The sequence below is a fragment of the Cyanobium sp. CH-040 genome (genome assembly GCF_024346135.1).
Lineage (GTDB): Bacteria > Cyanobacteriota > Cyanobacteriia > PCC-6307 > Cyanobiaceae > NIES-981.
Map to the genome: position 1 here is coordinate 271,888 of NZ_JAGQCJ010000001.1, position 111,801 is coordinate 383,688.

Below are 111,801 nucleotides of genomic sequence, written 5' to 3' on the forward strand. Positions count from 1 at the left end.
GCCCGTGCACCAGCAGCCGGGAGCCCACGTCCCGGGCTTCCTTGGCCAGGCCGTCGAGCTGCAGGCTGGCGGCCTGGAGCAGCTGACCCTCCGCCACCCCGGGTGCCAGCCCCTGGCTGAGCATGCGCAGCTGGGCCTGGCGCACCTCCCGTTCCCAGGCGGTGCGCTGCACACTGCTGAGGCCCCGCAGCCAGGCCCGTTCGGCCTCGGTGAGCGACACCGGTTTCACCAGCCTCGGCTCCTTGCCGCCCTGGATGTCCATGGCCTGCAGGCTCTCCTCGAGCCGCTCCCGGAGCATGGCGCTGGCCGCCTCGTCCACCACCTGCACGGTGGTGCGCGGGAGCATCTGCTCACGGCGCTGCTCCAGCACCGCGCTGTCCACCACCCGGGCCGCCTGGGGCGCCCGCACCGTGAAGGGGGCCACCATGCCGGCGCGCAGGTTCGGCTCCACCAGCCAGGGCCAGCTGGCCAGCAGGGCCGCCAGCAGGCACACCAGCAGCACCGCCGCCGCATCCTGGCCGCGCCAGCACGCCGGGCTCTGCAGCGGCCGCTCAGCCCGCAGCAGACGCCGCCAGAGGGTTCGCAGCCGCGGCTGTCGCATGCGACAAAACTAATCGGCAGGACCAATCGGCAGGGCCGGTGCAAGCTGGGGCCTGCCCTGTATCCACCATGGCCACCCGACTCGACGGCCGTCAGCTTGCGGCCGAGATCGAAGCGCGGCTGCGCGCCACGATCGGCGCCCGCCAGGACGCGATCGGCCGTCCGCCCGGGCTGGCCGTGCTGCGGGTGGGTGACGATCCCGCCAGTGGCGTGTACGTGGCCAACAAGGAGAAGGCCTGTGGCCGGGTGGGCATCACCAGCCTGGGTGCGCACCTGCCGGCCACTGCGTCCGCCGCCGAGGTGCTGGCGGCCGTGCAGCGTCTCAATGCCGATCCCGCCTGCGACGGCATCCTGCTGCAGCTGCCGCTGCCCGCCGGTCTGGAGGAGGGGCCGCTGCTGGCGGCGATCGATCCGGAGAAGGATGCCGACGGTCTGCACGCGCTCAACCTCGGCCGGCTGCTGAAGGGGGAGCCGGGTCCGCGCAGCTGCACCCCGGCCGGGGTGATGGCGCTCCTGGCCCGCCATGGGGTGCCGCTCTCCGGCCGCCGGGCGGTGGTGGTGGGCCGCAGCATCCTGGTGGGCAAGCCGATGGCGCTGATGCTGCAGGCCGCCGACGCCACCGTGAGCGTGGCTCACTCACGCACCGCCGATCTGGCTGGCCTCTGCCGGCAGGCGGATGTGCTGGTGGTGGCGGCCGGCCGCCCCGGCATCATCGGCGCCGATCACGTGAGGCCCGGGGCGGTGGTGGTGGACGTGGGCATCCACCGGCGGCCCGAAGGAGGCCTGTGCGGCGATGTGCGCGCCGAGGAGGTGGAACCGCTGGCCGCCGCCCTCACGCCGGTGCCCGGCGGGGTGGGGCCGATGACCGTGACCATGCTGCTGGTGAACACGGTGGTGGCCTGGTGCCGTCGCCACGGCAGGGCCCACGGCCTCGATGATCTGGTGGTCTGACCTAACCGCGCCAGCCCTGCAGCAGGCGACGCAGCGGACCGGGCTGCGCCCCTGGCTGGACGGTCGTTGCACCGCCCAGCAGCGGTTCGGCCTCGGTGAGCAGCGCCGCCAGCTCCCCCCGCAGCCGCTGCCGTTCCCGCCGGTCGAGCCGACTGAGATCCAGCTTCCGCAGCTGCCGGCGCACCTGATGCAGGTTCTCGGCCAGCCGCTGGGGGATGCGCTCCTGCCGCAGCTGCAGCCGTGTCGCATCCAGCTGATCCTGCACCTGGACGGCGTGGCGTTCGCGCTGCGCTTCCGCTCCGGCCCTGGCGGCGAGCTCCCGCAGCACCGCTTTGGGCAGCGTCTCGGAGCCGCTGGCCTCGGGATCCCCGCTCACCAGCCCCCAGTCCTGGGCCAGGCGCGCCAGCACTTCCCGGGGCAGTTCGGAGGCCACCGGATCGGCGAAGGGGAAATGCTTCGCCAGGCCGGTGTCGAGCTGCTGGCGCTGGTGGATCAGCAGCAGGCCCAGGGCCCGCCAGGGCCGGGACAGCCGCCCGGGCAGGGCGGCGAGCTGGGCGCAGAGCCCGGAGAACAGGGGCTCGGCGTCGGCGATCGACGAATAGCGCAGGGGAGTGCCGCAGACCTCCTTCAGGTAGCGCTCAGCCAGCTTCAGCTCCGCCAGTTCCCGCTGCAGCTGCTCGGGCTGCTGCATCCGGTAGGCCTCCTGGATCCAGGCGTCCGCCAGCCCCAGCAACTCGCGCTGCTCACGGATCTTCAGGCGCCGGTCCAGCCACCCATAGGCGAGCTTGGTTTCCGGCGCCATCTGCAGCGCCGCCTCGATGAACTCCAGATCGGCCCGCTGCACCTCCGGCGGCAGCACCGCGGCCAGGGGCGTCTGGAAGCGGGCGTAGCGCTCGCAATCGACGGCCAGCAGCCAGCGCATCGCCGCCAGGCGGCGGTTGCCGTTCACCACGACCCCGGCGGCATCCACCAGCAGCGGTTCGGTCTGGACCGCCAGCCGCTCCAGTTCCTGCAGGATCGGACCTTCCGGATCCCGCGCCTTCTCGAGCAGCAGGTCATGCAGCAACTCCTGGGTGCCGGGCTCGCTTTCCTGCTCGACGAGATGACGGCGGCGCTCGGGCTGGTTGACCAGCCGTTCCTGCAGCTCAGCCAGCAGGCGGCCGTTGTCCACCCGGTAGAGCAGCAGTTCCTGGGCCAGCGGCGTCCGCGGCACCTGCCGGGGCCCCTGGCGCAGGGTCACCCAGTGATCCGGGACCACGCCGGCGGTGGCGGCGGCGATCCGGCGGCGTCGTTCCGCCGTGTCGCTGATGCAGGTGGGCAGCATGCTTGGCGGGGCGGTAGGGCAGGTGCGCGTCACACCAGTCTCTCCCGGTGCAGTTTCTCCCGTTGCAAGGGCTCCCGCTGCAAGGGCTCCCGCTGAGGTGGCTGGATCGGACCATGGCCCCCGCCTGAGAGAATCCCCGGCAGCGATTCCTTCCCCCATGGCTGCGGTGGCGACGACCACGGGACGGGACCGGGACTTTGAGTTCGACTTCGGGGCCTATCTCGAGTCGGCGCGGCAGCGGGTGGAGGCGGCCCTGGACGGGTCACTCGGGCCGGAGCGGCCGGAATCGCTCCGGGAAGCCATGCGCTACTCGCTGCTGGCGGGCGGCAAGCGGCTGCGGCCGATCCTCTGCCTTGCCGCCTGTGAACTGGCCGGCGGCGAGGCCGAGCTGGCCATGCCCACGGCGGTGGCCCTGGAGATGATCCACACCATGTCGTTGATCCACGACGACCTGCCGGCGATGGACAACGACGACCTGCGCCGCGGCCGGCCCACCAACCACAAGGTGTACGGCGAGGCCAACGCGATCCTCGCCGGCGATGCACTGCTCACCCGTGCCTTCGAGATGGTGGCCCGCCGCAGCCCGGGGGTGCCGGCCGAGCGCCTGCTGGCGGTGGTGGGGGAGCTCTCGCTGGCCGCCGGCGCTCCCGGTCTGGTGGGCGGCCAGGTGGTGGACCTGGAATGCGAGGGCAAGGAGGTGGACCTGGAGACCCTCGAGTACATCCACCTGCACAAGACCGGTGCCCTGCTGCGCGCCTGCGTGCTCTGCGGCGCCCACATCGCCGGTGCCGGTGATGCCCTGCTGGCCGGCCTGGGCACCTACGCCCGCGGCATCGGCCTGGCCTTCCAGATCATCGACGACATCCTCGATGTGACCGCCAGCAGCGAGGTGCTGGGCAAGACCGCCGGCAAGGACCTCACCGCCGACAAGACCACCTATCCCAAGCTGCTGGGCCTGGAGGAATCGCGCCAGCGGGCCGACGCCCTGGTGGCGGAGGCCAAGGCCGCCCTGGCCCCCTTCGCCGACGCCGGGGAGGGCCAGGCCAGGGTCGCACCCCTGCTCGCCTTGGCCGACTACATCACCAGCCGCGATCGATGATCGCCCTCCTCGACAACGGCGTTCTGTGGTGGGGGCTGGCTGCCTGCGGCGCCGCCCAGCTGTCCAAGCTGGTGATCGAGCTCGTGGTGCACCGGCGCTGGAATCCCCGCGTGCTCGTCGAAACCGGCGGCATGCCCTCGAGCCATTCGGCGCTGCTCACCGGCACGGCGGCGGGACTCGGCTGGCAGCTGGGTTTCGCCGATCCCCTCTTCGCCTTGGCGGCCACCATGTGCTTCGTGGTGCTCTACGACGCCTCGGGCGTGCGCCGTGCCGCCGGTCTCACGGCGGCACGGGTGAATGCCTGGACGCCGCAGGCCGGCCCAGGGGGGGATAGCGCCGGCGGTCCCCTGCAGCCGCTGAAGGAAAACCTCGGCCATACCCGCCTGGAGGTGCTGGCGGGGGCCCTGATGGGGCCGGCCGTGGCCCTGCCCGGGCTGGTGCTGGTGGGCTCGCCCCTGCACCTGGCCCAGCTCTGGGGCCTGCCGGGCGCCGTTGGCTGACGTCCTCACCCCCGATCAGCAGGCGGCCAGCGAGGCCTTCGCCGCCTGGCTGGGGGAACCGGCCGCCGGCCTGCCCTTTGTGCTCAGCGGCTATGCGGGCACCGGCAAGACCTTCCTGTCGATGCGCTTCCTGGCCCAGGCGGAGGCCTCAGGCCTGTGCTGGACCGTGGTGGCCCCCACCCACAAGGCGGTCGGCGTGCTGCGCAGCCATCTGCTGGGTGCCGGCCTGAACCCCACCTGGTACCCGTCCACCATCCACCGCCTGCTGCGGCTGCGGCTCCGCCGGCAGGGCGATCTGGAGCGCTGCGAGGAGAGCGAGCACACCGCAGCGGCGCTGGAGCACCTGGGGCTGGTGCTGATCGATGAGGCTTCGATGGTGGACAGCCAGCTGCTGGAGATCACCCTGCGCTGCGCCCATCCCTTCCGCACCCGGCTGGTGTTCGTGGGCGATCCGGCCCAGCTGCCGCCGGTGGGGGAGCCCGAGAGTCCGGTGTTCGCCCTGGGCTGCGCCCGAACCGTGGCCCTGCGTCAGGTGGTGCGCCATCAGGGGCCGGTGCTGCGCCTGGCCCAGGGGATCCGCGAGCAGGCCCTGCCCTGCCGGCGGCCGCCGCCGCTGCCTCCGGTCCGCACCGCCGAGGGGCGGGTGGCCCTGCTCGATCGCCAGGAGTGGCTGGCGGAGGCCCAGGCCGCCCTGCGCCGCAGCGCCGAAACCGACAACCCGGATCTGGCCCGCATCCTCTGCTACACCAACCGCTCGCTGGAGCGGCTGGTGCCGATCGCCCGCCGCGCCCTGCACGGCACGATGGCCGACCAGTTGCCGGTGCTGCCGGGAGAGGTGCTGATCAGCCGCAGCGCCGTGATGGCTCCCGCCTGCCGCCAGGGAGCGGAGGCGGCCGAGGAGCCCGACATGGTGCTCGGCTCCAACCGGGAGCTGGTGGTGCGTGATGTGGCCCCCGAGCGCTGCGACCTCGCCGATCTCGGGGTGAGCGACGCCCCGCTGATCGACACCCTCACCGCCACGGTCACCACCATGGCGCAGGCTGGCGAGACACCGCTCAGCCTGCGCCTGCTGCCGCCGGCGGGCAGTGCCCCCCGCCAGGCCCTCGACGGCGTGCTGGAGCGGCTGCGCAGCGCGGCCCGCGCTGCGGCCCGGGACCAGGGCAAGGCCGCGGCCCGGGGGCTGTGGCGGCAGTTCTTCCTGGTGCGCGACGCGTTTGCGGCGCTCGGACCCGCCGCCGTGCTCACGGTGCACCGCAGTCAGGGCAGCACCTTCGGCGAGGTGTTCGTGGACAGTGATGTCTTCTGGCCCCGGGACGAGCTGCTGCGGCGCCAGCTCGTGTACGTGGCCGTGAGCCGGGCCAGTCAGGCGGTGGCGCTGGTGGCCGGCCCCGGCAGCCAGGCCGATCAGCGGCTCTGGCGCGAGTGGCTGGAGGATCGATCGCCTCAGAGGTAGCTCACATCGCCCATGGCATTGATGAGGAGGGTGCTGCTGCCGAGGGTGACTTGCTTGAGCGAAAGAAGACTGCCGATGCTTTTGAAGTCGCGCAGCGGCACCATCGATCTGGTCATCGCCCGCTCGAAGACAGGCAGCCCCACGGATGGCTTGATCGTCGGCGCAGAGCGCTGATCATGGGCAGGCGGCCGGGCTCGGGGCTCCGGCCGTCAGCCGGGCCGTGGCCGCCTGCCGGGCGGCGGCCGCCAGACGGCGGGGTAGCTGCGGGCAGCCGGCCCAGTGCAGATGCAGCCAGGTGGCATGCAGGTGGGTGGTGCGCCACCCCTCTGCCCGGGGCGCGCTCCCCCAGCCCTCCAGCTGCCACAGCGCCTGTCCGTCAGCCGGCGGCGGCGCTGCCGCCTCCAGCTGCCAGCGGTGGAATTCGTGGCCCTGCAGGCGCTCGCCGCGGCGCACCAGCAGGCCGTCGCCCAGGGCCGTGGCCTGCCGGTAGCCGAGGCTGAGCTCGCCGCGCCGGGCCCGGAAGGGCAGCAGGCCGGCCATGGGATGGGCCACACCCTGCCCATCGCAGAGCTCCTGGCCGAGCAGAAGCAGGCCCCCGCACTCGGCCACGATCGGCAGCCGGGCGCAGAAGGCTTGCCGCAGGTCCGCCAGGCTGCGGCGGGCCGCCGCCAGCCGTTCGGCATGCAGTTCCGGGTAGCCGCCCGGCAGCAGCACGGCGGCGCAGCCGGCTGGCAGCGGTTCATCGGCCAGGGGGCTCCAGGCACACAGGTCAAGCCCCAGGGCCGCCAGCAGTTCGCCGGCCTCCGGGTAGCGGAAGTGGAAGGCGGCGTCGCTGGCCACCGCCACCCTGACGTCAGCTTTTGTGGTGCGGCTGCCGCTGCCCCCGACCGCATCCGCATCGCCGCCGTCGGGGAGTCGCACCAGCGCCTGGATCGGATCCCCCTGGGCCGCGGGACCGCCACCGGGGGCGGCAGGCGGAGGCGGGGCCAGCAGGGGCCAGAGCCGCGCCAGGTCCAGGTGTCGCTCAGCCAGCGCTGCCCAGGTGGCGAGGCGGCTCTCCAGGTCGCCCACCTCGCCGGGGGGCAGCAGGCCCAGGTGGCGACTGGGCAGTTCCAGCGATGGGTGCCGCGGCAGGGTTCCCAGCACCGGTACGGCCACCGCCGCCAGTGCCTCGGTGAGCAGGGCCTGGTGCCGCCCGGAGCCCACACGGTTGAGCACCACCCCGGCAAGGTTCACCCGGGGCGGGCCATGGTCGCGGAAGCCCCGCACCAGGGCGGCGATCGATCCCGCCTGCCGGGAGGCCTCCACCACCAGCACCACCGGCAGCCCCAGCTGTGCCGCCACCACCGCCGAACTCCCCTCGCTGCCGGGTCCACGCCCGTCGAACAGCCCCATCACACCCTCCACCAGGGCCAGGTCGGCGCGGCTGCCGTGCCAGTGGAAGCAGCGTTCCACCCACGCCTCGCCGCAGAGCAGCGGATCGAGGTTGCGGCAGGTCTGCCCGCTCACCCGGCTGAGCAGCTGGGGGTCGAGGTAGTCGGGACCCACCTTGAAGGGCTGCAGCCGCAGATTCCGGCGCCGGGCCAGGGCGGCCAGGCAGAGGCTGAGCAGGGTCTTGCCGCTGCCGCTCGCCGGCGCGGCGATCAGGCAGGCCATGGTGGAGCCCCCTCAGCCGGGGAGCAGCCGGGCGGCGAGCGGCGCCGCCGCGGCGAGCAGGGGGTTGGTGGTGTCGTGCCCGCCGGCCAGCAGCCGGGCCAGTTCCATCTCCTCGCTCTCGTTGGGCAGGGGCACCACGTCCTCGGCCAGCTCCATGGAGGCCATCCCGCCGGATTCCAGCCGCATGCAGCCGCCGGATTCGGAGCAGAGAATCACGCACAGCGGCGGCCGGCCCTGGGGCGCACAGATCAGCCGCAGGCCCACCAGGGCCCCGGGGTGGATCTTGGGGCTGCCCACCGGCACCGGCATCAGGCGGAACTGCACGGCGGCACCATCGGTGCGTTCGAACGCGGCGCCGATGCCCTCGCCGTCCAGCGGGTAGGAATCCGTGAGATGCCAGCCCAGGCGGTCGGCGATCCAGGCCGCCAGCAGCAGGCCCTTGAGGGGATGGTCGCCCTCCACGTCGATGTCCAGCTGCACCACGTGCTCCAGGGCGTTGCGGCGTGAGGGCGGGTCGAACACCATCGCCAGCGACTCGCGCCAGCTGCGCAGCCGCAGCCAGTTGAGGTCGTTCACCGCCTGACCGGCCTCGATGCGCTTCACCAGCAGGTCGATGCAGCGGCGGGGCTGGCCGAGGGAGCTGTCCACCACGAGGCGGCGCGGCGGTGGTGCCAGGGCCTCCAGCAGTTCGGGTGCCTCGTCGAGGCTGCTGTTCCACCACACCCAGCAGGGCAGCTCATGGGTGACCAGCGAATGGATCAGCTCCAGGGACTGCTGCAGCGAGCCCCGGCCACCCCGAAGCACCACCACGTCACCGCAGGCGGTGCCGGCACCCCCCTCCTCCGGCAGCGGACAGTAGGCGGCCACGAAGGTTTCCAGCGGCTGGCCCTCGTCGAGGGTGGGCGCCAGGGTGATCAGCCGCCGGGGCTTGTGGGCGCTGATGGCGCTGTCGACGAACTGGCCGCGCAGATCCTGCACCTGGTGGTGGCCAGGCTGCTGCCCCAGCTCCCAGGCCAGGCGCTGATCCATCACCGCCGTGCTCAGGGGCAGGTCGATCTCCTGCACCGCCCGCTTGGCGGCCTCGATCAGCTCCGGCTCCAGCAGGCCGGTGAGCGGTCCGTCGGCGCGGCCGGTGCGGATCAGGTGCTGCTGCAGCCACGAGCCCTCGTACACCACCAGGGTGAAGGTGGTGGCGCCGTCGGACTCCTGCAGCCCCTCGCCCCAGAGGGTCTGGAGGTAGTTGGGAACCTCCGTGGGAGGCAGCGCCGTGGGGGCCTGGAGCGTGAGTTGGGGTGCCATGCGGGAGAGGGAAGGGGCTGGGCTCAGGGACGACGCCACACCAGCCCGTCCTCGGCCAGCAGGCTGTCGGCGGCGGCGGGTCCCCAGGTGCGAGCCTCGTAGGGGTGCACCGGCAGCTGCCAGGGGGAGTCCTCGATCAGCTCCAGCAGGGGGGTGTAGAGACGCCAGGCCGCCTCCACCTCGTCGCTGCGGGTGAACAGGGTGGGATCGCCGAGCATGGCGTCGGCCAGCAGGCGCACATAGCCCTCGTCGCTGGGTTCGCCGAAGCTCTCGTCGTAGCTGAAGGCCATGTCCACCGGGCGGCTGCGCATGCCCGAGCCCGGCGCCTTGACCTCGAAGCGGATGTTCGCTCCCTCATCCGGCTGGATCCGGAGGATGAGCTGGTTCGGGGTGGGGGCGCCACCTGCCGCGTCGAAGAGGTGCACCGGCGCCTCCCGGAAGGTGAGCACCACCTCGCTGAGCCGCTTGGGCAGCCGTTTGCCGGTGCGCACGTAGAAGGGAACGCCCTGCCAACGCCAGTTGTCGATGAACAGCTTCATCGCCACATAGGTTTCGGTGGTGCTGTTGGCGTTCACCCCGGGCTCCTGGCGGTAGCCGGGAATCGGGCTGCGGCTGGTGCCCCCGGCCCCGTACTGACCGCGCACGCAGCATTTCCAGGGTTCGCTCTGGTTGGCCAGCCGGGCGGCCTGCAGCACCTTGGCCTTCTCGTTGCGGATCGCCTCGGCGTCGAAGCGGCCCGGCGGCTCCATGGCCGTGAGCGCCAGGATCTGGGTGAGGTGGTTCTGCACCATGTCGCGCAGGGCGCCACTGGTTTCGTAGTAGCCAGCCCGTTCCTCCACCCCCACGGTTTCGGCTGCCGTGATCTGCACGTTGGCGATGAAGTTGCGGTTCCAGACCGGCTCGAAGATGGTGTTGGCGAAGCGCAGCACCAGGATGTTCTGGACCGTTTCCTTGCCCAGGTAGTGGTCGATCCGGAAGATCTGCTTCTCCTTGGCGCTGGCCTGCACCACCTTGTTGAGCGCCTGGGCGCTGGGGTAGTCGGTGCCGAAGGGCTTCTCGATCACCACCCGGCTGCGGTCCGCGTCGGCCAGCAGCCCGGCGGCGGCCAGGGCGCGGGTGCCGCTGCCGTAGAAGGCCGGCGACACCGAGAGATAGAAGGTGCGGTTGCCGCGGGTGGCGCGCTGGCGGTCGATCTGCTCCAGCCGGTGGCCCAGGGCCTCGATCGAGGCCGGGTTGGAGAGGTCGGCCGGTTCGTAGAACAGGCCGGCGGCAAAGGACTGCCAGGTGTGGCCGTGGCCTTCGATCGTGTCGCCGAGGGCCTCGGCCATGCGCGTGCGGAACTCCTCATCGCTCCAGGGGCGCCTGGCACAGCCCAGCACCGCGAATTCGCTGGGCAGGCGGCGCTGGCGGAAGAGCTCGAACAGGGCCGGGATCAGCTTGCGGTGGGTGAGGTCCCCGCTGGCCCCGAAGATCACGATGCACTGGGAGGGAATGATCCGCTCCTGCCGCAGGCCGACCCGCAGAGGGTTGGTGAGCACAGCGGTCATGAACGCTTCTCCCCGGACCTTGATCGATCAGTCCCAGGCTGCCTGGCAGCGCCGCGGCGGGGCGGCGCTGGCTCGGGGCTGTGAGGACACGAGCACCGAGGGACCGATCCGTCTGCCGATCCGACTGATCAGTAGGTCTCCACGTGCCAGCGCTCGGCCTTCTTGAGCTGGGGACGCAGCTCGGCCCAGTTGAGGCCCTTGGCCGCGGCGGCGGTGGTCATCGCCTCGTCGATGCCGGGCTCCATCCCCTTCAGACCGCACATGTAGACGTGGGTCTTGGGGTTCTCGATCATCGCGAAGATCTCATCGGCGTGCTCCAGCACGCGGTCCTGGATGTACATGCGGCCACCCTTGGCGTTCTGCTGCTCGCGGCTGATGGCCTTGGTGTAGCGGAAGTTGTCGGGGAACTGACTCTGGTAATGCTCGAAGTCAGCGTCGTACAGCAGGTTGGGGGTCTTGGGGGCGCCCATGAACAGCCAGGCCTTGCCGCGGAAGTGCCAGCCGTTCTTCTCCCGCTCGGAGGGTTCGAACATGCGCCGCAGGTAGGCCCGCATCGGCGCGATGCCGGTGCCGGTGGCCAGCATGATCACGTTGGCCTCCTCGTCGTCGGGCAGCAGCATCTCCTTGCCCACCGGGCCGGTGATCTTCACCTGGGCGCCGGGTTCGATGTCGCACAGGAAGGTGGAGCACACGCCGTTGATGGTCTCGCCGTCCTTCTCGTACTGGAGCTGGCGCACGCACAGCGACACGGTGTGGCCGGCCATGTTGTCGCCGTGGCGGGTGCTGGCGATCGAGTAGAGGCGCAGCTTGTGGGGCTTGCCGTTGGCGTCGGTGCCGTCGGGGATGATGCCGATGCTCTGGCCTTCGATGTACTCCAGCTGGGGATCGCCGCCGGCCAGGTCGAAGGTGATGTGGTTCACCCGGCCGATGGCCCCTTCGCCCACGAGGCTGTAGTTCTCGGTGACGGTGCCGACGAAGGGAGCCTTCGGCTTGTAGGTGTTGACCGGGACAGCGGCATGGGACACGGCGGGGCGCGGCGCGGTGGGCGCCGATTCTGCTGAGCCTTGACCGGGGGCCGCTTGCCCGTGTGCGGAGGCGGCAACGGATGCAGCTGCCGCCGGGGCCGCACCTCCGTCCGGGGTCTGGTCGATGGCGATCACGCCGGTGATCACGCCCCCCTGCCTAGCGATGGTCTGGATCGTGCTCTGCAGCTGGCCGAAGGGGACGGTGAACACCCGCTCCGCCTGGCGCTGCTGGCCGATGCCGTAACCCTCCACCACCACGTTGAACATGCGGCTGTCGGACTGATTGGCACGACCCGTTGAGACACGCATGGCGGCTGAGGTTCCGGCGGATTGGCGCCGATCATAAAGAGCCGATCCGGCGCCACCTTCGGCGGCATCGGTGCCGCTGCAGACCCGGCCGCTGCAGTTAGGTTGTGGCGCAGCACACACGGCCACACCCGTTGGCGCCGCTCAGCCTCTTGCAGCCCAGCCCCCAACCCGCCGAGGCCGCCGGGTTGTCCGTCAGCCAGCTCAGCGAGCGCAGCTGCAGCCTCGACACCATCCAGCAGGAGATGGAGCGGCTCGAGCAGGGAACCCGCCGGCTGGCGGTGCTCCTGCGCCTGGCGCTGGAGCCCGACTGGATCTGGGCCGTGCTCACCGACTATGGCAACCTCGACCGCTTCATCCCCAACCTGATGAGCTCCCGTGAGCTCTGGCGGCAGGGCAACCGGGTGGCCCTGGAGCAGGTGGGCAGCCAGCAGTTCTGCGGCCTGCGCTTCAGTGCCCGGGTGGAACTGGAACTGGAGGAGGACCCCGCCTGCGGGGAGCTGCGCTTCCGCATGCTCAGCGGTGATTTCCGCCGCTTTGAAGGGGCCTGGCGCGTGGATCGTGACGAGATCAGCACCCGCCTGCTCTACGACCTCACGGTGCAGGGCAAGCCGGGAATGCCCATCGGCCTGATCGAGCAGCGGTTGCAGCAGGACCTGGCCTCCAACCTGCGCGGGGTCCAGCAGGAAGCGGTTCGCCGGGCTTGCGGCGGCCAGAACCCCTGAAGACCAGCATCCCTGAAGATCATCGCGACGGCTCCAGCAAGGAACCGCCAGCACGATCGCCCTGCAGAGACTCTTGAGGCCGTGCGTCTTTGCGCCTGGCGTGCCGGAGGCACGTGTGGCGCTTGGATACCCCCAAGGGGATTCGAACCCCTGTCGCCTCCGTGAAAGGGAGGTGTCCTAGGCCTCTAGACGATGGGGGCGAGGCCACGGCTCAGGGTCCCTCGGGCGGCTCTCGGTCTGAGGCCTGATGGGGGACTGGCGGCACCGGATCAGGGATCTGGGCCGTTGCGCCGATGTGTGGAAGCTACGGGTCGGGGTGTCCCTTCGTCAAGGCAGCGGGTCCCTGGCCGCTCCACACCGGCACGGTCACGTGAAAGCAGGCCCCTTCGCCGGGTTCCGAGACCACCCAGATCCGCCCCCCGTGCACCTCGGCGATCCGCCGGCAGACGGACAGCCCCACCCCGTAGCCGGAGGTGGTGCCGGAGGTCTGGGGCAGGCGGACGCGGTCCTGAAAGATCCGCTGCTGCTCGGGGAGCGGAATCCCCGGACCGCTGTCGCACACGCTCACCTGCACCCACTGGCTGGTGCGGTGCAGCAGGGCGAGGCTCACCCGGCCGCCGTCGGGGGTGTACTTGAAGGCGTTCTCAAGCAGGTTGAGCAGCACCTGGCGCATGCGCCGCCCGTCGGCGAAGACATCGGGCAGGTCGGCGGGGATGTCGGTGACCAGCCGCAGATCCCGCCCCACCCAGAGCTTCTCGAGTTCCAGGATCGTCTCGGCCGCCACGGGCCCCAGGCTGAGGCGCTGAGGGTTGAACAGCGCCTCCCAGCGCGTGGTGCCCACCTCCAGCAGGTCCTGGGAGAGGGCCTCGATGTCGTTCAGGCGGCGCCGCAGCACGTCCTTGAACCGATTCGCGTCGATCTGGCCGAGTTCATGGCTCTGCAGGGCCAGCTTGCTCGCCGTGAGCGGGGTGCGCAGCTCATGGGCCACCATCCGCAGCAGGCGCTCCTGCACCCCCAGGCGCTCGATCAGCGTCTCGTTCTCCTGGCGCAGCACCAGCAGCTGATCCTCCAGCTGCAGCTCGCGGCGGCTGCGGCTGCCATCGATCTCGGAGGGCTGCAGGCTCATGCCCAGGCCGCTCACCATCTGCTCCTGCTGCCAGCGCGGCAGCCAGCTGCGCAGTTGCTGGGTGATCGTGCTGCCCGCGAAGATCTGCCGCGGGCCCGGGGCCAGTTTCACCAGGGCAGGGGTGGCCACGAGCCGGTGCAGCTCCAGCAGCTCCGGCTGGCGGCAGGGATCGGCCATCGTGAGATTCACGGCAAAGCCGAGTTCGTCGCTCTTCAGCAGCTGCAGCAGATTGCGCAGATCCGGGCTGGCCAGGTGCCGGCTGGAGGCCACCAGCAGCAGCTGCAGGGTCTGGCGCGGCTCGCCGTCCTGAGCACCGTCCTCAGGACCGGAGGGGGCGTTGCCGGCGGCGGTGCGCTTCACGCGGATCACCCTATGGGCGCCGGGCCCGCAGCGGCAGCCCACGCTCCATGCAGCAGCATGGAGCCAGCCTTCCTTCGGAGCCCCACCGTGTCCCTTCCGGGTCTGCCGTTCAGGGCCGTGGCGTTGCGCCTGCCGCTCCTGGGGGGGCTGCTGGCCGCTGCGGTGGCGGTGCCGGGCGGAGCGGCCCTTGCGGCACCGGCCACCCAGGCCGAGATGGAGGTGTACACCAGCCTCGCCGCCCTGAACCTCTGCATCGCCCGCGCCGCCGGGGTGGAGTTCGAGCGGGCGGTGGGGATCGCTGCCGAGACCATCACCCGGTGGATTCAGGACACCCACCAAAGCGCCATCGCGCCGGTGTCCGCCACCCCCCTCGGCCTCGAGGACCTGCGCCGGGGGGCCGTCAACTCCGCCGTGATCGGGGCTGTCGAGATCTGTCCCGATCAGGTGCCGCCGGAGGTGCTCCGGGATGTGCGCCAGGCCATGCAGAAAAGCGCGCCCGCTACGCCCACCGGTCAACCGCCGGCCAGCACCCCCGCCCAACCGCCCGCCAGCACCCCCGCCGACCCGCCCGCCCGCCGATGACCACGGTTCGCCTCGCTGACTATCGCCCCGCCGCCCAGCTGTTGGAGCGCACCGATCTCACCGTGCGGCTGCAGGCGGACCACGCTGAGGTCGAGGCCAGGATCGCCTTCCGCCCCAATCCTCTGGGGGCGCCCGGACCGCTGGTGCTCCAGGGCGTGGATCTGGAGCTGCTGGAACTGCGCCTCGATGGCCAGCCGCTGGCGGAGAGCGCCTACCGGCGCGGTGAGCGGGATCTGGTGATCCCGGAGCCGCCGGCACGGCCGTTCCTGCTCGAGAGCCGGGTGCGGATCCACCCCCACACCAACACTACCCTCGAAGGCCTGTACGTGAGCGGCGGGCTGTTCACCACCCAGTGCGAAGCCGAGGGCTTCCGCCGCATCACCTTCCACCCCGACCGGCCCGATCTGCTCAGCCGCTTCCGGGTGCGCATCGAGGCGGACCGGGAGGCCTGCCCGGTGCTGCTCTCCAACGGCAACTGCATCGAGACCGGAGAACTGGAGCGGCCCGCGGACGCGGGGCCTGGGGATGGGGCTGCTGCCGCGCTGCGCCACTACGCCGTCTGGGACGATCCCTTCCCCAAGCCCTCCTATCTCTTCGCCCTGGTGGCGGGTCGGCTGGAGGAGGTGAGAGACGGCTTCACCACCGCCAGCGGACGCCGGGTGACGCTGCGCATTCATGTGGAGCCCGGTGACGCTCCCTACACCGCCCATGCCATGGCCTCCCTGAAACGGTCGATGGCCTGGGATGAACAGCGCTATGGGCTGGAGTACGACCTTGACGAGTACAACATCGTCGCCGTGCGTCACTTCAACATGGGCGCGATGGAGAACAAGAGTCTCAACATCTTCAACTCCAAGCTGGTTCTCGCCGATGCGGAAACCGCCACGGATGCCGAACTGGAGCGCATCGAGAGTGTGATTGCCCATGAGTATTTCCACAACTGGACGGGCAATCGCATCACCTGCCGTGACTGGTTCCAGCTCTCCCTCAAGGAGGGGCTCACCGTGTTCCGGGATCAGAGCTTCAGCGGCGATCTGCATGGCGCAGCGCTCAACCGGATCGACAACGTGGCGCTCCTGCGCAACACCCAGTTCCGGGAGGATGCAGGCCCCACGGCCCATCCGGTGCAGCCCGACGCCTACCAGGCGATCGACAACTTCTACACCACCACCATCTACGAGAAGGGCTCGGAGCTGATCCGCATGCTCCACACCCTGCTCGGGGAGGTCACCTTCCAGCGCGGCATGGCGTTGTACGTGGCCCGTCACGACGGCTCCGCCGCCACCTGTGACGACTTCGTGCAGGCCATGCAGGACGCTGCCGAGGAGGCCTGGGCAGCCGGCGAACCCGGCGGTGACGGACAGGAACTCCCACGCTTCGATTTCGCCCAGTTCCGCCGCTGGTATCACCAGGCCGGCACGCCCAGGCTGGAGGTGCGCCGCCTCTGGGATGGCGACAGCGGCCGCCTGGAGCTGCAGATCCGCCAGCACACCCCCCCCACCCCAGGTCAGAGCGAGAAGCGGCCCGTGGTGATCCCCCTGGCCCTGGGGCTTCTGGATCAGGCGGGCCGGCCCCTGCTCCTGCAGCTGGAGGACGAGACCGAGGCGCAGGCCAGGGGCGCCAGCCGCAGCGGCGAGGCCGGTCAGCTCACCCGGCTGCTGGTGGTGGACCGCCCTGAGCAGCACCTGCGGATGGTGAACCTGCCGCGGCAGCACCATCCACCCGCTCTCTCGGTGCTGCGCCAGTTCTCGGCGCCGGTGACCCTCGAGCTGGGCAGGCCCACGTCCGAACTGGTGCACCTGCTGGCCAGTGACAGCGATGCCTTCGCCCGCTGGGACGCCGGCCAGCAGCTGCTGCGCGAGGCCCTGCTGCGCCGCGCCGGCGGCGAGGCCGATGCCCTGCTCGAGACCGAGCTGATCGACGCCTTCCGGCGCATCCTCGCTGACCCCGGCCTCTCGGAAGCCAGCCGGGCCGCGCTGATGGGGCTGCCCGGGCTGCCCGAACTGGAGGATGCCGCCACCGGCGCGGGCCTGGATCCCGATCCGCCGGCGCTGTACGCCGCGCGCATGGCCCTGCAGCAGCGCTTCGGCACGGCCCTGGCGGATCCCCTCGGTGAGGCCCTGGAGCGCTGCCGGCGGGAGTGGGACCTGGCCTGGCCCGAGGGCAATGGCGCCCGCAGTCTCACGGCGGCGATCTGGCTCTGGCGCGCGGCCGCCTGTGACGGCGCCGTGATCGCCGCCGCGCGCGCCGCGGTGGATGGCCCCTCGATGACCCTGGCCCGCGCCGGCCTGCAGGCCCTGCAGGGCTACGCGATCCCGCAGCGGCAGGAGGCGATGGAGGCCTTCTACGCCCGCTGGCAGCAGCGCCCGGTGATCCTCGATGCCTGGTTCGCGCTGGAGGCTTCGGCCCCGTTCGCCGACGGGCTGGAGCGCGTGGCCCGGCTGCTGGAGCATCCCCGCTATGACCCCGCCGCGCCCAACTCGGTGCGGGCGGTGCTGGGTGGGCTGGCCGGCAACGCGCCGGTGTTCCACGCCGCCGACGGCAGCGGTTACCGCTTCCTGGCGGCGCAGATCGCGGCCCTGGACCGCCGCAACCCGATCACCGCCTCCCGCCTGGCCAAGGTGTTCAGCCGCTGGCAGAGCTATGGGCAGGCCCGTCAGGCCCGCCTGCGTGAGGCCCTCGAGCAGCTGGCCGCCGCCGAACTCTCCACCAACTGCCGGGAGGTGGTGGAGCAGTGCCTGGGCCGCTAGCGGCGGCCGGCGGCGGCGGTGGGACGGGGCAGGCTGCGGTGCAGATCGCGGAAGGCCCGCTGGCGGAACTCCGCCCCCTCCCGGCCGGCGTGCTCACCCCACAGACCCTCCCAGTAGAAGTAGATGACGCCGTGGCCGCGGCCCTTGGCCAGGCGCACCTTCTCAGTCAGGGTCGCCATGTCGGGGGTGCGGCCGCCGAAGCCCGCCAGGATGCCGATCTCCACCGGCATGCCCCACTCGCGGGCCTTCACCAGGGCCGGCTGGTTGAGATCCCTGGCGAATCCCTGCACGGAGTAGGCGTAGTTCTGCACCACCAGGTCGTCCACCAGGCTGCCCACGCTCCAGAGCTCCCAGTCCTGCAGCCAGCGGTTGTAGGCGAAGCGGAAGGGCCCCGGTGAGAGGCTGATCCAGGTGGGGTGGCCGGTGCCCTTGCCGCTCCTGCGGGCCTGCTCGTCGAGCTCGCGCAGGCTGGCGCGCAGCTCCCGCAGCAGGTCGGTGAGCTGCTGGCGCCGCCAGCGCATCCAGAAGCGGTCGGTGTGGTTGGCCGGTGGCTCCTGGCCCGTCGCCTGGCGGTAGAGCTGGCGGGTGTAGGGGTCATAGCCCAGTTCCACCGGCCAGGCGAAGTGGTCGTCGAGCTGGATGCCGTCCACGCCGCAGCGCTGCACGATCTCGGTGATCAGGCCGATGAAGCGCTCCCGCACCCCGGGGTGGGCCGGATTCAGCCACACCATGGTGGTGCCGTGCATGGCCACGCCGGTGCTGCCGTCGCGGCGCTGCAGCACCCACTCGGGCTGGCGTTTCACCACCTCGGCTGTGGCCGGTTCCATCAGCCCGTACTCGAACCAGGGGAACACCTCCATGCCGCGGCGCTGGGCCGCGCGGGTCATGCGGCAGATGGGATCCAGGTTGGGATTGGCCTTCTCCAGCTGGGGTTCCATCGGTGCCCAGCGGCTGCGGTGGAAGGTGGTGCCGCGGCTCCAGACGTTGGGATAGAGGGTGGTGAACCCGGCTGCCGCCAGCTCGTTCACGGCCCGCTCGATCCGGGCCGGGTCGTAGTAGAGGGGACTGGGGCTGTTGGTGAGCCATACGCCGATGCGCGACGCCGCCGGAGGCCGCTGGGCATTGCGGCCCGCCACCTGCGCCCGGGCGCCGATGGGCTGAAGACCGGTGAGCAGCAGCGTGAGGCTCACGGGCAGCAGGGCCTTCAGCCGCGCGAAGCGGCTGAGCCGGGCCATGGATCGCCGGCGCGGCAGCCCGGCAGGGGGCTGGGGAACTGCGGAGGTTGGCGCCATGTTCAGCGGAACATCGAGCTCACGGAGCTCTCTTCGTGGATCCGCCAGATGGCCTCACCGAGCATGTTGGCCACCGACAGCACCCGCAGCTGGGGAAAGCGCCGATCGGCGGCCAGGGGGATCGAGTTGGTCACCACCACCTCCTCGAACAGCCCGGGCTCCGAGAGGCGCTCGGAGGCCGGCGGCGAGAAGACGGCGTGGGTGGCGCAGCAGAGCACCCGGGCGGCGCCGCTGCGGCGCAGCAGCCGGGCGCCCTGGCAGATGGTGCCGCCGGTGTCGATCATGTCGTCGATCAGCACGGCCGTCTTGCCGGCCACATCGCCGATCACCGTGAGGCTCTCGGCCACGTTGTGGGCCGCGCGGCGCTTGTCGATGATCGCCAGCGGGGCGTCGTTCATCTGCTTGGCGAAGGCCCGGGCCCGCGCCACCCCGCCCACATCCGGCGACACCACCACCACCTCGCCCAGATCGCGGGTCTTGAGGTAGTCCACCAGCACCGGTGAGCCGTAGATGTGGTCGCAGGGGATGTCGAAGTAGCCCTGGATCTGGGAGGAGTGCAGGTCCATGGCCAGCACCCGGTCGACGCCGCTCTTGGTGAGCAGGTTGGCCACCAGCTTGGCGGTGATCGACTCGCGCCCGGCGGTCTTGCGGTCGGCGCGGGCGTAGCCGTAGTAGGGGATCACGGCCGTCACCTGGCGGGCCGAGGCCCGCTTGCAGGCGTCCACCATGATCAGCAGCTCCATCAGGTGATCGTTCACCGGCGCGCAGGTGGGCTGGATCAGGAACACGTCGCAGCCGCGGATCGACTCCTGGATCTGGATGTAGGTCTCGCCGTCGGCGAAGCGCTTGATCACCCGCGGCCCGTCGGGCACCCCCAGGTAGCCGCCGATCTCGCGGGCCAGCTCCTGGTTGGAGGTGCCGCTGAACAGCCGCAGCCGTCGTGTGTCCTGATGCGCCTCCGCCGCCTGGCTTGCCTGTGCCAGCCGATCGGCTGTGAGGAAACTGGTCACGGCGGGCGCAGACGCGACAGCGGAACTCCGATGGTAGAAGCGGGTCGGTGCGGCTACTGCAAACATCCATGACGCTTTCGCAGTCGCGCTTGACGACGCCAGGAGCCACCCTGGTGCTGCTCGCCCTCGGCACCCCTGCGAAGGTGGGCGCCCGCCTGGACCAGGCCGCCGCTCCGCTGGCCCGGGCCCTGGGGCTGGAGCTGGCCCCACCCCTGGACCCGGCCGATCCCCAGACGTCCCTGGCCGTGCTGGCGGCGGCGCCGGCGCAGGGGGCGCGGCTGGTGCCCCTGCCGCGGGATCCGGGTCAGGGTCTGCCAGCCGGTGGCCACTGGGCGGAGGCGCTGGGTGCCTGGCGCCAGCCGGTGCTGGTGCTGTTCAGTGCCAAGCAGCTGGACACGGGCCTGCCGGCCGCCACCCAGGCGCTGCTGGATCGCTGGCAGGTGCCCTGCGCAGGCCTGCTGCAGTGGGGGGGGGGCTGGGATGGCGAACAGCGGCGGCGCGATGGCCTGCCCTGGCTCGGCTGGCTGCCCCAGGCCGGAGCGGAACCCACCGATGTCCCCGAGCCGGTGAGGCTGCGTCAGGCGCTGGCGCTGCGCCTGGGCTGGCTGGCCGACCGCTGATCCGCCCGCCCGCTCAGGGTGCCGCGGGCCGGGCCGGGCCACCGCCGGCCTTGGCCTCCGGCCAGAAGGGGTCGGGCAGGCTCGCGGCCAGCTCCCGCAGACCCGTGGCCTTGGCGGCCTCGCTCTGGCGGGGAGCCGCCAGCGGCAGGCTGGTGAAGTTCACCCCGCTCTCCGAGCGCAGCACCGCCGCCATCAGGCTGAGCACCTCACCGCGGGTCAGGTTGGAGTTCACCTGGCCCTTGAGTCCCTCCACCAGGGCCGGCAGATCCACGCGCATGCCCTGCACGCTCAGTTCCCGCTGCAGGCTGCTCACCACTTCACGCTGGTTGTCCAGCCGGCTCTCCACGGGCCGTGCGGGGTCCCGCCAGCGCGCCAGATGCTCCATCTGCTGTGGGTTCAGGCGCTGCCGGCCAGCCTGCAGGTCGATCTTGAGATCCTGGGTCTTGTCGGTGTAGCGCATGCTGCGCGGTGGGTTGGCCTCCACCGTGCCCAGCCGCTCCACCAGGGCCCGCAGGGTGCCGCGGCCCAGCACCAGGTAGCGGTCGGGCCGGCCGGCCGGCAGCCCCACCAACTCGCGCACGGCATCGGCTGTGAGGGCCGGACCACCGCTGCGGTAGAGGCTGCCGAGGGACTGGGGCCGCTGCGCGCCGGGCAGCTGCACCGCCAGGTTGGCTGGCAGCGGCAGCACCTGCAGCGGGCCGCCGGGGTTGATGCGCAGCAGCAGCAGGGCGTCGGCGTTGGCCGGACCCGCCGGTGCGGCGCCGTTGGTGCTGTCACCGGGGGCATCGGCGTCGACGCCGATCACCAGCACCGTCACCGGCCGGTTGGGCACGTTGGCCAGGTCGCTGAGGCTCTCGCCCTCGCCGCTGAATCCTGTGGGTTCCGGACGGGGCCACACCAGGTTGAGCAGGGAGAGGCCTGCGAAGGCTCCTGCGACGGTGATGGCGCCAGTCTTCAGCAGCTGGCCCCACTGCCGCCGGTCGCGGGGGAGGCGCAAGCCACCGGGAAGGCCACCGCGAAGGCCTCCGGGACGTCCGGGAGGGCGCCAGCCGCGGGGAAGCCGGGGAGGTCTGATGGGCATCCGGGGCGGAATCGGGTGGACCGCGCGAGTGGCCGACCACTCTGACGCAACCCGACACCGGCACCCCCGCGGATCGGCGGCGCGGATAGGTTGTGGCGCAGTGTTCAGCCCGCCCGTGCCGGCTCCCCATGAGAAGGCCCGGCCTCTGGCCAAGGGCAGCGTGTATCCCGCCAAGGACCTCTGCAGCCAGTGCGGCCTCTGCGACAGCCGCTGGGTGGCCTACGTCAAGAGCAGCTGCGCCTTCCTGGAGCAGCGCTTCGAGGCCATGGAGGGCGAGGCCCATGGCCGCAGCCGCGACCTCGACAACGAGGACGAGCTCTACTTCGGCGTGCACCAGCGGATGCTCACCGCCCGGCTGCGCCAGCCCATCGACGGCGCCCAGTGGACAGGGATCGTGAGCCGCATCGGCGTGCGCGCGCTGGAGAGCGGGCTGGTGGATGCGGTGCTGTGCGTGGGCCAGAGTGAGACCGACCGCTTCACGCCGGTGCCGCGCCTGGCCCGCACCCCCGAGGAGGTGCTCAGCGCCCGGGTGAACAAGCCAACCCTGTCACCCAATCTCGAGGTGCTCGAACAGCTGCCCGGCAGTGGCATCCGCAGGCTGCTGGCGATCGGGGTCGGCTGCCAGATCCAGGCCCTGCGGGCCGTCCAGCCGACCCTGCCCCTCGAGGAGCTCTACGTGCTGGGACTTCCCTGCGTGGACAACGTCAGCCGCAAGGGCCTGCAGACGTTTCTGGAGAGCACCGTGAGCTCGCCGGAGACGGTGGTGCACTACGAGTTCATGCAGGACTTCCGCATCCACTTCCGCCACAGCGACGGCCGCACCGAGACCGTGCCGTTCTTCGGGCTGGACACGCCGAAGCTCAAGGATGTCTTCGCGCCCAGCTGTCTGAGCTGCTTCGACTACACCAACGCCGGCGCCGATCTCGTGGTGGGCTACATGGGGGCCACCTTCGGCAGGCAGTGGGTCACGGTGCGCAACCCGAAGGGCCAGGTGCTGCTCGATCTGGTGGAAGGTGAGCTCGACGTGGCGCCGGTGAGCTCCAGCGGCGACCGGCGCGCGGCGGTGCAGCAGGGCATCGAGGCCTACGACAAGGCGCTGAAGCTGCCCCTGTGGCTGGCCGGCGTGATCGGTTTCTTCGTGGAGCGCCTCGGGCCGAAGGGACTGGAGTACGGCCGCTTCTCGATCGACTCCCACTTCACCCGCAACGCCCTCTGGCTGCGGCGGAACCATCCCGAGAAGGTGGCGGCCCACATCCCGCCCTTTGCCCGGAAGATTATCAGCCGCTACCGGCTGCCCAAGACTTGAGCGCCTCCAGCCGCCGCGCCGGGGTGCTGCTCCATCCCACCGCCCTGCCGGGTGGGACCGGCTGCGGCACGCTCGGCCGCACCGCCCACGAGTGGCTGACGCTGCTCGGCCGCCATCGCATCGGCGTGTGGCAGCTGCTGCCCCTGGCTCCGCCCGATGCCACCGGCTCCCCCTACAGCTCGCCGAGCGGTTCCGCCCTCAACCCCTGGCTGCTGGATGTGGACCGGCTCCTGGAGCAGGGTTTCCTCAGCCCCACGGATGCGCAGGAGCTCCCCTCCGGCGGGGCTGAACGCCTCGATCCCGCCCTGCAGGAGCAGCGGGCCCGGCTGCTGGGCCGGGCTCTGGCGCGGAACTGGCACGGCCAGCCGCCGTCGCGCCGGCGGGCCCTGGCGCGCTGGTGCCGGCGCCAGGGCTTCTGGCTTCGGGATCACTGCCGCTTCATGGTGCTGCGCCGCCAGCAGGGCGGCCTGCCCTGGTGGCAGTGGCCCGAGCCCCTGGCGCGGCGGCAGACCGCCGCCCTGCGCCGCTGCGACCGCGACCACCGCCAGGAGCTGCTGGCGGAAGCGCTGCTGCAGTGGCTGCTGCAGGAGGAGTGGCAGGCGCTGCGCGTCCATGCCGCCCGGGAGGGGGTGAGCCTGTTCGGGGACCTGCCCTTCTATGTGGCCCATGACAGCGCCGATGTCTGGAGCAGGCCCTGGCTGTTCTCCGTGGGGGCGGGCGGCGCCCTGCGCGAGCAGAGCGGCGTGCCCCCCGACTATTTCTCAGAGACCGGTCAGCTCTGGGGCACGCCGGTGTACCGCTGGCGCCGCCATCTGCTCACCGGCTTCCACTGGTGGCTGGGACGCCTGCAGCGTCAGCTCGAGCTGGTCGACCTGCTGCGGCTCGACCACTTCCGCGCCCTGGAGGCCTACTGGAGCGTTCCCGGTGACGCCGTCACCGCCCAGGGAGGGTGCTGGCGTTCCTCCCCCGGCACGCTGCTGCTGGCCGCCCTGTGGCTGCGCCTGGCCCTGAGCGGCGGCCTGGCGGGCGGGCGGCTGCCGCTGGTGGCGGAGGACCTGGGGGTGATCACACCGCCGGTGGAGGCCCTGCGGGACCACTTCGGGCTGCCGGGCATGAAGATCCTCCAGTTCGCCTTCGACGGCAACGCCGACAACCCCTACCTGCCGGAGAACATCCACGGCTCCCGCTGGGTGGTGTACACCGGCACCCACGACAACGCCACCGCCATCGGCTGGTGGCAGGGGCTCGACGGCGCCGTGCGTCAGCGGGTGGAGGCCTCCCTGGCCTGCGCGGTGACCGCGCCGGGCTGGCAGCTGCTGGAGCGGGCCCTGAGCACCTCGGCGGATCTGGTGATGGTGCCTCTGCAGGATCTGCTGGAGCTGGGCGACGAGGCTCGCTTCAACACCCCCGGCACCGTGGGAGACAACTGGACCTGGCGGCTCGACCGACCCCTGGAGCAGCTGGAGGGAGCCCTGCAGGGCTATGGCGAACTGGCCTGCCGCCACAGCCGCAGCGCCTGACCTGCCGAAGCCTGCTCCAGGGGGCGCAGCTCCGGATAGGCCTGCAGCAGCGCCTGCTCCGGCCGCCGCGTGGGATTCTCCTGACCTCCCGGAACGGATCCCTCCGGGCAGGCTCCCCCGGCGGCCGCCGCCCTGGGCGGCACCGGTGCCACGGCCAGCAGGCCGGCGCGTGCCAGGCGCTGCTGCTGCAGGTTGAGCCCGTAGATCAGCCCCAGCGTGAGCAGCCCGTAGAGCACGGTGCCCTGCCAGGTGGTGAACACGTCGATCGATCCGGGGGTGAACCGCCGCAGCAGTCCGCCCCGCTGCGTGCCGCCCGGCCCGGCTCCGGTCTCGCGGGGCAGCACCGCCTCGAGGCTGCCGGCCTCCAGCTGGAGGTGCCGCTCGATCAGCGGCAGCATGGTGCGCAGGTAGGTGGGCTCGGGCAGCCGGTCGCGCCAGCCCCGCTCCAGGGCCTCCAGCACGGCGGTGCTGATCCGCGTCTCGTCGGCCAGCTGGCGCAGGCTCAGCTGGTGCTGCTCCCGGTGCTGGCGCAGCAGTTGCCCGGCCGCCAGCAGCGGATCCACGGGCACGGCCGCCGCCTCGTCGGCGGCAGGGGAGTCCCCACGCCGGCGCCACAGCCGGCTGAGGGGGAGTCGCAGGCGGGCCGGGATGCGGCTCAGGGCTCGTGGGCCAGGGCCCGCCATTCTCGGCGATCGAGGGGTCGCCACTCCCCCTCGGCCAGCCGTCCCAGACCCACCGGGCCGATCGCCAGCCGCTGCAGATCCAGCACCGGATGGCCGAGCAGCGCGGCCGTGCGCCGGATCTGCCGGTTGCGCCCCTCGCCCATCACCACCTCCAGGAGGGTGCGGTCCGCCAGCTGCTGCAGGGGGCGCAGCCCCACCGGCTGGCTGGGACCCTCCTCCAGCGGCACCCCTGCCGCCCAGCGCGCCAGGGTGGCGGCACCGGGGTGACCCTGCACCCACACCCGGTAGGTCTTGCGGTGGCCGTAGCGGGGGTGGGTGAGGCGCAGGGTGAGCTCCCCGAGGTTGGTGAGCAGCAGGGCGCCGCGGCTGGCGCCGTCGAGGCGGCCCACCGGATGCACGCCGCGGCGCAGGCGCTCGGGCAGCAGGTCGAGCACGGTGGTGCGGCCCCGGGGGTCGCTGCAGCTGCAGAGCACCCCGGCGGGCTTGTTGAGCAGCAGCACCACGGGCGGCGGGGACGGCCGCAGGGGGCGTCCATCCACCGTGACCGCGTCGACCCCTGGATCAGCCTTGTCGCCGAGGCCTGCGGTGCGGCCGTTGACCTGGACACGCCCTTCACGCAGCAGGGTTTCGGCGCTGCGGCGGGAACAGAGCCCGGCGGCGGCGATCAGTTTCTGGAGCCGCTCGGCAGGCATGGCTCCATCCTCTCCAGCGCCGCGTGCGTCCGGGGGGAGGGGGCCAGGCAGGGGTGATAGCGTTACGAAACGAGCATGTTTCGTAACTCTGCGAACGCCATGGCCCCTCTCTCCATCACCGCTCCCGCTGCCGCCGGTGATCTCTCGCAGCTGGGCGGCGGCGACCTGGTGCGCAGCTACCTGCGGGACATCGGCCGTGTGCCGCTGCTGACGCACGAGCAGGAGATCACGCTGGGGCGTCAGGTGCAGGAGCTGATGGCGCTGGAGGAACTGGAGCAGGAGCTGACGCTGCGCGCCGGCGGCAGCAGGCCGAGCCAGGCGGAGCTGGCGGCGGCGGCGGGCCTGAGCGCGCCGCTGCTGAAGAAGCGTCTGCAGGCGGGCCGCCGGGCCAAGGAGCGGATGGTGGCGGCGAACCTGCGGCTGGTGGTGAGCGTGGCGAAGAAGTACACCAAGCGGAACATGGAGCTGCTGGACCTGATCCAGGAGGGAACGATCGGGCTGGTGCGGGGTGTGGAGAAGTTCGATCCGACGCGGGGCTACAAGTTCTCGACGTATGCGTACTGGTGGATCCGGCAGGGGATCACGCGGGCGATCGCGGAGAAGAGCCGCACGATCCGGCTGCCGATCCACATCACCGAGACGCTGAACAAGCTGAAGAAGGGGCAGCGGGAGCTGAGCCAGACGCTGGGCCGCACGCCGACGGTGACGGAGCTGGCGGAGTTCGTGGAGCTTCCGGAGGAGGAGGTGAAGGAGCTGCTGTGCCGTGCGCGGCAGCCGGTGAGCCTGGAGACGAAGGTGGGGGACGGGGAGGACACGGAGCTGCTGGAGCTGCTGGCTGGGGATGAGGAGCTGCCGGAGGAGCGGGTGGACGGGGAGTGCCTGAAGGGAGACCTGCGGGCGCTGCTGGAGCAGCTGCCGGAGCTGCAGGGTCGGGTGCTGAAGATGCGCTACGGCATCCCCGGCCCCGATCTGGCCGAAGGCGATGAGCCCATGAGCCTCACCGGCATCGGCCGCATCCTCGGCATCAGCCGCGATCGGGTGCGCAACATCGAGCGCGATGCCCTGGCGCGGCTGCGTCAGCTGGGCCAGGCGGTGGAGGCCTACGTGGCCAGCTGAGGGGCGCCTGCCCGGCTGGAGCTGCGCTTAGCTGAGGGGCCGGCCGGCGCCCGGATGCCGGTCGGAGCTTCCGTGCCTCCCCCAGCCGATGATCTTCAGCAGCGTCTTCCATGAGCTCGCCGCCATCCTGCTGCTGGCGGGGGTGATCGGCGTGCTGGCCCTGAAGCTGCGCCAGCCCCTGATCATCGGCTACATCCTCACCGGCATCCTCGTGGGCCCGGCCGCGCTGGGCTGGGTGTCCGGCGGCAGCGAGCTGAAGCTGCTCTCGAGCATCGGCATCTCGGTGCTGCTGTTCGTGGTGGGTCTGAAGCTCGACGTGGGCCTGATCCGCTCGGTGGGTCCGGTGGCGCTGGCCACCGGCCTGGGCCAGATCGTGTTCACCTCGCTGTTCGGCTTCCTGATCGCCCTGGCCCTGGGCTACGGGCCCGTGCCGGCGATCTACATCGCCGTGTGCCTCACCTTCTCCAGCACGATCATCATCGTCAAGCTGCTCTCCGACAAGCGCGAGATCGACTCGCTGCACGGGCGGATCGCCGTGGGCTTCCTGGTGGTGCAGGACATCGCCGTGATCCTGGCGATGATCCTGCTCAGCTCCTTCACCACCCAGGGCGACGGCGGCATCGCCGCCCAGGCGATCCGGCTGCTGCTGGTGGGCAGCGCCTTCGTGCTCGGCACCGCCGCCACGATGCGCTGGGTGATGCCGCCGCTGCTGGGGCGCCTGGCCCAGAACCAGGAGCTGCTGGTGCTGTTCGCCGTGGGCTGGGCCGTGGGCCTGGCCGCCCTGGCCGACGCGGTGGAGTTCAGCAAGGAGGTGGGCGCCTTCCTGGGTGGTGTGTCGATCGCCTCCACCGCCTACCGCGAGGCGATCGCCTCCCGGCTCACCGGCCTGCGCGATTTCCTGCTGCTGTTCTTCTTCATCGATCTGGGCTCCGGCCTCAACCTCTCGGCCGCGGGCCTGCAGTTCGGACCCGCCCTGGTGCTGTCGCTGTTCGTGCTGGTGGGCAACCCGCTGATCGTGGTGGCGATCATGGGCTGGATGGGCTACCGGCGCCGCACCGGCCTGCTGGCGGGCCTCACCGTGGCCCAGATCTCGGAGTTCTCGCTGATCCTGGCGGCCCTGGGGCTGCAGCTGGGCCAGCTCGGCGAGGCCGAGGTGAGCCTGATCACCCTGGTGGGGGTGATCACCATCGCTCTCTCCACCTACATGATCCTGGGCTCCGATCAGCTCTACCGCTGGCTGCGGGGGCCGCTGCGGCTGTTCGAGCGGCGCAACCCCTTCAGCGAGATCGCCGGCAGTTCCTCCGGCCCGGCGCGGGTGGACGTGATCCTGCTGGGGCTGGGCCGTTTCGGCGGCGCCATCCACCGCCAGCTCAGGCCCCACAACCTCTCGATCCTCGGCATCGACTTCGATCCCCAGGCCCTGCGCCTGGCCGCCGCCCAGGGGTTGCCGGTGCAGTACGGGGATTCGGAGGATCCCGAGTTCACCTCCTCGCTGCCCCTGTCCTCGGCCACGGTGGTGGTGAGCACGCTGCCCTCCCTGGAGGCCAACACGGCCATTCACCACGGCCTGCAGACGGCCGGCTTCCGTGGCCACTTCATCGCCACCGCCCACGACGAGGCGGAGGTGGCCAAGCTCGAGTTCCTCGGCGCCCAGCGCACGCTGCTGCCCTTCCTGGACGCGGCCGAGCGGGCCGCCGAGCTGATCGTGGAGGACCTGGTGGATCTGCGGGCTCAGCTGGGAACGCGAGCCGCCTGATCCCGGCAATCCCGCTCCGCCGAACCAGGGGTGATCACCCGCACCGCGTCGGCTTCGCAGCCCTGGCGGATCACGAGCGGACCGAAGCGGCCGGGTGCTCCGGCTTGCTCGTGCTCCAGCAGATGATCAAGGGTGTGGGCGGCGGCGGCCGCTGCCAGCGGTTCGGCCAGAGCGAAGAACCGCTTCAGCTGCCCCAGGGTGGTGTATCCGGGGAACACCAGTTCCAGGTCCTCCGGCAACGGCAGCTCCTTCGCCTCCGGGCTGAACAGGCGGTCGATCAGCGGCTTCACGTGGCTGCGCAGGGCCACGAACACATGGTCGCCGGGTTCCAGGGCCGTGGCGCCGCGGGGGATCACCACCTGGCGGCGGCGCACCACCAGGGTCACCACCATGCCGTCCGGCCGGGCCAGCTCCCGCAGCCTCAGCCCCGCCGCCGGCGCCCCCGGGCGCACGGTGTAGTCGACGATCTCGCCATCCACATGGCGCAGGGCATTGATCTCCACCGACAACGGCGGCGCTGGATCGGCCGGCCGTCCGAGCCGCAGCCGGCGCGCCACCGCGGGCAGCGACCAGCCCTGGCTGACGGCCGAGATCAGCACCACGAAGAACACGGCGTTGAAGATCACGTGGCTGCCGGAGACGCCGGCCATCAGCGGGAAGGTGGCCAGGGTGATCGGCACCGCTCCCTTCAGCCCCACCCAGGAGAGCAGGGTGAGCTCGCGGGCGTCGTAGCGGAACGGGCTGGCCGCCACCAGCACGGCCACCGGCCGGGCCACCAGGATCAGCACCAGGGCGATCAGCAGGCCCTCCCAGGCCACGGCCGCCAGACGGCTGGGGAAGCTCAGCAGCCCCAGCATCACGAACAGCACGATCTGTCCGAGCCAGGCGGCGGCGTCGTGAAACAGGAAGATCCCCCGGCGCCACACGATCGGGCTGCTGCCCAGCACGATCCCGGCGAGATACACCGCCAGAAAGCCGCTGCCGCCCAGCACCGCCGCCAGGCCGAAGGCCAGCAGCCCGAAGGCCAGGGCCAGCAGGGGGTAGAGGCCGGGGTAGTCGAGATTGATCCGGTTCACGGCCAGGCCGGCCAGCCGGCCCACGCCCACCCCCACCAGGGCGCCCACGCCGAACTGGGTGAGGAACAGCAGCGCCAGATCAGCCCCGGAGCCGGCCTGGCCGTTGATCAGGCCGATCAGACCGATGGTGAGGAAGATCGCCATCGGATCGTTGGAGCCGCTCTCCACCTCGAGGGTTGAGGTGAGCCGCTCCGGCAGGCGCAGACCACTGGTGCGCAGCACCGAGAACACCGCCGCCGCGTCGGTGGAGCCGACGATGCTGCCCAGCAGCAGGCCCTGCAGCAGCGGCATGCCCAGGATCCAGGCCGCCGCCAGGCCGGTGATCACGGAGGTGAGCAGCACCCCCACGGTGGAGAGCGCCAGGGCCTGCTTCCACACCCGCCGCACGCAGTCGAGGGAGGTGCGCAGGCCGCCGTCGAAGAGGATCAGGGCGAGGGCGGCGCTGCCCAGGCTGTTGGCCAGGGGGTAGTTCTCGAAGGGGATGCGGCCGATGCCCTCCGAGCCCGCGAGCATGCCCACGGCCAGGAACAGCACCAGCACGGGCATGCCCAGCCGGGCCGAGAACTTGCTGGAGGCGATGCCGATCAGCAGCAGCACCCCGGCCAGCAGCATCGCCGTGTTGATCCCGTCCATGCTCCGGCGCCGCTGCGGACCGGCACGATCGTGCCATCAGGCGCCGGATTTCAGGAGCCGGCGGCCGGCTCGGCGCTGGCTGGAGTGCTGCTGGCCCGGTAGCGCAGCAGCGTGCTGCCGCCGGCATCGAGCAGGAACAGCTCGCCGGCTTCGATGCGCCAGCCGCGCACCTGCTCCAGGGCGCGCAGGACGTTCATCTCGAAGGCCATCACCGGCTCGCCGCAGGCCATCCGGGTGCTGGCCAGCGGCGAGAAGCGCAGGGCCTTGCCGTCGAGGCTGAAGCCGCCCATCAGCCGGTTGCAGCCGCCGCTGCCGCTCACCCGGTCGCTGCCCGTGTCGAACAGCAGCTCCACCGGCCGCCCGCCGGCCGGCGGGCGCTCCTGCCGGCCCTGCCGGCTGAGGCTGTCCAGCCGCCAGCTGGTGCCCCGCAGCGGCAGCTGCTGGCCGCCGGGGCAGGCGGTCTGGTCGGCGTGCAGGTTCACCAGGCGCTCCACCACCAGGGTGCGCACCGGTGGCTGGCCACCCTCCATCGACGGCCGGGTGGTGATCAGGCCCTCCAGATTCACCAGCCGCGGCGCCCCGGCGGCCCGGGTCTGCAGGTAGGCGCGCTCCAGCTTCAGATAGTCGGCGTCCATCGCCACCGGCAGGGTGCGGCCCGTGGCGCAGAGCTGGATGCTGGGGGCGTCGGCCATGTAGCGGAACAGCCCCGCCAGGTGCAGGCGCGGGTCGATGGGGGCGGGCTGGCTGAGACGCGCCAACCGGTCGTTGTGGCGGGAGCGGACCGGCCGGCCCTCCAGGTCGAGCTTGCGCAGCTGGCGGCCCCTGCGCAGCGGTTTCAGGAACACCGGCGCCTCACGGCCGCCCCGCAGCACCAGCCGGCGGCCATCGGCGTCCAGCTGCCAGCGGCCGATGTCGTCGAAGCCGCGCTCCGGGTCGCGGTTCAGGTACGTCTGGCGCAGCTGGTAGGTGCCGTCGGCCTCCAGATCCACGTGCCAGCGGACCGGGCCCGAAGCCCCCGGGATGTCGCCCACCCAGCTGGCCGGCAGCGGCCCCAGCGCCTTCGGCGCCGGCTTCGCCTTCTCCGCCCGGGCCGGCATCGCCGCGCCGAGCAGCAGCAGGCCCAGGGCCAGCCCGGTGGGGAGGGCCGCGTGGCGGCTGCGGTGGACGCGGGCGGCCCGGGGGCGATGGCGTGGGGTCTGCAGGGGCATGGGCGGGAGTGGCTGCGAGCGGGGGGCGGAGGCAGGGCCTGGGCCGGACGCCCGCCAGGAATCACCAGGGGTCGTCCTCTTGCGCAGTGTTGACACGGAAGCCGGATTCAGCAACCCGGGTGCCGCCCCGCGTGCACGGCCGAGGTCTGGGATGCCATGGCGGCCGGTTGGCCCCCTGTTGAAGCCAATGGGGTGATCAACAGTGCTGTGACTCGATGTAACGGCTTGACATGTCACTCGGTTATCCCGCTGTTGCTCCATCGATGGTTGCTTCTAGGCTTGGGTCAGCGTCGGAGAGTTGAGAGATGGCCAAGCAGCTCAAGGGTGGATTTGTGGATCTGGGTATTGCCGAGCCAGGCCGCTCCCGGCATGAGTGGCGCAATCAAGGTGCCTTTGCGGCGATCAAGAATGATGGCTCAATCGTTGTCTGGGGTCGTTCTCAAGATGGCGGATCGTTTGTTCCTGTAATTCGCAATCTGAAGGCACCTGCTGTCGATGTCTTTTCCAATCGGCATAGTTTTGCAGCCTTGCTTGACAATGGCTCAGTCGTGACATGGGGCGAGGATCCCAAGGGTGGCAACAGCAGCGCTGTTCGCTCCAGGCTTCAAGATGGTGTGATCCGCGTATTTTCAACCCGCCGCGCCTTTGCCGCCCTCAAGGATGACGGGTCGGTGGTGACATGGGGAAAACCTGACGAGGGTGGAGACAGCACACTTGTTGCCAGCCAGTTGCGTGGTGGGGTCAAGACCATTTTTACAACGTCGACATCCATGGCTGCACTCAAGCGAGGTGGACGGGTGGTGACGTGGGGGCTGTCAACGATTGACCCGCGCAGCGAGAAACTTGGTGGGCCTATTGATACGGGTGAGCCGAGAGGTGGAGACAGCTCCAAGGTGGCTGATCTGATCCGCTCAGGAGTCACGGAAATCTATTCAACTCGTTATGCTTTTGCGGCGCTGAAGCGCCGGGGGAGGCTCGTGACATGGGGCGACTCTCTGCGAGGGGGAGACAGCTCGGATGTTGCCAGCAAGCTCGCAAGAGGTGTTCAATCAGTTACCTCGACTGGATACGCATTTGCTGCCTTGAAAAAGTCTGGTTCGGTTGTGACATGGGGCTGGGAAAACCGTGGTGGGGATAGCTCGAGTGTGGCCGATCAGCTTTCGGGCAAAGTGGAAAGCGTTTTTTCTGCCCGCTATGCCTTTGCAGCGCTTCGCAGAGATGGATCTGTGGTCACCTGGGGTGACGCGCGGCAAGGCGGAGACAGTTCCAGGGTGCGAGATCGTCTGCGATCTGGAGTTGCAACTGTCTTTTCAAATCGCTATGCCTTTGCAGCCCTCAAGGAGAATGGCTCAGTCGTCACATGGGGGAACCCGTCCAGCGGTGGCAACAGTTCTGCTGTCAAGCAGGACCTGCGGAGCGGTGTCGAGTCTCTTTATTCAACACGAAACGCCTTTGCTGCGCTCAAAGAGGATGGATCGGTGGTTTCCTGGGGCCAGTCGGAGTATGGAGGCGATTCTCGGAGGGTTCGGCGCTTGCTTCAGGATGATGTTGTTGATATCTATACAACTGGTTACGCCTTTGCGGCCTTGAAGGCCGATGGCTCCGTCGTCACCTGGGGCAGCAACGAGCGTGGTGGCGACAGCCGTGATGTCGCCCGATCACTTCGCGCTAATGTCGCGACAATTTCCAATCCCTATCGGCTTGAGTTCAGTCAAGAGCGCTCGCTTGGCCGCTCTCGAGTTGACCAACTCACCGGCCGATCCGGCGGATCGGACACATTCACATTGGAGAGTCCCCGGAAGAGCACGATTGATGGTTTTGATGTCATCACAAACTTCGAGCCGCGCGATCGTATTGCAATTGGCGATCAAACATTTGCTGCAACCATTGATCGCTATGCAGGCAGGGCCAAGCGCCTGAATGCGAGCCAGGTCGATCGGGCCTTGGCTGGGCCTGGGTTTCTTCCCGGTCAGGTGGCGGCCATCCGGGTCGATGGCTTTGATGGTGCGTTTGTCGTCATCAACAACAACAGATCTGGATTTCAGCCATCGCAGGACACCATGTTTCTGCTGAGCGGCTATCGCGTTGACGCCATGAATCCCGTGGTGATCGTTTGAGTAGCACCCAGGTTTGAGCAGGATTCCAGGGGACAGGACACACACCTGCGGACGCTTGTGGCCCCGGCCCTGCGGGCCGGGCTTGCGTCCCGCAGGAACCACCGCCATCCCTGCTGTGTTCAGCCAGGCCCACAAACAGGCCCACAAAACCCGACCTTTCCAGCCGAGACCAAGGGGGCCTATGCAGCGCTTCCACAGAGTCCAAGCGCCGCTTCTCGTGGCGGCAACTCTCGCCCGGGGTCTTCCAGCAAAAAGCCCCTGAAGGATCAGCTTCGGGCGGGCGAACGGCTTGGCTCCATCGGTTGCCGGGGTCGGTCACTGGGCGTTCTGGAGTCCGCAGACTGCTGAGCCCCTCTTCGTTCGTTCCAGCTGCTGTGCAGTCACCCCGGTCCATCCCCGGCCTGCAGGGGCCGGTTGCCGAGGCTCCAGCCATGGGCCAGCAGCTTCTGGACTGGTGGCAGGTTCAGGGCAGGCGCGGCAGTGACCAGAAGCCATGGATGGTCACCTCGGATGGCCGCTGGCCGGAGCCGGGCGAACCGCTGGATCCCTTTCCCATCTGGGTGGCCGAGGTGATGCTGCAGCAGACCCAGCTGCAGGTGGTGTTGCCCTACTGGCAGCGCTGGATGGCCGCCTTCCCCAGCCTCGAGGCCCTGGCGGCGGCCGAGGCCCACGACGTGCTGCTGCTCTGGCAGGGCCTGGGCTATTACTCCCGGGCCCGGCGTCTGCAGCAGGGGGCGCGGCAGCTGCTGGAGATCCGGCAAGCCTCCGCAGGGTCCGCCGCGGACCCCAGCGCCGATCCCTGGTCCCGCACCCTGGAGGGCTGGCAGACGCTGCCGGGGATCGGCCGCAGCACCGCCGGCAGCATCCTCTCGTCCGCGTTTGATCTGCCCTTCGCGATCCTCGACGGCAACGTGAAGCGGGTGCTGGCACGGCTGATCGCCTGCCCGCGGCCGCCGGCGCGGCAGCTCAGGGGGTTCTGGCAGCTGAGTGAGCTGCTGCTCGATCCGCGGCGGCCCCGGGCCTTCAACCAGGCGCTGATGGACCTGGGCGCCACCGTCTGCACGCCCCGCAACCCCAGCTGCGGCGCCTGTCCCTGGCAGGGGCACTGCGCTGCCTACGCTGCCGGCCACCCCGCCGCCTACCCCGTGAAGGACGCCCCGCGCGAGCTGCCGTTCCAGGTGATCGGTGTGGGGGTGGTCTTGAACGCGGCCGGCGAGGTGCTGATCGACCAGCGGCTCAACGAGGGCCTGCTGGGCGGCCTGTGGGAGTTTCCCGGCGGCAAGCAGGAGCCCGGTGAGCCGATCGCCGCCACGATCGTGCGCGAGCTGCGCGAGGAGCTGGCGATCGAGGCGGCGGTGGATGAGGAGCTGATCACCCTCGAGCATGCCTACAGCCACAGGAAGCTGCGCTTCGTGGTGCATCTCTGCCGCTGGCTTTCTGGCGAGCCCCGGCCGCTGGCGTCCCAGCAGGTGCGCTGGGTGCGGCCCGAGCAGCTGGCCGACTATCCCTTCCCGGCCGCCAATGCCCGCATCATCGCGGCGCTGCAGCAGCGGCTGGGTGCTGACGCCGGCGGCGCCTTGCCTCAGCCTGAGGAGAACCGCCCGGCCGCCTGATGGCTCCACTGCGCTCCGCTCCGCCGCGGGTGCTCTGCCTCGGGGAGGCGCTGGTGGACCGCCTCGGCCCACCCGGTGGTGACCCGGCGAGCGACGGCCCCTGTGACGACCGCCTCGGCGGCGCCCCCGCCAACGTGGCCTGCGCCCTGGCGCGGCTCGGCACGCCCAGTGCCTTTCTGGGCCGGCTGGGCGGCGATGCCATCGGCGCCGGCTTCCGCCAGCTCTTCGCGGAGCGCGGCGTGAACACCGCCGCCCTGCAGCTGGACCCCCGGCGGCCGAGCCGGATCGTGCTGGTGCGGCGCGATGCCAGTGGCGAGCGGCAATTCGGCGGCTTCGCGGGTGCCGATCTGGCTGCGGTGCGTGCTGGTGAGGGTTTCGCGGACCAGGCGCTCGCTGCCGGCGAGCTGGCGGCCGCACTCGGGCCCCTGCTGGCGGCGGCGCGCTGGCTGCTGGTGGGCACGATCCCCCTCGCTTCGCCCGCCGCGGCGGCAGCCCTGCAGCTGGCGTGCCGGCAGGCCGCGGCGGCCGGCGTGCCCCTGGCCCTGGATGTGAACTGGCGGCCCACCTTCTGGGATCCCGCCGCCGACCCCGCCGCCGGTCCCGGCCCGGCTGAACGCGCCGCCATGGAGCCGCTGCTGCTCCAGGCGGCGCTGATCAAGTGCGCCCGCGAAGAGGCCGAGTGGCTGTTCGGCAGCGGCGATCCGGCCGTCGCGAGCGCCGCCCTGCCGCAGCGGCCGGCCGTCCTGGTGAGCGATGGCGCGGCGCCGCTGCGCTGGTGGCTGGGCGGGGCGGCCGGGGAATTGCCGGCCTTCCGCGTGCCGGTGGTGGACACCACCGGGGCCGGCGATGCCCTCACGGCCGGCCTGCTGCACGGGCTGGTGGCCGAGCCCCGGCTGCTCGCCCCCGGCAGCGCGGACATGGCCTCGGCGGCGGGCCGGGACGGTGCGGTGCGTGAGCTGATGCGCGTCGCCAGTGCCTGCGGGGCCCTGGTGTGCCAGGGGGCCGGGGCCATCGATCCCCAGCCCACGGCGGCCCAGGTGGCCGCCTTTCTGGCGGCGCACTGAAGGGCGCGCCTCAAAGGCCGCGACTCAGAGCGGGGCCCCCCTAAGCGGGCCGGGGGTTGGTGATCCGGGCGGTGCGGCCGGCCTCCGGATCGGCCCCGTCGGCCAGCTCCAGCGCCACCAGCCAGGCGCCTGCGGGCGTGCTGCTCAGCCGCTCGGGCCACTCCACCGCCAGCAGGGCGCCGAGGCCGAGGGCCTCCTCCTCCTCCTGGGCCAGCAGCTCATCGGCGCCGGCGGGCTGGTCCAGCCGGTAGAGATCGATGTGCACCAGCGCCGTTGGGCTGCCGTCGGCCAGCACCCCGGCGTAGTGCTGGGCCAGGGCGAAGGTGGGGCTGGTGATCGGCTCGGCGATGCCCAGGCCCTCGGCCACTCCCTGCACCAGGGAGGTCTTGCCGGCGCCGAGATCCCCCCGCAGCAGCAGGATCGGCGGCGAAACCGCGGCGCTGCCGGGGGGTGCATCGCCTGCGGCGGCCAGCCACAGGCGGGCCAGCTCCACGCCCAGGGCGCGGGTGGCGGCGGCATCGGCCAGGAACACGCTGCGGGTGTGCATCCCGGTAGATTGCCCCCACGCGAGCCCGAAGCCTCGGCGACTCCGCAGAACTTTCAACCCCCACTCCTCGGCGCCGGCCTGTCCTGCCACGGCCTGCCCCGCCCAGGACCTCACCGTTCCCGGAGACCATTCCATGGTGGCGACCCCCGCCGCAGCGCCTGCCCTGCAGAGCACCAGTTCCTATGTGATCGCCGATCTCGGCCTGGCCGACTGGGGCCGCAAGGAGATCGCCATCGCCGAAACCGAGATGCCCGGCCTGATGGCCCTGCGGGCGAAGTACGGCGCTGAGCAGCCCCTCAGGGGTGCCCGCATCGCGGGTTCGCTGCACATGACGATCCAGACCGCCGTTCTGATCGAAACCCTGGTGAACCTCGGTGCCGAGGTGCGCTGGGCCAGCTGCAACATCTTCTCCACCCAGGACCACGCCGCCGCCGCCATCGCAGCGGCCGGCATTCCCGTGTTCGCCTACAAGGGCGAGAGCCTCGACGAGTACTGGGCCTTCACCCATCGCATCCTCGAGTGGGGCGATGGCGGCACCCCCAACATGATCCTCGACGACGGTGGCGATGCCACCGGTCTGGTGATGCTGGGCACCAGGGCCGAGAGCGATCCCTCGGTGCTCGACAACCCCTCCAACGAGGAGGAGACGGCGCTGTTCAACAGCATCCGTCAGAAGCTGGCGGCCCAGCCCGGCTTCTACTCGCGCATCAAGGCGGCGATCCAGGGCGTCACCGAGGAAACCACCACCGGTGTGGCCCGTCTCTATCAGATGCAGAAGGCCGGTGAGCTGCCCTTCCCGGCGATCAACGTCAACGACTCGGTCACCAAGAGCAAGTTCGACAACCTCTACGGCTGCCGCGAATCGCTGGTGGACAGCATCAAGCGCGCCACCGACGTGATGGTGGCCGGCAAGGTGGCCCTGGTGCTGGGCTACGGCGACGTGGGCAAGGGTTCGGCCCAGTCGCTGCGCGGCCTCGGCGCCACCGTGATGATCGCCGAGATCGATCCGATCTGCGCCCTGCAGGCCGCCATGGAGGGCTACCGCGTGGTGCGCCTCGACGATGTGGTGCGCGATGTCGACATCTTCGTGACCGCCACCGGCAATTTCCGGGTCATCCGCCACGAGCACCTGATCCAGATGAAGGATCAGGCGATCGTGTGCAACATCGGTCACTTCGACAACGAGATCGATGTGGCCTCGCTGAAGCAGTACCCCTGGGACACCATCAAGCCCCAGGTGGACCACATCACCCTGCCCTCCGGCAACAAGATCATCCTGCTGGCCGAGGGCCGTCTGGTGAACCTGGGCTGCGCCACCGGTCACCCCAGCTTCGTGATGAGCAACTCCTTCACCAACCAGGTGCTGGCCCAGATCGAGCTGTTCACCAAGGGCGATCAGTACGAGAAGCAGGTGTACGTGCTGCCCAAGCACCTCGATGAGATGGTGGCGCGCCTCCACCTCGAGAAGATCGGCGCCAGGCTCACCGAGCTCACCCCCGAGCAGGCCGCCTACATCAACGTTCCCGTAGAGGGCCCCTACAAGCTCGAGCACTACCGCTACTGAGGTGCCGACCCCTGGTCTGCCCGCGTCGGGCGGCCCCGGCCTGCGGCCGGACGCCGCCCTCATGCGGGCCGACCCGGCGGGCTGAGCGAGAGGGTTGGGGGGCTGGTTGAGTTTGGGGTCTGGGGGAGTCCTTGCCCTGGGCAGGCCTTTCTCATGCCTGGCCGAGCACTCAGGGCTCAGCGCCGGAAGTGCAGACCCAATGGATGACGCCCTCGCCAGTGAGAATTGGCGAGGGCGTTTTGCTGGCGAGGGCAACTGAGGTGCCGGAGCTCCGGTTCGGGGTTCTCCGTTGAGCACAGGCTGTTGAGGACAGCTGTGACCCCGGGCCTGTGGGTGCAGCACCGGGCGCTTGGCGACCGGCTCTGGCACAGGGCACTGGCGCCGGCACCGGCCTGGCAGCCAACCCAACTCCCGGCTCGCCGAGGGACGTCGATGGGCTGAGCCGGCCGTCGCGCCAGCGCTGCCGGCGACCCCATCGACGCCCTACGGTGCGGGTGCTCAGAAGGGCACTTCCTCCTCGCTGGGCTCCCCGCCACCGAAGCCGCCGCCACCGAAGCCGCCGCCGGCCATGGCCTCGCTGTCGCGCTTTGATCCGAGTAGCTCGAGCCGGTCCACGCGGATCACAGGCTTGGTGCGCTCCTCGCCGCTGCTGCGGTCGGTCCAGCGGTCGAGCTTGAAGCTGCCGATGATGCCGAGCAGCGACCCCTTGCGCACATAGTCGGCCGCCACCTGGGCCTGCTTGCCCCAGATCTCGAGGTTGAACCAGTCGGGCTCGTCGTCGCGGCTGCGGCGGTTCACCGCCAGGGTGAGGTTGGCCACCATGCTGCCGGATTCGAAGTAGCGCACCTCGGGATCGCGGCCGGCCCGGCCCACCAGGGTGATGGAGTTGACGCCCATGGCGTGTGTCCTCGTTCGTAGGGATCAATGATGGGGCAACCGGGGCCGGCGGTCGGTCCACGGCGCCACCGTTCAACCAGTGCCACCGTCAGGGCGGGCCGTAACACCCACCTATGATTCGGCGCTTGCCGGCCGGGTGCTGCCACGTGTTCTTCCGTCGCTTTCAGTTCTCCCGCGACATCGGCATCGACCTGGGAACGGCCAACACCCTGATGTACGTGTCCGGGAAGGGCATCGTGCTGCAGGAGCCCTCTGTGGTGGCCCTCGACCTGGAGAAGGGCGTCCCCCTGGCGGTGGGCGACGAGGCCAAGATGATGCTCGGCCGCACCCCCGGCAACATCCGCGCCGTGCGGCCCCTGCGCGATGGCGTCATCGCCGACTTCGACGCCGCCGAGCAGATGATCAAGACCTTCATCCAGAAGGGCAACGAGGGCCGCGGCATCGTGGCGCCGCGGCTGGTGATCGGCATTCCCAGCGGCGTCACCGGCGTGGAGCGCCGGGCGGTGCGTGAGGCGGGTCTGGCCGGCGCCCGCGAGGTGCACCTGATCGACGAACCGGTGGCCGCGGCCATCGGCGCCGGCCTGCCGGTGACCGAGCCGGTGGGCACGATGATCGTGGACATCGGCGGCGGCACCACCGAGGTGGCGGTGCTGTCCCTGGGCGGCACCGTGCTGAGCGAGTCGGTGCGGGTGGCGGGCGATGAGCTCAGCGACGCCATCGGCGTGTACCTCAAGAAGGTGCACAACCTGGTGGTGGGCGAACGCACCGCCGAGGACATCAAGATCCGCATCGGCTCGGCCTTCCCCGACGAGATCCACGACGAGACCTCGATGGACGTGCGCGGCCTGCACCTGCTCTCCGGCCTGCCCCGCACCATCAACGTGCGTGCCGGCGACATCCGCGAGGCGATGGCCGAGCCGCTCAACGTGATCGTCGAAGCGGTGAAGCGCACGCTGGAGCGCACCCCGCCTGAGCTGGCGGCCGACATCGTCGACCGCGGCATCATGCTCGCCGGCGGCGGCGCCCAGGTGCGCGGCATCAGCGACCTGATCAGCCACGAGACCGGCATCCTCACCCATGTGGCCGAGGAGCCTCTGCTGTGCGTGGTGCAGGGCTGCGGCATGGTGCTGGAGGACTACAAGCGCCTCGAGCGGGTGCTCGACACTCCTGACTTCGTGCGCCAGCTCGCCTGAGCCCCATGCAGTCGCCGGGCCGCAGGCTGCGCCTTCCGCCGCTGCGCCTGGTCATCGCGGCCTGGCCCTGGCTGCTGGTGCTGGCGGCCCTGGTGGGTGTGCGGCTCAGCAAGGGGGCGTTCCTCAGTGACGCCTATGCGCAGCTCAGCCGGCCCTTCTGGCCGGGCAGTGCCCAGTCGGAATGGCTGCGGGCGGCCCAGGACCTCGACCAGCAGGCCCGCCTGGACCAGCTGGAGGCCGACAACAGCCGGCTGCGGGACATGCTGGAGCTCCAGAGCACCGCGGGCGGCCTGCTCAGTGCCCCGGTGATCTCCCGCCAGAGCCAGGGCTGGTGGCAGCAGCTGGTGATCGGCCGCGGCTCCCTGCACGGCGTGGCCAGCGGCGCGGCGGTGCTGGCCCCGGGTGGCCTGCTGGGCCGGGTGGGCAGCGTCACCCCCGCCACCGCCACCGTGACCCTGCTCACCGATACCTCCAGCCGCGTGGGGGTGTGGGTGGGCCGGGTGCAGCACCACGGGATGCTGGTGGGGCTGGGCACCGACCGCCCGATGCTGCGCTTCATCCAGCAGGACGTGGGCGTGAGACCCGGCGATGTGGTCAGCACGTCGCCCGCCAGCACCCTGCTGCCGCCGAATCTCACCGTGGGGGTGGTGCAGAGCGTCAATGACCGGGCCGTGCCGGCGCCGGAGGCGGTGGTGCAGCTCAGCGCTCCGGTGGAGGCGATCGACTGGGTGCAGGTGAGGGTGCGGGCGCAGTGACCGGTCTGATGCGCCAGCCCTGGACCGCGTTCAGCGCCCTGCTGGTGCCGTTGCTCGTGCTCGCCGCCCTGCCCCCCCTGCGCCTGGCCGGCGTGCCCCCCAGCTGGGCCGTGCTGTGGCTGCTCCCCTGGGCCCTGGCGGATGGGCCGCTGTCGGGGATCCTCCTGGGGACGGCCCTGGGCCTGATGCTCGACGGTCTCCATCCCGGCCCGCTCACCCAGCTGCCGGCGCTGGTGCTGCTGGGCTGGTGGTGGGGCCGCCTCGGGCGCCGGGCCGCGCCGATCGAACGCAGCTTCAACCTCGGTCTGCTGGCCATGCTGGGCACGGCCCTGCTGGGTGGATCGCTGTGGCTGCAGCAGCTCTGGTGGGGGCAGTCAGGCAGGGCGGCCCTGCACACCCTGCTGGCCCAGACGCTGCTCACGGCCCTGCTGGCGCCCATGCTGTGCTCGCTGCAACTGCTGCTCTGGCGCAAGCTGGCGCCCGGGTTGCGCAGCTGACCTGACGACGATGCCCAGCGAGCCGATGAGCGAGCCCATGCGCAGCCGCCTGGCCCCCCCCCCCATGCCGCGCCGCCGGATGCTGCGCCTGCTGGCTGCGGCGGGGGGATCGGCCGCCCTGGCCGCCTGCGGCCGGCCCGGCGGCGGCGGCGGCGGCCGGCGCGAGCTCAACGTCTGGACCCTCGACCTGGCGCCGCGCTTCAACGACTACCTGGGCGGCGTGATCGCCGCCTGGGAGAGCCGCAATCCCGGCGTGCGGGTGCGCTGGACCGATGTGCCCTGGGGATCGGTGGAGCGCAAGCTGCTGGCCTCGGTGTTCGCCCGCACCGCTCCCGACCTGGTGAATCTGAACCCCCCCTTCGCGGCCAACCTGGCCAGCAAGGGGGGACTGCTCGACCTGACCCCCCTGGTGCCGGCGGGGGTGCAGCAGAGCTATCTGCCGGCCATCTGGGAGGCCGGCGCTCAGGACGGCGCCCAGTTCGCCATTCCCTGGTATCTCACCGCCCGCATCGCCATGGTCAACCGCCGGCTGCTGCGGCAGGCCGGCAGCGAGGCTCCCCCCAGGCGCTGGCGGGATGTGCCCGCCTGGGCCGAGGCGGTGCGGCAGCGCACGGGCCGCTATGCCCTGTTCATGACCGTGGTGCCGGACGATTCCGCCGAGCTGCTGGAGACCCTGGTGCAGATGGGCGTGCAGCTGCTCGACGGGCGTCGCCGCGCCGCCTTCAACAGCCCCGCCGGCCGCGAGGCGTTCCGCTTCTGGAGCGAGCTCTACCGCCGTGGGCTGCTGCCGCGGGAGGTGGTGAGCCAGGGCTTCCGCCGCGCCATCGAGCTCTACCAGTCCGGCGATCTGGCGCTGGTGGCCACCGGTCCCGACTTCCTGCGCAACCTGCAGACCAACGCCCCGGGGATCGCCCGCGACACCGCCCCCTTCCCGCCGATCACCGGCGATGACGGCGCGGCCAACGTGGCGGTGATGAATCTGGTGGTGCCGCGCCAGAGCGCCATGGCCGCCGAGGCGGTGAGCTTCGCGGTGTTCCTCACCGATGCCGCCAACCAGCTGGCCTTCGCCGAGGAGGCCCGGGTGCTGCCCTCCTCCCGCCAGACCCTCAGCCAGCTGGAGACCTCCCTGGCCCGGCCGGCGGAGGGCGATGCGGCCAGCCGGCTGGTGGAGCAGGCCCGGCTGCTCTCGGCCCGCACCCTGCAGCGGGCCCGTGTGCTGGTGCCGGCCATCCCGGGCATCAAGCGCCTGCAGGCGATCGTCTACACCCAGCTGCAGCGGGCGATGCTCGGCCAGGTGGACAGCGACCGCGCCCTGGCCGAGGCGGAACGGGAGTGGAACCGCTACGCCGAGGCCCGCTGGCCCTGAGGGGGGCTGAGGCGGAGCGGCGCTTTTCAGCACAAATCCTTAAATCTGGGCGAATTGATGGCGCCTGTGCTGTCCAGCGCGTGCCTGGAGGGTGGATTGAAAGGTAGGGTTGCGAAACTTCACACCGTTGGAGCCTTGCGCATGCCCTCGGCGGACAGGTCGACCAATCCGGCCGAACCCATGGCTGCCGAACCCAAGGCCAGTGAAACCAAGGCCACGGTGCTGGTGGTGGATGACGAGGCCGCGGTGCGACGGGTGCTGCTCATGCGCCTGCAGCTCGCCGGCTATCGCGTGGTGTGCGCCGAGGACGGCGAGGAGGCCCTCGCCCTCTTCCACCGGGAGCAGCCCGACCTGGTGGTGCTCGATGTGATGCTGCCGAAGCTGGACGGCTTCGCCGTCTGCCGGCGGCTGCGTGCCGAGTCGTGCGTGCCGATCATCTTTCTCTCGGCCCTCGATGCCATCGCCGAGCGGGTGTCGGGGCTGGATCTGGGCGCCGACGACTACCTGCCCAAGCCCTTCAGCCCCAAGGAGCTCGAGGCCCGCATCGCCACGATCCTGCGTCGGGTGGGCCGTGGCTCGGCCGGCAGCGAGCCGCGGGAGGTGCCCAGCGGCAACGGCGTGCTGCGGGTGGGGGATCTGGTGGTGGACACCAACCGCCGCCAGGTGACGCGCGACGGTGACCGCATCGCCCTCACCTACACCGAGTTCAGCCTGCTGGAGCTGCTGTTCCGCGAGCCCGGCCGCGTGGTGCCCCGGGCCGAGATCCTCGAGCAGCTCTGGGGCTATCCCCCCCGCCGCGCCGCCGACCTGCGCGTGGTGGACGTGTACGTGGCGCGGCTGCGGGGCAAGCTCGAGCCCGATCCCCGCAACCCGGAGCTGATCCTCACCGTGCGCGGCACCGGTTACGCCTCCCAGCGCATGGGCGACGGCGGCATGGTCGCCGCCGGCTGAGGCGTCCGCGCCCCACCGCACCGGCCGCCGTCCTGCAGGATGGCTGCCTGCTGAGACCCCCAGTCCCCGTGTCGGAGCTGCGCGAAACCCGTCTGGAGAAGGCCGCTGCCCTGGCGCAACTCGCTCAGGGGCCCTACGCCCTGCGCTTCGAGCCCAGCCACCGCACCGCCGAGCTCCAGGAGCGGCACGCCGACCTGCCTAGCGGCCAGGAGCGCGATGTGGCCGTGGCCGTGGCCGGTCGGGTGATGACCCGGCGGGTGATGGGCAAGCTGGCCTTCTTCACCCTGGTGGATGAGAGCGGTCCGATCCAGCTCTATCTGGACAAGGCCACCCTGGAGGCAGCTCAGCCGGATGCGCCTCCGCCCGGTGCCTTCGGCCAGATCACCGCGCTGGTGGACGCCGGTGATCTGATCGGCGTGGAGGGCACGCTGCGGCGCACCGACCGCGGTGAGCTGTCGGTGAAGGTGACCGGCTGGCAGATGCTCTGCAAGGCCCTGCAGCCCCTGCCCGACAAATGGCATGGCCTGGCCGATGTGGAGAAGCGCTACCGCCAGCGCTACCTCGATCTGATCGTCTCGCCCCACACCCGCGAGACCTTCCGCCGCCGTGCCCGGATGGTGAGCGCCATGCGCCGCTGGCTGGATGAGCGGGGCTTTCTGGAGATCGAGACGCCGGTGCTGCAGAGCGTGCCCGGCGGCGCCGATGCCCGTCCCTTCGAAACCCACCACAACGCCCTCGATCTGCCCCTCACCCTGCGCATCGCCACCGAGCTGCACCTCAAGCGCCTGGTGGTGGGCGGCTTCGAGCGGGTGTACGAGCTGGGCCGGATCTTCCGCAACGAGGGGGTGAGCACCCGCCACAACCCCGAGTTCACCTCGGTGGAGATCTACCAGGCCTATGCCGACTACCACGACATGATGGACCTCACCGAGGCGTTGATCGCCGAGGTGTGCCAGCAGGTGTGCGGCGGCACGCGCATCACCTATCAGGGCACGGAGATCGATCTCACGCCCCCCTGGCGCCGGGCCACCATGCACGAGCTGGTGGAGCAGGCCTGCGGGCTGGATTTCCATGCCTTCGACAGCCGTGAGCTGGCGGCCGCGGCCATGCGCGAGAAGGGCCTGCAGGTGCCCGATCTGGCCGACTCGGTGGGGCGGCTGCTCAACGAGGCCTTCGAGCAGACCGTGGAGGCCGACCTGATCCAGCCCACCTTCGTGCTCGATTATCCGCTGGAGATCTCACCGCTGGCGCGGGGCCACCGCAGCAAGGAGGGGCTGGTGGAGCGCTTCGAGCTGTTCATCGTGGGCCGCGAGACGGCCAACGCCTTCAGCGAGCTGATCGATCCGCTGGACCAGCGCCAGCGCCTGGAGGCCCAGCAGGCCCGCAGGGCGGCCGGCGATCTCGAGGCGCAGGGGGTGGACGAGGACTTTCTGCATGCCCTGGAGGTGGGCATGCCACCCACCGGCGGCCTTGGCATCGGCATCGACCGGCTGGCGATGCTGCTCACCGACAGTCCCTCGATCCGTGATGTGATCGCCTTTCCGCTGCTGCGTCCGGAGCCCCGCAGCGAGGCCGCCCGGGAGGGTTGAGGGCCGCAATGGGATAATGGCCCCGGTAGCCGAACTTCCCCGCAGGGGCAACGATTCCATGAGTGGCGAGCGCGTTGGTTTTCGCTTCCAGCATGCGGATGCGGTCGTGAAGCGGAACCCCCAGGGCCGCTCGCGCCGCGGCTGGGTGATGGAGCCCGTGGAGCAGACCACCAGCCGCGGCACCAAGATGCCGGCCTACCGGATCCGCTGGCGCGACAGCGAACGCCCCGAGATCGTCCTCCAGCACATGCTGATCGCCGACCCCGACCCCACACCGCCGCCGGAGGGCGTGAGCCTGGTGCCCCCGGCCCCGAAGAAGTGAGGCCAGCCCCGAGGCTTCAGGGTCCCGGCTGCCTGCTCGTTCCCAGCCCCCCTCTGAGGGCATAGGTCAGCGAGCCCAGGTGCTCCTTGATGGCCACGGTGCTGAGCTCCAGGGCATCGGCCTGGGGCAGCAGATCCAGCGCCAGGCTGGCAGCGGTGGGCCTGCCGAACTGGGCCCTGGCCGGCAGCTGGAAGTCGCTGGCCACCGGAACCACCTCCAGAGCGCTGTCCCGTCGGAATGTCTCCACGGCCCGCGGCAGGTGGTAGGCGCTGGTCACCAGCAGGATGCGCCGCCAGCCCCGCCGTTCGGCCAGCTCGCCGATGTGCCGCGCCTCCTCGGCGGTGGTGCGCGACAGCGGGTTGAGCAGGATGCGATCCCTGGGCACGCCCAGCTCCACTGCCAGATCCCTGGCCCACGCGGCCTCCGGTGGCGCCGGATCGCCGCTGGTGAAACTCACCCGGCTGCCGCTGGTCACCAGCAGGGCCGCCTTCTCCTGCCTCAGCAGACGCACGCCGGTGAGCAGCCGGTCGCCGCCTTCGGCCACCTCCACCCCCGAGCGCGGCGGCAGTGGCGGTCGCAGTCCGCCGCCCAGCACCACCACGGCGTCGGCCCGGGGCAGCGCCGCCGGCATCAGGGCCCCGGCCCGTTCCTCCAGCCCCCAGATCAGCTGACGGCTGGTGAGCGGCATGGCGAACAGCCAGATCACCCCCAGCCCGGCGCCCCCCACCCAGGGCCCCCAGCGCCGCCGCCGGCCCAGCAGCCCGGCCACCCCCAGGGCCACTCCCAGCCCGAGCGGGTAGACCAGCAGCGGCAGCAGCTTGGAGAGCAGGAAACCCATCGTGGCGCCGGACGGCGAAGGGGCGGGTGCCCTACGGCTCAGCCGCCGCCCTGGTTGCGGCGCATCCGCTCCAGTTCCTGCTGGGCCTCGAAGTCGGCCCAGGCCCGGTCCAGGTCGGCCTTTGGTTCGGCGGCGGCGCTCCTGGGCACGCTGTCCGGTTCGGCCGGCGCGCTCAGTTCGGCCTCCACCTGGCGGAAGGCCACCCCCAGTTCGCCCAGGGCCTGCCAGCGGTCGCGGCCGCGGGCGCGCAGTTCGGCCACATGCAGCTCGGCCCGCTCCGCCAGCTCGGCGGCACCGGCGGCCCGGGCCCGCTCCACCCGCTGCTGCCATTCGCCGATCTCGCCGGCCAGATGCAGCAGTTCCGAGCGGGTCTGCTCGGCGCTGGTCTGCAGGTCGAGGCGGCGACGCCGCAGGCGCTGCTGGCGTTCCTGGCGCTCCTGCTGGCGCAGCAGCCGCTCCTGCTGGGGGTTGGCGCTCAGAAAGGCGTCGAGCTGCTGTTCGAGCTGCTGCTCCAGCCGGCTGAACCAGTCGCTGTCGGTCATGGCTGGGGGTGGCGCTCTGTGGGGGGCTCGCTGGCGGTGTCGCTGGCGCCGTCGTCCACGGGGGTGGGGGCGCGGGTGATGAGCGGTGCCTCGATCTCCTCCTGCAGCGGGGTGATCGCCGCCTCGCGGGAGCGCAGCAGCAGCTGGGTGAGGCGGGCGATGCCGCCCTCGCCGAGGTCCTGGCCGGCGATCCGCTCGAAGCTGGCGGCGTAGAGCTCCTCCAGCTGGGCGATCAGGCCTTCGCGCACGGCGCGCACGGCCTGGCGCTGGGCTTCCCTCGACATGGCGGCAACGGGACGGGGCTCAGATCGAGTCTGCCTGGGCGGCGTCGGCCTGGCCCAGCAGATGCAGTGACAGATCTCCGGCCGCATCGCTCCAGCGCCCCAGCGGTCGCCAGCCGGCCGCCCCGGCCAGCCGCAGAAACGCCTCGGGGGTGTACTTCACGCTGTATTCGCTGATCAGGTCCTCGCCGGCGGCGAAGGTCCAGCGCCCTCCGGCCAGCTCCACCGTCTGTTCGCGCAGGCTCACCAGGGCCATGGCGATGCGGCTGTGCTGCGGCTGCCAGCGGGCCCGGTAGCGGAAGGCGGTGAGATCGAAGCTGCCGCCCAGGTCGCGGTTCAGGCGGGTCAGCAGGTTCATGGCGAAGGCCGCCGAGACGCCGGCGGCATCGTCGTAGGCGGCCTCCAGTCGCGCGGCCGCCTTGGGCTGGTCGATGCCGATCAGCAGCTGCCCGCCGGGGCCCAGCAGGCGGCGGAACTGCTCCAGTAGGGCGCGAGCCTCGGCCGGGTCGAAGTTGCCGATCGAGCTGCCGGGGTAGAAGCCCAGCCGGCGGCGGCCCGCCAGCTCGGGCAGGGCCGGCAGGGACGGCTCGGCGTTGTAGTCGCAGCACACCCCCAGCACTTCGGTGGCCGGATGGGCGGCCTGCAGCGCGGCGCAGGTGGCCTCGAGGGCGCTGCGGCTGATGTCCAGGGCCAGGTAGGCGGGGGGCCGCAGGGCCGCCAGCAGCGGCCCGGCCTTGCGGGCATTGCCGGCGCCGAACTCCAGCACCGCCGGCGCCGGCTGGCCGATGGCCGCCGCGATCTCCTCCCCGCAACCCTCCAGCAGCGCCACCTCCGTGCGGGTGAGGCTGTATTCGGGCTGCTCGCAGATCGCCTCGAACAGCCGCGAGCCCTCGGCGTCGTAGAGGAGCCAGGCGGGCAGCTGGCGCGGACGCCGCTCCATGCCGGCCCGCACCAGGGCGCTGATGTCGGCCGGGGCCGGATGCAGGTCGATCAGCCGCGGACGGGTGCTGGTGAAGGTCATGGCGCCGGGAAGGGTTCACTGGGCAGCGCCGCGCGGCCATCGCGGGCCAGGCGCACCCCCGCCGCCATCCAGCGGCAGGCGGGGGGGAAGAAGTTGCGGTAGGTGGCGCGCTCGTGGCCGCTGGGGGTGAGGAAGCAGCTGCCGCGCAGCACGAACTGGGAGGTCATGAACTTGCCGTTGTATTCCCCCACGGCGCCGGCGGCAGGCCGGAAGCCCGGGTAGGGGCGGTAGGGGCTGCCGGTCCACTGCCAGAGCAGCCCGAAGGCCTGGGGCAGCCCCCCCGCCGGCGCCTGCCGGCAGGCCGCCACCTCCCACTCGGCCTCGCTGGGCAGCCGTGCTCCCGCCCAGCGGGCGTAGGCATCGGCCTCGAACCAGCTCAGGTGCCGCACCGGCGCCTGCGACCGGCGTGGCCGCAGGCCCGCCAGGGTGAACTCGGCGTCGCCGCGCCAGTAGCGCGGCGCGTGCCAGCCCCGCTGCTGGCGCACGGCCCAGCCCTCGCTCATCCACAGCTCCGGGCGCGCATAGCCGCCGTCGGCGATGAACGCGGCGTAGTCGGCGTTGCTCACCAGGCGCGCTGCCAGGGCGAAGGGCTCCAGCCAGACGCGGTGGCGGGGGGCCTCGTTGTCGAAGTGAAAGCCGCCGCCGCCGGCCCTTCCATCGCCGCCGCCGCCCGGGTGGCCGATCTCCACCAGCCCGCCGGGCCACTGCAGCCAGCCGTCCGCGGGCCCGCCGGCGGCGGCGGAGCCGCTGAGGCGCCGCTCCCAGAGCGCTTCCGGGCCATCAGGCCCGCTGGCGTAGGCAGGGGCCAGGGGGTTGCGGCTGAAGCCGTCCAGCAGGTCCATCAGCAGCAGCTCCTGGTGCTGCTGCTCGTGCTGCAGGCCCAGCTCCAGCAGCGCCCGCACCGCCGCGGCCCGGTCCGGTTCGCAGCGCTCCAGCAGCTCCGGCAGCTCCGCCAGGGCGGCGTCCACCCGCTGGCGCCAGGCCAGCACGGCGGCGATCGGCGGCCGGCTCAGCAGCCCCCGCTGGGGCCGGGGATGGCGCTCGCCGACGGCGTCGTAGTAGCTGTTGAACAGGAAGCTCCAGGCCTCCGGGGCGGGCTCGTAGGCCAGCGGCAGCCCCGCCTCGATCTGCGGCCGGAGCACGAACTGCTCGAAGAACCAGGTGGTGTGCCCGAGGTGCCACTTGGGCGGGCTGGCGTCGGCCATGCCCTGCAGGCAGAGGTCCTCGGGTTCCAGCGGCCTTATCAGCTCCAGGCTGCGGGCGCGCACGGCGGCCAGGCGGTGGTGCAGGTCCCCAGGACCCCCGGCGACTCCCTGCGGCGGGCCGCTGGTGATCAGGCCGCTCGTCATCGGATCGCCCCGACTCAGGACCGACCATAGGGAGCTTGCCTACGATCCGCCCACGCGGCAGCAGCACGATGGGCGGGATCACCGAGGGGTTTGTCGGCGCGGTGGGCCGCACCCCGCTGATCCGCCTGCGGGCGCTCAGTGAGCTCACGGGCTGCACGATCCTCGGCAAGGCCGAGTTCATGAACCCCGGCGGTTCGGTGAAGGACCGGGCCGCCCTGGGCATCCTGCTTGAGGCGGAGGAGCAGGGCCTGCTGCGGCCCGGCGGCACCGTGGTGGAGGGCACCGCCGGCAACACCGGCATCGGCCTCACCCACATCTGCAACGCCCGCGGCTACCGCGCCCTGATCGTGATTCCCGACACCCAGTCGGCCGAGAAGATCGGCCTGCTGCGCAGCCTCGGGGCCGAGGTGCGCACGGTGCCGGCGGTGCCCTACCGGGACCCCAACAACTACGTGAAGCTGTCGGGGCGCATCGCCGCCGAGACCCCCGGCGCCGTGTGGGCCAACCAGTTCGACAACCTGGCCAACCGCCGCGCCCACTACAACGCCACCGGCCCGGAGATCTGGGAGCAGACGCAGGGCCGGGTGGACGCCTGGGTGGCGGCCACCGGCACCGGCGGCACCTACGCCGGCGTGGCTCTGTTCCTCAAGGAGCGCAACCCCCGGGTGCGCTGCGTGCTGGCCGATCCCCACGGCAGCGCCCTCTACGCCTGGGCCAGGACGGGCGAACTGGCCAGTGAGGGCAGCTCCGTGACCGAGGGCATCGGCAACAGCCGCGTCACCGCCAACCTGGAGGGGGCCCCGATCGACGACGCCGTGCGCGTCGACGACCAGGCCGCCCTCGACACCATCTACCAGCTGCTCTGGCGGGAGGGCCTGTTCATGGGCGGTTCGGTGGGCATCAACGTGGCCGCGGCGGTGGAGACCGCGCGACGGCTGGGCCCGGGCCACACCATCGTCACCGTGCTCTGCGACAGCGGTGACCGCTACCGGTCCCGGCTCTACGACCGTGACTGGCTGGCCGGCCGCGGGCTGCGCCAACCTGATCGCACAGCAGCGGTGGCCGCCGCCTGATGGCATCCCACTCCGAGCCGGCTCCCGATCAGGGGGCCCAGCCGGCCGCCGCCGGCGTGAACGGGCCCGGCACCCTGATCGGCGAGCGCTACCGCCTCGAGGCGCGGCTGGGAGGCGGCGCCCAGGGGGCGGTGTGGCGGGGCTGCGACCAGCTGGCCGCCGATGCCCCCGTGGTGGTGCGCGAGCTCGGGCCGGAGCATGACCAGCAGCGGGCGCGCGAGCGCTGGGGACGGCTGCAGGGGGTGCTGCACCCGCAGGTGCCGCGGCTCGGGGGTGCCATCAGCCAGGACGGCCGGCTGTGGCTGGTGCGCGAGTGGCAGGCCGGCCGCACCCTCGCCGAGCTGCAGGCCGCCCGGGCCCAGCGCCAGATGGTGTTCGGAGCCGGCGAGGTGCTGCTGCTGCTGCGCCAGATCCTGCCGGTGCTGGCGGTGCTGCACGGCCAGAAGCTGGTGCACGGCGACCTCTGCCCGGCCAACCTGCTGCGCCGCGACAGCGACGGTCTGCCGGTGCTGCTCGACTACGGCCTGGTGGCCGGCGGCGTTGCCGTCACCCCGGGCTACGCCCCGCCCCAGGCGGCCGGCAGCGGCCGGCCCGAGGCCTGGATGGATCTGCATGCCCTGGGGGTCACGGCCCTGGTGCTGCTCAGCGGCGATCCCCCCGAGCGGCTGCTCGACCCCGCCACGATGACCTGGCGCTGGCCCGCGTCGCTGAGCGAGGAGCCCGCCCTGCAGGCCGCCCTGGAGCGTCTGCTGGCCAGCGACCCCCAGCGCCGCTTCGGCTCCGCGAGCCAGGCCCTGGCGGCCTTGCAGGCCCTGCCGATGCCGGAGAGCACCGGTCCGGTGCCGCGCGCCGACCGCACCCTGGCCCTGGTGCCGCCTCCCGCCCCGGCCGCGCCGCCGCCGGCCGCCACGCCGCCGCCACCGCCACCCCAGGCGCCCCCCCAGGCCCAGCCGCCCACGCCCCTGCCGCCCTCCCTGCAGGTGCCGGCGGCGTGGACCGCCCCTGAGCCGTCCGCCGCGCCGCCGCCGGAGCTGCCCCCCCTGCACGGCCTGCGCACCTCCAGGGAGACGGGGGGCCGCCGGCTGCGCGGCGAGGAGCGCGAGGAGCAGGTGGAGGGCAGCGTCTGGCCGGTGGTGATGGCGCTGGTGCTCTCGGCCGTGGTCGGCACCGCCCTGGGCTGGTGGTGGCTGAGCCGGGGGACGAGCCAGCAGCCCAGCACCCCCGATGTGGCCCTGCAGCTCCCCACCAGCCTCCCCCAGGAGGAGGTGAGCCAGCGCCAGCAGCTGCTCAACCGCCTGCGGGCCATGCAGGTGGACCGGGCCTGGTTCCTCAAGCTGGTGGACGCCAGCCTGCTGGAGCGCTTTCCGGAGCGCGGCGGGCGCCTGCCCGGCGACTCCGCCGCGGACGCGCCCCTGCGCCAGGCCTGGAACGAGCTGGCCCAGGAGTGGCTGGTGCGCGTGGAGCAGCTGCCGCTGGCCCTGCGCCAGCGTCTCGGCCGCTACAGCAACGGCGACTGGGAGCGCCGTCAGGGTCAGCTGGAGTCGCAGGGGCTGAGCGGGCCGGTGCTGCGCCAGCTGGTGTCGGCCAATGCCCAGAGCCTGCTGCCGGGGCGCTCCGGCACGTCCCTGCCGCCGGAGCCCTTCCGCCAGCTCTGGTACGCCGCCGCCGAGCAGAGCCTCGCCAACCTGCAGATCGAGGCGATCCAGGCCCGGCCCCTGCAGACCGAGGTGCGCAGCGCCTCGGTGGCGGCGGGCGGCGGGCGGCTGTTTCCGGTGCGTCCGCCCGACGGCCACACCCTGGTGCTGGGGGTGAACGGCTCGCCGCTGATGCAGATGAGCGTGTTCGCCGCCGACGGCACCCTGCTGGAGGGCCGTGGTCCGCTGCGGGTGGTGAGCCTCGGGCCGGAGAACCGGGCGCCGCTGCAGCTGCTGGTGATCAATGAGGGTGTGGCGCCGGGCGTGGTGACACTCTCGGTGCGCGCCGACCCGCCCGCGCCGCAGCCGCCACCACCGGTGCCCGGGCCGGGCGACACGCCGCCGCCGCCGCCGTCCGGCGAGCCGGGCGCCGAGTCGCCACCGGCTGAGCCGGGCCCGGAGGCTTCGCCCCCTGAACCTCCGCCGGTGGGAGAGCCCCAGTGACCCGGCAGGGTCAGTAGCGGGCGATGGCGGCGCGGGTCTCCTTCGCCGCCTCCTTGCGCCGCTCCTCCTGGCGCTTGTCGTGCAGCTTGCGGCCCTTGGCCATGCCCAGGGTCACCTTGATCCAGGAGCCCTTGAGGTGGAGGTTCAGGGGGATCAGGGTGAGGCCCTTCTGCTCCAGGGCCACGCGCAGCCTGTCGATCTCGCGGCGGTGGGCCAGCAGCTTCCGCACCCGCAGCGGGTCGTGGTTGAAGTAGGCGCCGGCGTGGCTGTGGGGGGAGATGTGCACGTTGTGCAGCTGCAGCTGGCCGTCGCGGATCAGGCAGAAGCCGTCGCGCAGGTTGGCCTGACCGGCCCGGATCGACTTCACCTCCGTGCCCAGCAGCTCGATGCCGCACTCGAGGGTCTCGAGGATCTCGTACTGGTGCCGCGCGAAGCGGTTGTCGGCCAGCAGGCGGTTGGCGGCGTCCCGCTTGGCCCTGGCGGCCAGCTTCTTGGTGCCGCCCTTGGCCATGGGTCCCCCGGTGCCGCCGTGCGCGTGGTCGACTCCCGACCCTAGGCAGGGGCCGGTACCCTCCACCCATGGCGATCGTTTCCTCCGGACCGCAGGGCCAGGACCGTCGCGGGGCTGCCCCAGCCGCCGCGGCGCCGGTCGCGGCCCGGGGACGGCTGGTGGATCCGGCGGCCGCGGCGGAGGAGCTGCAGGCGCCGGTCCTGCGGGAGGACACGCTGCGGCCGCGGCGGCTCGCCGACTACATCGGCCAGAGCGAGCTCAAGCAGGTGCTGGGCATCGCCGTGGAGGCCACCCGGGCCCGCGACGAGGCCCTCGACCACGTGCTGCTCTACGGGCCCCCCGGCCTGGGCAAGACCACCATGGCCCTGGTGCTGGCCGAGGAGCTGGGGGTGCGCTGCCGCATCACCAGTGCTCCCGCTCTGGAGCGCCCCCGCGACATCGTCGGCCTGCTGGTGAACCTGCAGCCCCGCGAGCTGCTGTTCATCGACGAGATCCACCGCCTCAACCGGGTGGCCGAGGAACTGCTCTACCCGGCGATGGAGGACTTCCGCCTCGATCTGATGGTGGGCAAGGGCAGCACCGCCCGCACCCGCAGCCTGCCGATCGCCCCGTTCACCCTGGTGGGGGCCACCACCAGGGCCGGGGCGCTGAGTTCGCCGCTGCGCGACCGCTTCGGGCTGATCCAGCGGCTCGAATTCTACGGCCTGGAGGACCTGCAGGCGATCGTGCTGCGGGCCGCGGGCCTGCTGGACGTGCGCCTCGATGGCGAGGCGGCGCTGGAGGTGGCGCGCCGCTGCCGCGGCACGCCGCGCATCGCCAACCGGCTGCTGCGGCGGGTGCGCGACGTGGCCAGCGTCCAGGGGCGCGAGCGGGTGACGGCCGAGCTGGTGCACGAGGCCCTCAGCCTGCACCGGGTGGACGGCCGCGGCCTCGACGCCCACGACCGCCGGCTGCTGACGCTGATGCTGGAGGCCTACGGCGGCGGGCCTGTGGGGCTAGAGACCCTGGCGGCGGGGCTGGGCGAGGACCCGGCCACCCTGGAGGCGGTGGTGGAGCCCTACCTGCTCCAGCAGGGTCTGCTCCAGCGCACCCCCCGCGGCCGCCTGCTCACCGCGGCGGGGCGGGCCCACCTGGAGTGCCCATGAGCCGGGCTGGGGTCCCCGCTCTGGCGCGCGGCCTGGCGAACGCCCTGGCCCGTGCCCTGGCGCTGCTGCTGATGACGCTGCTGGCGATCGGCGCCCCCGCCGCGGCCAGCGCCGCGGGTGATGCTCCGGCTCCGCCTGCCGCCGCCGGGCGGCCGCCGCTGCCGGAGCTGTTCGAGCAGGCGCTGCGGGCCAGCCGCGACGGGCGCTTCGGTGAGGCCCTGCCGCTGTGGAACCAGGTGCTGGAGCTGGCGCCGCAGGATGCGGCGGCCTGGAGCAACCGCGGCAACGTGCGCCTGGCCCTGGGCGATGCCCGGGCGGCCATCGCCGACCAGACCCGCGCCCTGGAGCTGGAGCCCGGCAGCGCCGATCCGCACCTCAACCGCGGCACCGCCGAGGAGGCCCTGGGGCGCTGGGATGCCGCCGAGGCCGACTACCGCTGGATCCTGGAGCGCGCCGCGGCCGACCCGCAGGACGCCGCCGCCGGCGAGGTGCGCGCCTCGGCGCTCTACAACCTCGGCAACGTGCAGGGCTCACGGGGCGACTGGGCCGCGGCCCGCGAGAGCTTCGCGGCGGCGGCCGACCTGCGGCCGGGCTTCGCCATGGCCCGCTCCAGCGCCGCCCTGGCCGCCTTCCAGCTCGGCGATCTGGAGGCCGCCGAGCGCAGCCTGCGGGCCCTGATCCGCCGCCATCCCCTGTTCGCCGACGCCCGCGCCGGCCTCACGGCGCTGCTGTGGCGGCGCGGCAGCCGCGGCGAGGCCGAGAGCAACTGGGTGTCGGCCTCCGGTCTCGATCCCCGGTACCGGCAGCGAGAATGGCTGCTCGAAACCCGGCGCTGGCCACCCGAGCCGGTGGAGGCGCTGCAGCAGTTCCTGGCGATCGCCTGATGCCCCCAGCTGATTCCCCGCCGCCGCTGCCCCCAGCTGACGCCCTGTGACCTCCTCCCCCATCCCGCTCCAGCTGCTCCAGGGCGCCGTCACGGGGTCGGCCACCGGGCCGGGTGCCGCCGGTGTGGGCTGGCGGGAGCTGGGGCTGGAGGACGAGCTGGCCGAGGCCCTGCCGGAGCTGATCCAGCTGCGCCGCCATCTGCACCGCCATCCGGAGCTGAGCGGCCACGAGCAGCAGACCGCCGCCCTGGTGGCCGGTGAGCTGCGCCGCTGGGGCTGGGAGGTGCGCGAGGGGGTGGGCCGCACGGGGGTGCTGGCCGAGCTGGGTCCCCGCCAGCGGCCCGATGGCACCCCCACGCCGCTGGTGGCCCTGCGGGTGGACATGGACGCCCTGCCGGTGGAGGAGCGCACCGGCCTCGACTACGCCTCGGCCGTGCAGGGGCTGATGCACGCCTGCGGCCACGACATGCACAGCGCCGTGGGGCTGGGGGTGGCGCGCCTGCTGGCGGCGGTGGCGGAGCGCCATCCCCACTGCCTCAGCGCCCGGGTGCGGCTGCTGTTCCAGCCGGCGGAGGAGACGGCCCAGGGGGCCGGCTGGATGAAGGCCGACGGCGCCACCGACGGCATCGACGCCCTGTTCGGGGTGCATGTGTTCCCCTCGATCGCCGCCGGCCACATCGGCGTGCGCTGCGGCAGCCTCACCGCCGCCGCGGGGGAGCTGGAGATCGAGGTGATCGGCGAGAGCGGCCACGGCGCCCGGCCCCACCAGAGCACCGACGCCATCTGGATCGCGGCGCGGGTGGTGAGCGGCCTGCAGGAGGCGATCAGCCGCCGCCTCGATGCCCTGCATCCGGTGGTGGTGAGCTTCGGGCGGATCGAGGGCGGCAAGGCCTTCAACGTGATCGCCGACCACGTGCGCCTGCTGGGCACGGTGCGCTGCCTGGATCTGGAGCTGCACGACCGGCTGCCGGTGTGGATCGAGGACACGGTGCAGGCCCTCTGCCGCGGCCACGGCGGCGAGGCGCGGGTGCGCTACCGGCGCATCTCGCCGCCGGTGCACAACGACCCCGAGCTCACCGCCCTGGTGGCCGAGGCCGGCGTGGAGCTGCTGGGGGCGGAGCGCGTGCAGTGGCTGGAGCAGCCGTCCCTGGGCGCGGAGGACTTCGCCGAGCTGCTGGACGGCATCCGCGGCACGATGTTCCGCCTGGGGGTGGCGGGTGCGGAGGGCTGCACGCCGCTGCACAGCAACACCTTCGCGCCCGACGAGGGCGCCCTGGAGGTGGGGGTGAAGGTGCTCAGCCTGAGCCTGCTGCGCTGGATGGAGCGGCAGCGGGCCGGTGGCGCCGCCATCGCGGCCTGAGCGTGGCCTTGAAGTCCGCCCGTCACCGGCCGCTGCGCGATGCGCTGCTGGCGCTCTCGGCGCCGCTGCTGATCCTGGTGGCGCTGGTGGTGCTGCTGCAGCGCCAGGGCCGCGACCGCATCCAGGCGGTGCCGGCCCTGCTGATCGGCGGCAGCCTGATGGTGGCCAGCCGGGTGCGGCGCCAGCGGCGCCGGCGGGCGCTGCTGCAGGCTCTTCGCCAGGAGCGCCGCTGAGGCAGGCAAGCTGGTGGCATGAGCAACCCGCCCGATCTGCAGCAGCTGCGCGACGCCATCACCAGCGGCGATCCCGGCCGCTCCATGCCCGCCCTGGCGGCCCTGCGCGAGGTGGCGGTGGAGGAGGCGGTGCCGCTGCTGCTGCTGGGGCTGGAGCAGGAGGCCTTCCTGGTGCGCTCGCTGAGCTGCGCCGGGCTGGGGGTGAAGCGCAACGAGGCCGGCTGGCAGGCGCTGGTGCGGGCTGTCGAGCACGACCCCGATGCCAATGTGCGCGCCGAGGCGGCCAACTCGCTGGTGAGCCATGGACTGGAGCGGGCCTGGCCGCTGCTGCTCAAGGCCTTCCGCCGCGACGACCAGTGGCTCGTGCGCTGCAGTGTGCTCTCGGCGGTGGCGGAGCACCCCGAAGCCCCGGCCGGGGGGCTGCTGGAGCTGGCCAGCCTGGCGGTGGACGCCGGCGACGGCACGGTGCGGGTGGGCGGCGCCGAGATCCTCGGCCGGCTGGTGAAGCAGGGGCAGGCGGGACCGGATGACGGTGAGATCGCCTCGGCGGCCCGCGGGATGCTGCAGCGGCTGCAGGCCGATGCCGACCACCGGGTGGTGGCGGCGGCGCTGAATGGCCTGCAGGGCTGAACCGCGGCTAGGGTTCGGAAGTCACTAGGGGTGCCCGGTGAGCGGCTGCGTGCCGCCCACTCCGGGCTGAGATCACACCCTCCGAACCTGATCCGGGTCATGCCGGCGCAGGGAAGTGAGCCGCCCGCCGCTCCGGTGGGCGCTGCGATCTCGGCATCCGGAACCGGACCCCCGTCTCGGCCGCTGGTCGGCCGCTCCCCGTTCCGTTCTTTGCCCCACCCCGTCATGCGCAGCGCCTGGATCGAGAAGCGACGCGGCCACGCCAACGTGAGCCAGATGCACTACGCCCGGCAGGGGGTGGTGACCGAGGAGATGGCCTTCGTGGCCCAGCGGGAGAACCTGCCCGAGACGCTGGTGATGGAGGAAGTGGCCCGAGGCCGGATGATCATCCCGGCCAACATCAATCACCCCAACCTGGAGCCGATGGCGATCGGCATCGCCAGCAAGTGCAAGGTGAACGCCAACATCGGCGCCTCGCCCAATGCCAGCGATGTGAGCGAAGAGCTGAAGAAGCTGGAGCTGGCAGTGAAGTATGGCGCCGACACGGTGATGGATCTCTCCACCGGCGGCGTGAACCTCGATGAGGTGCGCACGGCGATCATCAACGCCTCGCCGGTGCCGATCGGCACGGTGCCGGTGTATCAGGCGCTGGAGAGCGTGCACGGCTCGATCGAGAAGCTTAGCGAAGACGATTTTCTGCACATCATCGAGAAGCACTGCCAGCAGGGGGTGGACTACCAGACCATCCACGCCGGCCTGCTGATCGAGCATCTGCCGCTGGTGAAGGGCCGGCTCACCGGCATCGTGAGCCGCGGCGGCGGCATCCTGGCCCAGTGGATGCTCTACCACCACAAACAGAACCCGCTGTACACCCGCTTCGAGGACATCTGCGAGATCTTCAAGCGCTACGACTGCAGCTTCTCGCTGGGGGATTCTCTGCGGCCGGGCTGCCAGCACGACGCCTCCGATGCCGCCCAGCTGGCGGAACTGAAGACCCTCGGTGAACTCACCCGGCGCGCCTGGCAGCACGACGTGCAGGTGATGGTGGAGGGTCCGGGCCATGTGCCGATGGATCAGATCGAGTTCAACGTGAAGAAGCAGATGGAGGAGTGCAGCGAGGCGCCCTTCTATGTGCTCGGTCCGCTGGTGACCGACATCGCCCCGGGGTATGACCACATCACCAGCGCCATCGGCGCGGCCCTGGCGGGCTGGCACGGCACGGCGATGCTCTGCTACGTGACGCCCAAGGAACACCTCGGCCTGCCCAATCCGGAGGATGTGAGGGAGGGCCTGATCGCCTACAAGATCGCCGCCCACGCTGCCGACATCGCCCGCCACCGTCCCGGCGCCCGCGACCGCGACGACGAGCTCAGCCGCGCCCGCTACGCCTTCGACTGGAACCGGCAGTTCGAGCTGAGCCTGGATCCGGAGCGGGCCCGCGAGTATCACGACGAAACCCTGCCGGCCGACATCTACAAGCAGGCGGAGTTCTGCTCGATGTGCGGCCCCAAGCACTGCCCGATGCAGACCAAGATCACCGACGAGGACCTCGAGGGCCTGGTGGAGGTGCTGGAGCAGCAGAAGGCGGAGCAGGCCGCGGCGGTGTGAGCCGGATCGAGGCGATCGCCGTCTCCTTCTGGAAAGCGCCTGCCCAGTCGGCCAGCCCTAGCGCTGCCACCGCCGGATGCCGCGATCAACCCAAGGCGATCGACGGGTCGGCGAGCCAGGACTTCAAACCTCCGGCTCGCGAATCACCCTGGGCTGTCTCCCCGTGCGGCCAGGTGTTGTGTATCGGCAGGAACAAGTGGTTATCGGGTCCGCGAACCACTCCTGCATTGGGCCGATCATGCCCGTGAAGCACTGCGCCACAGTGCTTTTCCGATATCCTCGGCATCATGAGCGTGTGGTTATCGGAAACGGCAGCCCCGGTTGGCTTGGTTCACGGAACCGGCTAAAGACAGCGTTATGCGGCTGCTGTTGAAATGACAAACGTATGAAGTGGCTGAAAAAGGCTGTCCTTTGGCTCTGGACTGAGACTCTTGGCAATGTTGGCAAGGTCATCGCAGCCGCAGTTGCTGCCTTAATACTCGGACTGTTTCCGTTGCCAGTAATCCGGACGTGGCTTAAAGCGGAGAGCACTTGGCCAAACTGGCTTCTATCTATCCTGCTTCTGATTTCCCTTACTGCTCTTTTGTTCATTGGCAGGGACGCAATTGACCGTTGGAAGGCCAGGAAGTTCTCGCTTTTGATTACTGATCAGAATCTTGGCCTCCTTTGGAGAATCCATAAACCGATCGAGCTATGGGTGGGTATAAACCTCAAGAACGCCAGTCAGGCGACAATCGACTCAGTAATCGATGGGCCATACGATTCCATCAATGGGTGTTACGCTCCCTTATCTGTGGGCGTTCAAGACGTAGCCTCTGTATGCACGAGATGCGGACGCAAGGTGGCTATCGCGAGCGTCACTCCGCGCAAGGAAAGCCATCGGCTGACAAACTCTCCGATTGCACAGGGAGCGAACTTTCCAATAGTGCTTATGAAAAAGTGTATTCTAATAGCACTCCAACAGCGCCATCTTCGAGGCCAGCGGATAAAGTCTGGACTTCGAATTAGCGATGTCCCATATCCATCTGTCTTTCAGTAAGCTCATATTGCACCGCATAACATCAAGATACAGCGGACGGGCCGAGAAACTGCTAGTGATCCCCTTGGGATCCTCCCCGCCGCTGATCTTGGCGTTATGCCGATCTACTACCATTGATCCGAGTCAATCGAGATATGCTCCTTTCTTTTCGAAAAGACCGATCACGTGTACCTAGTCGTTCTCAAGACAACTAGGAAAGATGTACGCGTTGCACACCCTTGGATGGAATGACTTTCAGCGGCTATGTCTCACGATCACAAGAGAGATTCTGGGCCAGACAGTCGAGTCGTTTCTTGATTCTCATGATGGCGGGAGAGATGGAGCATTTACAGGGACCTGGAATGTTGCGGGAGGGGAGAGCCTGAGAGGCTCCTTCGTAATCCAATGCAAGTTTACTAGCAAGATTAATTCAGTCTTGAGGCGGTCGGATCTGAGGGACGAAGTCGAAAAAGCAAAGAAGCTTGTGGGGAAGGGTCTTTGCGATTCTTATGTGCTCATGACGAACGCGGGGGTCTCCGGAGTAGCAGATGAATGGATTAAAGCCCTCTTTAAAGACGCCGGGGTCAACTACGTTGCGACATTCGGCTCAAGTTGGATAAGCCAGCAGATTCGTGATAACAAACGCCTTCGCATGCTTGTCCCGAGACTATACGGTCTAGGAGATTTGAGTCAGATTCTCGACGAGCGTGCCTACGCCCAAGCTCGAACCATTCTTGAAGCGATGCGCGAAGACCTTGACAAGGTCGTTGTCACTGCCTCCTACAGGAAAGCAATTGAAGCAATTAACGAGCACGGTTTCGTCTTGCTTATTGGCGAGCCTGCTGCAGGAAAGTTGACTATCGCGTCCATGCTGGCAATGTCGGCACTCGACCAATGGAATGCATCGACGCTCAAGCTCGATGAGCCCAGCAAGGTCACAGAGCATTGGAACCCGGACGAGCCGTCACAGTTCTTCTGGCTGGACGACGCCTTCGGAGTTACCCAATATGAGGAGCCTATGGTCCGCCGATGGAATCACATCTTGCCGCAAATTAGGCCGATGCTCCGAAAAGGAGCGAAGATTGTAATGACTTCCCGCGACTACATCTACAATCGAGCACGAAATGATCTTAAGGAAAGCGCGTTTCCGCTGCTAAGGGAGAGCCAAGTCGTGATTGATGTTCAGGACCTAACTGGGGAGGAAAAGTGCCAAATCCTCTACAATCATCTTAAACTTGGAAGTCAACCACGTTCCTTTCGTACAGAGATTAAGCCCTTCCTCAAGGATATCGCAAGCCATCCACGTTTCATCCCAGAAACTGCGAGGCGTCTAGGTGATCCGCTTTTCACGAAGTCTTTATTCATTAACAAGAGTTTTATCGACCAGTTCGTGGAGAGGCGCGAACAGATACTGCAAGAGATACTTCAGTGCCTCGACGACGACAGCAAAGCGGCACTTGCGCTGATATATATGCGCAAAGGATACTTGAGCAGTCCAATTCAACTTCGAGTTTCAGAGAAACAGGCTCTTGATCGACTCGGTAGTGATTTGGGCGGATGCATAACCGCACTCGAAGCTTTGAAAGGTAGTTTTGTGCTTCTCTCTCATGCAAACGGCGAGCATGTATGGCAGTTTAGGCATCCAACAATCGGTGATGCTTATGCCGCGGCATTGCTCCAGAGTCCTGAACACCTTGGTATCTATATCGAAGGATCTGAGCCTGAACGGCTGCTCTATCAAGTGACTTGTGGCGACATCGGTATCGAAAAGGCGGTCGTACTGCCGTCCTCGCAATTTCCATCGATACTAGAGAAACTTGCTGAATTCTCGCGCACTAAGCGGTACAAGACCGAATTTCTATCGTGCTTTGATGCAAAGGAGGAGTTACAAAGATTTCTCGCCAACCGCTGCTCCAAGGAGTTCTTGGAACTCTATCTCAAGGCCAATCCTAACACGCTCAATGAAGTCGAAAATCCCGGGCTAATGCTTGACGCAGTGGCAGAGGTACGCCTAGCAATGCGCCTCCATGAAGTCGGTCTCCTGCCGGAGGACAAAAGGAAGCAGTTCGTAGAGACGGTGAGTAATTACGCTGTCGAAGGGCAGGACGCAGCCGCATTGAATGATGAAGGGATCCGATTGATGTTTACCATCGATGAGTTTGCTGAATTGGGGAGAAGAATGCGAGCAGAACTTTTGCCGAGGCTTGTAGATGTACGCCGTGATTGGGAATTCAACTACTCTTCTGATCAAGATCCAGAGGAATATATTCAGCCGCTTCTCGATATATTTGATTCTCTCAAGAGGCTGGGTGGCGTCGACAATGCTACAACTATGCTTGTCGAACACGAAGAACGTAAAGCCAGAGAATGGATTGACGAGCAAACCCCGGAAGAGGAGGAGAGAGGAGCATATCGTGAATTGGAAAATATCGAGATGCAGGACAAACCGCGAAGCGCTCGCGATATCTTTGACGATATTGATGCTGATGAGAGCGGCGGTTCTGAATGAATAGCTTACCCTCAAGTATAGTGCCTAGGAGCCGCTTACCTCCTGCTTCAGCGCTACGCTTCACAGGTCACACGAATCGAATGTATCTATAGTGCGAATGGGACGGCATAACAAGCCCCTCGAGTGGACAGGCCATCATGAAATCCCTATTGTGACCATGAATTCCTTGCCTGCCACTCAGGGGCAGCGTTGGAAAGATGCGACCAGCCATTCCAGGCGCGCCTATGCTGAGACAGGCGTTCAAGGCTTTACTTGTCACCAACCGTCTTCAGGGATGGCGAGTTTCGTTTCTTCTTCTTCTCACGGGAGGAGAGTCGTCCTCACGTCCATGTCAGTCATCCTGATGGTGAGGCGAAGTTCTGGCTCAGCCCAACCGTTGAACTCGCTCGCAACATCGGGCTAAGCTCACCGAGGATCAAAGAAGCAGAGCGCCTGGTCGAGACACGACAACTGGAGATCATCGATGCCTGGAACAACCACTTTGGCAGCTGAGGTCACGAATGTCTCTGGACATTGTGTCTGGATGCTTATCGATGATGAAGAGCTGGCGCTTCCCTATTCAGAGTTTCCCTGGTTTAAAGCGGCAACTATTCAGCAGATCCTTAACGTGCTACGTCCGACCTCGGACCATCTTTATTGGCCTGATTTAGATGTTGACTTGTCTGTCGAGTCGATACGCCATCCGGACAGGTTCCCGCTGAGGGCCAACAGCACTTTCCAACCTTGCCATACACCTGACCCGCCTCCATCAGTTTAGTGAGCCCACTGAGACTCGGAACCCGCGGCTCTTCGCGGGCAGGTGATGGCCAGCGTTGGGCACTGTCGTGTTGACTATGCGGAGGAGTGGGCAGAGGGCAGTGCCGCTTGAGGCATAGACTGGAGAATGCTGGGCTGGCTGGCTGCACCCCGCCCTCTTGTAGGGTAACTTTCATTTGTATGCGATATTGAGCGTCTACCCATGCGTGAACGTAAGAGTGCCACGAAGGTGGCTAAGTGCCTCGGCGCATGGTTGGCAAGCCTGGCTTTGGTTACGAGCACGCTTTCGGGGAATGCCGCGGCAGGGACTCGAGAAGTGTGGCGCCTTTCGCCAAGCAAGACCGGGTGGGTGGAGTATCGCTTGAGCAGCAGGCGAGACCGGTTCGGTTGCCGCGTCTTCAGGACGACCCAGCGGTGGTTCACAACAGACGTGGATAGAGGAGGTTTGCGGCCACCTCCGGAGCTGCAGGACGACTGGATGAAGGTTGGCGCAGACAGCAACTACGCCGTCAGAGGTGCGTCGGATCGGTGCTACAGATTTGATGGGCTGGCTTCGGTTGGCCTTGTCAGTTTCGAAACGCAGGACTTCGCCGTTCTCGGCGACCCAGGGCCGCGCATCAGAGTCCTTCTACGAGCAGATGTCGTAGGCAATGGGTTCGGGATACACCCAGGGCGCCCTATCCCGGGCTTTGAGCCGGCTGAATTTCAGGGAAATCGCTGCGCCTATTTCGCACTGGGCCTTCCAACCTCAGATTGGACAGAAGGCCAGCGGGTGCTCCCTGCAGTGAATGCGGACCGAGTGATGGAGCCTATCCCTCAGCAGCCTCAGGTTCAGGTGGTCTCGATTCCCCTAGACAGTACATTCACCAGCTTTTCTGTAGATGTCACCGATATCATTCGTGACTGGATCAGCCGTCGCCGACCGAATTTTGGCTTTGCCATCTTGCCATTCCAGGCCCGCGATGGCCAGTCCGTCCGGTGGGTACGCGAGGGTGATTATTGCTGGACTGGTGCTCATAATTGGCGACTTGTGTGGGTGCCGCGCAGTTAGAAGCGAGATCTACGTTAAGCCTAGGCCAGTACGTTAGGATCAACAACGGCGCACACCCCTGCTGTCTACTCCCCCAACAACCTGCACCGTCAAAGCCGTTGGAATGAATTCAAGCAGGAGTGCGACAAGGGTTCAGACACGCTCCGGTGATCGGCGGACCCGCCGCTCGATCCAGACACGCCCGACTCCCTGCCACAGACTGAATGACCTTGCTGGCTAGGCCTTTCATCTTGATGTAAACCAGCAAGGGATTGCCCAAGAACATCATGCACTCGACCCGATGCAAGTGATTTGACGATTTGCGAGGGCCGCCGAGAGCGGGTGTGGTGAGCGTTAGCCGTATTGGGTAAAGACAGGGATCCCGCCTGCTTTAGTACTGGCCTGCGGTACCATGGATGGCATGAAGCGGAAGCGCCAGCGCACCCTTGAGTTGATCTTCGCTCGGCCTGTCAGTGGCAACCTGCCATGACGGGACGTTGAAGCTCTGTTTCTAGAGCTGGGAGCAGAGGTCAGCGAGAGGGCTGGCAGTCGTGTTGCCGTTGCTTCGATCCGCAAATGGTTTGAGGAACACGGAGTCACGCCATGAATCTGATGATGGTTGATGGATACAGCGCGAAGATTGAGTATGACTCGGATGCCGACCTCTTCCGTGGTGAAATTCTAGGCTTATCTGGCGGCGCCGACTTCTATGGCGCGAACCCTGATGAGCTGCGAAGGGAGTTCAAGCGATCGCTGGATGTGTTCCTGGAGGTTTGTCGCGAGAAGGATATCGAACCCCGAAAACAGTTCTCTGGCAAGTCCAATCTGCGGATCCCTCCTGATCTCCACGAGAAGTTGGCCCTGACTGCACAGGCACAAGGCAAAAGCCTCAATTCTCTGGCCCAGGAGGCACTGGAGAAAAGTGTCACCGCGTAGCAACGCGGCTAACACAGCCATGCACCTGACCCGCCCCCTGCAGATTTTTGAACCGAAAGAGATCTCGAACCCCAGCTCTCTGCGGGCAGGTGATGGCCAGCGTTGGGCCTACTTTGAAAACATACGATGATTCAAGTCTTTGAGGCAGATCTTTCACTTTTGGAGCACGCAAGCGCTGTTGTTGAGCTCATGGATGAGTATTCACGCGACCCCATGGGTGGAGGCAAAGCGCTACCCTCGTTTGTGAGGAACAATCTCGTTTCTGAGCTTAGGAAGCGCGATGCTGCACATGTTATTCTTGCCTTCGTCGACGGCAAGCCAGCAGGCCTTGTTATATGTCTGGAAGGTTTCAGCACATTTGCATGTCGGCCGCTACTGAACGTTCACGACGCGATCGTATCTGTTGAGCACCGAGGCCGTGGACTCTGCAAGCGTATGCTGGAGGTTGCGGAAGCAGTTGCTCACAGACTCGGCTGCTGCAAGATGACGCTGGAAGTACTAGAAGGTAACGTTGTAGCCCAAGCCGCCTATGAGTCCTGTGGTTTCGCGGGTTATGAGCTGGATCCACGTATGGGTAAAGCCATGTTTTGGGAGAAGAAGCTCTAGCCGGTTGATTCTTCCCCACACAGGCAGTTGAAGGGCTAACCCCGCGACTGAGCCGTTCGTCGACCGAATAGCACGTACTTCCCGCTCGCTCTTTTTGTCACTCAATATGCTCGCGCCACCTAGGTCAAGTGTCTTGAACTACGCCAAGGACCTCCAGTCGGTCTCGCAGTTCTATGTGAAGCTGCTGCCAGCAAAGGTGCCCCTCGCAGACATAGAGCACCGAGTCTTGCAATCAGCGGATGCTAAGCGGATCATTCACGCTATTCCTGCCCAGTACTCAGAAGGGATTGAGATAACTGCGCCGCCATCAGCGTTCGAGAAGCAAGCCATCAAGCCGTTCTTCACTGTCGCCAGCTTGGAGAATGCCAGGCATGTTGCAGGGGAATCGGGTGGCTTGACTTGTGGGCCGGTGTAGCCGGGACCGAGCATGCGAGTAAGAAATATCTACGACTCTGAGGGCGGCATCATCCGCCCTCGCCAAAGTGCACCCTAACCAGACCCTTGAGTGGAAGGGCCGCCTGCGATTCGTTGCTTGCGCTCTACAGTTCTTGCCTGCCACTCAGGGGCAGCGTTACAGAGATGGTGGCGAAGCACCTGCATCCCAAAACTTTATACTCGCCATATAGCCACAGGGTTGCCATGTGGACGCGCGTCCAGATATGGGGAAACAGTCTCGGGGTGCGCATCCCGCGTGGTCTGGCTGGGGAGGTTGGTCTTGGTGCTGGTGTTGAAGTGAGCTTGACTGCAAAGGATGGCGAGCTTGTCCTGAAGCTGGCTTTTCCTGCTCGACTCAGTCTTGATGATCTCTTGGTAGAGGTCTCTGAGAGCAATCTCCACTCGTCTGTTGATACGGGAGCGGTTGTCCGGGCTGAGTTCTTCTAGTGACAGCTGCATGCGTCCCTGATTGAGGGGATTTAGTGTGGCTTGAATTCACACCGCAGACAGGAAGTGGGCAGGTCGGAAGGCGACCTGCATTGGTGATCTCGCCGAAGGCCTGCAACGCAAAGGTTGGGCTGGCTTTATTCTGTCCACCTTTATTCTGTCCACTGACTTCTCGTGTCAAGGGTTATCCATTTGAGGTGGACTTGCCAAAGGGTAGCGGCGAGATCGGCGTCGTTCTCGCAGATCAGCTCAAGAGCCTTCACTGGCGTGCGCAGAGAGCAAAGCTGATTGAGCGTGCGTCGGCTGAGATTCTGGCGATGGTTACATCAAGAATCCTTCCTCTGATGATTCCTGACCATGCTGCCCCTCTCTGACACGGCCATTCACCTGACCCGCCACCGCAGTATCGCTTGGCCCATGGGTTCACTTCTGCTCCACTCTCTGCGGCCAGGTGATGGCGAGCGTTCCACCATCTCAATCCCCTTCCATTAACTGGTCCACGAGTGACTGCGCCATCTCGGCCCACGTGCTAGTCCATGAACGCAGGCCCTCCACTCACGCTGGGCTTGTCCGGTCCGACCACTCCCACCAGCCGCAGGCACGATGGATTCCCAGCCCAATCCCGAGACGATCCTGCAGACGGGATTGGCCTTCTGGTCGTCGAAGGTGCTGCTCAGCGCCATCGAGATCGGCGTGTTCACCGAACTCGCCCGTGGTCCTGAATCGTTCGACGCCCTCAGCGCCCGGCTGGGGCTGCACCCGCGCGCGGCGCGGGACTTCCTCGATGCCCTCGTGGCCCTCGGCTTCCTGCAGCGCACGGGAACCAGCTATGCGAACACGGCTGACACCGATCTCTTCCTGGATCGCCACAAGCCCTCCTACATCGGCGGGATTCTGGAGATGGCCAACCACCGCCTCTATCCCTCCTGGGCCCATCTCACCGAGGCCCTGCGCACCGGCCAGCCCCAGAACGAACTCAGGAACGGCGGCGTCGGCCTGTTCGAGACCATCTATGCCGACCCGGCCCGCCTCAAGGAGTTTCTGGCGGCCATGACCGGCGTCAGCCGGGGCGCCAACGTCGCCATCGCCCACACCTTTCCCTGGGGCGATCAGCGCACCTTCGTCGACATCGGCACCGCCCAGGGCGACCTGGCGGTTCAGATCGCCCTGGCCCATCCCCACCTGCAGGGGTTCGGTTTCGATCTGCCCGAGGTGGCCCCGATCTTCGAGGAGTACGTCCATGCCCAGGGGCTGGACGATCGGCTCTCGTTCGTGCCCGGCGACTTCTTCCAGCAGGACCTGCCCAAAGCCGACGTGGTGCTGATGGGCCACATCCTGCACGACTGGGACCTGCCCACCAAGCGGATGCTGATCGCCAAGGCCTTCGCGGCCCTCCCGGCCGGCGGTGCCCTCGTGGTCTACGAGGCCCTCATCGACGACGACCGCTCCACCAACGCCTTCGGGCTGCTGATGAGCCTGAACATGCTGATCGAAACTCCCGGCGGCTTCGACTACACCGGCGCCGACTGCTGCGGCTGGATGCGGGAGGCCGGTTTTTCCAGCACCCGGGTGCAGCCGCTGGTGGGGCCCGATTCAATGGTGGTCGGCATCAAGTAGCCGCAACCCCTGGCACCGATGGGAAAGCTCCGCTGGATTCTTCAGCGCCGGCTGGCGTCAGCCCTGGCGGTGCCTCTGCTGGCGCTGCTGCCTGCCACCGCCACCCCCAGCGTCAGCGCCAAAACCCGCGATGCCGCGGCCCTGATCCAGGTGAAGGGGGCACCGCTGCGGGCCGGCCTGCTGCAGGGATCGGCCAGTGCGCCCCTGGTGCGGGCCGCCGGTGGCGACACGCCGGTGCTCAGCTTCCGCACCAGCGGGCCCGGCAGCAGCGCCGAGCCGGTGCGCTTCCTGGTGGACACCGGTGCCTCCAACACCCTGGTGTCGCCGGCCCTGGTGCGACGGCTGGCCCTTGCCAGCACCCCCATCCCCGCCGATCAGTTCGGCCTGGTGGGCGCGGGCCGCAGCTGCGCGGATCTCAACCCCCAGCGCACCACCCTGCCCACCCTGCGCCTCAGCGGTGGCGCGGGGCTGCTCGAGATCCGCGGAGCCGAAGCCCTGGTGCTGGCCACCGGTGGTCTGCCCGAGGGGGTGGACGGAGTGCTCGGCGCGCCGTTGCTGCGGCAGCTGCCGCTGTGGGTGGACCCGCCGGCCGGCCGCCTCGCCCTGGGCTCGCCGGCCGTGGTCGCCGCCGAGCGGCAGGCCGCCGCCGCGCCCGGCGCGGCCACCCTCCTGCCCCTGCGCTGGAGCGGCGGCGTGCCATTGCTGCCCTTGACCACCCCCGCCGGCAGCATGCCGGCCCTGGCCGACACCGGCGCCGAGGGGCTGTTCATCACCCCGGCCCTGGGCCGGCGCCTGACGGCCGGGGCGGCACCGCAACCGGTGCGCATCGCCGGCTTCTGCGGCCTGCAGCGCGCCCAGCGCTTCTCCGTGTCCGGCATCGGCCTCGCCGCCGGTGCCCCCGCCCGGCCGGCCGAGGTGATCGTCACCGACGATCCGATCTTCGCGTCGGTGGGCGCCGAGGCGATCGTGGGCCAGGAGCTGCTGCGCCACCACCGCCAGTTCTGGCGCCTCGACCAGCAGCCGCCCAGCCTGCTGCTGTGGTGAGCCGCCCACAGGGATGGATCCGTGATCGACACCTTCACCGAGCTGGTGGGCCACACCCTGGGGCTCCATCCCGACGGCTTCCGGATGCTCGCCGCCGGTCAGGTGCCGGCCTGGTGGGGCGTGCTGATCGCCCTGCTCGCCGCCCTCTCCCAGGGCGTGGGCCATGCCTTCATCCTGTTCGTGAACCGGGTGTCACCGCTGCGCTTTGTCCTCAGCCTGGTGGTGGAGGCGATCCTGCTGGTGGTGGGCTTTCTCTTCTGGGCCCTGAGCACCTGGCTGGTGGCCCGCCTGGCCTTCGCCGTGCCCGTGCGCCCTTCCGCCGTGGTGCTGGCCCTGGGCGTGGCCCACGCCCCCCAGCTGCTGGCCTTCCTCGGCGCCCTGCCCTACCTGGGCGTGCCCTGGCTCACCCTGCTCTCCCTGTGGACGGCGATCGCCTTCGTGGTGGCCCTGGTGGAGGTGGCCGGGCTGGGGGCCTGGCAGGCCTTCATGGCCCTGCTGGGCGGCTGGCTGGTGATGCTGCTGCTGCAGCGGCGCGCCGGCCAGCCGCTGATGCGCCTGGGCCGTGGCCTGCTCAACCGCGCCGCCGGGGTGCAGCTGGTGCGCGACCGCCGCGCCCTGCGCGCCCTGTCCGCCTCCGGGCCCAGCGGCCGGCCACCGCGATGAGCCCCCACTGATGAGCTCCCACTGAGGCCGCCATGAGGCTCTGGATGCGCCGCCACCGCCGCCGGCTGCTCACCGCCCTGGTGCTGCTGCTGGCCCTGGTGCTGCCCGGCACCGGCCTGCTGCTGGCCCTGGCCCGGCAGGCACTGGTGCGCAGCTTCGGGCTGGTGGTGGATCTGATCGGCATCGGCCTGGTGCTGTTTCTGATCGCCGCCTTCCTCGCCCCGCTGGAGGCGCTGGGCTGGTGGGCCGGCTGGTTCGGCGATGGCGAGGAGGGGCCCGCCAGCCTGGGCGAGCTGGCGGTTCCCATGGCCCCGGAGCGCCCCGTGCGGCGCTGGTTGGTGTATCTCGACGGCATCGGCCAGGCCTCCCAGGAGGCCCTGCCGGAGGGGGAGGACTTCCTGCGCCGCCTGGCGGCGGCCCTGCCGGCCGACATCGCCATCCTGCGCGGCCTGATGCCCTACTCGATCAGCAACCAGCCGCTCACCGAGGGCCGCTGGCTGGCGCGCTTCTGGCGCTGGGTGGAGCTGTGGCGCGTGCGCCGTCCCCTCGCCTGGCTGGGGCTGCTGGTGAACCTGCGCAACCTCACCGTGGTGGCGGTGTCGGCCGACGGCCGCTACGGCCCCCTCTACAACGCCGGCATGGCCGAGCTGATCGTGCAGTCGCTCCTGGCCAACGGCTACCCCGCCGGCGGCGGCACGCCCATCACCCTGCTGGGCTTCAGCGGCGGCGGCCAGATCTCGCTCGGGGCCCTGCCCCACCTGCGCCGGCTGCTCGGCGCCCCGGTGGAGGTGATCTCCCTGGCGGGGGTGTTCGCCGGCAACAACCGCTTCCTGCAGGCCGAGCACCTCTTCCACCTGGTGGGGGAGCGCGACACGGTGGCCCCCCTGGGCTCGATCCTGTTTCCCCGCCGCTGGGCCGTTCACCACTACTCGGACTGGAACCGGGCGCTGCGGCGCGGCAGGGTGACGCGGGTGCCCCTGGGTCCGGTGGGTCACGAACTGCCGGGCGGCGTGATGGACACCCGGCTCACCCTCCCCGACGGACGCACCCCCATGCAGCAGACGGTGGATCTGGTGAGCGCCATCGTTGCCGCACCCCCCGGGGGCGAGGCGGAGCAGACGGCGGGCGGCGCCAACTACCGGCGCTTCCTCGCCAACCGCTGGCACCGCCCCGATGCGGCCCGCGACCTGGCGCCCCTGAGCGATCCACGCATTCAGCCGCGGCCGCACTGGATCGGCCGGCTGATCCTGCCGGCGGCCGACGCGCGCGACGGCAGCGTGGGCTTCGAGGTGCTGCAGGCGCCGCCGGGCTGGCAGCACTGCCGCGGCCGGATCGCCGCCCTCCGCTGGCGTGATCCCGCCCTGGCCCAGGTGACGATGGACGTGCGCTTCAGCGACGAGACCCGCGACAGCGCCCGCGGCGGCAACCTGCACCCGCTGCGGCTCGACGGCTGGCCCCAGGTGACCCCGCTGGAGTCGCTGGCCGGCGCCCGTCCCGACGATGACGTGCTGGTGCGGCTCGATGGGCCGGTGAGCGTGGAGGGGGGCGAGCTGTCCCCCGCGGGCACGAACCCGGCGGCGGACCTGCACCTGGAGGTGACGGCCGAACCGCTGCAGACCGCCGGTCTGGCCCGGGCCCTGGTGCGCTTCCTGCGGCCCCTCGACGGCGACGCCTGGGAGGCCCTGGCCTTCGATCCGGCCCGCGGCGACTTCAGCGGTCCGCCGCTGCGCCTGCGCCTGCCGGAACCGCTGGCCAACCAGGAGGGCATCCTGCCCGCCACCTCCGCGGATCTGGCAGGCAGCGAGCTCAACGGCGAGGGCTGGCTGGTGAGCGGCGTGCCCGACGGCGCCGGCGGTTTCGTGGTGCAGGCCCTGCTGCCGCGGCGGCTGCGCCGCCTGCCGCCCCAGCGGGTGATCGCCGATCGCCGCGCCGCCTGGCGCTACGTGCGCCACCAGGCCTGGGCCGACACCACCCCCGGCGCCGCCAGCTCGGTGCTGGTGTCGCGCCGGGCCAGCGATGCCGATGCCCTGCTGGCCGAGTGGCAGGAGGGCGACCGGCTGCTGGTGCTGCACGTGTTCGGCGGCATCGGCGGCGAGCAGCGCGAGCAGGCCCTGCGCGGCGGGCTCTGCACCGGCCACTTCGCCTACGGCTTCGGCCGGGTGCTGCGCGAGCCCCTGGCCGGCGGTGAGCTCGCGGTGGCGGTGGACTACCGCCAGGTGTATGCCCACAACCCCGACGGCATCGTGGCCGGCGCCCAGGACCGCTGGCGCTACCTGGCCGAGCGGCAGTGGGGCTGGCTGGGCTGCCGGCCCGTGGCCGACATCCTGGTGCGCTTCCCGCCCTTCACCGGCACCTACACCCTCGGCGCCCCGGGGGAGGAGCGGCAGCGCTGCCCGCTGGACACCTTCGGCCGCCAGCTCACGGCGATGATGGCCCGCTACCGCATCGGCGACGGCAGCGGCGGCACGTTCGTGGGGCCGGCCCACAACTGCGCCCAGGACTCCAACCTCGCCCTGTTCGCCGCCATCCGCGACCTGGAGGCCGAGATCCGCGGCGTCGATCCCATGCGCCTGCAGCGCTGGCGCGAGCGTCAGCCGGAGCAGGCCGGGCGTCTGGCCACGCTGCTGGATATGGAGCGGATCCTGCGCGGCCGGCTGCTGCCGATCCCGCCCCTGCGCGACGACTGGGAGCGGGGCTCGGTGCGGCTGGGCAGCAGCCTCGACGACCAGCCCCTGCGCGACCTGCTCCAGGGCCTGGGCAGCTGGCGGTCGCTGCTGCCGCGCCTGGCCTGCGAAACCGTGCTGAGGGTGTTCCTCGACCTGGGCGCCTCCGCCCTGGTGCTGCGCGCCAACCAGGTGGGCGGCCGCAACCCGCGCATCGCTCCGGTGGCGCCGTTCACGATCGGCTGCTGAAGCGGTCGGAGCCAGGAGCGGACCATCAAGGCCGTGACCAGCCAGAGAGGTCGTCGACCGCTTGGACCTTGCCAGGGGGACTTACGGTGAGCCTCTCTGGCATGACGGGCGATGGCTGATCCCCGATTCTTTCGCTGTGACGGCGATACCTACGACGAGCAGGCGAACAACCCCTTCAGGAAGCCGGTTGCGGAGGCTTTCGATGAGATCACCGGCAGCGGCAATCCCTATTCGCTGAGGGGCCTGAAAACGGGTTTCGAGATCACCGAGAAGACCTTCGAAACCACCATCAGGGGTCGCCTGGAGGATTCCGGATCTGATCCATTCGATTTCAGCTTCCGCCTGGACATCGACACCAGAGGCAAGGCGGTACCCGTGAAGAACGACCCGTCAACGGCCAGGGAATTCAAGATCCGCAGAGCTGAAGGTGTGCTGCGGATCAAGGGTGAATCCGGCGTCACTCTCGGCAGCGTGGCCTTCAACCTCCGCACCCTCTCCCCGATCAAGTTGTGCCGGGAGGGGTTCGATGGAGATTTCGAGGCCATCGCCGGCAAGATCGATCCGGACCGCAGCAGCCTCAGGGGTACGGGAGCCTTCAAGGGCTTGTCGCTGGAGAGCCTCGGCAGCCTCGACGGTGGACTCATGGAGCTGATGCCGCTCGGCGTCGCCTAGAGAACCAGTGGCACGGTGGCTGGGCTGGATCGGCGGGCTGGCGCTGGCCTACGGCGGCCTCTGTCTGCTGATGGCCATGACCCAGCGCTCCTTCATCTACTTCCCCAGGCCAGCCGGTGATCCCTCCGGCCGGCTGGCGCTGGAGGTGGAGGGCACGCGGGTGCTGGTGGCCCATCGGCCCCATCCCGGGCCCCGGGCGCTGATCTACTTCGGCGGCAACGCTGAAGATGTCTCCCTCACCCGCGCAGAGCTGGCGGCCCTGCTGCCGGACACGGCCCTCTATCTGCTCCACTACCGCGGCTACGGCGGCAGCGAGGGCCGGCCCAGCGAGACGGCCCTGCGCGCCGACGCCCGGGCCCTCTACGCCCATGTGGCCGAGCGCCACAGCGCGATCACCTTGGTGGGCCGCAGCCTGGGCACCGGTCCGGCGGTGCACCTGGCCGCCACCCGGCCGGTGCAGCGGCTGGTGCTGCTGGTGCCCTTCGACAGCCTGGCGGCGGTGGCCCGCGGCGCCATGCCCTGGCTGCCGGTGGATCTGCTGCTGCGCGACCGCTGGGATGCGGCCGACGAGGCCCCGAAGGTGCGCGTCCCCACCACGATCGTGGCGGCGGCCTTCGATGCGGTGGTGCCCACGCGCCACGCCGAAGCCCTGCATCGCGCCTTCCCGCCCGGCGTGGCCGAGCTGGTGCTGGTTCCCGACCTCGACCACAACACGCCCATCCTCGATTCGCCGGCCTTCCGCGCTGCCCTGGCGGGACCCCGCTAAGGACTGTGACCCTCACCGGCCGCTCCTGACCGAGCTGCTTACGGTCGAAACAGTGCGATCAGGCAGGCGAGCCCCATGACCGAACTCGGCAAGTGCCCCTTCAGCGGCCACGGCGCCATGGCGGTGGCGGGCCGCGGCCCCTCCCCGCGCGACTGGTGGCCCGAGCAGCTGAACCTGGCGATCCTGCGCCAGCACTGCCCGGCCTCCAATCCGCTGGGGCCGCAGTTCGACTACGCCGAGGCCTTCCAGCAGCTCGACTACCCGGCCCTCAAGCGCGACCTGATCGCCCTGATGACCGACTCCCAGGACTGGTGGCCCGCCGACTGGGGCCACTACGGCGGCCTGTTCATCCGCATGGCCTGGCACAGCGCCGGCACCTACCGCACGGCCGACGGCCGCGGCGGCGGCGGCACCGGCAACCAGCGCTTCGCGCCGATCAACAGCTGGCCCGACAACGGCAACCTCGACAAGGCCCGCCGGCTGCTGTGGCCGATCAAGCAGAAATACGGCAACCGGATCTCCTGGGCCGACCTGATGATCCTGGCCGGCAACGCCGCCCTGGAATCGATGGGTTTCCAGACCTTCGGCTTCGGCGGCGGCCGCGCCGACATCTGGCAGCCGGAGGAGGACATCTACTGGGGCAGGGAGTCCACCTGGCTGGGCGATGAGCGCTACAGCGGCGACCGGGAACTGGAAAACCCGCTGGCGGCCGTGCAGATGGGCCTGATCTACGTGAATCCCGAGGGCCCGAACGGTGTGCCCGATCCGGTGGCGTCGGGGCGCGATGTGCGCGAGACCTTCGCCCGCATGGCGATGAACGACGAGGAGACCGTGGCCCTCACCGCCGGCGGCCACACCTTCGGCAAGGCCCACGGTGCCGGCAGCGCCGAGCTGGTGGGTGCGCCGCCGGAGGGGGCGCCCTTGGAGGAGATGGGCCTGGGCTGGCGCAACCGCCACGGCAGCGGCAAGGGGGCTGACGCCACCACCAGCGGCATCGAGGGCGCCTGGAAACCCCATCCCACCCGCTGGGACATGGGCTATTTCGACACGCTGTTCGGCTACGAGTGGGAGCTGATCAAGAGCCCCGCCGGCGCCTGGCAGTGGCAGGCCAAGGACGTGCCCGAGGAGCGCATGATCCCCGACGCCCACATCCCCGGGCTCAAGCACCCGCCGATGATGACCACGGCGGATCTGTCGCTGCGCTTCGATCCGATCTACGAGCCGATCTCGCGCCACTTCCACCAGCACCCGGAGGCCTTCGCCGACGCCTTCGCCCGCGCCTGGTTCAAGCTCACCCACCGCGACATGGGGCCCAAGACCCTCTACCTCGGCCCCGAAGTGCCGGCCGAGGAGCTGATCTGGCAGGACCCGATCCCGGCGGTCGATCACCCGCTGGTGGACGAGGCGGCCATCGCCGATCTCAAGGGGCGCGTGGCCGCCTCCGGCCTGAGCGTGGCCGAGCTGGTGGCCACCGCCTGGGCGTCCGCCTCCAGCTTCCGTGGTTCCGACAAGCGCGGCGGCGCCAACGGCGCCCGGGTGCGCCTGGCCCCCCAGAAGGACTGGGCCGTGAACCAGCCCGAGCAGCTCCAGCGGGTGCTGGGGGTGCTCGAGGGTATCCAGCAGGCGTTCAACGCCACCCGCAGCGACGGCGTGCGCGTGTCGCTGGCGGATCTGATCGTGCTGGCCGGCGGCGTGGGCGTGGAGCAGGCCGCGGCCGCGGCGGGCCAGCCGCTGGAGGTGCCCTTCAACCCGGGCCGGATGGATGCCGCCCAGGAGAAGACGGATGTGCATTCGTTCGCGGTGATGGAGCCCCAGGCCGATGGCTTCCGCAACTGGCAGAAGGGGCCGATGAGCGTGGCCGCCGAGCACCTGCTGGTCGACCGGGCCCAGCTGCTGGGGCTGAGCGCGCCGGAGATGACGGTGCTGGTGGGCGGCCTGCGGGTGCTGGGCGCCAACACCGATGGCGTGCCCCACGGGGTCTTCACCGACCGCCCCGGGGTGCTGAGCAACGACTTCTTCGTCAACCTGCTCGACATGGCCACCACCTGGAGCCCCGTCGACGACACCGGCACGCTGTTCGAGGGGCGCGATCGCCACAGCGGCGCCATGCGCTGGACCGGCACCCGGGTGGACCTGGTGTTCGGCTCCAACTCCCAGCTGCGGGCCATCGCCGAGGTGTATGCCCAGAGCGATGGTGCGCCGCGATTCGTGGGCGACTTCGTGAGCGCCTGGGTGAAGGTGATGGAGGCCGATCGCTTCGATCTGAAGCCCTGACTGGATGCGACAAAGACAGCCGCTACAACCCCGTGGCCCTGAAGCACTTGTGCCTGGCCTGGTGAATGCCAGGCGGAATCATTGGCGAGGGCTGAAGGAGAATAAATGGCTCATGCAAATGCTGAAAACTGTTGCTCTTCAAAGTCTAAATCGAAAGTTCCATTGAACACGGAAGTGCTGGCCGTGCCAAAGTCAATTGTCCTCCTGGCAACGGGGCCAAAGTTGAAATCACCATCTATCCCGGGCACATCAAACTCAACACCTGCTTCCAGAAACTTTGTCCTCAGGTCCCCACCGACGCCCAAGTCGGTCTTGTTTGACAATCTGGACTGCTGATCTAGGATGAACCTGAAATCAATATTGCCATCATTATTTGTGTCGATTGAAGACGCATTGCCGATTATGAGCTCATCGCCAATGGTGTGTTTTTGCGACGTGCCATTTTCGAATATGATCTGCCCGGTGATCTCATCGAGACTTAGGCTGAATTCCTGGATGAATCTGAGGAAGGTGCTCAAGTCGAGATCCACGGTTTCGAAGAATCCTTTGAGAGATCCGAGGCCATCTAGGAAGGAAATGTCAAACCGTTGATCAAAGGGATTCGAGAAACCTGCAGGGTTGCTACCAAACCCATTCAAATACGCGGTTATCAGCTCGTCGATGTCGACGGTCAATCCGAGGAAATTGTCACTCCCAGACCCAGACAGGGGTTCGTCTCCGGGGGGGAGTGTATCCGAAATCGATAGATCTGGCCAATTAAAACTAAGCGAAAAGAAGCCTGGCCCCAAAAACTCTGGAACTTTAATGTCAAAATCGAGATCTTCACTGTCGAGACTCAGAATCTCTGCAGACTGTTTGCCGGTGTTCAGACCACCCAGGGGAAATGTTTCATTAACATCCCCACCAAGATCCCCAAGTGGGACGTCAACCACAAGTTGCAGAAATGAACTGAATATTATATCATAAATAAAGTCAAGATCATAGCTGCCCCTCGGGCCCTGGGTGGTAAAGGCTGCATCAACCAGCTCCCTGCTGGTCTGGATTTTCAGAAAGTCGAGCGTTCGGTTATAACCCGTCTCCACCGTTATATCCTGGGTTGCCGATGCATCAATCGAGCCGCCCTCAAAGGTCAGTTTTGATTGGAAGCCGGCAGTAAAATTATAGTCAAGGCCTGCAGTTAGTGAGAGACTGCCTAATTCTCCAGCATCGACACTTCGGGTGGACCTGAATCCTGCTGGTATGCCTGCAAAGCTGCCGCCCAGGAATTCATCAGACTCGAACTTAAAGGCGTCACCATCAGACCAGATGCTCTGATCATTGGCTTCAAACTTCAGCTGCTCAACAATACTGTTGTGGTCGAAAACAATCTCAACGGGTGCGGAGGAGCCGATCTGTTGATCCCCATTCAGCTTTTCTTCAGACCATGCATCGAATGTGATGTCAAAGTCGTAGTCGCGAACGGGATCCAGGGTGAGCAGAAAATCTTTGGTGAAGGTTAGTGGCTGATCAGTTGAGCTGAACTGGCCAGGCGTGATCGTTGCTCCTTCCGGCAGGCCTCCGGGAATACTGGCCAGAATTCGGTCAATGAACTCGGACTCGTCATCATCGGTCTGGGTTGCGGTGACGCGAATGTTGATCTGGCTGACATCCACCTTCCCATTCACCTCTACTGGCAGCAGTTCCCATTCCACCAGCGGCACATCGGCGACTGGCGTGATCGGCGCAATGGTGACTGTGGCAAAATCAGTGCCGCCGTTGTTATCCTTGATGCAATAAACGAAGCTGTCTCCCAGAGTCAAGGGATCAAGCGTCGGTGAGTCTGTAAATGGTGTGTAGAGGATGGCATCGCCTGGTTCGGAGTCTGCATCCGATCCATCCACGATCTCCACCGTTCCCCACTGCGGCAGGCGCTCGAAACCATGAATGGTGAGCGTGTCGCCATCGGCATCCGTGTCGTTGGCCAGCACCTCCAGAAGAATCCCCTGAGCGGATGCTCGTGGATCGTCCAGTCCTGCAGCTCCATCCTCGAAGATGCTGTAGGTGTCATCGTTGGCATCCGGTGCCGCGGGCGCGAGGGTCGTGAGCTTGGCGGAGCCGTTGCGGCGCCCACCGATTGCGCCTGTGCTCGTGACTCTGGCCCCGAACTGGACCTGGGCGATGTCATCGAGGCTGAGTGGTGTTTCACCACTTAGAATGAAAGACGTGAACTGAATATCGTCTCCCCGGCCAATTCCAGGCCCACCAAATTCGATGCCAATATCGAATGGGCTCCTCCCACCGCCTCTCATGTTGGCCCCATTGCCGAGATCGATCACATTGCCGGTGCCGAAGTCGGTGATGTCCGTGCCTTCAACACTGAGGCCGTCCAGAGAGCTGCCAAAGTCGAAGAACAGGCCTCTTAGGTCGCCAGTGAGCCCACGATTGCCAAGTACGGTAGCCTCGAAGAAAATCTTGCCAGTATCCGAGCCTTCGCCCTCATAGGCATAGATCTCAATATCCGGACTTCTTCCATCGCCAGGGATAATGAATCGGATGCTGCGCAGGCAGTCGGTTGTCAGTGCCAGAGTCATGACAGGCAAGCAGGACTACGTGGGTAGAAACGCGTGGCGATCTGGGCTTTTGGCGTGTGACACGCTTGCAATCAGCGGTCGTCGCAATGGGCCTCAGTGCAGCGTCTTCCACTGTAAGCAGAAGAATGCATCGCAGACTAGCGCTCTGGGGCCTGATTGAGGCTGCCAATTCCGGCTCCCGTATCAATTGCTACTTGGCTGGGTTCTTATGGCTCAGGCGCATGAAGTCCTGCTGCTTGGTTTGTTTCCCAGTCCACATCATTTGCGCTCCATTCGTGCTGCACGTGCTGGCACCTCACCCAGCGCGCCTCTGCTTCCGGAATGGCGTTATGAGCCTCAAGCCATAAAAATGCCCCGCCATCGGCGGGGCCCGCAGATCTCAGAGGCAGAAGCCTGAGGCCGGCCGGATCAGCCCAGGGCCTTGGCCTTGGCCACCACGTTGTCCACGGTGAAGCCGAACTGCTCCATGCACACCGGGCCCGGCGCGGAGGCACCGAAACGGTCGATCGACACGCTGTCGCCCTCGAAGCCCAGGAACTTGTGCCAGCCGAAGCTGCAGGACGCTTCCACCACCAGGCGCTTGCGGCAGGCGGCTGGCAGTACGCTTTCGCGGTAGGCGGCATCCTGCTCCTCGAACAGCTCCACGCAGGGCATCGACACCACGCGCACGTTCCGGCCCTCGGCCCGCAGCTGGGCGGCGGCCTTGGTGCAGAGCTCCAGCTCGGTGCCGGTGCCGATCAGGATCAGGTCGGGGGCACCGTCGCTGCCCTCGAGGATGTAGCCACCCCGGGCCACGGCGGCGGCGCTGGAGCTGGCCTGGTTGGCCATCGCCTGGCGGCTGAGGATCAGGGCTGTGGGGCGGTGACGGTTGGCCACGGCCACCTGGTAGGCGCCGCTGGTCTCGTTGCCGTCGCCGGGGCGGATCACCAGCAGATTGGGCAGGGCCCGCAGGCTGGCCAGGGTCTCGATCGGCTGGTGGGTGGGGCCGTCCTCGCCCAGACCGATGGAGTCGTGGGTGAGCACGTAGATCACACCCAGTTCGCTGAGGGCCGAGAGGCGGATGGCGCCGAGCGCGTAGCCGGCGAACACCGCGAAGGTGCCGCCGTAGGGGATCAGGCCGCTGCCGTGGTAGGCGAGGCCGTTGAGGATCGAGGCCATGGCGTGCTCGCGCACGCCGAAGTGCAGGTAGCGGTTGGCCTCGGCGCCCTTCTGGAAGCTCTTCTCCCCCTTGATGTCGGTGAGGTTGGAGTGGGTGAGGTCGGCCGAACCGCCGATCAGCTCGGGCAGCTTCGGACCGATGGCATTGAGGCAGTTGTAGGAGTGCTGGCGGGTCGCCAGGCCCTTGTCCTCGGCGCTGAAGCTGGGCAGAGCCGCATCCCAGCCCTGGGGCAGCTCGCCGCGCAGCTGGCGCTCGAACTCGGCCGCCTCGGAGGGATAGCTGCGGCGGTAGTCGTCGAGCCGGTTGTTCCAGTCGGCCTCGGCGGCGGCGCCGCGGCTCACGGCCTGGCGCCAGTGGTCGTAGGCCTCCTGAGGCACCTCGAAGGGGCCATAGGTCCAGCCCAGGTTCTTGCGGGTGAGCTCGGCCTCGTCGGCCCCCAGGGCGGCACCGTGCACACCGGCGGTGTTGGCCTTGTTGGGCGAGCCGTAGCCGATCGTGGTGGTGACCTTGATGATCGAGGGACGGTCGGTGACGGCCTTGGCCTCCTCGATGGCGCGGGCGATGCCGGCGATGTCGGTGTTGCCGTCCGGCACGTGGACGGTGTGCCAGCCGTAGGCCTCGTAGCGCTTCAGCACATCCTCGGTGAACGACACATTGGTGTTGCCGTCGATCGTGATGTGGTTGTCGTCGTAGAGGGCGATCAGCTTGCCCAGGCCCAGGTGGCCGGCCAGGGAGGCGGCCTCGCCGCTCACGCCCTCCTGATTGCAGCCGTCACCCATGAGCACATAGGTGTAGTGGTCGACGATCTCGCAACCGGGCTTGTTGAAGCGGGCGGCCAGATGGGCCTCGGCCATGGCCAGACCTACGGCGTTGGCGATGCCCTGACCCAGCGGACCGGTGGTGACCTCCACCCCCGGGGTTTCGAACGTCTCCGGGTGGCCCGGGGTCTTCGAGCCCCACTGGCGGAACTGCTTGATGTCCTCCAGGGTCACCGAGTCGTAGCCGGTGAGGTGCAGCAGCGCGTACAGCAGCATGCAGCCGTGGCCGGCGGAGAGCACGAAGCGGTCGCGGTTGAACCACTTCGGGTTCTTGGGGTTGTGCCTGAGGACCTTGTCCCACAGCGCGAAGGCCATGGGGGCGCAGCCCATCGGCAGCCCCGGGTGGCCGGAATTCGACTTGTTGATCGCATCGACGGCCAGGAAGCGGATGCTGTTGACGCACAGCGCCTCCAGCTGGCCGGCGGAGGTGGTGAGGGACGGGGGAGCTGCGACCATCGTTGAGAAGCGAAGGGTGGGGGACGGGGGTCCTGCTGGGGCGCCGTTGGCGTCAGCGAACGGTTCAGGAGATCAGATCAGGTGATCGGGCCAGGTGATCCGGGCGCGGGGCCCTGGAGCGGAGGGCCGGCCGGCTGAGGGGTGGCTCAGCTCAGCCGCCGGAAGGCCAGGCAGACGTTGTGGCCTCCGAATCCAAAGGAATTGGACAGCACGACATCGAGCTTGGCTTCCCGGGCCTGGTTGGGCACGACATCCAGATCACAGGCCGGATCCGGATTGGTGTAGTTGATGGTAGGTGGCACCACCCCGTGGTTCATCGCCAGCACGGCGGCCACCGCCTCGATGCCGCCGCTGCCACCCAGCAGATGGCCCGTCATCGACTTGGTGGAGCTCACCGGGATGCGGTAGGCGTGCTCGCCCAGCGCGCTCTTGATGGCGGCGGTCTCGTTGCTGTCGTTGGCCTGGGTGCTGGTGCCGTGGGCGTTGACGTAATCCACGGCCTCCGGCTCCAGCCGGCCATCGCGCAGCGCCAGGCGCATCGCCTCGGCTCCCCCCAGCCCACCGGGGGTGGGGGAGGTCATGTGATAGGCATCACAGGTCATGCCGTAACCCACCAGCTCCGCCAGGATCCGCGCGCCCCGGGCCCTGGCGTGATCCAGGCTCTCCAGCACCAGCACACCGGCACCCTCCCCGATCACGAAGCCGTTGCGCTCGGCGTCGAAGGGGCGGCTGGCGGTGGCGGGATCGTCGTTGCGGAACGACAGGGCCTTGGCGCTGGCGAAGCCCGCCACCCCCAGGGGCGTGATCGCCGATTCGGCACCACCGCACACCATCGCGTCGGCCAGGCCGAGCTGGATCAGCCGGTAGGCGTCGCCGATGGCGTTGGAGCCGGCGGCGCAGGCGGTGGCCACGGCCGTGCTCGGACCCTGCGCCCCGAGGGCGATGGCCGCCAGGCCGGTGGCCATGTTGGGGATCATCGTCGGCACGCAGAACGGGCTGACCCGGTCGGGCCCGCGCTCGTTCAGCACCTGGGTCTGGGTCTCGGCCACCAGCAGTCCACCCACCCCGGAGCCGATGGCGGTGCCCACCCGCTGGCGGTTGGCGTCGTCGATGGTGAGGCCGGCGTCGGCCACGGCCTGCTTGGCGGCCACCACGCCGAACTGGCAGAAGCGGTCCCAGCGCTTCACTTCCTTGGGCTCCAGCCAGCCGCGGGTGTCGAAGTCCTTCACCTCGGCGGCGAAGCGGCAGGCATGGCGGCCGGCGTCGAAGAGGGTGATGGCGGCCACGCCGTTGCGCCCGCTCTTCAGGCCGTCCCAGTAACTGGCGACGTCGTTGCCGATCGGTGTGACAGCGCCGAGGCCGGTGACGACGACGCGCTGGAGACCCTCAACCATGGAGCGGCTCAGGCCTGCTTCTCTTGGATGTACTTGACGGCGTCGCCGACGGTGGCGATGCCCTCGGCCGCCTCGTCAGGGATCTCGATGTCGAAGGCCTCCTCAAGCGCCATCACCAGCTCCACGGTGTCCAGGGAGTCGGCGCCCAGATCGTTCTGGAAGTTGGACTCGGACTTCACCTCGGCGGCGTCGACGCTGAGCTGGTCGGCAACGATCGAGCGCACTTTCTCGAAGATCGCTTCCTGGGACATGGCCGCTGTGAGAGTCGAGGCACTCTACGGGTCATCCGGTCCCGTCCCCCCGACCCGGCACCGGGGCCGGGCGGCTTATGAACAAGGGTGAAGGCCTCGGCGGGCCCGCCGAACGGATCCGGGCGTGTTGGGTACCTTTGGCCCACGCCGAGTCTCAGCACCTCCGGAGTCCAGATGTCCCACGCCGTCAAGATCTACGACACCTGCATCGGCTGCACCCAGTGCGTGCGCGCCTGCCCTCTCGACGTGCTCGAGATGGTGCCCTGGGACGGCTGCAAGGCGGCTCAGATCGCCTCGTCCCCCCGCACCGAGGACTGCGTGGGCTGCAAGCGCTGCGAGACCGCCTGCCCCACCGACTTCCTGAGCATCCGCGTCTACCTGGGCGACGAGACCACCCGCTCGATGGGTCTGGCCTACTGAGGCCGGCCCCGGTCCCCCGGTCCGGCTCCCATAAGCTCAGGCCCGGCTTCCAGCCGGGCTTTTTTGCTGCCACAGCCCTATGTGCGGGATCGTTGCCCTGATCGGATCGCGGGAGGCCGCTCCCCAGCTGCTGGAGGGGCTGCGGCAGCTGGAATACCGGGGTTACGACTCGGCCGGCATCGCCACCGTGGAGGCCCGCGGCGATGACGGCGCCGGCACCCTGCACTGCCTGCGGGCCGAGGGCAAGCTGGTGAACCTGGCCGCCCGGCTGGAGAGCCTGGGGGCGCCGGGGCACTGCGGCATCGGTCACACCCGCTGGGCCACCCACGGCAAGCCGGAGGAGCGCAACGCCCATCCCCACCTCGACGGCCGTGGTGCCGTGGCGGTGGTGCAGAACGGCATCATCGAGAACCACCGCAGCCTGCGCGAGGAACTGCAGGCTCAGGGGGTGGTGTTCCGCAGCGATACCGACACCGAGGTGATTCCCCACCTGGTGGCCCGCCAGCTCCAGGACTTCAGCCGGCAGGGCCGCCGGCCTTCCGCCCAGCTGCTGCTCGAGGCCGTGCAGGCGGTGCTGCCCCTCCTCAGCGGCGCCTATGCCCTGGCGGTGGTCTGGGCCGAGGTGCCCGGAGCGCTGGTGGTGGCCCGCAAGGCCGCACCGCTGCTGATCGGCCTGGGGGAGGGGGAGTTCCTCTGCGCCAGTGACACCCCTGCCCTGGCCGGTTTCACGCGCACGATCCTGCCCCTGGAGGATGGTGAGACGGCCCTGCTCACCCCCCTGGGCATCGAGCTCTACGGAGCCGACGGCGAGCGCCGGCAGCGCAGCCCCAGCCTGCTCAGCGGCACCGAGCACGTGGCCGACAAGCGCAGCTTCCGCCACTTCATGCTCAAGGAGATCCACGAGCAGCCGGAGACGGCGGCGCTCTGGGTGGCGCGCCACCTGCCCGAGCCGCTCCCTGCCGGCAGCCCGGAACACCCCGGTGATCAGTCCCTGGTGGCCCTGCCGCTGGATGAGTCGGTGTTCAGCGGTGTCGAGAGAATCCAGGTGCTGGCCTGCGGCACCAGCCGCCATGCCGCCCAGGTGGGCGCCTATCTGCTCGAGCAGCTGGCCGGCATCCCCACCTCCGTGCATTACGCCAGCGAGTTCCGCTACGCGCCGCCGCCGCTGGCGCCGCACACCCTCACCATCGGCGTCACCCAGTCCGGCGAGACCGCCGACACCCTGGCCGCGCTGGCGATGGAGCAGGAACGCCGCCAGATGGTGGCGGATCCCGCCTATGCGCCCCGCCTGCTGGGCATCACCAACCGCCCGGAGAGCTCCCTGGGCCGGCTGGTGCCCCATGTGCTCGACATCGGCGCCGGCATCGAGGTGGGCGTCGCCGCCACCAAGACCTTCCTGGGCCAGCTGCTGGCCTTCTACGGCCTGGCGCTGGCCTTCGCCGAGCGCCGGATGGGGCAGCAGGCTGGATTCGGGCAGGGCGGGGGCACGATCACCCGCGAGCGGCTGCAGGCGCTGGTGGCGGAGCTGCGGGCGATGCCCGAGCGCCTGCGCCAGCTGGTGCTGGACCACGACCAGCGCAGTGAGGCCCTGGCCCATCAGTTCGAGAGCACCCAGGACGTGATCTTTCTGGGCCGGGGGATCAACTTCCCGATCGCCCTCGAGGGCGCCCTCAAGCTCAAGGAGATCAGCTACATCCACGCCGAGGGCTACCCGGCCGGTGAGATGAAGCACGGGCCCATCGCCCTGCTCGATGCCCGGGTGCCGGTGGTCTCGATCGCGGTGCCGGGCACGGTGTTCGAGAAGGTGCTCAGCAACGCCCAGGAGGCCAAGGCCCGTGATGCCCAGCTGATCGGCGTCGCCCCCGCCTGCGCCGACACGGAGATCTTCGACGTGCTGCTGCCGGTGCCGGAGGTGGACGAACTGCTCAGCCCCCTGCTCACCGTGATCCCGATGCAGCTGCTCAGCTATCACATCGCCGCCCACCGCGGTCTGGATGTGGATCAGCCGCGCAACCTGGCCAAGAGCGTCACCGTCGAGTAGAGCCGGGAGTGGTTCACCTCGAGGACCGTCCGCCGGTCAGCCCACCGTCGCCTGCGAGCGCTGGGGTGGGCCGCTGTGGCTGGCATCGCTGCGGCCGTAGCGGTCCTCGAAGCGCACGATGTCGTCCTCGCCCAGGTAGGAGCCGCTCTGCACCTCGATCATCTCCATCGGGATGCGGCCGGGGTTGCTGAGCCGGTGGCGCGAGCCCAGGGGGATGTAGGTGCTCTGGTTCTCGCTCAGCAGCTCCTGGCTGCCGTCCTTCTCCACCAGGGCCGTGCCCTGCACCACCACCCAGTGCTCGGCGCGGTGGTGGTGCATCTGCAGCGACAGGCTGGCGCCGGGGTTGACCACGATCTTCTTCACCTGCCAGCGCTCCCCCTCCACCACGCCGTCGTAGCTGCCCCAGGGCCGATAGATCTTGCGGTGGGCGCGGCTCTCGCGCGCCCCGGCCTCCTCCAGCAGTCCCACCACGGTCTTCACGTCCTGGGCCCGGTCGCGGTGGGCCACCAGCACCACGTCGTCGGTCTCCACCACTACCAGATCCTCCACGCCCAGCCCCACCACCAGCCGGTGCTCGCTGCGCAGATAGCAGTTGCGCGAGGCCTGGCTGATCACCCGCCCGCGCAGGACGTTGCCGGCCGCGTCCTGATCGGCCGTCTCCCAGAGGGCGCTCCAGCTGCCCACGTCGCTCCAGCCCGCCTGCAGCGGCAGCACGCTGCCCAGGGCGGTCTTCTCCATCACCGCCACATCGATGGCCACGCTGGGGCAGCCGGCGAAGGACTCCCGCTCCAGCCGCAGGAAGTCCAGGTCGGCGGCGTCGTGCTCCAGGGCGGCGCGGCAGGCGCTCACCACCTCCGGCGCCAGCCGCTCCAGTTCGGCCAGCACGGCACTGGCGCGGAACAGGAACATGCCGCTGTTCCAGGTGAAGCGGCCGGTGGCCAGGAAGGCCTCGGCGGTGGCGCGGTCGGGCTTCTCCACGAAGCGGGCGATCGACACCGGGCGTGGCGGTGCGCCGGCCTCCTGGATCAGCGGTTCGGCCGCCTCGATGTAGCCGTAGCCGGTCTCGGGGGCGGTGGGCACGATTCCGAAGGTCACCAGCCGGCCCGCCGCCGCCGCCTCCAGGCCGGCGCTCACGGTCTGGCGGAAGCGTCCGGCGTCGCGGATCACATGGTCGGCGGCCAGCACCAGCAGCAGCGGGTCCTCGCCCTTGGCCGTGGCCTGCAACGCCGCCACCGCCACCGCCGGGGCGGTGTTGCGGCCGATCGGCTCCAGCAGGATGCCGGCCGGTTCCACGCCGATCTGGCGCATCTGCTCGGCCACGATGAAGCGGTGGTCCTCGTTGCAGATCAGCAGCGGCGGCGCCAGGCCCGGCAGGCCGTCGAGGCGCTGCTGGGTCTGCTGCAGCAGGGTCTCCTCGCCGTCACCGGCCAGGGCCCAGTACTGCTTGGGGTAGCTGGCGCGCGAGAGCGGCCACAGCCGGGTGCCCGTGCCGCCGCAGAGGATCACCGGCACCAGGGGGGTGGGAGCCCCGCTGCCGGAAGCCGTGGTGCTGGAGGCCATGGGGCGCGCGGACGGAGCGGCGCCTCCATTCAAGGCCAGCCCGCCAGGCCTGACCAACCCGCCAAACCTGACCAGCCCGACCGCGGCGACCGCGCCGGTTCAGAGCTCCAGCAGCCCCGGCGGCGGGGTGATGCCGATCCAGCCCTGCTCAAGGTGCACCTCCGGCACGATCGGCTGCACGAAGGGGATCAGCACCCGCCGCTCACCGATCGCCACCTCCAGCAGGTCGTTGCCGGCGTGCAGCAGGTCGGTCACCCTGCCCAGCACCGCACCGTTCTCCAGCAGACGCACCTCCAGGCCCACCAGATCGAGCAGGTGGAACTCACCCTTGGCCAGGCGCGGCCGGTCGCCGGCCGCCACCAGCAGCTCCTCGCCCACCAGCGCCTCGGCGCCGGTGCGGTTGTCGACGCCTTCCAGACGCACCACGAACAGCTCCCTGCCCGGCAGCGGGCGGCCTCCGAGCAGCTGCACGACGTGCGGTTCGCCCCCCGGTCTGCGCAGCCAGCGCCGGCCCGCGCGGGTGAAGCGTTCGGGAAAATCGCTAAGAGGCAGCACCCGCAGCTCGCCCCTGAGCCCCTGGGGGGCCACCAGACGCCCCACCACCAGCAGGTCGTCGCTCTGCCGTGCCTCCGTCATGCCCTGGGCGCGTCGCCGGACCCCGATAATGGCGCCACGCCCGCACCCCAGCCTCCGCCAGCCATGGCCGTTCTGCCGATCCTCCCCGGCGCCACCGTGGTGGTGCGCGACGTGCGCTCGATCTACAACGGCTACCGGGGCTTCGTGCAGCGCATCAGCGGCAGCCGGGCCGCCGTGCTGTTCGAGGGCGGCAACTGGGACAAGCTGGTGACCATGCCCCTCAGCACCCTGGAGCAGGTCTGAGCTCCGCCAGCAGCGCCCGGGCCGCCTCCTGCTCGGCCGCCCGCCGCGAGGGTCCCGACCCCTCCGCCCGGCGGGGTTCGGCGCCGGCCTCCAGCGCCAGCTCGGCCAGGCACTGAAAACGCTCCGGGTGGCCGTGGACCGGATGCAGCTCCCGGCAGCGGTAGCTGGGCAGCCCCAGCCCCCGGCCCTGGCTCCACTCCTGGAGGGCGGATTTCCAGTTGTGGCGGTGGGGGTCGGCGAGCAGCTCGGCGCTGCTGCGCTGCCAGTGCGGCGTGAGCCAGCGGTGCACCGGCTCGAGGCCGCCGGCAGCCCCGCCCCACACCTCATAGAGGGCACCGATCAGGGCTTCACAGAGTTCGGCGCGCACCGTCGCCCGCCCGGCCCGGTCGCCGGCGGCCATCGGGCCGATCCGCCACACCCGCTCGATGCCGCAGCGCTCCCCCAGCTCGCCCAGCCAGCGGTCGCTCACCAGCTGGGCGCGCAGGGCCGAACGGCGCCCCACCGCCAGGCCGGCGTGATGGCGTTCCAGGTATTCCGAGGCGGCCAGGCGCAGCACGGCATCACCGAGGAACTCCAGCCGCTCGTGGTTGCGCCGCTGGCGCGCGGAGGTGTGGGTGAGGGCTTCCTCCACCGGCGCCAGATCGCGCTCACCCGGCTCCACACCCAGGTCGCGCAGGAAACGCAGCAGCTGCTGCCGGCGGTCGCTCATCAAGGGAAGGGGGTGAAAGCAGGACGTAAGCCGGGTTCTGTTCTCCTGCTCTCCGGCCGGGGCCGGAGAGAGGGGGTGATCATCTGTCTGGGACCGCCGTCACCGGCGGCCTCGAGCGGCGCGCTTGTGGCGGGACGGGTGTCATGGCCAACCGTTGTCCCTGGGCCTTGCTCCCGGCCGGGGTTTACCGAGCCAGCACCTCTCGATGCTGCTGGTGCGCTCTTACCGCACCTTTGCACCCTTGCCTGTGCAGGGGGCGAGCCCCTGCCATCGGCGGTGTGTTTCTGTGGCACTCTCCTCACGGTCACCCGCACTGGGCGTTACCCAGCAGGCCTGGCCATTGGGGAGCCCGGACTTTCCTCAACCAGGCGGGCTGACGGTCCGAAGACCGCCGGCCCCCCGATCGCGATCACCTCGCCTGCTTTCAGGGCCATCATCGCTGCCGCCGGGACCAGCCCTGCCGCGCCGGTGCTGGCGGATCACGGTGCTGGCGGATCACGGTGCTGGCGGATGGCGGTGGTGGCGGATAATGGCCGGACGGTGGGCGTGCGCTCAGCCGTGGGGCTGTAGCTCAGCCGGATAGAGCGACGGTTTCCTAAACCGTAGGTCGTGGGTTCGAGTCCCGCCAGCCCCGTCATCTGCAGGCTCCTTTCGCCATGCCCCTGCTCAGCGTGCGCACCTCCGCTCCGCTGCCGGCGACCGCCGAGCTCGATGGCCTGCTGCGGGAACTCTCCGGCCGCGTCGCCAGCCACCTGGGCAAGCCGGAGGCCTATGTGATGACGGCATGCGAGGGGGGCGTGGCGATGACCTTCGCCGGCAGCGGCGCCAAGCCGGTGGCCTACCTGGAGCTCAAGAGCGTGGGCCGGCTGTCGCCCCAGACCACCGCCGCCCTGAGCGCCGATCTCTGCGGCCTGATCGAGGAGCGGCTGGGCGTGCCGGCGGATCGCACCTACATCGAATTCGCCGCCGCCGAGGGCTACCTCTGGGGCTGGAACCGGCGGACGTTCGCCTGACGCCGGGCTGGGGCCGCCGCCACCGCTGTGTCCATGCGCCCAGTGCACGCGCCGTGGAACATTCCATCTCGGACCGTAGCAAGCACTACCACTGGTGCCCTGGGGAACTCTGCGCACTGCCGCTAGCGTGGACCCAGTCGCCACACCGCGATGACCCAGCTGCACGAGCTGCGTCTGCGCCTGCTGGTTCAGCAGGAAACCCAGCGGATTCTCGACACCCAGCCCGAGGAACTCGACCTCTCGGTGGTGCAGGCCCGCTGCCTCTGCTGGCTGGCCCTGCTGATCGAAGCCCATGAGGACCAGGCCGCCGACGCCGAGCGCCGCGGTGACACCGAACAGGCCATGGGCTGGTTCGCCGATTCGATGCGCCTGCGCGACGTGATCAACGTGGTGACCTCGATCGAGATTCCCCTGCCGGCGTCCGCCGACGAATCCGAGGAGTCCGGCGAAGCCGATGCCGCCGCCTGAGCCTGAGCCGGCCGGCCCTGAACTTTCGGCTCGGTGCCATGATGGGGGTTGATGCAGATAGGGAACGCGGTGCCCGAAGAGCCCTGCCAGTGCCCTGATTGCCAGCGGTTCTATCGGGAACACGACCGATTGATCCGCGAAAATCCCACCCTGCGGCAGCAGCAGGAGCTGAACTGGGCTGCCCTGCAGTCCTTCCGCACCCTGGCCGGTCGGGTGATGGAGGATCTGCAGAAGCAGCAGGACGCCAGTGAGGCCCAGGCTCAGGCCCTGCCGGCCGGTGCGGCCCCGGCCGAACCTGACCCTCTGCAGCAGGCTCTGGCGGATCTGGAGAACATCAACGCCCACCTGTTCTCGATCGAGGTGCTGATGGAGCGGATCTTCGACGTGCGTGTGCCCGAGGAGGTGGAGCAGAAGTTCCGCGAGCTCGCCGGCGAGCTCGCCCCCGATCCCCTCAACGCCGACCGCCTGCGCCTGAACCGCCTGCTGCACCAGACCCCGGATCTGCCTGACCGGGGCTGAGTCCCCTCCCGCTCACTCCATCTCGCAGCTGATCGTCACGGGGTAGGGCTGGGCACCCCAGATGCGCTCGGCGTACTCGCGGATCGAGCGGTCGGAGGAGAAGAAGCCGGTGCGGGCCGTGTTCAGCACGGCCATCCGGTTCCAGCGGCGGCGGTCGCTCCAGGCCTGGTTCACGTCCTGCTGGGCGCGCTGGTAGTCCTGGAAATCGGCCAGCACGAAGTACGGATCCTGGCCGGTGAGGTTCTGCAGCAGCGGCCGGAACAGATCGCCGTCCCCCTCACTGAAGTGCCCCTGCTCGATCAGGCGCAGCACCTCGCCCAGCTCCGGGATCGAGCCGATCCGCTCCCAGGGCCGGTAGCCCTCGGCGCGCAGGGCGGCGATCTCCTCGGTGGTGAGCCCGAACAGGAAGAAGTTGTCGGCGCCCACCTGCTCGCGGATCTCCACATTGGCGCCATCGAGGGTGCCGATGGTGAGGGCGCCGTTCATGGCGAACTTCATGTTGCCGGTGCCAGAGGCCTCCTTGCCGGCGGTGGAGATCTGCTCGGAGAGGTCGGCGGCCGGATACACCTTCTCGCCCAGCTTGACGCTGTAGTCGGGCAGGAAGATCACCCGCAGCCGCCCGTCCATGTCGGGATCGGCGTTCACCGTGTCGGCGATGCCGTTGATGAAGCGGATGATCAGCTTGGCCATGTAGTAGCCGGGTGCCGCCTTGCCGCCGAAGATCACCGTGCGGGGCGGCAGATCGTCACCGGCGCCGCTCTTGATGCGCAGGTAGTGGGCAATCACCTGCAGGGCGCTGAGGTGCTGACGCTTGTATTCGTGGATGCGCTTCACCTGCACGTCGAACAGCGACGCCGGATCTACCGCCACACCGGTGTGGTTGCGGATGTAGTGGCTGAGCTGGGTCTTCACCGCCAGCTTGGTCTCGCCCCAGCGCTCCAGGAAGCTGGCGTCGTCGGCATGGGCCTCCAGCTGGCGCAGCTGCTCGAGATCCTTCACCCAGCCGTCGCCGATGGTGTCGCTGATCAGGCGCGAGAGGCGGGGATTGGCCAGGGCCAGCCAGCGCCGCGGCGTGACGCCGTTGGTGACGTTGGTGAACTTCTCCGGCCACAGGGCGGCGAAGTCGCTGAACAGATCACGCCTCACCAGATCGCTGTGCAGGGCCGCCACCCCGTTCACGTGGTGGGAGCCGATCGTGGCCAGGTGGGCCATGCGCACCGCCCGGGCCCCCTCCTCATCGATGATCGACACCCGGCGCAGCACCCCTTCGTCGCCGGGGTGGCGCACCCGCACCTGCTGCAGGAAGCGGCGGTTGATCTCGAAGATGATTTCCAGGTGGCGGGGCAGCAGCGCGCCGAACAGGTCCACCCCCCACTTCTCCAGCGCCTCCGGCAGCAGGGTGTGGTTGGTGTAGGCCAGCGAGGCGGTGGTGATCGCCCAGGCGTCCTCCCAGTCGAGCAGCTTCTCGTCCAGCAGCAGCCGCATCAGCTCGGCCACGGCGATCGAGGGGTGGGTGTCGTTGAGCTGCACGGCCCAGTGCTCGGGGAACTCCTGCACCGGAATGCCGCGGGCGTCGAGGCTGCGGATCATGTCCTGCAGCGAACAGCTCACGAAGAAGTGCTGCTGCTTGAGCCGCAGCCGCCGGCCCTCGTCGGTGCCGTCGTTGGGGTAGAGCACCTTGGAGAGGGTCTCGCTGCCCACCTTCTCCTCCACGGCGCCGTAGTAATCGCCGATGTTGAAGGCGTAGAAGTCAAAGCTCTCGGTGGCGTCGGCGCGCCAGAGGCGCAGGCGGTCGCAGGTGTTCACCCGGTAGCCCAGCACCGGCACGTCGTGGGGCACGCCGATGGCGTGTTCCTCGGGAATCCAGCGGCTGCGCAGCACGTCGCGCTCATCGCGGTAGGTCTCGGTGCGTCCTCCGAAGCCCACGAAACAGGCCTGATCGGGCTGGGGCAGCTCCCAGGGCCAGCCGCCCTTGAGCCACTTGTCGGTGATCTCCACCTGCCAGCCGTCGCGGATCAGCTGGTCGAAGATGCCGAATTCGTAGCGGATGCCGTAACCGGTGGCGGGGATCTCCAGGGAGGCCAGCGATTCCAGGAAGCAGGCCGCCAGCCGGCCGAGGCCGCCGTTGCCCAGCCCCGGCTCCTCCTCCACGTCGAGGATCTCGCCCAGATCCTGGATGCCGAAGCCCTTGAGGGCTTCGGCCGCCGCCTCCTGGATGCCGAGCATCAGCAGGTTGTTGCCCAGCTGGGGGCCGATCAGGAACTCCGCCGACAGGTAGGCCACCACCCGGGTGGGGGTCTTGCGCAGGGCCTCGAGACCGGCCAGGTAACGGGTCATCAGACGGTCGCGCACCGCATAGCTCAGGGCCATGTAGAGGTCATGGCGGCTGGCGGTGGGGGCGAGCTTGCCGAGCGTGTAGAAGAGGTGCTCGGTCATGCCGTCGAACACGTCGGCGGCGGTAAGGCCGCTGCGGTGGGGATCGGCGTAGCACCCGGGCGTGGGCAGGCGCAGGTTGGCGGGCCGGCCCGTGGGAAGTGCCTGGGGTTGGGTCGGAGTCGCCTGCGCCATGCCAGATCTGCAATTTTCCGACCGTAGCGATGGTTGCCATCGCCGAACCCCTGGAGCGATTAGGGATCAGCAACCGAACACCGGCGCCCGCCCCTAGGGTCAGCCCCGCCAGCGGCCCAGCGGCCCCGCGTCGGTTCCGGCCGCCATCCCCGCCAGCCCCCAATCCATGCCAGTGCCCTTGGCCCAGATGCTCGGTCCTGCCCTGCCCCACCCTGGGCTGCCCCTGCCGCCGCTGCTTCTGGAGGTGGGCAGCCATCAGCTGGAGGTGACGGAAACCCTCATCGCCGTGGGTGAGTTCCTGGTGATCTTCGTGGCCGCCCGCCTCCTGGCCGAGTTGCTGGTGCGCATCCAGCTGCCCTCCATCCTCGGAGAACTGGTGGCCGGCGTGCTGATCGGCGTGTCCGGGCTGCACCTGATCGTGCCCCCCGAAACCCAGGCCCAGCTCAGCGCTGGCCTGCTCGGCCTGGTGGGATCCCTGGCGGAGGTCACCCCGGAAACCGTGCAGGAGGTGTACAGCGAAACCTTCTCCAATCTCCAGGCCGTGTCGCAGATCGGCCTGTTCGCGCTGCTCTTCCTCACCGGCCTGGAAAGCGAGCTGGACGAGCTGGTGGCCGTTGGACTGCAGGCCACCACCGTGGCGGTGACGGGGGTGGTGCTGCCCTTCGCCCTCGGCACCGCCGGTCTCTACTACCTCTTCCACGTGCCGCTGATTCCGGCGATCTTCGCCGGAGCGGCGATGACCGCCACCTCCATCGGCATCACCGCCAGCGTGTTCGGAGAGCTCAAGTTCCTCAAGACCCGCGAGGGGCAGACCGTGATCGGCGCCGCCGTGCTCGATGACATCCTCGGCATCGTCATCCTGGCGGTGGTGGTGAGCCTGGCCGGTGGCGCCGGCTTCACCATCGGGCCGATCCTCAAGCTGGTGGCCGCCGCCGGCGTGTTCGTGGCCGCGGCCCTCTTCCTGAGCCGCACCGCCGCGCCGGGTTTCGACTGGCTGCTCGATCGCCTCAAGGCTCCCGGCGAGGTGGTGGTGGCCTCGTTCGTGATCCTCTGCCTGAGCTGCTTCGCGGCTCAGGCCATCGGCCTGGAGGCGGCCCTGGGGGCCTTCGCCGCCGGCCTGATCCTCAGCTCCTCCAAGCACACCCACGCCATCGATGCGGCGCTCAAGCCCCTGGTGGCCCTGTTCGCCACGATCTTCTTCGTGCTGATCGGCACCGGCATGGACCTGGGGGTGCTCAACCCCTTCAATCCCGACAACAAGGAGGGGCTGATCATCGCCGGCTTCCTGCTCACCGTGGCCATCGTCGGCAAGATCGCCGCCGGCTGGAGCTACGTGAGCAAGGAGAAGACCAACCGGCTGGTGGTGGGTCTGGGGATGATGCCCCGCGGTGAGGTGGGCCTGATCTTCCTGGGCCTCGGCACCCAGGCCGGCCTGCTCACCAAGCCCCTGGAGGCGGCGATCCTGCTGATGGTGATCGGCACCACCTTCCTGGCGCCGATCCTGCTACGTGTGGTGCTGCGCGGCAGCAGCGGAGGCCCCGACCTTGACCCCCTCGCCGAAATCCCCACCTGAGCCACTGCCCGACGCCCCGATTGCCGATCCCCTGCCTCCTGCAGCCAACACCCCTGCCCTGCTGGAGCTGCCGCGGCGCTGGGGCCTGAGCTGGGGCGGCTGGTTGGACAACCGCCGCGGCGAGTGGTGGCTGCTGGCCCAGCTGCTCCTGATCACGGCCCACCTGCTGCCGGCCTGGCCGGCGCCGGGTTCCTGGGGGTATGCCTGGCCCCTGCCCCTGGCTCTCAGTGGTGCCGTGCTGCTGGTGCTGGGCCTGGTCCTCGCCCTGCGGGCCTTCCTGCGCCTGGGCTCCAGCCTCACCCCCCTGCCGGAGCCGATGGCGGACGCGGCGCTGGTGATCTCCGGTCCCTACGCCCGCTGCCGCCATCCGCTCTACCAGGCGGTGCTGGTCTGCTCGCTGGGCATGGCCCTGGCCCTGGGCAGCCTGCTGCACCTGGCCCTGCTGCTCGCCCTGGTGGGGGTGCTGGGGGGCAAGGCCCGGCGCGAGGAGCGCGCCCTGGAGCGCCTGCATCCCGATTACGCCGCCTACCGCAGCCGCACGCCGGCGATCATTCCCCGCTGTCCCTGGCTTGACTGGCGAGCGCTGTGAAGGCGCCCCAGCCGGCGGCGATCAGCCCCAGGCTGCTGGCCCAGCCGGGCCCCAGCGCCCAGCTCAGGGCCAGGTTGGCGATCGCCCCCACCGCCAGGGCCAGCAGCAGGCTGCCGGCCACCAGCACCAGCTGCTGCACCGGTTCGGGCAGGCTGCCGGCCGCCAGCGCCGCCTCCAGCCGTGCCAGCGGCAGGCTCAGGGGCAGATAGAGCGCCAGCGCCCAGAAGGCAGTGCCGGGCAGCAGCGGAATCCAGTGGGGCACAAGCATGCGGGCACGGGGTGGATCGCGCAGCGGAACCGGCTCCGGTGCGTGCTCCCTAGCATCGACCACCCCCCGCAACACCGTGGTGAGTGCCGCGATCCGCGTCGAACCCTGGCAGCACCTCGGCCACGCCGTGCATGCCGTGACCGCCACTCCGGAGCATCCGCAGGGCCCGGCGCTGCTGCTGGTGCACGGCTTCGGGGCCTCCACCGACCACTGGCGCCACAACCTGCCGGTGCTGGCCGGCCGCCACGAGGTGCACGCCATCGATCTGCTCGGTTTCGGGCGCAGCGCCAAGCCCGCCGGCCTCGGCTACGGCGGTGCCCTCTGGCGTGACCAGCTGGCCGCCTACGTGGCCGAGCGCATCGGCCGGCCCACGGTGCTGATGGGCAATTCCCTCGGCGGCTTCGCCTCCCTGGCGGCCGGTGCGGCCCTGGGCCACCAGGCGGCCGGCGTGGTGCTGCTCAATGCCGCCGGGCCCTTCAGCGACGAGCAGGCGCCGCCGCAGGGCTGGGGCGCCATCGCCCGCCAGACCATCGGCGCTGCACTGCTGCGCAGCCCGGTGCTCCAGCGGCTGCTGTTCGAGAACCTGCGCCGGCCGGCCACCATCCGCCGCACCCTCAATCAGGTGTACGTCGACCGCACCAACGTCGATGAGGAGCTGGTGGAGGCGATCCGGCGGCCCTCGCTGGATCCGGGGGCCTTCGGGGTGTTCCGCACCGTGTTCGACATCCCCCGCGGCCAGCCCCTCGATGAGCTGTTCGCCCAGCTCACCTGCCCGCTGCTGCTGCTCTGGGGCATCTGCGACCCCTGGATCAACGCCGCCGGCCGCCGCGCCGCCTTCCAGCGGCACGCACCGGCCGCCACCACCGAGGTGGTGCTGGAGGCCGGCCACTGCCCCCACGACGAGGTGCCGGAGCAGGTCAATGCCGCCCTGCTGGCGTGGCTGGCCGGGCTGAGCGGGGCTAGGGCGGAGGCTGAACCCCCGGCAGCCGCCCCCGTGCCAGCTGTTGCTTCGGATCGAACTGCCGCTTGACGGTCTCGATCAGCGGCCGCGAGGGCGCATCCAGCCAGGCCGGGATGGCGGTCGCCGCCGGCCCCGGCGGCTGGCGCAGCACGGTGAGGTGGCCGCCCAGTTCACGGCAGCGGCGCCGCAGGGCCTCCACCCGGTAGGCGGGCAGCTGGGCCGCGCTGCCCCAGATGTCACCCAGGCCGCTGCCGGCGCCGATCACGGCGCTCGCGCCGTCAAGCTCGCGGGCCCGCAGCAGTTCGTCCGTGCGGCGGGGGGGCACGCCGGCCCGCAGCAGCCAGGCGGGTCGGGGGGCGGATGATCCCCGGCCCAGCTCCAGGTGGGCCTCGAGCCGTTCGGGGTCCAGCACCTCGGTGCGCACCCCGGCCTGGTCCGCCTGCTGGCGGATGCAGGCGACCTGCTCCTCGAGGGTCTGGGGACTGATGCTGGCCAGGCTGACCAGCAGCGCCTCGGCCCCGGCAGCGTCCGCCGCGTCCGGCAGGGTGCGGCGGTGCCAGTCGATGCGCTCGGGGCTGAGGCTGGAGCCGAGCAGCCAGCGGGCCAGGGGCTGAAGCTGCTGCAGGGGCCCGTGCAGCCAGAGGCCGCGGCGCTGGGGCGGCAGCGGCTGGGTGCGCAGGGTCACCTCGGTGATCAGCGCCAGCGACCCCCAGCTGCCGCACAGCAGCCGCATCAGGTCGTAGCCGGCCACGTTCTTCACCACCTTGCCGCCGGCGCGGGCGGCGGTGCCGTCCGCCCGCAGCAGGCCGATGCCGATCAGCTGGTCGCGCACGCCCAGATGGCGCTGGCGGTACCCGCCGGCCAGGCCCCGGGCGACGAGCCCGCCCACCGTGCCCGCGCCCAGGGCGTTCCCGCCGCCGGTCGCCGGCGCCTCGGCGGTGCCCCAGGGCCAGTCCAGGGTGAGCCACTGCCGGTGGCGTGCCAGTTCCTGCTGCAACACCACCAGTGGCGTGCCGGTCTGCACCGTGACGGTGAAGTCGCCGGGGTTGTGCTCGACGATCCGATCCAGCCGGGCGGTGCTCAGCGCCAGCGGCGCGCTCCGCCCCGGACCCGGCTGAACCGGCGGCCCCCACTCCAGCCGGCTGCCGCTGCCGGCCGGCAGCCAGGGGGTGGCCTGCCGGTGCAGATCCCGCACCAGCTCCTGCAGCTCGTGGGGCTCAGGGCGCATCACGGCACGATGGTGCCATGGCCGCCGTTCCCCTCAAGATCGTCGTCTTCGATGACGACCCCACCGGCTCCCAGACCCTCCACAGCTGCCCGCTGCTGCTGCGCTGGGATGCCGCCAGCCTGCGCGCCGCTCTGGCCCACCCCTCGCCGTTCCTGTTCCTGCTGGCCAACACCCGCGCCCTCGACCCGCCGGCGGCCGCGGCGCGGGTGCGGGAGATCTGCCGGGCCCTGGGACCCGCCCTGGCGGAGGCCCGGGCCGCGGGCCTGGTGGAGCGCTGGCTGCTGGTGAGCCGCGGCGATTCCACCCTGCGCAGCCACTTTCCGCTGGAGCTGGAGGCGATCGCCGCCGAGCTGGCTGGGCCCGAGGGCTTCGATGCCACCCTGCTGGTGCCGGCCTTTCTGCCCGGCGGCCGCACCACCCGCGACGGCGTGCACCGCCTGCACGGCGAGCCGGTGCACACCACCGCCTTCGCCCGCGACCGGCTGCTGGGCTACCGCAGCAGCTATCTGCCCGCCTGGGTGGAGGAGAAGAGCGGCGGGCGCATCCCGGCGGCCGCGGTGGAGCGCATCGGCCTGGCGGAGCTGGATGCCGCCGCCGCCGAGCTGGCCGAAGGCGGCGCTGGTCGCGATGGCGATGGAGGCGCCGGCTGGCGTGCCCTCTGCGCCCGGCTGGCGGCGCTGGAGGATAACCGCTGTGTGGCGGTGGACGCCGAACGGCCGCAGCAGCTGGCGGCCCTGGGCGCCGCCGTGCGGGAGCTCACGGCGCCGGTCGGCGCCCCGTGGCGGGGCCGGCCGCGGCGGTTCCTGTTCCAGTCGGCGGCCAGCCTGCTCAACGCCCTGGCACCGATCGGCGCCCAGCCCCTGGACCCACCGGCCCTGGCGGGACTGCGCCGGCGTGACCCTGACGGGGCACCGCTGCCCGGCCTGGTGCTGGTGGGCTCCCATGTGCCCTTGGCCGATGCCCAGCTGGCGGCCCTGCTGGCGGAGCCCGGCTGCGCCGGCATCGAAGTCGAGGTGGCGAAGCTGGCCCGGGTGCTCGAGGGTCCGGTGCCAGATGCGCTGCTGGCCTCGCTGGAGCGCGGCTGGCTGCAGCGGCTGGAGGCGCAGCTGGCCGCCGGTCGCACGCCGGTGCTGTTCACCAGCCGGGGGGAGATCCACTGCCGCTCGGCCGGCGAACGCCGGCGGCTGGGGCTGGAGCTGGCGGGGCTGATGGCGCGGCTGGCCGCTGCCCTGGCGCCTCGCCTGGGCTATCTGATCAGCAAGGGCGGGATCACCACCCACACCCTGCTGGCCGAGGGCCTCGGGGCGGCCTGGGTGGAGCTGCAGGGCCAGATCCTGCCGGGGCTTTCCCTGGTGCGGCTGCCCGGGGATGGCGTCACGGGGACCCCGGAGCTGGCGGCTCTGCCGGTGGTCACCTTCCCCGGCAACCTGGGCGAGCCGGACACCCTGCGGCGTGCCTGGGAGTTGATGGAGTTCAGAGCCGGATCGGCTCCAGCGGCCGGCAGTGCCAGCCCCCGCCGCCCTGCTCCGCCACCAGGGGGGTGAGGCTGAAGCGCGGCGGTGTGCCGGCGTGCACATCCACCCGCAGGCCGGAGTAGATCCGGCGCAGCCCGGCGCCGTGGCCGTGGCGGCCGTGGAAGACGCGGGAGCGCGCCAGCGGGGTGCCGTCGTCAGCGCTGAGGATCGGCCCTTCCGGACGCTGGCGGCGCAGGCTGTAGCCGCTGCCGCCGCACACCACCCAGGGGATGCCGGCGTCGCCGTGGCCGCTGTCGCCCACCTCCACCACCTCCAGGCAGTGGGCGTGGCCGGCGAAGGCCAGGTCCAGCAGCGGCCGGTTGCCGGGTCGCTCCCCCAGGCGGGCGGCCACCCGGTCGAGCACCTGCTGCAGCTGGCGGCGCACCGCCAGGGTCTGGCCCTGGCTCCACTTGCTGGCCTCGGTGACCCAGGGGGGGTGGTGGAGCACCAGCAGCCGCCCGCGCACCGCCGGATTGCGCCAGGACGCCACCAGTTCCCGCTCGAACCAGGCCAGCTGCTCAGCGTCCAGCTGCGGCCGGCGGCCGGCCCGGGCGGCGGCGGCGCTGGCCCGTTGCTTGTCGATGTCGCGGATGCGCTCCTCCAGTTCCTCCACCCGGCCGAGGGCATCGGCACGGCTGTCATCCGCCTGGTCGTCGTGGCGTCCCGCCAGCCACTCGCCCCCCAGCTCGCGCAGCAGGACCACCTGCTCGGCCTCCAGAGCCTGGCGCTGCCACAGCAGGCCCTGGCCTTCGGCCGGGGCGTTGGCCTCGGCGAGGGGATCGTTGAAGGTGTTGGAGTCGAGGGCGAACAGATCGATGCCCGCCCAGCGGCTGGCGTAGTAGCGGTTGGGCAGGCGGGTGTAGCGGCCGGGGCGGTAGAGCAGGGCGCGCTGCCCATGGGGGCCGTCCACTGGAGCCGTGCGCGTGGCCGCCAGGTGGGCCGCCAGGCGGGCCTCCGGCACCGCCGCCAGCCCGTCCATGAAGGCCTCGCTCCAGGCCCCGCCGCAGAAGGAGCCGTGCCAGCCCACATCGAGGTTGAACCAGGGCCGCAGCAGGCGGCGCGGCAGGGCCGTGAGCAGCGACAGCAGCGCCAGGGGCAGGGGCAGGTCGTAGTAGTCGTGGTTGCCCAGCACCGGCAGGAAAGGCCGCCGGAACACCAGCCCGTCGTGGCGCAGCCGGCGCCAGTGCTCCCCCTCCACCAGCCATTCGCGGTAGGGGCGGATGAAGTTGCGGCGGTACTGCTCGCTGGAGCCCACCAGATACACCACATCCCCCGTGTGCAGCAGAAAGCGGGCGTCCTGGCCGTGGGCCAGCAGCAGCTCGGCCACCAGGCGCTGGGGGTCGTTGCGGCCGCGCCGGCCGGTGCCGCTGTCGCCGATCACCAGGAAGCTGAAGGCGCCGCTGCCACCGGGGTCGCCCTCCAGCACCAGCCGGCAGGGATCGATCCCGGCCGCGGCCAGGGCCGGGTGGCCCCAGCGCACCCGCGTCGCCATGCGCCGCACCTTGGTGGCGATGCCGGCTTCGCTGGCGAGATTCATGGGGCCACGGCCAGCGGCGTGACCACGCTGAGGGCGCCGGGCCGGCAGCGGATGTGGACGCTGGCGGTGGTGATCATCTCGCCGTCCACCACCAGCCTCTGCGGGGCGTCGGTGTCGATGCGGATCTCGCGCGCCCGCAGGCACAGCAGGTCGGGGTGGCTGGTGGGGGACTGCACCACCGCCGAGGCCATCAGGGCCGCCAGGGCGTTGAGGCCCTGCAGCCGGCTGGCGGGGGTGGCCACGGTGATCTCCAGCAGGCCGTCGTCGGGCACCACCGCCCCGAAGCCCTGGGCCAGCACGGAGGTGGCGGGGGCCACGTTGGCCACGGTGATGGCCGCCGCCTGCAGCTCGCTGGTCTTGCCGTCGATCGTCAGGCGCGCCTGGAAGGGCTGCTGGCTGAGCAGCTGCTGGGCGCCGGCGAGCACATAGGCCAGTGCTCCCAGCCGGGTCTTGAGTTCACGGCTGGCGCGCTCCACCATGCCCGCCTCGAAGCCCAGCCCCGCCAGCAGCACCATCGGCCGGCCGTTGCACACACCGATGTCGAGCCGCCGGCTGTGACCGGCGAGCAGGGTGCTGCAGGCGCCCGGCAGGTCGCCGGGGATGCCCAGGGCGGTGGCGAAGGCGTTGGCGGTGCCGCGGGGGATCACCCCGAGGGGAATGCCGGTGCCGGCCAGCGCGCCGGCCGCGGCCGACACGGTGCCGTCGCCGCCGCAGGCCACCACCATGGCGCCGGCGGGGTCGCCCTCCGGCCTGGCCTCGATGATGTGCACCAGTTCGCGGGTCTGGGCGGCCGCATCCACATCCTCCCGGGTGAGCACCACGCTCACCAGCATCTGGGGTTCGAGCAGGGAGCGGATGCGGGCCAGCTGGGCGGCCGCATCGCCTGTGCCCGCCACCGGATTGAACAGCAGGTAGGCCAGCCGGCTGCGGCTCAGGCCCCGCAGGGCCAGGTCGGCGCTGGCGGGATTCAGGGCCAGGGGGGTGCCGGCGATGGCGCAGGCGCGGATCAGCAGCGCCGCGTCCGGCTGGGTGTGGGCCGGGGCACGCGGGTCGAGGAAGGCCACCACCGCCGCCGTCCCGCGGCTCAGCACCAGCGCTGCGGCGCGGATGTCGGCGCCGGCGGCGAGAGCCCCCAGCCCGTCCTGCTCCAGCTCGGCGGTGGCGGGGCGTTCGGCCATGGCCTGCGCCAGTTCGTCATTGGCCAGTAGACGAAAGCCGGCCAGGGAGGCCTGATGCAGGTCCAGCCAGTCGAGCAGGGCGTCGAGCCCCGCTTCGGCGGCCAGCAGCACCAGGGCGTTGCTCATCAGGCCGGGCCGGAACGGGCCGCGGGTGGCGCGCTGGCGGGTACCTGCCGCAGGTAGGCGGCCACCGGCACCGGCTGGCTCTGGGTGTAGCCCACCGGCAGCCAGAGGTCGCCGGCCTCGGTGTGCACATGGATCTCCCAGTGGTACAGGCCGGTGTAGGCGCGGGGGTCGTCGCGCAGCAGCGAGGCGTAGAGGAGAACGGCGCGGCCGTAGTAGTCGCTGTTGTTGTAGCCCCACAGGCCCCGGCGGATGTCCTGCAGGCCGCCGCGGCGCACCAGATAGCGGGCGGCGGCCTGGATGGCGTCGTGGGGATCGCGGATGTCGCCCTGGCCCACGCCGCTCTGGGCCCAGGTGGTGGGCAGGAACTGCATCGGCCCCTGGGCGTTGGCCACCGACACGCCGTCGATGCGGCCCATGCCCGTTTCCACCAGGTTGATCGCCGCCAGCACCTCCCAGTCGATGCCGGTGGCGGCGGCGGCCTTGCGGTAGTGGGCCAGCAGCTCCTCGGCCGGCGCTGGGGCGATGATCCGCCAGGCCGGCAGGGTGGCCAGCGGCCGGCTGCGGCGCTGCATGGCCAGGAACTCGCGGCGGGCGGCCACATGCCGCTCGGCCACGCTGCGCCAGGCCGGATCCAGCAGCGCCAGCACGGCTTCGGAGCGGGCCGGGTCGCGGGACAGCTGCCGGTAGATCACCTGCTGCTGGTGGCCCAGCCGCGGCAGCTGCCCGGCGGGGGTGGCGGGATCGCGCAGGGCCGTCTCCACGGCCGCCAGCAGCGCGGCCAGCTCGGCCGGATCGGCCGGCACCAGGGGGTAGTGGCGGCCATCGGCGAGCTGCGGCAGCGCCGGATCCGTGGGCAGGGCAACAGCCTCCTGCAGGGCAACAGCCTTGGGCCCGGCGGCGATCGCAGCCGTGTCGCTTCCCCGACCGAGGGCCAGGGCGCTCTGGCGCAGCTCGGGCCGCAGCATCAGAACTCCCGCCAGGGCTGCCATCAGGGCCACGGCGCCGCCGGCCACCCCTGCCGTGGAGAGGGTTCGGGCACGGCCGCCCCGCTGCTGCCGGCGCGGGTGGGGATCGTCGGGCAGACGCTGGGCCATGCCGGGCTTCTCCGTGGGCGTCACGCCCCGAACCTACCGGCTCCGGCCCGGGCCCCCCGCCGGACGTTCCAAACCGGGATCCAGCAGGGCGGTGGTCTCGATGCAGAGGAGCAGGGCGTCGGTGGCGGCCTTGCGGTCGAACTGCCCGAGCAGCAGCCCCTGCTCCAGGGCCTCCAGCCGGGCCCGGGCCGCCAGGGCACGGCTCACCTTTTCCTCCAGACGGCTGGTCTGCAGCAGCTGGGTGGCCCCCGAGGCCACCACCGACGCCGCCGATGCCAGGCCGCAGAGCAGGCGCCAGGAGGGCACCGAGAGGTTGAGGGCGTCGGTGAGCCCCGCCGTGAAGGACTGGCCGCCGAAGGCCGGCGCCGCGGTGATCAGGGCCGCCGTGCTGCTGAACAGGATCGAGGCGCTCACCAGCTGGCGTCGCCGGGGCAGGGCGCGGCGCAGGAAGCGATCGAGCTGGGCGCGCCGGCTGCGCATCTGCTCGATCAGCGGATCCTGGGCCTCATCGGGAGTGGGCATGGCGATTCAGAGCAGGCCGCGGTAGCGGATGAACAGCTGCACCATCGTCCAGGAGCCCAGTGTCACCTTCACGGCCATCAGGGCGTTGAGGATCGGGATCCAGCCACCGCTCTCCAGGGCCCCGAAGGATCCTTCAGGCAGGTTCAGTCCCTCAAGGCTGAGAAAGGCCAGCAGGATGAACAGCAGCACCGCCAGCTTCTCGACCAGCTCGTCGGCGGCCACGCTGCGCGCGGTGGCCGCCGACGGCGGTGCCGCTCCCGAGCGGGAGCGCACGATCAGCAGCAGGGCCAGGGCGGTGCCGCCCGACACCCCGGCGGCGAAGCCGCCGCCGGGGGAGAGGTGCCCGCGCAGGGCCAGTTCCACCGCCACCAGGGCCGACACCGTGGCGCCCAGCCGGCAGAGCACGAGCACAGCGGGGTCGTCGAGGCCCTGGATGCTGGTCTGGGGGCGCTCGGCGCTGAGCATCCATACCACCCCCATCGAGGCCAGGGTGAACACCACCACCTCGGCCACGGTGTCGTAGAGACGGGTGTGGAGAATCACGCCCGAAACCAGATTGGGCACCCGGGTCTGCTCGCTCAGGGCGGCGATCAGCGCCCCGTTGGCGGAGGCCGGCGGCAGGGCCTGCAGAAGGGGGGCCAGCGCCACCACCACGGCCGCCAGCAAGTGCAGGGGGCGCAGGCTCATGGGTCCTGCTGCTCCCGCTCCTGCAGCAGGTTGGCGATCAGCAGGATGCCGGCGTTGCCGACGCTCAGCATCAGCACACTCACCAGGGCCGGCATCGGGTCGTTGCGCACCACCGCCACCACCAGCATCACCAGCGCCACCTTGGTGGACAGGCTGGCGAGGGCGGCCAGGCGGTGCCAGAGCTCCCGGGTGCGGCAGGCCACCACGATCGGGATCAGCAGGGCCAGCACCATCCCGTCCACCAGCCAGGTCATGGCACCCGCTCCGGCGTGAGGGTGTGCACCTGGTAGTGGCGTCCAGCGCGGTCCATGCCCAGGCAGATGCTGAAGGGGGTGAGGGTGATCGTGAACACCTCCAGGAACATCAGCAGATCGCTGCGGCGGCCGCTGCCAGGCACCAGGCCGTAGCCCTCTCGCCGCCGCCGCGTCAGCAGCAGCACGGCCTGGTGAAACGCCTGGGGAACCGCCACCAGCACCGCGCCCACGGCCCCAGCCAGATCGCGCAACGGCACGGCCCTGTCGCGATGAAGGGGCAGCAGCAGCGCCACCCCCACACCGATGAGCACATTCAGCGTGCGGGGATCCTGGGTGAGCAGCATCCAGATCCCCACCCGCAGGGCCACGTTGAGCAGCGCCGGGATCACGGCTGCCAGCCCAGCAGGCCGAGCAGCGCCGCAGCCAGCAGCACGATGGCGCCGAGCAGTTCGTCGAGCCCCTCCAGCTGCGGCCGCCAGCCAGCAGCCGGCAGCGCGGCACCCGTGCCGGCTGCCGGGTCGGATGTCGGGCCAGAGACGGGTCCGGCGGCGGCGGCGGCGTCCGCAGAGGCGCTGAGCAGGTGGTGCAGCATCAGGCCGGCCGCGAACACGGATGCGGTCTTCAGCATGGCGCCGGTGAGGGCCTGCCGGTCCATGGCCGCCCACAGCGGCAGCGCCCAGGGGCTGGCACTGAGCAGCACCAAGGCGGCCACCAGCAGGGTCGCTCCAGCCGGTGCGCCGGCTCCATCGGTGGCTGATGCTCCGGCAGCGGCGGCGCTCTGCGGACTGGCCGGCGGGGCCCTCAGCGCTGACAGCGGCGGCCCCCAGATGCGGGCATACACCGCCACGGTGCCGGCGCTGATGGCTGTGACCAGCCAGCCGGCCGCACCGGGCAGCTGGCTGCTCAGCTGGTCCTTGGCCAGGAAGCCCAGCAGGGGCGGCAGGCCGGCAATCGACAGGGACGCAAGCATCAGCGGCCACCACAGGCGCGGCGCCAGGGGCCGCTGCCGCCAGCCGGCCAGCGCCGGATCGGGGATCCGGCGGAGCAGCAGGAACAGGGCTGCCTTGGCCAGCCCATGGCCAAGGGCAGAGAGCCCGCCCACCGCCGGCAGGATCACCACCAGGCCCATCTGCGCCAGGGTGCTCCAGGCCAGCAGCCGGCGCAGGTCGGGTTCCAGCAGGGCCAGCAGCACCCCGGCGGCGGCGCTGGCGATGCCGAGCCAGCGCAGCACCGGCAGCAGGCTGGCGGCCTCGGCGCTGATGCGCAGCAGGGGCACCACGCCGGCGCTCACCACCGTGCCGGAGAGCAGGGCCGACACGTCCAGCGGCCCCTCGGCGTTGGTGCGCGGCAGCCACAGCCCGGCCACGAACACCTCGGCCTTGGTGAGCAGGGCCACCGCCAGCAGGGCGAGCACCAGGCCGCTGGCCTGGCCCACCCCGAAGAGGGCGAAGCTGCGCTGCTCGAGGTAGAGCAGGCCGCAGCCGATCAGGAACAGCAGCATGACGGTGTTGCTCACCAGCATCAGCCGCAGGCCGAGCCACACCTGCCGGCGGCGGCCCCCCAGCACCAGCAGCAGGAAGGTGGCGATGCCCACCACCTCCAGGGCCACGTAGATGCTGATCAGGTCGGCGGCGACGATGGCGCTGTTGACGCTGCCGTGCAGCACCAGCAGCAGCAGCGGCCAGGCCTTGCTCCGGGGCCGCCCCCAGCCGTCGAGCAGCACGGCGGCGCAGACCAGGGCATTGAGCAGCAGAAAGGGGGCCGCCAGGGCATCGGGCTGGAGGGTGATGCCCAGTGGCCCGAGCAGCTGCAGGCTGTCCGGCAGCCAGCTCTGCTGGGCCGCCAGTGCCATGGCGGCGGTGCCCAGACAGGTGAGCAGCACGGCGGGCCGCGCGAGCAGCGGCAGCAGGGCGGCGAGGAAGGCCGCCAGCAGCGGCAGCAGCAGCCAGGCGATGGTGATCGGGTTCATCAGGGCCCGGCCCCGGGCCCTGATGGCTCCGGCAGGTCGAGCTCGGCCACATCCAGGGTGGGATCGCGGTGCGCCAGCAGCGTGGTGGCCAGCAGCAGCAGAGCCTGCACCGAGAAGCCGATCACGATCGCCGTGAGGATCACGGCCTGGGGGATCGGGTCGGCGTAGGCGGCCGCGACGCCGGGATCGACCACGGGGCTGTGGCCCTGCAGGATCGGTGTGATCAGGCCGTCGCGGGCGGCGATCAGCACGAACAGGCTGATCACGGCGGTGCTGGTCACGTCCATGGCCAGCACCTTGAGGAACAGGTTGCGGTGCCGCAGCAGGGCGACCAGGCCGGCCAGCACTGCCAGCAGCACCAGCAGCTCAAGGGCCCGGAAGGCGGTCATGGTGCCGTGGCGGCCACCGAGACTCCCGAGCCTAGTGCTGGAAGGCGGGAGCAGTTCTTGCCGCTTGCTGCGCCGCCTCCAGGGTGAGGGCGATCACCTGGCGCTGGGCATGGCTGCCGCCGATGGCCCGGGCCCGGTGCAGCACCGGGCCGAGGGCGCCCGCGGCCTCGGCCGCGTCCCCACGGCCCCAGGCGTCGAAGCCGCGCAGCAGCGGTGCGCCCAGTTCAGCCGCAATCGCGGCGCCGTCCCCGCAGACGGCGGGATCCTGCCCGGACTGGGCGGCGATCCAGCGTGCGCTGCGCTCCCGGTCGCCGCTGCCGATCCAGGCCATGGCGGCATGCAGGTCGTTGAACACGTACAGGCCCGGCACCGCCACCTGCCGCCACAGGTCGGCCACGCTGCGCCAGCGCTCACCCGCGTCCACCCCCCGCAGCTGCAGGCGCCAGAGCAGGGAGGAGGCGTCCACCAGGTCCACCGTCACGGCCGAGCGCTGGCCATGGATCGGGCCGTCGAAGAGGTCCAGGGCGGCGTCGATCTCGTCCAGCTCGAGATGGAAGAGTGCCAGATGCCACCAGTTGTGGATCGCCAGGGCGTTGTCGTCGGCCCAGTACGGCTGCCGCTGCCGCATCCAGGTGATGCCCTCGCCGGGCCGGTTCTCCATGGCGAACACGTGGGCCACGGCGTGGTGCGCCCAGGCGTTGCGGGGTTCGAGCTCCAGGGCCTGGCGGCCGTGGGTCTCGGTGAGCCGGTAGTCGCCGTTCTCCTCGCAGCCGAAGGCCAGCATGCCCAGCAGCGCGTGATAGCCCGGATCGCCTGGCTGCCAGTGGGGCAGGGCCCGCTCCGGCCGGCTGCGCAGTCCGGCGGCATCGCCGCGGTAGAGGTCGACGAGATGGCCGGCCTGCAGGGCGAGGGCATCGCGCGGGTGCTCCGTGGTCAGCTCGTCGAGGATGCGGCCGGCCTGCCGCCAGTGACCGGCGGCGAAGGCCTCGATCGCCTCGGCGTGACCCCGCTCGCGGGGCTCGAGCGGCAGACCGCCCACCCGTGCCAGGTCGTCGCGGGCCACCGCCGGTGCCTCCGGTTCGGTGCTCAGCAGGTGCAGCCAGGCGTGCAGGAGATGGCCCATGGCGAAGCCGGGCCGCTCCGCCAGGAGCGGCTCCAGCGTGAGCAGGGGGTCGCCCCGGAAGCAGTGGAACTGCTCCAGCGCCTCGCCGTAACGCTGCAGGGTGGTGTCGTCGGCACCGCTGAAGCGGTTGCCCAGGCTGTCGCTGGTCATGGGGATCGGCTGCGCTGTGTCGCTGTGTCGACCGTATGGGCGCCGGCCGAGGGCCCACCAGGGTCATCCGCGCCGGTTTGGGGCCCTTTCCGCCACACCGTCACCGGCGCTGCAGCACCCCCAGCCCCTCGGTGTCGAGATTGGCGATGCGCACCCGGCTGATCGCGGCCCCCTCCCCGGCCGCCGGGTCGGTCTCGAACACCACGGCGCTGGGCCCCATGCCGTTCTCGCCGGGCGGCTGGTAGCGGAAGGTGTCGCCGCTCACGTGGGCGAGGGGATAGGGCGTGAGGGCCGGGCCCAGCTGCAGGCGCAGGCCCGCGCCGGTGCGGCTCACCACCGCCTCACCCACATAGGCGTTGCGGTAGCGGCCCACGTAGGCCTCCAGGGGCTGCGGCGGCAGGGGCCGGGCCGGGGTGGGGACCGCCGGGTAGGCCTGGGCCATCGAGGCGGCCATCAGCGGCTGCAGCAGCGCCAGGTAATCGCGCTGCACCCCGCCGGTGTGGATCAGGTCGAGCACGCCCAGGGCCAGGGATTCCGGCAGACCCACCGGCGCGGCGTTGGTGAGCACCACCACCCCGAGCCCCTCCGCCGGCAGCAGGTAGACGGCGGTGGCGGCGCCCATGGCGAAGGCGCCGGAATGGCTCAGCTGCACCGCCCCCCGGTCGGTGACGTTCACGCCCCAGCCGAGGCCGTAGAAGCCGCTGCGCTCGCTGGAGGGATCGCTCGCCTCCCGGCTCACGCTCAGCGGGCGGTGGGTGTCGGCCAGGGCCGCCGCCGCCACCAGCCGGCGGCCCTGGAAGCGGCCGCCCCCCAGCTGCAGGCGCAGCCAGCGGCTGAGGTCGTGGGCGCTGGAGCTCACCCCGCCCGCCGGCGACTGGGCGTCGGCATTGCGGTGAGGCCCCACCACCCAGCGATCACCGCGGCGCACATGCGGCTGCACCCGGTTGGGCGTGTCGCGGAAGTCGGCATGGCGGGAGCTGGTGCGCTCCATCCCCAGGGGCCGGTAGAGGCGTTCGGCGGCCAGCTCCTCCCAGCTGCGGCCCTGCTGGCGGGCCACCGCCTCGGCGGCGGCGGTGAAACCGAAGTTGGTGTAGGCGTAGGTGGCCCGGAAGCGGTTGCCGAGGGGCTGCAGCGACAGCCGCTCCAGAATCGTGGCCCGGTCGAAGCCGAGGTCCTCCAGCGGGTCACCGGCATGGTCGCCCAGGCCGCTGCGGTGGGAGAGCAGGTCGCGCAGGGTCACAGAGGCCGCGATCGCCGGCGGGCCCAGGCGGAAGCCGGGCAGCTGGGTGGTCACCGGAGTGTCCCAGCTGGCCCGGCCGTCGCCCACCAGCCCTGCCAGCACGGTGCTGGTGATCGGCTTGGAGAGCGAGGCCAGGGGAAACACGGTGTGGGCATCGACGGGCTCGGATCTGCCCAGCTGCCGCACCCCGAAGCCCTTCACCAGCACCGGCTGGTCGCGGTGCACCACGGCGATCGCGACCCCCGGCACGCCGGTGCGCTGCATCAGCTGCACTGTCAGGGCTTCGATCCGCGCCGTCAGCTCGGGCCCTGCCACCTCGCCAGGCCCGCCGCCGCGCTGTCCGCCACCGGACTGATCCGCCGCCGCGGCCTGCAGCGGTGGCGGCGGGGTGAGGCTGAGCAGCAGGGCCGCGCAGGCCGGTGCGGCGATCTGTCGGCAGCCCATCACGCTTCAGCCTCGGCTGCCTTCAGGCTGGCAGCACGCAGCAACTCTCCGCCGGCGGGCGGATCCCGCCCTCAGCCGCCGCTCAGCGGCCAGCAGCACGTGGAGGCGATCAGGTCGACCTGGCTGAGCCCTTCGCCGCGGCGCACCTCCGCGTCCCGGGCCTCCGCCACGGTGCGGTGCAGCGCTTCACCCATCGCCTCCCGCAGCACCGGGCTGGCCCGGAATGCCACCAGGGCGTCCGCCAGGCTCAGCGGCAGCCGCGGGGCGGCGCCCGCGGAGGTGGCGGCCGGATCGCCCACCACCGGCGCCGGCAGGGGGCGGGGCTGGCGCAGCGCCTCGCCGATCGCGGCCATCACCCCGCCGAGCAGCAGATAGGGATTGGCGCTCAGATCGGCCACCTTCAGTTCCAGCTGGGCGGGTTCACCGGCGGGGCCGGCGGGGATCAGTCGCAGCGCCGCCTCCCGGTTCTCCACGCCCCACACCTGGAACGGAGCCGCCCAGCGCCCCGGGGCCAGCCGCAGGAACGACACGTTCAGCGAACAGGCCAGCGGCAGCAGCGCCGGCAGCTGCTCCAGCAGACCGGCCACCAGGGCTTCCCCCTCAGCGGTCAGTCCCCCGGGGCCGGTGCCGCCGCCGAGCAGCGGACTCCCCTCGCGGGTCGCGCTCAGATGCAGATGGCCGCCGTTGCCCACCAGGTCGGGCGCCAGCATCGGGCTGAAGCTGCAGCGCAGACCGAAGCGGCTGCTGATCCGCTGGATCACCAGGCGCGCCGCCACCAGCCGGTCAGCGGCCTGGAGTGGCTCGCCCGGAGCCAGCGACAGCTCGAACTGACCGCTGCCGTATTCCGGGTGCAGCTGCAGCCAGGGCAGCCCGGCGGCGTCCAGCCCATCGGCCAGGGCACTGAGGTAGTCGAGGCCCTCGATCAACCGGTCGGTGCCGTAGGGCCCACCGGCCACCGCCGCCTGCCAGCCATCGGGGCCACCGGCCCGCCCCACCATCCATTCGATCTCGAAGCCGGCCGTCAGTCCCAGCCCCGATCCGCCCGCCTCCGGCCCCGCCAG

The 111,801-nt window shown here is 70.1% G+C and carries 101 protein-coding genes, 2 tRNA genes, 1 other RNA gene and 1 riboswitch (2 of these 105 cut by a window edge); of the genes, 57 read left to right on the plus strand and 47 right to left on the minus strand.

Annotated features, from left to right (window positions below):
* A protein-coding gene (locus tag KBY90_RS01505; RefSeq protein ID WP_254966624.1) for an HDIG domain-containing metalloprotein crosses the window boundary here: on the minus strand, window positions 1-601 show its start. It extends 1,457 nt beyond the left edge of the window; 601 of the gene's 2,058 nt are visible here — the first part of the coding sequence; the start codon lies at window positions 599-601; its stop codon lies beyond the left edge, outside the window.
* A 68-nt stretch (window positions 602-669) separates the two neighbouring features.
* Here KBY90_RS01505 and folD point away from each other — a divergent pair, with 68 nt between their 5' ends.
* Complete coding sequence (gene folD, locus KBY90_RS01510) at window positions 670-1,551, plus strand: bifunctional methylenetetrahydrofolate dehydrogenase/methenyltetrahydrofolate cyclohydrolase FolD (RefSeq protein ID WP_254966625.1); 882 nt, start codon at window positions 670-672, stop codon at window positions 1,549-1,551.
* Between the two features lies 1 nt (window position 1,552).
* On the opposite strand, the gene KBY90_RS01515 is transcribed toward folD, so the two are convergent.
* Window positions 1,553-2,875 carry a hypothetical protein gene (locus KBY90_RS01515; protein ID WP_254966626.1) on the minus strand — a complete coding sequence of 441 codons (1,323 nt, stop codon included), beginning with the start codon at window positions 2,873-2,875 and terminating at the stop codon, window positions 1,553-1,555.
* Window positions 2,876-3,032: 157 nt separating this feature from the next.
* Between KBY90_RS01515 and crtE the strand changes: the two genes are divergently transcribed.
* The 3 genes from crtE to KBY90_RS01530 are packed head-to-tail and all read left to right on the plus strand — an operon-like array spanning window position 3,033 to window position 5,927.
* Window positions 3,033-3,974 carry a geranylgeranyl diphosphate synthase CrtE gene (crtE, locus tag KBY90_RS01520; RefSeq protein ID WP_254966627.1) on the plus strand — a complete coding sequence of 314 codons (942 nt, stop codon included), beginning with the start codon at window positions 3,033-3,035 and terminating at the stop codon, window positions 3,972-3,974.
* Window positions 3,971-4,474 (plus strand): divergent PAP2 family protein, encoded by a 504-nt coding sequence (locus KBY90_RS01525; protein ID WP_254966628.1) that lies wholly within the window; start codon window positions 3,971-3,973, stop codon window positions 4,472-4,474. Before crtE ends, KBY90_RS01525 begins: the two co-directional genes overlap by 4 nt.
* Window positions 4,467-5,927: an AAA family ATPase gene (locus KBY90_RS01530; protein ID WP_254966629.1), complete on the plus strand. Its 1,461-nt coding sequence runs from the start codon at window positions 4,467-4,469 to the stop codon at window positions 5,925-5,927. The genes KBY90_RS01525 and KBY90_RS01530 overlap by 8 nt, the downstream gene beginning before the upstream one ends.
* On the opposite strand, the gene KBY90_RS01535 is transcribed toward KBY90_RS01530, so the two are convergent.
* The 5 genes from KBY90_RS01535 to KBY90_RS01555 all read right to left on the minus strand — a co-directional run bounded on the left by KBY90_RS01535 (window position 5,918) and on the right by KBY90_RS01555 (window position 11,763).
* On the minus strand, window positions 5,918-6,070 hold the full coding sequence (locus KBY90_RS01535) for a hypothetical protein (protein ID WP_254966630.1): 153 nt from the start codon (window positions 6,068-6,070) through the stop codon (window positions 5,918-5,920). The genes KBY90_RS01530 and KBY90_RS01535 overlap by 10 nt on opposite strands.
* Window positions 6,071-6,101: 31 nt before the next feature.
* Window positions 6,102-7,583: a cobyrinate a,c-diamide synthase gene (locus KBY90_RS01540; RefSeq protein ID WP_254966631.1), complete on the minus strand. Its 1,482-nt coding sequence runs from the start codon at window positions 7,581-7,583 to the stop codon at window positions 6,102-6,104.
* A gap of 12 nt (window positions 7,584-7,595) precedes the next feature.
* Window positions 7,596-8,882 (minus strand): glucose-6-phosphate dehydrogenase assembly protein OpcA, encoded by a 1,287-nt coding sequence (locus KBY90_RS01545; protein ID WP_254966632.1) that lies wholly within the window; start codon window positions 8,880-8,882, stop codon window positions 7,596-7,598.
* 23 nt (window positions 8,883-8,905) lie between these two features.
* Window positions 8,906-10,429, minus strand: a complete 1,524-nt coding sequence (gene zwf / locus KBY90_RS01550) for a glucose-6-phosphate dehydrogenase (RefSeq protein ID WP_254966633.1) — start codon at window positions 10,427-10,429, stop codon at window positions 8,906-8,908.
* Window positions 10,430-10,557: 128 nt separating this feature from the next.
* Window positions 10,558-11,763: a phycobilisome linker polypeptide gene (locus KBY90_RS01555; RefSeq protein ID WP_254966634.1), complete on the minus strand. Its 1,206-nt coding sequence runs from the start codon at window positions 11,761-11,763 to the stop codon at window positions 10,558-10,560.
* A gap of 242 nt (window positions 11,764-12,005) precedes the next feature.
* On the opposite strand from KBY90_RS01555, the gene KBY90_RS01560 reads away from it, so the two are divergent.
* Complete coding sequence (locus tag KBY90_RS01560) at window positions 12,006-12,485, plus strand: SRPBCC family protein (protein ID WP_254966923.1); 480 nt, start codon at window positions 12,006-12,008, stop codon at window positions 12,483-12,485.
* A gap of 127 nt (window positions 12,486-12,612) precedes the next feature.
* On the opposite strand, the gene KBY90_RS01565 is transcribed toward KBY90_RS01560, so the two are convergent.
* Window positions 12,613-12,685: transfer RNA gene (locus KBY90_RS01565), tRNA-Glu, on the minus strand.
* 104 nt (window positions 12,686-12,789) lie between these two features.
* Entirely contained in the window at window positions 12,790-13,971 is a 1,182-nt protein-coding gene (locus KBY90_RS01570; RefSeq protein ID WP_254966924.1) for a histidine kinase, read from the minus strand.
* Between the two features lie 87 nt (window positions 13,972-14,058).
* Between KBY90_RS01570 and KBY90_RS01575 the strand changes: the two genes are divergently transcribed.
* Complete coding sequence (locus KBY90_RS01575) at window positions 14,059-14,553, plus strand: cAMP phosphodiesterase (protein ID WP_254966635.1); 495 nt, start codon at window positions 14,059-14,061, stop codon at window positions 14,551-14,553.
* Window positions 14,550-17,303, plus strand: a complete 2,754-nt coding sequence (pepN, locus tag KBY90_RS01580; protein ID WP_254966636.1) for an aminopeptidase N — start codon at window positions 14,550-14,552, stop codon at window positions 17,301-17,303. The genes KBY90_RS01575 and pepN overlap by 4 nt, the downstream gene beginning before the upstream one ends.
* Here pepN and KBY90_RS01585 read toward each other — a convergent pair.
* Window positions 17,300-18,538, minus strand: coding sequence for a glycoside hydrolase family 10 protein (locus KBY90_RS01585; protein ID WP_254966637.1), 1,239 nt, complete (start codon window positions 18,536-18,538; stop codon window positions 17,300-17,302). The genes pepN and KBY90_RS01585 overlap by 4 nt on opposite strands.
* Before the next feature lie 59 nt (window positions 18,539-18,597).
* Window positions 18,598-19,605 (minus strand): ribose-phosphate pyrophosphokinase, encoded by a 1,008-nt coding sequence (locus tag KBY90_RS01590; RefSeq protein ID WP_254966638.1) that lies wholly within the window; start codon window positions 19,603-19,605, stop codon window positions 18,598-18,600.
* An 89-nt stretch (window positions 19,606-19,694) separates the two neighbouring features.
* Here KBY90_RS01590 and KBY90_RS01595 point away from each other — a divergent pair, with 89 nt between their 5' ends.
* Window positions 19,695-20,225, plus strand: a complete 531-nt coding sequence (locus tag KBY90_RS01595) for a hypothetical protein (RefSeq protein WP_254966639.1) — start codon at window positions 19,695-19,697, stop codon at window positions 20,223-20,225.
* Window positions 20,226-20,238: 13 nt separating this feature from the next.
* Here KBY90_RS01595 and KBY90_RS01600 read toward each other — a convergent pair whose 3' ends face one another.
* Window positions 20,239-21,222, minus strand: coding sequence for an LCP family protein (locus tag KBY90_RS01600; RefSeq protein ID WP_254966640.1), 984 nt, complete (start codon window positions 21,220-21,222; stop codon window positions 20,239-20,241).
* Window positions 21,223-21,421: 199 nt separating this feature from the next.
* Between KBY90_RS01600 and KBY90_RS01605 the strand changes: the two genes are divergently transcribed.
* Window positions 21,422-22,612: a Coenzyme F420 hydrogenase/dehydrogenase, beta subunit C-terminal domain gene (locus KBY90_RS01605; RefSeq protein WP_254966641.1), complete on the plus strand. Its 1,191-nt coding sequence runs from the start codon at window positions 21,422-21,424 to the stop codon at window positions 22,610-22,612.
* Entirely contained in the window at window positions 22,609-24,132 is a 1,524-nt protein-coding gene (gene malQ / locus KBY90_RS01610; protein WP_254966642.1) for a 4-alpha-glucanotransferase, read from the plus strand. The genes KBY90_RS01605 and malQ overlap by 4 nt, the downstream gene beginning before the upstream one ends.
* Here the strand turns inward: malQ and KBY90_RS01615 are convergent.
* Together KBY90_RS01615 and KBY90_RS01620 are read right to left on the minus strand one after the other, a co-directional pair.
* Window positions 24,093-24,815, minus strand: a complete 723-nt coding sequence (locus KBY90_RS01615; RefSeq protein ID WP_254966643.1) for a RodZ family helix-turn-helix domain-containing protein — start codon at window positions 24,813-24,815, stop codon at window positions 24,093-24,095. The genes malQ and KBY90_RS01615 overlap by 40 nt on opposite strands.
* On the minus strand, window positions 24,788-25,507 hold the full coding sequence (locus KBY90_RS01620) for a pseudouridine synthase (RefSeq protein ID WP_254966645.1): 720 nt from the start codon (window positions 25,505-25,507) through the stop codon (window positions 24,788-24,790). The genes KBY90_RS01615 and KBY90_RS01620 overlap by 28 nt, the downstream gene beginning before the upstream one ends.
* A gap of 99 nt (window positions 25,508-25,606) precedes the next feature.
* Here KBY90_RS01620 and KBY90_RS01625 point away from each other — a divergent pair, with 99 nt between their 5' ends.
* Window positions 25,607-26,623, plus strand: coding sequence for an RpoD/SigA family RNA polymerase sigma factor (locus KBY90_RS01625; protein WP_254966646.1), 1,017 nt, complete (start codon window positions 25,607-25,609; stop codon window positions 26,621-26,623).
* An 88-nt stretch (window positions 26,624-26,711) separates the two neighbouring features.
* Entirely contained in the window at window positions 26,712-28,379 is a 1,668-nt protein-coding gene (locus KBY90_RS01630; protein ID WP_254966647.1) for a cation:proton antiporter, read from the plus strand.
* Here KBY90_RS01630 and KBY90_RS01635 read toward each other — a convergent pair.
* On the minus strand, window positions 28,355-30,088 hold the full coding sequence (locus KBY90_RS01635) for a potassium/proton antiporter (protein ID WP_254966648.1): 1,734 nt from the start codon (window positions 30,086-30,088) through the stop codon (window positions 28,355-28,357). The genes KBY90_RS01630 and KBY90_RS01635 overlap by 25 nt on opposite strands.
* Window positions 30,089-30,138: 50 nt before the next feature.
* Window positions 30,139-31,296 carry an META domain-containing protein gene (locus KBY90_RS01640; RefSeq protein ID WP_254966649.1) on the minus strand — a complete coding sequence of 386 codons (1,158 nt, stop codon included), beginning with the start codon at window positions 31,294-31,296 and terminating at the stop codon, window positions 30,139-30,141.
* A 305-nt stretch (window positions 31,297-31,601) separates the two neighbouring features.
* On the opposite strand from KBY90_RS01640, the gene KBY90_RS01645 reads away from it, so the two are divergent.
* The 3 genes from KBY90_RS01645 to KBY90_RS01655 all read left to right on the plus strand — a co-directional run bounded on the left by KBY90_RS01645 (window position 31,602) and on the right by KBY90_RS01655 (window position 36,090).
* Window positions 31,602-33,413, plus strand: a complete 1,812-nt coding sequence (locus tag KBY90_RS01645) for a hypothetical protein (RefSeq protein WP_254966650.1) — start codon at window positions 31,602-31,604, stop codon at window positions 33,411-33,413.
* 431 nt (window positions 33,414-33,844) lie between these two features.
* The gene (gene mutT, locus KBY90_RS01650; RefSeq protein ID WP_254966651.1) at window positions 33,845-35,026 is read left to right on the plus strand and encodes an 8-oxo-dGTP diphosphatase MutT; all 1,182 of its coding nucleotides are present in this window, start codon (window positions 33,845-33,847) and stop codon (window positions 35,024-35,026) included.
* A complete protein-coding gene (locus tag KBY90_RS01655) occupies window positions 35,026-36,090 on the plus strand; it encodes a carbohydrate kinase (protein WP_254966652.1) in 1,065 nt (354 codons plus the stop codon). The genes mutT and KBY90_RS01655 overlap by 1 nt, the downstream gene beginning before the upstream one ends.
* A gap of 40 nt (window positions 36,091-36,130) precedes the next feature.
* Here KBY90_RS01655 and tsaE read toward each other — a convergent pair whose 3' ends face one another.
* On the minus strand, window positions 36,131-36,637 hold the full coding sequence (gene tsaE / locus KBY90_RS01660) for a tRNA (adenosine(37)-N6)-threonylcarbamoyltransferase complex ATPase subunit type 1 TsaE (RefSeq protein ID WP_254966654.1): 507 nt from the start codon (window positions 36,635-36,637) through the stop codon (window positions 36,131-36,133).
* Between the two features lie 133 nt (window positions 36,638-36,770).
* On the opposite strand from tsaE, the gene ahcY reads away from it, so the two are divergent.
* Entirely contained in the window at window positions 36,771-38,201 is a 1,431-nt protein-coding gene (gene ahcY / locus KBY90_RS01665; RefSeq protein ID WP_254966655.1) for an adenosylhomocysteinase, read from the plus strand.
* 498 nt (window positions 38,202-38,699) lie between these two features.
* On the opposite strand, the gene KBY90_RS01670 is transcribed toward ahcY, so the two are convergent.
* Complete coding sequence (locus KBY90_RS01670) at window positions 38,700-39,098, minus strand: single-stranded DNA-binding protein (RefSeq protein WP_254966656.1); 399 nt, start codon at window positions 39,096-39,098, stop codon at window positions 38,700-38,702.
* A gap of 146 nt (window positions 39,099-39,244) precedes the next feature.
* On the opposite strand from KBY90_RS01670, the gene KBY90_RS01675 reads away from it, so the two are divergent.
* From KBY90_RS01675 to KBY90_RS01705, 7 genes are all read left to right on the plus strand, one after another.
* A complete protein-coding gene (locus KBY90_RS01675; protein ID WP_315858692.1) occupies window positions 39,245-40,291 on the plus strand; it encodes a rod shape-determining protein in 1,047 nt (348 codons plus the stop codon).
* 5 nt (window positions 40,292-40,296) lie between these two features.
* Window positions 40,297-41,046, plus strand: a complete 750-nt coding sequence (mreC, locus tag KBY90_RS01680) for a rod shape-determining protein MreC (protein ID WP_254966658.1) — start codon at window positions 40,297-40,299, stop codon at window positions 41,044-41,046.
* An 8-nt stretch (window positions 41,047-41,054) separates the two neighbouring features.
* Entirely contained in the window at window positions 41,055-41,543 is a 489-nt protein-coding gene (locus KBY90_RS01685) for a rod shape-determining protein MreD (protein WP_254966659.1), read from the plus strand.
* Between the two features lie 10 nt (window positions 41,544-41,553).
* The gene (locus tag KBY90_RS01690; protein ID WP_254966660.1) at window positions 41,554-42,909 is read left to right on the plus strand and encodes a sugar ABC transporter substrate-binding protein; all 1,356 of its coding nucleotides are present in this window, start codon (window positions 41,554-41,556) and stop codon (window positions 42,907-42,909) included.
* Between the two features lie 180 nt (window positions 42,910-43,089).
* Window positions 43,090-43,860, plus strand: coding sequence for a response regulator transcription factor RpaB (gene rpaB, locus KBY90_RS01695; RefSeq protein ID WP_254966661.1), 771 nt, complete (start codon window positions 43,090-43,092; stop codon window positions 43,858-43,860).
* Between the two features lie 68 nt (window positions 43,861-43,928).
* Window positions 43,929-45,449, plus strand: coding sequence for a lysine--tRNA ligase (lysS, locus tag KBY90_RS01700; protein WP_254966662.1), 1,521 nt, complete (start codon window positions 43,929-43,931; stop codon window positions 45,447-45,449).
* Between the two features lie 58 nt (window positions 45,450-45,507).
* Entirely contained in the window at window positions 45,508-45,771 is a 264-nt protein-coding gene (locus tag KBY90_RS01705) for a hypothetical protein (RefSeq protein ID WP_035832975.1), read from the plus strand.
* Window positions 45,772-45,787: 16 nt separating this feature from the next.
* Here the strand turns inward: KBY90_RS01705 and KBY90_RS01710 are convergent, their stop codons facing one another.
* The 5 genes from KBY90_RS01710 to egtB are packed head-to-tail and all read right to left on the minus strand — an operon-like array spanning window position 45,788 to window position 49,802.
* Window positions 45,788-46,609: a YdcF family protein gene (locus KBY90_RS01710; protein WP_254966663.1), complete on the minus strand. Its 822-nt coding sequence runs from the start codon at window positions 46,607-46,609 to the stop codon at window positions 45,788-45,790.
* Window positions 46,610-46,647: 38 nt separating this feature from the next.
* Complete coding sequence (locus KBY90_RS01715; protein WP_254966665.1) at window positions 46,648-47,151, minus strand: hercynine metabolism protein; 504 nt, start codon at window positions 47,149-47,151, stop codon at window positions 46,648-46,650.
* Window positions 47,148-47,435 carry a hercynine metabolism small protein gene (locus KBY90_RS01720; RefSeq protein WP_254966666.1) on the minus strand — a complete coding sequence of 96 codons (288 nt, stop codon included), beginning with the start codon at window positions 47,433-47,435 and terminating at the stop codon, window positions 47,148-47,150. The genes KBY90_RS01715 and KBY90_RS01720 overlap by 4 nt, the downstream gene beginning before the upstream one ends.
* A 19-nt stretch (window positions 47,436-47,454) precedes the next feature.
* Entirely contained in the window at window positions 47,455-48,453 is a 999-nt protein-coding gene (gene egtD / locus KBY90_RS01725) for an L-histidine N(alpha)-methyltransferase (protein ID WP_254966667.1), read from the minus strand.
* Entirely contained in the window at window positions 48,450-49,802 is a 1,353-nt protein-coding gene (gene egtB, locus KBY90_RS01730) for an ergothioneine biosynthesis protein EgtB (protein ID WP_254966668.1), read from the minus strand. The genes egtD and egtB overlap by 4 nt, the downstream gene beginning before the upstream one ends.
* Before the next feature lie 68 nt (window positions 49,803-49,870).
* Here egtB and KBY90_RS01735 point away from each other — a divergent pair, with 68 nt between their 5' ends.
* A complete protein-coding gene (locus KBY90_RS01735) occupies window positions 49,871-50,875 on the plus strand; it encodes a cysteine synthase A (RefSeq protein WP_254966669.1) in 1,005 nt (334 codons plus the stop codon).
* Complete coding sequence (locus KBY90_RS01740) at window positions 50,875-53,013, plus strand: protein kinase domain-containing protein (protein WP_254966670.1); 2,139 nt, start codon at window positions 50,875-50,877, stop codon at window positions 53,011-53,013. The genes KBY90_RS01735 and KBY90_RS01740 overlap by 1 nt, the downstream gene beginning before the upstream one ends.
* Window positions 53,014-53,023: 10 nt before the next feature.
* Here the strand turns inward: KBY90_RS01740 and smpB are convergent, their stop codons facing one another.
* Window positions 53,024-53,524 (minus strand): SsrA-binding protein SmpB, encoded by a 501-nt coding sequence (smpB, locus tag KBY90_RS01745; RefSeq protein ID WP_254966671.1) that lies wholly within the window; start codon window positions 53,522-53,524, stop codon window positions 53,024-53,026.
* 68 nt (window positions 53,525-53,592) lie between these two features.
* Here smpB and ruvB point away from each other — a divergent pair, with 68 nt between their 5' ends.
* The 21 genes from ruvB to katG all read left to right on the plus strand — a co-directional run bounded on the left by ruvB (window position 53,593) and on the right by katG (window position 77,069).
* Window positions 53,593-54,669, plus strand: a complete 1,077-nt coding sequence (ruvB, locus tag KBY90_RS01750) for a Holliday junction branch migration DNA helicase RuvB (RefSeq protein ID WP_254966672.1) — start codon at window positions 53,593-53,595, stop codon at window positions 54,667-54,669.
* Complete coding sequence (locus KBY90_RS01755) at window positions 54,666-55,553, plus strand: tetratricopeptide repeat protein (RefSeq protein ID WP_254966673.1); 888 nt, start codon at window positions 54,666-54,668, stop codon at window positions 55,551-55,553. The genes ruvB and KBY90_RS01755 overlap by 4 nt, the downstream gene beginning before the upstream one ends.
* A gap of 124 nt (window positions 55,554-55,677) precedes the next feature.
* Entirely contained in the window at window positions 55,678-56,913 is a 1,236-nt protein-coding gene (locus tag KBY90_RS01760) for an amidohydrolase (protein ID WP_254966925.1), read from the plus strand.
* 8 nt (window positions 56,914-56,921) lie between these two features.
* Entirely contained in the window at window positions 56,922-57,146 is a 225-nt protein-coding gene (locus tag KBY90_RS01765) for a DUF3188 domain-containing protein (protein WP_254966674.1), read from the plus strand.
* A gap of 18 nt (window positions 57,147-57,164) precedes the next feature.
* Window positions 57,165-57,776 carry a HEAT repeat domain-containing protein gene (locus KBY90_RS01770; RefSeq protein WP_254966675.1) on the plus strand — a complete coding sequence of 204 codons (612 nt, stop codon included), beginning with the start codon at window positions 57,165-57,167 and terminating at the stop codon, window positions 57,774-57,776.
* 16 nt (window positions 57,777-57,792) lie between these two features.
* Window positions 57,793-57,907, plus strand: a riboswitch (TPP riboswitch).
* A 94-nt stretch (window positions 57,908-58,001) separates the two neighbouring features.
* Complete coding sequence (gene thiC, locus KBY90_RS01775) at window positions 58,002-59,384, plus strand: phosphomethylpyrimidine synthase ThiC (RefSeq protein WP_254966676.1); 1,383 nt, start codon at window positions 58,002-58,004, stop codon at window positions 59,382-59,384.
* A 1,238-nt stretch (window positions 59,385-60,622) separates the two neighbouring features.
* The gene (locus KBY90_RS01780; protein WP_254966677.1) at window positions 60,623-62,911 is read left to right on the plus strand and encodes a hypothetical protein; all 2,289 of its coding nucleotides are present in this window, start codon (window positions 60,623-60,625) and stop codon (window positions 62,909-62,911) included.
* A gap of 252 nt (window positions 62,912-63,163) precedes the next feature.
* Complete coding sequence (locus KBY90_RS01785; RefSeq protein ID WP_254966678.1) at window positions 63,164-63,403, plus strand: DUF4160 domain-containing protein; 240 nt, start codon at window positions 63,164-63,166, stop codon at window positions 63,401-63,403.
* Window positions 63,404-63,434: 31 nt separating this feature from the next.
* Window positions 63,435-63,668 carry a DUF2442 domain-containing protein gene (locus KBY90_RS01790; RefSeq protein WP_254966679.1) on the plus strand — a complete coding sequence of 78 codons (234 nt, stop codon included), beginning with the start codon at window positions 63,435-63,437 and terminating at the stop codon, window positions 63,666-63,668.
* Window positions 63,669-65,300: 1,632 nt separating this feature from the next.
* On the plus strand, window positions 65,301-65,633 hold the full coding sequence (locus KBY90_RS01795; RefSeq protein ID WP_254966680.1) for a type II toxin-antitoxin system HicB family antitoxin: 333 nt from the start codon (window positions 65,301-65,303) through the stop codon (window positions 65,631-65,633).
* Between the two features lie 126 nt (window positions 65,634-65,759).
* Window positions 65,760-66,239 (plus strand): GNAT family N-acetyltransferase, encoded by a 480-nt coding sequence (locus KBY90_RS01800; RefSeq protein ID WP_254966681.1) that lies wholly within the window; start codon window positions 65,760-65,762, stop codon window positions 66,237-66,239.
* A gap of 133 nt (window positions 66,240-66,372) precedes the next feature.
* Window positions 66,373-66,654, plus strand: coding sequence for a hypothetical protein (locus KBY90_RS01805; protein ID WP_254966683.1), 282 nt, complete (start codon window positions 66,373-66,375; stop codon window positions 66,652-66,654).
* Between the two features lie 224 nt (window positions 66,655-66,878).
* Window positions 66,879-67,121 carry an AbrB/MazE/SpoVT family DNA-binding domain-containing protein gene (locus KBY90_RS15135; protein WP_396122483.1) on the plus strand — a complete coding sequence of 81 codons (243 nt, stop codon included), beginning with the start codon at window positions 66,879-66,881 and terminating at the stop codon, window positions 67,119-67,121.
* A gap of 35 nt (window positions 67,122-67,156) precedes the next feature.
* Window positions 67,157-67,495, plus strand: a complete 339-nt coding sequence (locus KBY90_RS01810) for a type II toxin-antitoxin system PemK/MazF family toxin (protein ID WP_254966685.1) — start codon at window positions 67,157-67,159, stop codon at window positions 67,493-67,495.
* 229 nt (window positions 67,496-67,724) lie between these two features.
* Window positions 67,725-68,738 (plus strand): acetylserotonin O-methyltransferase, encoded by a 1,014-nt coding sequence (locus KBY90_RS01815; RefSeq protein ID WP_254966687.1) that lies wholly within the window; start codon window positions 67,725-67,727, stop codon window positions 68,736-68,738.
* Between the two features lie 18 nt (window positions 68,739-68,756).
* Window positions 68,757-69,782, plus strand: coding sequence for a retropepsin-like aspartic protease (locus KBY90_RS01820; RefSeq protein WP_254966688.1), 1,026 nt, complete (start codon window positions 68,757-68,759; stop codon window positions 69,780-69,782).
* A 21-nt stretch (window positions 69,783-69,803) separates the two neighbouring features.
* Window positions 69,804-70,445 carry a hypothetical protein gene (locus KBY90_RS01825; RefSeq protein WP_254966689.1) on the plus strand — a complete coding sequence of 214 codons (642 nt, stop codon included), beginning with the start codon at window positions 69,804-69,806 and terminating at the stop codon, window positions 70,443-70,445.
* Between the two features lie 32 nt (window positions 70,446-70,477).
* Complete coding sequence (locus KBY90_RS01830) at window positions 70,478-73,357, plus strand: hypothetical protein (RefSeq protein ID WP_254966690.1); 2,880 nt, start codon at window positions 70,478-70,480, stop codon at window positions 73,355-73,357.
* 111 nt (window positions 73,358-73,468) lie between these two features.
* Complete coding sequence (locus KBY90_RS01835) at window positions 73,469-74,029, plus strand: hypothetical protein (protein ID WP_254966692.1); 561 nt, start codon at window positions 73,469-73,471, stop codon at window positions 74,027-74,029.
* Between the two features lie 7 nt (window positions 74,030-74,036).
* Window positions 74,037-74,795, plus strand: coding sequence for an alpha/beta hydrolase (locus KBY90_RS01840; protein WP_254966694.1), 759 nt, complete (start codon window positions 74,037-74,039; stop codon window positions 74,793-74,795).
* 75 nt (window positions 74,796-74,870) lie between these two features.
* Window positions 74,871-77,069 carry a catalase/peroxidase HPI gene (katG, locus tag KBY90_RS01845; RefSeq protein ID WP_254966695.1) on the plus strand — a complete coding sequence of 733 codons (2,199 nt, stop codon included), beginning with the start codon at window positions 74,871-74,873 and terminating at the stop codon, window positions 77,067-77,069.
* Window positions 77,070-77,179: 110 nt separating this feature from the next.
* Here the strand turns inward: katG and KBY90_RS01850 are convergent, their stop codons facing one another.
* From KBY90_RS01850 to acpP, 4 genes are all read right to left on the minus strand, one after another.
* Window positions 77,180-79,639, minus strand: coding sequence for an Ig-like domain-containing protein (locus tag KBY90_RS01850; protein ID WP_254966696.1), 2,460 nt, complete (start codon window positions 79,637-79,639; stop codon window positions 77,180-77,182).
* Between the two features lie 408 nt (window positions 79,640-80,047).
* Window positions 80,048-82,072, minus strand: coding sequence for a transketolase (gene tkt, locus KBY90_RS01855; protein WP_254966699.1), 2,025 nt, complete (start codon window positions 82,070-82,072; stop codon window positions 80,048-80,050).
* 146 nt (window positions 82,073-82,218) lie between these two features.
* Window positions 82,219-83,466, minus strand: a complete 1,248-nt coding sequence (gene fabF / locus KBY90_RS01860; protein ID WP_254966701.1) for a beta-ketoacyl-ACP synthase II — start codon at window positions 83,464-83,466, stop codon at window positions 82,219-82,221.
* An 8-nt stretch (window positions 83,467-83,474) separates the two neighbouring features.
* On the minus strand, window positions 83,475-83,717 hold the full coding sequence (gene acpP / locus KBY90_RS01865; protein WP_254966704.1) for an acyl carrier protein: 243 nt from the start codon (window positions 83,715-83,717) through the stop codon (window positions 83,475-83,477).
* A 174-nt stretch (window positions 83,718-83,891) separates the two neighbouring features.
* Here acpP and psaC point away from each other — a divergent pair, with 174 nt between their 5' ends.
* Together psaC and glmS are read left to right on the plus strand one after the other, a co-directional pair.
* Window positions 83,892-84,137 (plus strand): photosystem I iron-sulfur center protein PsaC, encoded by a 246-nt coding sequence (gene psaC / locus KBY90_RS01870; protein WP_012196283.1) that lies wholly within the window; start codon window positions 83,892-83,894, stop codon window positions 84,135-84,137.
* A 79-nt stretch (window positions 84,138-84,216) separates the two neighbouring features.
* Entirely contained in the window at window positions 84,217-86,178 is a 1,962-nt protein-coding gene (gene glmS, locus KBY90_RS01875) for a glutamine--fructose-6-phosphate transaminase (isomerizing) (RefSeq protein WP_254966707.1), read from the plus strand.
* 36 nt (window positions 86,179-86,214) lie between these two features.
* Here glmS and KBY90_RS01880 read toward each other — a convergent pair whose 3' ends face one another.
* Together KBY90_RS01880 and rimM are read right to left on the minus strand one after the other, a co-directional pair.
* Entirely contained in the window at window positions 86,215-87,738 is a 1,524-nt protein-coding gene (locus tag KBY90_RS01880; protein WP_254966708.1) for a mannose-1-phosphate guanylyltransferase/mannose-6-phosphate isomerase, read from the minus strand.
* Window positions 87,739-87,837: 99 nt separating this feature from the next.
* Complete coding sequence (gene rimM / locus KBY90_RS01885) at window positions 87,838-88,374, minus strand: ribosome maturation factor RimM (protein ID WP_254966709.1); 537 nt, start codon at window positions 88,372-88,374, stop codon at window positions 87,838-87,840.
* A 63-nt stretch (window positions 88,375-88,437) separates the two neighbouring features.
* Here rimM and KBY90_RS01890 point away from each other — a divergent pair, with 63 nt between their 5' ends.
* Window positions 88,438-88,617: an NAD(P)H dehydrogenase subunit NdhS gene (locus KBY90_RS01890; protein ID WP_254966710.1), complete on the plus strand. Its 180-nt coding sequence runs from the start codon at window positions 88,438-88,440 to the stop codon at window positions 88,615-88,617.
* On the opposite strand, the gene KBY90_RS01895 is transcribed toward KBY90_RS01890, so the two are convergent.
* Window positions 88,595-89,326, minus strand: coding sequence for a ribonuclease III domain-containing protein (locus KBY90_RS01895; protein ID WP_315858693.1), 732 nt, complete (start codon window positions 89,324-89,326; stop codon window positions 88,595-88,597). The two genes, KBY90_RS01890 and KBY90_RS01895, sit on opposite strands and share 23 nt — an antisense overlap.
* Before the next feature lie 11 nt (window positions 89,327-89,337).
* Window positions 89,338-89,751, minus strand: an RNA gene (gene rnpB / locus KBY90_RS01900) — RNase P RNA component class A.
* A gap of 135 nt (window positions 89,752-89,886) precedes the next feature.
* Between rnpB and KBY90_RS01905 the strand changes: the two genes are divergently transcribed.
* From KBY90_RS01905 to KBY90_RS01920, 4 genes are all read left to right on the plus strand, one after another.
* Window positions 89,887-89,960 (plus strand) — tRNA-Arg (locus tag KBY90_RS01905).
* A 22-nt stretch (window positions 89,961-89,982) separates the two neighbouring features.
* Window positions 89,983-90,339 (plus strand): phenylpyruvate tautomerase MIF-related protein, encoded by a 357-nt coding sequence (locus KBY90_RS01910; protein WP_254966712.1) that lies wholly within the window; start codon window positions 89,983-89,985, stop codon window positions 90,337-90,339.
* Window positions 90,340-90,489: 150 nt separating this feature from the next.
* Window positions 90,490-90,807 carry a hypothetical protein gene (locus KBY90_RS01915; protein WP_254966713.1) on the plus strand — a complete coding sequence of 106 codons (318 nt, stop codon included), beginning with the start codon at window positions 90,490-90,492 and terminating at the stop codon, window positions 90,805-90,807.
* A 69-nt stretch (window positions 90,808-90,876) separates the two neighbouring features.
* Entirely contained in the window at window positions 90,877-91,326 is a 450-nt protein-coding gene (locus KBY90_RS01920; protein WP_254966714.1) for a hypothetical protein, read from the plus strand.
* Between the two features lie 12 nt (window positions 91,327-91,338).
* Here the strand turns inward: KBY90_RS01920 and KBY90_RS01925 are convergent, their stop codons facing one another.
* Complete coding sequence (locus KBY90_RS01925; RefSeq protein WP_254966715.1) at window positions 91,339-93,894, minus strand: glycogen/starch/alpha-glucan phosphorylase; 2,556 nt, start codon at window positions 93,892-93,894, stop codon at window positions 91,339-91,341.
* 187 nt (window positions 93,895-94,081) lie between these two features.
* On the opposite strand from KBY90_RS01925, the gene KBY90_RS01930 reads away from it, so the two are divergent.
* Window positions 94,082-95,467, plus strand: coding sequence for a cation:proton antiporter (locus KBY90_RS01930; RefSeq protein ID WP_396122498.1), 1,386 nt, complete (start codon window positions 94,082-94,084; stop codon window positions 95,465-95,467).
* Window positions 95,439-96,056, plus strand: coding sequence for a methyltransferase family protein (locus KBY90_RS01935; protein ID WP_396122486.1), 618 nt, complete (start codon window positions 95,439-95,441; stop codon window positions 96,054-96,056). The genes KBY90_RS01930 and KBY90_RS01935 overlap by 29 nt, the downstream gene beginning before the upstream one ends.
* On the opposite strand, the gene KBY90_RS01940 is transcribed toward KBY90_RS01935, so the two are convergent.
* Window positions 96,016-96,324 (minus strand): hypothetical protein, encoded by a 309-nt coding sequence (locus KBY90_RS01940; protein ID WP_254966717.1) that lies wholly within the window; start codon window positions 96,322-96,324, stop codon window positions 96,016-96,018. The two genes, KBY90_RS01935 and KBY90_RS01940, sit on opposite strands and share 41 nt — an antisense overlap.
* 79 nt (window positions 96,325-96,403) lie before the next feature.
* On the opposite strand from KBY90_RS01940, the gene KBY90_RS01945 reads away from it, so the two are divergent.
* Window positions 96,404-97,354: an alpha/beta fold hydrolase gene (locus KBY90_RS01945; RefSeq protein WP_254966718.1), complete on the plus strand. Its 951-nt coding sequence runs from the start codon at window positions 96,404-96,406 to the stop codon at window positions 97,352-97,354.
* Here KBY90_RS01945 and KBY90_RS01950 read toward each other — a convergent pair.
* Window positions 97,284-98,513, minus strand: coding sequence for an FAD-binding oxidoreductase (locus KBY90_RS01950; protein WP_261352959.1), 1,230 nt, complete (start codon window positions 98,511-98,513; stop codon window positions 97,284-97,286). The two genes, KBY90_RS01945 and KBY90_RS01950, sit on opposite strands and share 71 nt — an antisense overlap.
* 17 nt (window positions 98,514-98,530) lie before the next feature.
* Between KBY90_RS01950 and KBY90_RS01955 the strand changes: the two genes are divergently transcribed.
* Complete coding sequence (locus KBY90_RS01955) at window positions 98,531-100,057, plus strand: four-carbon acid sugar kinase family protein (RefSeq protein ID WP_254966720.1); 1,527 nt, start codon at window positions 98,531-98,533, stop codon at window positions 100,055-100,057.
* Here the strand turns inward: KBY90_RS01955 and KBY90_RS01960 are convergent.
* The 12 genes from KBY90_RS01960 to KBY90_RS02015 form a co-directional block, all read right to left on the minus strand.
* On the minus strand, window positions 99,987-101,564 hold the full coding sequence (locus KBY90_RS01960; protein ID WP_254966721.1) for a metallophosphoesterase: 1,578 nt from the start codon (window positions 101,562-101,564) through the stop codon (window positions 99,987-99,989). The two genes, KBY90_RS01955 and KBY90_RS01960, sit on opposite strands and share 71 nt — an antisense overlap.
* Window positions 101,561-102,868: a YegS/Rv2252/BmrU family lipid kinase gene (locus tag KBY90_RS01965; RefSeq protein ID WP_254966722.1), complete on the minus strand. Its 1,308-nt coding sequence runs from the start codon at window positions 102,866-102,868 to the stop codon at window positions 101,561-101,563. Before KBY90_RS01965 ends, KBY90_RS01960 begins: the two co-directional genes overlap by 4 nt.
* On the minus strand, window positions 102,868-103,833 hold the full coding sequence (locus KBY90_RS01970; RefSeq protein WP_396122499.1) for a transglycosylase SLT domain-containing protein: 966 nt from the start codon (window positions 103,831-103,833) through the stop codon (window positions 102,868-102,870). The genes KBY90_RS01965 and KBY90_RS01970 overlap by 1 nt, the downstream gene beginning before the upstream one ends.
* A 162-nt stretch (window positions 103,834-103,995) precedes the next feature.
* A complete protein-coding gene (locus tag KBY90_RS01975) occupies window positions 103,996-104,484 on the minus strand; it encodes a hypothetical protein (protein ID WP_254966724.1) in 489 nt (162 codons plus the stop codon).
* Window positions 104,485-104,490: 6 nt separating this feature from the next.
* The gene (locus KBY90_RS01980) at window positions 104,491-105,171 is read right to left on the minus strand and encodes a Na(+)/H(+) antiporter subunit B (RefSeq protein WP_315858694.1); all 681 of its coding nucleotides are present in this window, start codon (window positions 105,169-105,171) and stop codon (window positions 104,491-104,493) included.
* Window positions 105,168-105,425, minus strand: coding sequence for a hypothetical protein (locus KBY90_RS01985; protein ID WP_254966725.1), 258 nt, complete (start codon window positions 105,423-105,425; stop codon window positions 105,168-105,170). Before KBY90_RS01985 ends, KBY90_RS01980 begins: the two co-directional genes overlap by 4 nt.
* On the minus strand, window positions 105,422-105,814 hold the full coding sequence (locus KBY90_RS01990) for a Na+/H+ antiporter subunit E (RefSeq protein WP_254966726.1): 393 nt from the start codon (window positions 105,812-105,814) through the stop codon (window positions 105,422-105,424). Before KBY90_RS01990 ends, KBY90_RS01985 begins: the two co-directional genes overlap by 4 nt.
* On the minus strand, window positions 105,811-107,394 hold the full coding sequence (locus KBY90_RS01995; RefSeq protein WP_254966727.1) for a proton-conducting transporter membrane subunit: 1,584 nt from the start codon (window positions 107,392-107,394) through the stop codon (window positions 105,811-105,813). Before KBY90_RS01995 ends, KBY90_RS01990 begins: the two co-directional genes overlap by 4 nt.
* Window positions 107,394-107,783, minus strand: a complete 390-nt coding sequence (locus KBY90_RS02000; RefSeq protein WP_254966728.1) for a cation:proton antiporter subunit C — start codon at window positions 107,781-107,783, stop codon at window positions 107,394-107,396. The genes KBY90_RS01995 and KBY90_RS02000 overlap by 1 nt, the downstream gene beginning before the upstream one ends.
* Before the next feature lie 31 nt (window positions 107,784-107,814).
* Complete coding sequence (locus tag KBY90_RS02005; RefSeq protein WP_254966729.1) at window positions 107,815-109,056, minus strand: tetratricopeptide repeat protein; 1,242 nt, start codon at window positions 109,054-109,056, stop codon at window positions 107,815-107,817.
* Between the two features lie 100 nt (window positions 109,057-109,156).
* On the minus strand, window positions 109,157-110,740 hold the full coding sequence (locus KBY90_RS02010; RefSeq protein WP_254966730.1) for a serine hydrolase: 1,584 nt from the start codon (window positions 110,738-110,740) through the stop codon (window positions 109,157-109,159).
* 71 nt (window positions 110,741-110,811) lie between these two features.
* Window positions 110,812-111,801, minus strand: partial view of a glutamine synthetase gene (locus tag KBY90_RS02015; protein ID WP_254966731.1) — the 3' portion only. Its footprint extends 471 nt past the window's final position; 990 of the gene's 1,461 nt are visible here — the last part of the coding sequence; its start codon lies beyond the right edge, outside the window — the gene reads right to left on this strand; its stop codon occupies window positions 110,812-110,814.

Bases quoted from the DNA above. Each gene is read 5' to 3' on its own strand.
- tkt (WP_254966699.1), bottom strand. From the start codon at position 82,072: ATGGTCGCAGCTCCCCCGTCCCTCACCACCTCCGCCGGCCAGCTGGAG.
- KBY90_RS01645 (WP_254966650.1), top strand. From the start codon at position 31,602: ATGGCCAAGCAGCTCAAGGGTGGATTTGTGGATCTGGGTATTGCCGAG.
- mutT (WP_254966651.1), top strand. From the start codon at position 33,845: ATGGGCCAGCAGCTTCTGGACTGGTGGCAGGTTCAGGGCAGGCGCGGC.
- KBY90_RS01995 (WP_254966727.1), bottom strand. From the start codon at position 107,394: ATGAACCCGATCACCATCGCCTGGCTGCTGCTGCCGCTGCTGGCGGCC.
- rpaB (WP_254966661.1), top strand. From the start codon at position 43,090: ATGGCTGCCGAACCCAAGGCCAGTGAAACCAAGGCCACGGTGCTGGTG.
- KBY90_RS01555 (WP_254966634.1), bottom strand. From the start codon at position 11,763: ATGCGTGTCTCAACGGGTCGTGCCAATCAGTCCGACAGCCGCATGTTC.
- folD (WP_254966625.1), top strand. From the start codon at position 670: ATGGCCACCCGACTCGACGGCCGTCAGCTTGCGGCCGAGATCGAAGCG.
- KBY90_RS01830 (WP_254966690.1), top strand. From the start codon at position 70,478: ATGAGGCTCTGGATGCGCCGCCACCGCCGCCGGCTGCTCACCGCCCTG.
- fabF (WP_254966701.1), bottom strand. From the start codon at position 83,466: ATGGTTGAGGGTCTCCAGCGCGTCGTCGTCACCGGCCTCGGCGCTGTC.
- KBY90_RS01890 (WP_254966710.1), top strand. From the start codon at position 88,438: ATGGCCGTTCTGCCGATCCTCCCCGGCGCCACCGTGGTGGTGCGCGAC.
- KBY90_RS01965 (WP_254966722.1), bottom strand. From the start codon at position 102,868: ATGAGCAACGCCCTGGTGCTGCTGGCCGCCGAAGCGGGGCTCGACGCC.
- katG (WP_254966695.1), top strand. From the start codon at position 74,871: ATGACCGAACTCGGCAAGTGCCCCTTCAGCGGCCACGGCGCCATGGCG.
- crtE (WP_254966627.1), top strand. From the start codon at position 3,033: ATGGCTGCGGTGGCGACGACCACGGGACGGGACCGGGACTTTGAGTTC.
- psaC (WP_012196283.1), top strand. From the start codon at position 83,892: ATGTCCCACGCCGTCAAGATCTACGACACCTGCATCGGCTGCACCCAG.
- rimM (WP_254966709.1), bottom strand. From the start codon at position 88,374: ATGACGGAGGCACGGCAGAGCGACGACCTGCTGGTGGTGGGGCGTCTG.
- KBY90_RS01790 (WP_254966679.1), top strand. From the start codon at position 63,435: ATGCTTATCGATGATGAAGAGCTGGCGCTTCCCTATTCAGAGTTTCCC.
- ahcY (WP_254966655.1), top strand. From the start codon at position 36,771: ATGGTGGCGACCCCCGCCGCAGCGCCTGCCCTGCAGAGCACCAGTTCC.
- KBY90_RS01640 (WP_254966649.1), bottom strand. From the start codon at position 31,296: ATGCCCCTGCAGACCCCACGCCATCGCCCCCGGGCCGCCCGCGTCCAC.
- KBY90_RS01755 (WP_254966673.1), top strand. From the start codon at position 54,666: ATGAGCCGGGCTGGGGTCCCCGCTCTGGCGCGCGGCCTGGCGAACGCC.
- KBY90_RS01560 (WP_254966923.1), top strand. From the start codon at position 12,006: ATGGAGCGGCTCGAGCAGGGAACCCGCCGGCTGGCGGTGCTCCTGCGC.
- KBY90_RS01540 (WP_254966631.1), bottom strand. From the start codon at position 7,583: ATGGCCTGCCTGATCGCCGCGCCGGCGAGCGGCAGCGGCAAGACCCTG.
- egtB (WP_254966668.1), bottom strand. From the start codon at position 49,802: ATGACGAGCGGCCTGATCACCAGCGGCCCGCCGCAGGGAGTCGCCGGG.
- KBY90_RS01655 (WP_254966652.1), top strand. From the start codon at position 35,026: ATGGCTCCACTGCGCTCCGCTCCGCCGCGGGTGCTCTGCCTCGGGGAG.
- KBY90_RS01910 (WP_254966712.1), top strand. From the start codon at position 89,983: ATGCCCCTGCTCAGCGTGCGCACCTCCGCTCCGCTGCCGGCGACCGCC.
- KBY90_RS01685 (WP_254966659.1), top strand. From the start codon at position 41,055: ATGCGCCAGCCCTGGACCGCGTTCAGCGCCCTGCTGGTGCCGTTGCTC.
- KBY90_RS01800 (WP_254966681.1), top strand. From the start codon at position 65,760: ATGATTCAAGTCTTTGAGGCAGATCTTTCACTTTTGGAGCACGCAAGC.
- glmS (WP_254966707.1), top strand. From the start codon at position 84,217: ATGTGCGGGATCGTTGCCCTGATCGGATCGCGGGAGGCCGCTCCCCAG.
- mreC (WP_254966658.1), top strand. From the start codon at position 40,297: ATGCAGTCGCCGGGCCGCAGGCTGCGCCTTCCGCCGCTGCGCCTGGTC.
- KBY90_RS01970 (WP_396122499.1), bottom strand. From the start codon at position 103,833: ATGCTGCGGCCCGAGCTGCGCCAGAGCGCCCTGGCCCTCGGTCGGGGA.
- KBY90_RS01915 (WP_254966713.1), top strand. From the start codon at position 90,490: ATGACCCAGCTGCACGAGCTGCGTCTGCGCCTGCTGGTTCAGCAGGAA.
- KBY90_RS01835 (WP_254966692.1), top strand. From the start codon at position 73,469: ATGGCTGATCCCCGATTCTTTCGCTGTGACGGCGATACCTACGACGAG.
- ruvB (WP_254966672.1), top strand. From the start codon at position 53,593: ATGGCGATCGTTTCCTCCGGACCGCAGGGCCAGGACCGTCGCGGGGCT.
- KBY90_RS02010 (WP_254966730.1), bottom strand. From the start codon at position 110,740: ATGGGCTGCCGACAGATCGCCGCACCGGCCTGCGCGGCCCTGCTGCTC.
- zwf (WP_254966633.1), bottom strand. From the start codon at position 10,429: ATGACCGCTGTGCTCACCAACCCTCTGCGGGTCGGCCTGCGGCAGGAG.
- KBY90_RS01515 (WP_254966626.1), bottom strand. From the start codon at position 2,875: ATGCTGCCCACCTGCATCAGCGACACGGCGGAACGACGCCGCCGGATC.
- KBY90_RS01635 (WP_254966648.1), bottom strand. From the start codon at position 30,088: ATGGACGGGATCAACACGGCGATGCTGCTGGCCGGGGTGCTGCTGCTG.
- KBY90_RS01620 (WP_254966645.1), bottom strand. From the start codon at position 25,507: ATGCCTGCCGAGCGGCTCCAGAAACTGATCGCCGCCGCCGGGCTCTGT.
- KBY90_RS01735 (WP_254966669.1), top strand. From the start codon at position 49,871: ATGGGCGGGATCACCGAGGGGTTTGTCGGCGCGGTGGGCCGCACCCCG.
- KBY90_RS01980 (WP_315858694.1), bottom strand. From the start codon at position 105,171: ATGAGCCTGCGCCCCCTGCACTTGCTGGCGGCCGTGGTGGTGGCGCTG.
- KBY90_RS01720 (WP_254966666.1), bottom strand. From the start codon at position 47,435: ATGTCGAGGGAAGCCCAGCGCCAGGCCGTGCGCGCCGTGCGCGAAGGC.
- KBY90_RS01895 (WP_315858693.1), bottom strand. From the start codon at position 89,326: ATGAGCGACCGCCGGCAGCAGCTGCTGCGTTTCCTGCGCGACCTGGGT.
- KBY90_RS01960 (WP_254966721.1), bottom strand. From the start codon at position 101,564: ATGAATCTCGCCAGCGAAGCCGGCATCGCCACCAAGGTGCGGCGCATG.
- KBY90_RS01880 (WP_254966708.1), bottom strand. From the start codon at position 87,738: ATGGCCTCCAGCACCACGGCTTCCGGCAGCGGGGCTCCCACCCCCCTG.
- egtD (WP_254966667.1), bottom strand. From the start codon at position 48,453: ATGACCTTCACCAGCACCCGTCCGCGGCTGATCGACCTGCATCCGGCC.
- KBY90_RS01625 (WP_254966646.1), top strand. From the start codon at position 25,607: ATGGCCCCTCTCTCCATCACCGCTCCCGCTGCCGCCGGTGATCTCTCG.
- KBY90_RS01795 (WP_254966680.1), top strand. From the start codon at position 65,301: ATGAATCTGATGATGGTTGATGGATACAGCGCGAAGATTGAGTATGAC.
- KBY90_RS02005 (WP_254966729.1), bottom strand. From the start codon at position 109,056: ATGACCAGCGACAGCCTGGGCAACCGCTTCAGCGGTGCCGACGACACC.
- KBY90_RS01940 (WP_254966717.1), bottom strand. From the start codon at position 96,324: ATGCTTGTGCCCCACTGGATTCCGCTGCTGCCCGGCACTGCCTTCTGG.
- KBY90_RS01630 (WP_254966647.1), top strand. From the start codon at position 26,712: ATGATCTTCAGCAGCGTCTTCCATGAGCTCGCCGCCATCCTGCTGCTG.
- tsaE (WP_254966654.1), bottom strand. From the start codon at position 36,637: ATGCACACCCGCAGCGTGTTCCTGGCCGATGCCGCCGCCACCCGCGCC.
- KBY90_RS01780 (WP_254966677.1), top strand. From the start codon at position 60,623: ATGTACGCGTTGCACACCCTTGGATGGAATGACTTTCAGCGGCTATGT.
- KBY90_RS15135 (WP_396122483.1), top strand. From the start codon at position 66,879: ATGTGGACGCGCGTCCAGATATGGGGAAACAGTCTCGGGGTGCGCATC.
- KBY90_RS01925 (WP_254966715.1), bottom strand. From the start codon at position 93,894: ATGGCGCAGGCGACTCCGACCCAACCCCAGGCACTTCCCACGGGCCGG.
- KBY90_RS02000 (WP_254966728.1), bottom strand. From the start codon at position 107,783: ATGACCGCCTTCCGGGCCCTTGAGCTGCTGGTGCTGCTGGCAGTGCTG.
- KBY90_RS01950 (WP_261352959.1), bottom strand. From the start codon at position 98,513: ATGCGCCCTGAGCCCCACGAGCTGCAGGAGCTGGTGCGGGATCTGCAC.
- KBY90_RS01545 (WP_254966632.1), bottom strand. From the start codon at position 8,882: ATGGCACCCCAACTCACGCTCCAGGCCCCCACGGCGCTGCCTCCCACG.
- KBY90_RS01525 (WP_254966628.1), top strand. From the start codon at position 3,971: ATGATCGCCCTCCTCGACAACGGCGTTCTGTGGTGGGGGCTGGCTGCC.
- KBY90_RS01715 (WP_254966665.1), bottom strand. From the start codon at position 47,151: ATGACCGACAGCGACTGGTTCAGCCGGCTGGAGCAGCAGCTCGAACAG.
- KBY90_RS01585 (WP_254966637.1), bottom strand. From the start codon at position 18,538: ATGGCCCGGCTCAGCCGCTTCGCGCGGCTGAAGGCCCTGCTGCCCGTG.
- KBY90_RS01930 (WP_396122498.1), top strand. From the start codon at position 94,082: ATGCTCGGTCCTGCCCTGCCCCACCCTGGGCTGCCCCTGCCGCCGCTG.
- KBY90_RS01975 (WP_254966724.1), bottom strand. From the start codon at position 104,484: ATGCCCACTCCCGATGAGGCCCAGGATCCGCTGATCGAGCAGATGCGC.
- acpP (WP_254966704.1), bottom strand. From the start codon at position 83,717: ATGTCCCAGGAAGCGATCTTCGAGAAAGTGCGCTCGATCGTTGCCGAC.
- KBY90_RS01740 (WP_254966670.1), top strand. From the start codon at position 50,875: ATGGCATCCCACTCCGAGCCGGCTCCCGATCAGGGGGCCCAGCCGGCC.
- KBY90_RS01820 (WP_254966688.1), top strand. From the start codon at position 68,757: ATGGGAAAGCTCCGCTGGATTCTTCAGCGCCGGCTGGCGTCAGCCCTG.
- KBY90_RS01770 (WP_254966675.1), top strand. From the start codon at position 57,165: ATGAGCAACCCGCCCGATCTGCAGCAGCTGCGCGACGCCATCACCAGC.
- pepN (WP_254966636.1), top strand. From the start codon at position 14,550: ATGACCACGGTTCGCCTCGCTGACTATCGCCCCGCCGCCCAGCTGTTG.
- KBY90_RS01710 (WP_254966663.1), bottom strand. From the start codon at position 46,609: ATGGGTTTCCTGCTCTCCAAGCTGCTGCCGCTGCTGGTCTACCCGCTC.
- KBY90_RS01985 (WP_254966725.1), bottom strand. From the start codon at position 105,425: ATGACCTGGCTGGTGGACGGGATGGTGCTGGCCCTGCTGATCCCGATC.
- KBY90_RS01850 (WP_254966696.1), bottom strand. From the start codon at position 79,639: ATGACTCTGGCACTGACAACCGACTGCCTGCGCAGCATCCGATTCATT.
- thiC (WP_254966676.1), top strand. From the start codon at position 58,002: ATGCGCAGCGCCTGGATCGAGAAGCGACGCGGCCACGCCAACGTGAGC.
- KBY90_RS01670 (WP_254966656.1), bottom strand. From the start codon at position 39,098: ATGGGCGTCAACTCCATCACCCTGGTGGGCCGGGCCGGCCGCGATCCC.
- KBY90_RS01815 (WP_254966687.1), top strand. From the start codon at position 67,725: ATGGATTCCCAGCCCAATCCCGAGACGATCCTGCAGACGGGATTGGCC.
- KBY90_RS01615 (WP_254966643.1), bottom strand. From the start codon at position 24,815: ATGGCGGGCCCTGGCCCACGAGCCCTGAGCCGCATCCCGGCCCGCCTG.
- smpB (WP_254966671.1), bottom strand. From the start codon at position 53,524: ATGGCCAAGGGCGGCACCAAGAAGCTGGCCGCCAGGGCCAAGCGGGAC.
- KBY90_RS01955 (WP_254966720.1), top strand. From the start codon at position 98,531: ATGGCCGCCGTTCCCCTCAAGATCGTCGTCTTCGATGACGACCCCACC.
- KBY90_RS01690 (WP_254966660.1), top strand. From the start codon at position 41,554: ATGCCCAGCGAGCCGATGAGCGAGCCCATGCGCAGCCGCCTGGCCCCC.
- KBY90_RS01705 (WP_035832975.1), top strand. From the start codon at position 45,508: ATGAGTGGCGAGCGCGTTGGTTTTCGCTTCCAGCATGCGGATGCGGTC.